Annotated in this window: 71 protein-coding genes (1 of these 71 only partly in view); 38 read left to right on the plus strand and 33 right to left on the minus strand. The window is 63.8% G+C overall.

Translation table 11 applies throughout. The features are described 5' to 3' along the window. Window positions 1-383 carry the 5' portion of an isocitrate lyase gene (gene aceA, locus WFH44_RS17825; protein WP_336715474.1) on the minus strand. It extends 934 nt beyond the left edge of the window, so 383 of the gene's 1,317 nt are visible here — the first part of the coding sequence; it begins with the start codon at window positions 381-383; its stop codon lies off the left edge, out of view. A gap of 158 nt (window positions 384-541) precedes the next feature. Between aceA and WFH44_RS17830 the strand changes: the two genes are divergently transcribed. Continuing rightward, window positions 542-2,029 (plus strand): helix-turn-helix domain-containing protein, encoded by a 1,488-nt coding sequence (locus tag WFH44_RS17830; RefSeq protein ID WP_336715475.1) that lies wholly within the window; start codon window positions 542-544, stop codon window positions 2,027-2,029. A gap of 654 nt (window positions 2,030-2,683) precedes the next feature. Here the strand turns inward: WFH44_RS17830 and WFH44_RS17835 are convergent. After that, window positions 2,684-3,343, minus strand: a complete 660-nt coding sequence (locus tag WFH44_RS17835; RefSeq protein WP_336715476.1) for a GntR family transcriptional regulator — start codon at window positions 3,341-3,343, stop codon at window positions 2,684-2,686. A 150-nt stretch (window positions 3,344-3,493) separates the two neighbouring features. Between WFH44_RS17835 and WFH44_RS17840 the strand changes: the two genes are divergently transcribed. From WFH44_RS17840 to WFH44_RS17870, 7 genes are all read left to right on the plus strand, one after another. Next, window positions 3,494-4,438 carry a transporter substrate-binding domain-containing protein gene (locus tag WFH44_RS17840; RefSeq protein WP_336715477.1) on the plus strand — a complete coding sequence of 315 codons (945 nt, stop codon included), beginning with the start codon at window positions 3,494-3,496 and terminating at the stop codon, window positions 4,436-4,438. Between the two features lie 48 nt (window positions 4,439-4,486). After that, window positions 4,487-5,374 carry an isocitrate lyase/PEP mutase family protein gene (locus WFH44_RS17845; protein ID WP_336715478.1) on the plus strand — a complete coding sequence of 296 codons (888 nt, stop codon included), beginning with the start codon at window positions 4,487-4,489 and terminating at the stop codon, window positions 5,372-5,374. 91 nt (window positions 5,375-5,465) lie between these two features. Next, a complete protein-coding gene (locus WFH44_RS17850; protein ID WP_336715479.1) occupies window positions 5,466-6,413 on the plus strand; it encodes an amino acid ABC transporter permease in 948 nt (315 codons plus the stop codon). Next, window positions 6,410-7,174, plus strand: coding sequence for an amino acid ABC transporter ATP-binding protein (locus WFH44_RS17855; protein ID WP_336715481.1), 765 nt, complete (start codon window positions 6,410-6,412; stop codon window positions 7,172-7,174). Before WFH44_RS17850 ends, WFH44_RS17855 begins: the two co-directional genes overlap by 4 nt. 84 nt (window positions 7,175-7,258) lie before the next feature. Beyond that, on the plus strand, window positions 7,259-8,656 hold the full coding sequence (locus tag WFH44_RS17860; RefSeq protein ID WP_336715482.1) for an MmgE/PrpD family protein: 1,398 nt from the start codon (window positions 7,259-7,261) through the stop codon (window positions 8,654-8,656). Between the two features lie 175 nt (window positions 8,657-8,831). Continuing rightward, window positions 8,832-10,157, plus strand: coding sequence for a 2-hydroxycarboxylate transporter family protein (locus WFH44_RS17865; RefSeq protein ID WP_336715484.1), 1,326 nt, complete (start codon window positions 8,832-8,834; stop codon window positions 10,155-10,157). A gap of 61 nt (window positions 10,158-10,218) precedes the next feature. After that, entirely contained in the window at window positions 10,219-11,052 is an 834-nt protein-coding gene (locus WFH44_RS17870; RefSeq protein ID WP_336715486.1) for an HpcH/HpaI aldolase family protein, read from the plus strand. Between the two features lie 159 nt (window positions 11,053-11,211). Here WFH44_RS17870 and WFH44_RS17875 read toward each other — a convergent pair whose 3' ends face one another. Both WFH44_RS17875 and WFH44_RS17880 read right to left on the minus strand, forming a co-directional pair. Further along, entirely contained in the window at window positions 11,212-12,618 is a 1,407-nt protein-coding gene (locus WFH44_RS17875) for a hypothetical protein (RefSeq protein ID WP_336715488.1), read from the minus strand. Window positions 12,619-13,128: 510 nt separating this feature from the next. After that, window positions 13,129-13,824: a GntR family transcriptional regulator gene (locus tag WFH44_RS17880; protein ID WP_336715490.1), complete on the minus strand. Its 696-nt coding sequence runs from the start codon at window positions 13,822-13,824 to the stop codon at window positions 13,129-13,131. A gap of 199 nt (window positions 13,825-14,023) precedes the next feature. Between WFH44_RS17880 and WFH44_RS17885 the strand changes: the two genes are divergently transcribed. The 8 genes from WFH44_RS17885 (at window position 14,024) to WFH44_RS21470 (ending at window position 23,249) form a co-directional block, all read left to right on the plus strand. After that, complete coding sequence (locus WFH44_RS17885; RefSeq protein ID WP_336715491.1) at window positions 14,024-15,163, plus strand: FAD-dependent oxidoreductase; 1,140 nt, start codon at window positions 14,024-14,026, stop codon at window positions 15,161-15,163. A gap of 1,042 nt (window positions 15,164-16,205) precedes the next feature. Further along, window positions 16,206-17,567, plus strand: coding sequence for a sodium/glutamate symporter (locus WFH44_RS17890; RefSeq protein ID WP_336715493.1), 1,362 nt, complete (start codon window positions 16,206-16,208; stop codon window positions 17,565-17,567). 341 nt (window positions 17,568-17,908) lie between these two features. Beyond that, entirely contained in the window at window positions 17,909-19,144 is a 1,236-nt protein-coding gene (locus WFH44_RS17895) for a pyridoxal phosphate-dependent aminotransferase (RefSeq protein WP_336715495.1), read from the plus strand. A gap of 28 nt (window positions 19,145-19,172) precedes the next feature. Next, complete coding sequence (locus tag WFH44_RS17900) at window positions 19,173-19,601, plus strand: RidA family protein (RefSeq protein ID WP_336715497.1); 429 nt, start codon at window positions 19,173-19,175, stop codon at window positions 19,599-19,601. A gap of 291 nt (window positions 19,602-19,892) precedes the next feature. Continuing rightward, the gene (locus WFH44_RS17905; RefSeq protein ID WP_336715498.1) at window positions 19,893-20,879 is read left to right on the plus strand and encodes a 2-hydroxyacid dehydrogenase; all 987 of its coding nucleotides are present in this window, start codon (window positions 19,893-19,895) and stop codon (window positions 20,877-20,879) included. A gap of 104 nt (window positions 20,880-20,983) precedes the next feature. Beyond that, complete coding sequence (fdhA, locus tag WFH44_RS17910) at window positions 20,984-22,201, plus strand: formaldehyde dehydrogenase, glutathione-independent (protein WP_336715500.1); 1,218 nt, start codon at window positions 20,984-20,986, stop codon at window positions 22,199-22,201. Window positions 22,202-22,272: 71 nt separating this feature from the next. After that, complete coding sequence (locus tag WFH44_RS17915; protein WP_336715501.1) at window positions 22,273-22,674, plus strand: GlcG/HbpS family heme-binding protein; 402 nt, start codon at window positions 22,273-22,275, stop codon at window positions 22,672-22,674. A 146-nt stretch (window positions 22,675-22,820) separates the two neighbouring features. Further along, complete coding sequence (locus WFH44_RS21470; protein ID WP_442892933.1) at window positions 22,821-23,249, plus strand: hypothetical protein; 429 nt, start codon at window positions 22,821-22,823, stop codon at window positions 23,247-23,249. Window positions 23,250-23,303: 54 nt separating this feature from the next. Here WFH44_RS21470 and WFH44_RS17925 read toward each other — a convergent pair whose 3' ends face one another. Both WFH44_RS17925 and WFH44_RS17930 read right to left on the minus strand, forming a co-directional pair. After that, window positions 23,304-24,353, minus strand: coding sequence for an IS110 family transposase (locus WFH44_RS17925; RefSeq protein WP_336715502.1), 1,050 nt, complete (start codon window positions 24,351-24,353; stop codon window positions 23,304-23,306). Between the two features lie 535 nt (window positions 24,354-24,888). Beyond that, a complete protein-coding gene (locus WFH44_RS17930; RefSeq protein ID WP_336715505.1) occupies window positions 24,889-25,866 on the minus strand; it encodes a zinc-dependent alcohol dehydrogenase family protein in 978 nt (325 codons plus the stop codon). A gap of 261 nt (window positions 25,867-26,127) precedes the next feature. On the opposite strand from WFH44_RS17930, the gene WFH44_RS17935 reads away from it, so the two are divergent. Next, window positions 26,128-26,805: a FadR/GntR family transcriptional regulator gene (locus WFH44_RS17935; protein WP_336715507.1), complete on the plus strand. Its 678-nt coding sequence runs from the start codon at window positions 26,128-26,130 to the stop codon at window positions 26,803-26,805. A 17-nt stretch (window positions 26,806-26,822) separates the two neighbouring features. Then, complete coding sequence (locus tag WFH44_RS17940; protein ID WP_336715509.1) at window positions 26,823-27,542, plus strand: cache domain-containing protein; 720 nt, start codon at window positions 26,823-26,825, stop codon at window positions 27,540-27,542. 94 nt (window positions 27,543-27,636) lie between these two features. Here WFH44_RS17940 and WFH44_RS17945 read toward each other — a convergent pair whose 3' ends face one another. The 3 genes from WFH44_RS17945 to WFH44_RS17955 form a co-directional block, all read right to left on the minus strand. Beyond that, window positions 27,637-28,959: an ethanolamine utilization protein EutH gene (locus WFH44_RS17945; protein ID WP_336715511.1), complete on the minus strand. Its 1,323-nt coding sequence runs from the start codon at window positions 28,957-28,959 to the stop codon at window positions 27,637-27,639. 75 nt (window positions 28,960-29,034) lie between these two features. Next, on the minus strand, window positions 29,035-30,327 hold the full coding sequence (locus WFH44_RS17950; RefSeq protein WP_336715513.1) for a D-arabinono-1,4-lactone oxidase: 1,293 nt from the start codon (window positions 30,325-30,327) through the stop codon (window positions 29,035-29,037). Window positions 30,328-30,353: 26 nt separating this feature from the next. Beyond that, window positions 30,354-31,856 carry an aminobutyraldehyde dehydrogenase gene (locus WFH44_RS17955; protein ID WP_336715514.1) on the minus strand — a complete coding sequence of 501 codons (1,503 nt, stop codon included), beginning with the start codon at window positions 31,854-31,856 and terminating at the stop codon, window positions 30,354-30,356. A gap of 316 nt (window positions 31,857-32,172) precedes the next feature. Between WFH44_RS17955 and WFH44_RS17960 the strand changes: the two genes are divergently transcribed. Both WFH44_RS17960 and WFH44_RS17965 read left to right on the plus strand, forming a co-directional pair. Continuing rightward, window positions 32,173-33,822, plus strand: a complete 1,650-nt coding sequence (locus tag WFH44_RS17960) for an amino acid permease (protein WP_336715516.1) — start codon at window positions 32,173-32,175, stop codon at window positions 33,820-33,822. Between the two features lie 276 nt (window positions 33,823-34,098). Continuing rightward, complete coding sequence (locus WFH44_RS17965) at window positions 34,099-34,275, plus strand: hypothetical protein (RefSeq protein ID WP_336715518.1); 177 nt, start codon at window positions 34,099-34,101, stop codon at window positions 34,273-34,275. Window positions 34,276-34,531: 256 nt separating this feature from the next. Here WFH44_RS17965 and WFH44_RS17970 read toward each other — a convergent pair whose 3' ends face one another. Then, a complete protein-coding gene (locus WFH44_RS17970) occupies window positions 34,532-34,912 on the minus strand; it encodes an ArsR/SmtB family transcription factor (protein ID WP_336715519.1) in 381 nt (126 codons plus the stop codon). Window positions 34,913-34,990: 78 nt separating this feature from the next. On the opposite strand from WFH44_RS17970, the gene WFH44_RS17975 reads away from it, so the two are divergent. Next, the gene (locus WFH44_RS17975) at window positions 34,991-36,094 is read left to right on the plus strand and encodes an NADH:flavin oxidoreductase (protein ID WP_336715520.1); all 1,104 of its coding nucleotides are present in this window, start codon (window positions 34,991-34,993) and stop codon (window positions 36,092-36,094) included. A 333-nt stretch (window positions 36,095-36,427) separates the two neighbouring features. On the opposite strand, the gene WFH44_RS17980 is transcribed toward WFH44_RS17975, so the two are convergent. From WFH44_RS17980 to WFH44_RS18045, 14 genes are all read right to left on the minus strand, one after another. After that, window positions 36,428-37,138 carry a response regulator transcription factor gene (locus WFH44_RS17980; protein WP_336715521.1) on the minus strand — a complete coding sequence of 237 codons (711 nt, stop codon included), beginning with the start codon at window positions 37,136-37,138 and terminating at the stop codon, window positions 36,428-36,430. Further along, the gene (locus WFH44_RS17985) at window positions 37,135-38,439 is read right to left on the minus strand and encodes a sensor histidine kinase (RefSeq protein WP_336715522.1); all 1,305 of its coding nucleotides are present in this window, start codon (window positions 38,437-38,439) and stop codon (window positions 37,135-37,137) included. Before WFH44_RS17985 ends, WFH44_RS17980 begins: the two co-directional genes overlap by 4 nt. Before the next feature lie 1,084 nt (window positions 38,440-39,523). Next, window positions 39,524-39,889 carry a hypothetical protein gene (locus tag WFH44_RS17990; RefSeq protein WP_336715523.1) on the minus strand — a complete coding sequence of 122 codons (366 nt, stop codon included), beginning with the start codon at window positions 39,887-39,889 and terminating at the stop codon, window positions 39,524-39,526. A gap of 823 nt (window positions 39,890-40,712) precedes the next feature. After that, window positions 40,713-42,032: a flavin monoamine oxidase family protein gene (locus WFH44_RS17995; protein ID WP_336715595.1), complete on the minus strand. Its 1,320-nt coding sequence runs from the start codon at window positions 42,030-42,032 to the stop codon at window positions 40,713-40,715. A 4-nt stretch (window positions 42,033-42,036) separates the two neighbouring features. After that, window positions 42,037-43,437 (minus strand): NAD-dependent succinate-semialdehyde dehydrogenase, encoded by a 1,401-nt coding sequence (locus WFH44_RS18000; protein ID WP_336715525.1) that lies wholly within the window; start codon window positions 43,435-43,437, stop codon window positions 42,037-42,039. 59 nt (window positions 43,438-43,496) lie between these two features. After that, on the minus strand, window positions 43,497-44,129 hold the full coding sequence (locus WFH44_RS18005) for a TetR/AcrR family transcriptional regulator (protein ID WP_336715528.1): 633 nt from the start codon (window positions 44,127-44,129) through the stop codon (window positions 43,497-43,499). Window positions 44,130-44,172: 43 nt separating this feature from the next. Further along, window positions 44,173-45,558, minus strand: coding sequence for an NAD(P)/FAD-dependent oxidoreductase (locus tag WFH44_RS18010; protein WP_336715530.1), 1,386 nt, complete (start codon window positions 45,556-45,558; stop codon window positions 44,173-44,175). Beyond that, complete coding sequence (locus WFH44_RS18015) at window positions 45,555-46,700, minus strand: ABC transporter ATP-binding protein (RefSeq protein WP_336715532.1); 1,146 nt, start codon at window positions 46,698-46,700, stop codon at window positions 45,555-45,557. Before WFH44_RS18015 ends, WFH44_RS18010 begins: the two co-directional genes overlap by 4 nt. After that, window positions 46,697-47,482: an ABC transporter permease gene (locus WFH44_RS18020; RefSeq protein ID WP_336715534.1), complete on the minus strand. Its 786-nt coding sequence runs from the start codon at window positions 47,480-47,482 to the stop codon at window positions 46,697-46,699. Before WFH44_RS18020 ends, WFH44_RS18015 begins: the two co-directional genes overlap by 4 nt. Next, entirely contained in the window at window positions 47,479-48,339 is an 861-nt protein-coding gene (locus tag WFH44_RS18025; protein ID WP_336715536.1) for an ABC transporter permease, read from the minus strand. The genes WFH44_RS18020 and WFH44_RS18025 overlap by 4 nt, the downstream gene beginning before the upstream one ends. After that, the gene (locus tag WFH44_RS18030; protein WP_336715537.1) at window positions 48,324-49,370 is read right to left on the minus strand and encodes an ABC transporter substrate-binding protein; all 1,047 of its coding nucleotides are present in this window, start codon (window positions 49,368-49,370) and stop codon (window positions 48,324-48,326) included. Before WFH44_RS18030 ends, WFH44_RS18025 begins: the two co-directional genes overlap by 16 nt. Further along, entirely contained in the window at window positions 49,357-50,733 is a 1,377-nt protein-coding gene (locus WFH44_RS18035; RefSeq protein ID WP_336715539.1) for a 2Fe-2S iron-sulfur cluster-binding protein, read from the minus strand. Before WFH44_RS18035 ends, WFH44_RS18030 begins: the two co-directional genes overlap by 14 nt. A gap of 16 nt (window positions 50,734-50,749) precedes the next feature. Next, the gene (locus WFH44_RS18040) at window positions 50,750-51,937 is read right to left on the minus strand and encodes an NAD(P)/FAD-dependent oxidoreductase (RefSeq protein ID WP_336715541.1); all 1,188 of its coding nucleotides are present in this window, start codon (window positions 51,935-51,937) and stop codon (window positions 50,750-50,752) included. Continuing rightward, on the minus strand, window positions 51,937-52,215 hold the full coding sequence (locus tag WFH44_RS18045) for a (2Fe-2S)-binding protein (protein WP_336715543.1): 279 nt from the start codon (window positions 52,213-52,215) through the stop codon (window positions 51,937-51,939). The genes WFH44_RS18040 and WFH44_RS18045 overlap by 1 nt, the downstream gene beginning before the upstream one ends. Before the next feature lie 421 nt (window positions 52,216-52,636). Here WFH44_RS18045 and WFH44_RS18050 point away from each other — a divergent pair, with 421 nt between their 5' ends. Further along, window positions 52,637-52,846, plus strand: coding sequence for a DUF2188 domain-containing protein (locus tag WFH44_RS18050; protein WP_336715545.1), 210 nt, complete (start codon window positions 52,637-52,639; stop codon window positions 52,844-52,846). A 476-nt stretch (window positions 52,847-53,322) separates the two neighbouring features. Here the strand turns inward: WFH44_RS18050 and WFH44_RS18055 are convergent, their stop codons facing one another. Next, window positions 53,323-54,183, minus strand: a complete 861-nt coding sequence (locus tag WFH44_RS18055) for a GntR family transcriptional regulator (RefSeq protein ID WP_336715546.1) — start codon at window positions 54,181-54,183, stop codon at window positions 53,323-53,325. Between the two features lie 173 nt (window positions 54,184-54,356). Here WFH44_RS18055 and WFH44_RS18060 point away from each other — a divergent pair, with 173 nt between their 5' ends. From WFH44_RS18060 to WFH44_RS18085, 6 genes are all read left to right on the plus strand, one after another. Then, window positions 54,357-55,361 carry a 2-keto-3-deoxygluconate permease gene (locus WFH44_RS18060; protein ID WP_336715547.1) on the plus strand — a complete coding sequence of 335 codons (1,005 nt, stop codon included), beginning with the start codon at window positions 54,357-54,359 and terminating at the stop codon, window positions 55,359-55,361. Window positions 55,362-55,403: 42 nt separating this feature from the next. After that, window positions 55,404-56,669, plus strand: a complete 1,266-nt coding sequence (locus WFH44_RS18065) for a RuBisCO large subunit C-terminal-like domain-containing protein (protein WP_336715548.1) — start codon at window positions 55,404-55,406, stop codon at window positions 56,667-56,669. 2 nt (window positions 56,670-56,671) lie between these two features. Continuing rightward, a complete protein-coding gene (locus tag WFH44_RS18070; protein ID WP_336715549.1) occupies window positions 56,672-57,973 on the plus strand; it encodes a four-carbon acid sugar kinase family protein in 1,302 nt (433 codons plus the stop codon). A 50-nt stretch (window positions 57,974-58,023) separates the two neighbouring features. Next, entirely contained in the window at window positions 58,024-59,067 is a 1,044-nt protein-coding gene (locus WFH44_RS18075; RefSeq protein WP_336715551.1) for a zinc-dependent alcohol dehydrogenase, read from the plus strand. A 98-nt stretch (window positions 59,068-59,165) separates the two neighbouring features. After that, entirely contained in the window at window positions 59,166-60,641 is a 1,476-nt protein-coding gene (pyk, locus tag WFH44_RS18080) for a pyruvate kinase (protein ID WP_336715552.1), read from the plus strand. A gap of 117 nt (window positions 60,642-60,758) precedes the next feature. After that, a complete protein-coding gene (locus WFH44_RS18085) occupies window positions 60,759-61,394 on the plus strand; it encodes an HAD family hydrolase (protein WP_336715554.1) in 636 nt (211 codons plus the stop codon). Window positions 61,395-61,487: 93 nt separating this feature from the next. Here the strand turns inward: WFH44_RS18085 and WFH44_RS18090 are convergent, their stop codons facing one another. After that, window positions 61,488-62,711, minus strand: coding sequence for a hypothetical protein (locus WFH44_RS18090; RefSeq protein WP_336715556.1), 1,224 nt, complete (start codon window positions 62,709-62,711; stop codon window positions 61,488-61,490). Window positions 62,712-62,768: 57 nt separating this feature from the next. Beyond that, a complete protein-coding gene (locus tag WFH44_RS18095; protein ID WP_336715558.1) occupies window positions 62,769-64,682 on the minus strand; it encodes a GmrSD restriction endonuclease domain-containing protein in 1,914 nt (637 codons plus the stop codon). 147 nt (window positions 64,683-64,829) lie between these two features. Here WFH44_RS18095 and WFH44_RS18100 point away from each other — a divergent pair, with 147 nt between their 5' ends. Continuing rightward, window positions 64,830-65,372, plus strand: a complete 543-nt coding sequence (locus WFH44_RS18100; protein ID WP_336715559.1) for a hypothetical protein — start codon at window positions 64,830-64,832, stop codon at window positions 65,370-65,372. A 172-nt stretch (window positions 65,373-65,544) separates the two neighbouring features. Here WFH44_RS18100 and WFH44_RS18105 read toward each other — a convergent pair whose 3' ends face one another. Continuing rightward, window positions 65,545-66,369 carry a GIY-YIG nuclease family protein gene (locus tag WFH44_RS18105; protein WP_336715560.1) on the minus strand — a complete coding sequence of 275 codons (825 nt, stop codon included), beginning with the start codon at window positions 66,367-66,369 and terminating at the stop codon, window positions 65,545-65,547. 461 nt (window positions 66,370-66,830) lie between these two features. Between WFH44_RS18105 and WFH44_RS18110 the strand changes: the two genes are divergently transcribed. After that, complete coding sequence (locus tag WFH44_RS18110; protein ID WP_336715561.1) at window positions 66,831-67,316, plus strand: hypothetical protein; 486 nt, start codon at window positions 66,831-66,833, stop codon at window positions 67,314-67,316. 765 nt (window positions 67,317-68,081) lie between these two features. Here WFH44_RS18110 and WFH44_RS18115 read toward each other — a convergent pair. The 4 genes from WFH44_RS18115 to WFH44_RS18130 all read right to left on the minus strand — a co-directional run bounded on the left by WFH44_RS18115 (window position 68,082) and on the right by WFH44_RS18130 (window position 75,127). After that, window positions 68,082-68,972, minus strand: a complete 891-nt coding sequence (locus WFH44_RS18115) for a type IIL restriction-modification enzyme MmeI (RefSeq protein ID WP_336715597.1) — start codon at window positions 68,970-68,972, stop codon at window positions 68,082-68,084. A 1-nt stretch (window position 68,973) separates the two neighbouring features. Beyond that, entirely contained in the window at window positions 68,974-70,875 is a 1,902-nt protein-coding gene (locus WFH44_RS18120; RefSeq protein WP_336715562.1) for a DNA methyltransferase, read from the minus strand. Further along, on the minus strand, window positions 70,872-74,153 hold the full coding sequence (locus WFH44_RS18125) for a helicase-related protein (RefSeq protein WP_336715564.1): 3,282 nt from the start codon (window positions 74,151-74,153) through the stop codon (window positions 70,872-70,874). Before WFH44_RS18125 ends, WFH44_RS18120 begins: the two co-directional genes overlap by 4 nt. A 113-nt stretch (window positions 74,154-74,266) precedes the next feature. Further along, window positions 74,267-75,127 (minus strand): Abi family protein, encoded by an 861-nt coding sequence (locus WFH44_RS18130; RefSeq protein ID WP_336715566.1) that lies wholly within the window; start codon window positions 75,125-75,127, stop codon window positions 74,267-74,269. A 553-nt stretch (window positions 75,128-75,680) separates the two neighbouring features. Here WFH44_RS18130 and WFH44_RS18135 point away from each other — a divergent pair. Both WFH44_RS18135 and WFH44_RS18140 read left to right on the plus strand, forming a co-directional pair. Then, window positions 75,681-76,244, plus strand: coding sequence for a recombinase family protein (locus WFH44_RS18135; protein ID WP_336715568.1), 564 nt, complete (start codon window positions 75,681-75,683; stop codon window positions 76,242-76,244). A gap of 310 nt (window positions 76,245-76,554) precedes the next feature. Then, window positions 76,555-77,670 (plus strand): flavin monoamine oxidase family protein, encoded by a 1,116-nt coding sequence (locus WFH44_RS18140; RefSeq protein ID WP_336715570.1) that lies wholly within the window; start codon window positions 76,555-76,557, stop codon window positions 77,668-77,670. On the opposite strand, the gene WFH44_RS18145 is transcribed toward WFH44_RS18140, so the two are convergent. Then, window positions 77,661-78,632: a LysR family transcriptional regulator gene (locus WFH44_RS18145; protein ID WP_336715572.1), complete on the minus strand. Its 972-nt coding sequence runs from the start codon at window positions 78,630-78,632 to the stop codon at window positions 77,661-77,663. The two genes, WFH44_RS18140 and WFH44_RS18145, sit on opposite strands and share 10 nt — an antisense overlap. A 137-nt stretch (window positions 78,633-78,769) precedes the next feature. On the opposite strand from WFH44_RS18145, the gene WFH44_RS18150 reads away from it, so the two are divergent. From WFH44_RS18150 to WFH44_RS18175, 6 genes are all read left to right on the plus strand, one after another. Next, entirely contained in the window at window positions 78,770-80,143 is a 1,374-nt protein-coding gene (locus tag WFH44_RS18150; RefSeq protein ID WP_336715574.1) for an MFS transporter, read from the plus strand. Window positions 80,144-80,212: 69 nt separating this feature from the next. Then, on the plus strand, window positions 80,213-80,929 hold the full coding sequence (locus tag WFH44_RS18155; RefSeq protein ID WP_336715576.1) for an SDR family NAD(P)-dependent oxidoreductase: 717 nt from the start codon (window positions 80,213-80,215) through the stop codon (window positions 80,927-80,929). Between the two features lie 35 nt (window positions 80,930-80,964). Further along, the gene (locus WFH44_RS18160; RefSeq protein ID WP_336715578.1) at window positions 80,965-82,263 is read left to right on the plus strand and encodes a flavin-containing monooxygenase; all 1,299 of its coding nucleotides are present in this window, start codon (window positions 80,965-80,967) and stop codon (window positions 82,261-82,263) included. Window positions 82,264-82,268: 5 nt separating this feature from the next. Further along, entirely contained in the window at window positions 82,269-83,540 is a 1,272-nt protein-coding gene (locus WFH44_RS18165) for a Glu/Leu/Phe/Val family dehydrogenase (RefSeq protein WP_336715579.1), read from the plus strand. Between the two features lie 37 nt (window positions 83,541-83,577). Beyond that, on the plus strand, window positions 83,578-83,997 hold the full coding sequence (locus tag WFH44_RS18170; protein WP_336715581.1) for a GlcG/HbpS family heme-binding protein: 420 nt from the start codon (window positions 83,578-83,580) through the stop codon (window positions 83,995-83,997). A 504-nt stretch (window positions 83,998-84,501) separates the two neighbouring features. Further along, a partial coding sequence (locus WFH44_RS18175) for a thiamine pyrophosphate-binding protein (RefSeq protein WP_336715582.1) occupies window positions 84,502-85,413 on the plus strand: 912 nt, incomplete at its 3' end.

Raw genomic sequence — 85,413 nt, forward strand, 5'->3', positions numbered from 1 at the left:
GGCACCGAGTTGGCCGGGTAGAGCGACTGGTCCGGGTAGGTGTGGCCGGAGAGGTTGGCGTCGGCGGCGACCTGCCAGCCGGAGAGGTAGATGGCGCGCAGACCGGCCTTGACCTGCTGGACCGCTTGGTTGCCGGTGAGGGCGCCGAGGGCGTTGGTGTACTGGCCGGTCTTGGCTTCCTCGGTCAGCTGCTGCCACAGCTTCTCGGAGCCGCGGCGGGCCAGCGTGTGCTCCTCCTGGACGCGGCCGCGGAGGCGGACGACATCGGCCGCGGTGTAGTCGCGAGTGATGCCCTCCCAGCGGGGATTGGCGGCCCACTCGAGCTCCAGTGCCTTTGCTGCCTCTTCAGGGGTCTGCGGGGCCGGCTCAAATGATGCGGTCATTGCTGTTCTCCTTGGTTGTCCCGGCGTCTTCACCGGGTGACTTGGGTTACGGCTGTGGGGCCGAACTTCTTCGTGAAAACGACTATTCCGTACGGTGCAAGGGGTCCGATAGATGAAAATGCTGGAAAGATTCGCGTTTCTTCGCGTATCCTCAAGAAATGACGTCTACCAGCTGGCACCGTCCCGCTAAGCCCTCCCCGGAGGCGGAGAACGACGGCGACATCGACCTCATCAGCTTGGGTCGCCGCGTGCGCCACTTGCGCAAGGCAGAAGGGATGACACTCGACGGCCTGGGCGCCGCCGTCGGCACCGCGCCGTCCCAGCTGTCGCTGATCGAGAACGGCAAGCGCGAGCCCAAACTCGGCATGCTGCAGTCGCTCGCCAAGGCCCTAGGCGTGGGCATGGACCAGCTGCTCGGCACCGAGCCGCCCAGCCGCCGCGCCGCCCTGGAAATCGAGCTGGAACGCTACCAGCGCGGCCCGCTCTACGAATCCCTCGGGCTGCCCAAAATCCGCGTCAGCTCACGGCTTCCCATGGATGTCCTGGAGTCGCTGGTCGGCCTGCAGCACGAGCTTGAGCGCCGGCTCGACGAACAGTCCGCCACCCCCGAGGAAGCCCGCCGCGCCAACACCGAGCTGCGGGCCGAAATGCGCGCCCGGAACAACCACTACGAGGACATCGAGGCGCAGGCCCAGGAGCTGCTCAAGGCCGTCGGCTTCAAGGGCGGCCCGCTGTCCCACCACGTCGCCGCGGACATCGCCGAGCACCTCGGATTCAGCCTCCAGTACGTCGGGGATCTGCCGCATTCCACCCGCTCCGTGACGGATTTGAAGAACCGCAGAATTTACCTGACGCAGGGCCACCGGTCCGAGCATGACCCGCGCTCGGTGCTGCTGCAGGCCGTCGGGCACTACGTGCTAGGCCATGAGACGCCGTCGGACTACGCCGACTTCCTCCGCCAGCGCGTCTACACCAACTACTTCGCTGCGGCCCTGCTGATGCCCGAGCACGCCACGCTGGATTTCCTGCAGAAGGCCAAGGCCACGAAGGAGCTGGCGATCGAGGACCTGCGCGATGCCTTCTCGGTTTCCTATGAAACCGCCGCCCACCGGTTCACGAACCTGGCCACGCACCACCTGGGCATCCGCTGCCACTTCCAGAAGGTCCACGTCTCCGGGATTATCCATAAGGCGTATGAGAACGACGACGTGAACTTTCCGGCGGACCACACCGGCGCCATCGAAGGCCAGCCCGTGTGCCGGTTCTGGACCAGCCGCGCGGTGTTCGACGTCCCCGACAAGTTCCGCGCGTTCAACCAGTACACCGACACCGCCGCCGGCACCTTCTGGTGCACCGCCATCACCGAGCGGCACTCTTCGGGCGAGTACTCGCTGAGCATCGGCGTGCCCTACAAGGACGTCAAATGGTTCCGCGGCCGCGACACCCAGGAACGCTCCAAGTCGCTCTGCCCCGACGAATCATGCTGCCGCCGCCCGCCCGCCGACCTGGCCGCCCAATGGGGCGGCCAAGCCTGGCCCGCCGCCCGCGCCAACACCCACCTCCTGGCCGCCCTGCCGCCCGGCGCCTTCCCCGGCGTCGACGAAACCGAGGTCTACCAGTTCCTCCAGGCCCACGCCGCCCGGTAACAGCAGCCGGAAGGCCTCGGGTTTCCGCCTAACCCACCTGCCCGGGGTCAGCAGGCCGTGGGCCGACATATGCGCCGTTATCGGCGAAGGAACCAGCGGCAGGCCTGACGGGCCTTCCGCAGTAAGGATAGGAGTGGCGGCGTAGGCGCCGCCCTGCTTTAGGGAGTTTAGGCCACTTTATTAGCTTCCAATAAAGCGGTTCTGGGCTCCGGACTGTTTGCCTTGTGGGCCGGATGGCGGGCCTGTCGAGCCCTAGACTACCTAGTGGCCACAGCGCGGTGAACCTGCGGCCGGCTCCTTTGATCCCGGCCCCGCACGACGGCCGGACCGAACGGAAGGAGTGCGCCATGGGGTTCCTTGAGCCCATTCCTGATTGCCGCTGAGGCTGAACGGTTCCTACTATTCGGTGCCATTCGTCGGTGCGGCAGGACCGGCTGCTGGGCCCATCATTCCCAGACCCATTCGTCGTTGCTGGGCGTTCCTTCCCGCCCGTGATGGCTCGGGAGCGATGCTTCGAGTCGGCATAGACAGAAGTCTGCGGCTGACCTGATGCCAACCAATGCCGAGGTCGCCTCCCGTTGCTTCATGGCAGGTGGAGCTGGGTAGGTAAGGTAACTGGCTGGCTCCTTTGCTCTGGACTGGAGTGGACACGGGTTACGCGGCTCCGGCTTTACCTTGCAGTTGACGGCCAGGGTCGTTGCAACAGCTAAGCGCCTTCTCCAGCGCTCCGCCGTCTTTATCGGTCACGGCTTCCAGGATTTTTCGATGATCGGCAACGATTTTCGCCTGGTGTTCAGGGCCGAAGAAGTAGGTGGTGCTGATGCGGCGCTGAAGCGGATGGTTCCAGCTATCGTGGAGGACCTTCCGTAAGTAGTCGTTGGGGCACGGCTCAATCAGGGCCGCGTGGAAAGCGAGTCCCAGGTGGAAAAGCTCCTCGGCGTTGTTCGGGTCGAGGGCTTCGAATTCGTCAACGAGAGCGCGCAGCCGTACGAGCTGCTGCCGAGTATGGCTTCCGAGAGCTTGCCGCGCAGCCAGTGACTCGAGCAATTCGCGCACCTCGTAAACGTTTTTGATGTCCTGATCGGTGAGATGGTTCACAACGTATCCGCGACCAGGGACCAGTGTGGCCAGCCCTTCCAACGCCACTTGGGTCAGGGCATCCCGGACGGGCGTTCGGGAAACGCCGTATTGAGTTGCTATCTGCTCCTGCACGAGTGCTGTTCCCGCGGGCAGGGTCCCCTCCACGATGTCCGAGCAGATGCGCTCATAGACCTGAACGGCAAGAGGGCGGGGGTCGGCGGCGGTCGTCTGCATCCTTCATCTCCTTCAAGAGGTTTTCCAGTCTATTGAATAAGCCGCGTCCAGGCGGCCGACGAGATGCCAAAAATTTTCCTTGACCCCTCCGTATTCACTGTATACGGTGAATACTACTCGAGAGTGACACTACTCACAAGGAGGACGGTTATGGGGAAAAAACACGTTTGGGTGGGGGTAGCGGCTGTCCCGCTCCTTGTCGGACTCACGGCTTGCGGCGGCGCTGCCACGGGAGGAAACGCGGCAGAGGGGAATGGAACGGTCACCGTTGCCGGCGTTGAAATTTCGAAGGACGAGAAGCTTGCGGAGATGGTGCCGGAGGAGTTTCGATCCGGTGTGAAGGCCCTGACCATTGCCCCGTACCCGCCGTACATGGAAATCGGCCCGGGCGGCGAGGTGGAAGGCGCGCTGATCGACGTTGGCGATGCCGTCGCGGCCAAGCTGGGCGTCACCATCGACTACAGCCCGGTAAACCTCGACGGTGCGATTCCTGCGCTCCAGGCCGGAAAGGGCGACCTCCTGGTCATGACCCTCGCCGACACGGCGGAGCGGGAGAAGGTCCTCGACTTCATCAACTTCGGCAAGGACGGGCTCTCGCTGATGGTCAAGGCGGGCAATCCGGAAGGCATCGAGTCCGGCAAGGACCTCTGTGGCAAGAACGTCACGATCCTCTCCGGCTGGTCACCGGCTGACACCTTCGACGTCATTTCCGAACAATGCGAGTCGGAAGGCCGCCAGGCGGTCAACATCCTTCGTCTTCCCAAGACGGAGGACGGGCTCATGGCCGTTAAGAGCGGGAACGCGTCCGCATCCTACGTGTCCAAGTCCGCAGCTCTCACCGCGGTTAAGGAACTGGGCGAGAACGCCGGCATTGAAGTGATCTTGCCTAAGGACGAGCCGGCCGGCTGGAACCACCAGTACAAGGGGCTCACCTTGCCCAAGGGCAGCGAATTGGAAGCCCCGATCGAGGAGGCCATGCGTCATCTGCTCGAAGACGGAACGCTCAAGCAGATCTTTGACGAGTATGAAGTCGGATACATCCTCAACGACGAGATCATCGTCAACGAAGCGCTGGCCCTTTCAAACCTCTGGTAACGGCCGCCCGCCGCGGCAACATCACTCGCGAACGGAAGTAGAAAACTTATGAATTCCTTGAAAACCATGCTTCGGTCCGGTGGGCCCGTCGTCGCTCCGGGCGTACACGATGCGCTCGGTGCCCGCCTGACGGAGTCCGTGGGATTCACCGCGGTCTCCATCTCGGGGTTCGGCGTCTCCGCCTCGAAGCTGGGGTCCCCGGACATCGGCCTCCTGACTCTGACCGAAATGGTTACGGCCGCCAAGGAGATCGCTTCCTGCGTGGACATCCCGGTGATGTGCGACGGCGACACCGGCTATGGGGACGCCACGAACGTCCGGCGGGCCGTTGCGGAATTCGAGGCAGCCGGGGTCAGTTCTTTGATGCTTGAGGATCAGGTCGCACCGAAACGGTGTTCGCTGCAGAGCGGGGTGAAGGTCGTCCCCGTCGACGAATACCTTCCCAAACTGGATGCGGCCCTCTCGGCGCGCGGCAGTGAGGAGTTCCTCATCGTGGCCCGGACCGATGCGCGAGCCCAGCACGGGCTGGACGAGGCCATCACCAGGGGCCGGGTCTACGCGGAGATGGGGGCTGACATCGTCTACGTCGAGGGCATCCGGACGAGGGATGAAGCGGCACGGATCCGTGACGGTATTAAGGATGTTCCCCTGCTCTACAACGTGCAGGAGGACTCCGAATACCCCTACCTGCTGCCCCCGGAGGCTTACCGGCTCGGTTACCAAGTAGTCATGTACCCGATCGCGCTGACCCGGCTTTATACCCACGTCGCGGAAAGATACCTCCGCACGCTCCTCAACGGCGAGGACACCAACGGATTCGTCGAGGCCATGTCCACCGTCGAGCAGTTGGAGGGACTCGTCAAGCTCGATGCATGGCGCGCCCTTGAAGCCGACTCACTCAGCGCGGCCGGCCGGCTGCTGCCATCCCGACCCTAGCCCTGCCGGAACCGGCGCGGAGGGCACCGGTTGGACCATGCCGTCCCCGGCTGCCACCTTCTAAACGCTACTCCCATCTGGAGAGAACACCATGACCATCAATTCGACCCACCCGGGGCTGCAAACGGAGCGCGACGTAGACTCCGCGCCGCGGATCATCCCGCGCAAACATCCCTGGCGGATTGTCGGTGCCGCTGCGGCACTGTCTGTGTTGTTCGGGGCCCTGTATTCTCTGGCCACGAATCCAAACATCGGCCTCGAGTACATCCGCGAGTACCTGTTCCACCCGACCACCCTCAGCGGCGTCGGTGTCACCATTTTCCTCACCGTCGCCTCCATGATCGTCGGCACGCTGCTTGCCGTGGTGGTCGCCGTTATGCGGCTGTCGGCGAATCCGGTGCTGCGCTACATCGCTACCTTCTATGTGTGGGTGCTGCGCGGCACGCCCCTGCTGATCCAGCTGATTTTCTGGGCTTACTTGGGTGCTCTCTACGACAAGCTGTCCCTAGGCATTCCGTTCACGTCCATCACTTTCTGGCAGGCGGAAACGTCCTCACTCATCACGCCGATGATCGCTGCTCTGCTGGCACTGACCATCAACCAGGGCGCCTACGGCGCGGAAATCATCAGGGCCGGCATTATCGGCGTCGATCGCGGCCAGATCGAAGCGGCGCAGGCACTGGGCATGGGTTCGGGGCGGACGCTGCGCAGGATCGTCCTGCCCCAGGCTATGCGCACGATCATCCCGCCGATGGGCAATGAGACATTGTCCATGCTCAAGGCCACGTCCCTGGTCTCCGTCATCGGCGGGCTCGACCTGATGACCAACCTGCAGCACACGTACGCACAGAATTTCCAGGTTATTCCGCTGCTGATCGTCGGTTGCCTCTGGTACCTGTTCCTGACCACGCTGATCAGCATCCCCCAGGGTTGGCTCGAGAAGCGCTACGGCCGCGGAACGGTACTCTCGTCGGCGCCGGGCTTCAAGCTTCCCAAGTGGGGACGCGCCGCTAATGACAATCCGGGAGTCAAGCGATGAACACCAACATGATCACCATCCGCGGGGTCCACAAGTCCTTCGGCCACACCGAAGTCCTCAAAGGCATTGACCTGACCGTCCGCAGCGGAGAGGTCCTCGCGCTGCTGGGTCCCAGCGGCTCGGGCAAGAGCACACTGCTACGGTGCATCAACCACCTGGAGCGGATCGACAGGGGCATCATCGAGGTCGATGGCAAGCTCATCGGCCACCGGCGGCAAGGCGATGTCCTCCACGAGCTTCCTGAAAGCCAAATCGCCAAGGACCGCCGGAGCCTGGGCATGGTGTTCCAGTCCTTCAACCTCTTCAACCACATGACGGCCATGGAAAACATCATCGAGGCCCCCGTGGGTGTGTTACGCCGGCGGCCCCGTGACGCCAAGGAACGGGCCGGCTACCTGTTGGACCGCGTCGGGCTCGGCGACAAAGGGACCCTGTACCCGAGCCAGCTTTCCGGCGGCCAGAAACAGCGTGTGGCCATCGCCCGTGCCCTGGCCATGGACCCGAAGGTCATGCTCTTCGACGAGCCGACCAGCGCCCTGGACCCCGAACTCGTGGGCGAGGTCCTGGGCGTGATGCGTGAGCTCGCCGAGACCGGCATGACCATGGTCGTGGTTACCCACGAGATCGGCTTCGCGCGCGAGGTCTGCGACACGGTTGCCTTCATGGATGACGGACACATCGTCGAACTCGGCTCCCCGCAGGAGGTCCTGCTGAAACCCTCCCATGCCAGAACAGCGGACTTCCTCTCCAAGGTCCTGTAACCCCTGCCAGCGGCTCCACCCCGCCTCCCAAAAAACCGTGGTAACCGGACCCGCCGAACCGCATACGGCACGAACGAAAGGTGCATGTTGGCACGCGAAACGATTGCAGAACAGATTGCCGGCTGGGCCGCCCGGCTCCGCTTCGATGACCTTCCTCTGGAGGTCGAGGAGCGGATCCGTCTGCTGATCCTCGACCACGTCGCGGTGACCCTGGGCGGGATCCGGCACCAGGCCACCCGGCCTGTCCTAGACACCGTGGCCCCGGAAGGATCCGGAAACGCCTCGGGCGTCCCCGTCTGGGGGGCCGGGCGCACCGCCCGTCTGGAAGACACAGTCCTCGTCCATGCAACAGCCGCGTCCGCCCTGGATTTCGACGACGTCCACCTGGGCGCCGGGATCCACCCGGGGGCCACCTGTCTCCCCGTCATCCTGGGCATCGCCATGGAGCGCCGGATCCCGCTATCGGAGGTGATCGCCGCCGCTGCCGTCGCCTACGAAACCATGGTCCGCGTCGGCATGGCCGTCTTCCCAGCAAGCCGGGACCACGGTTTCCACGCGACCCCGGTGATGGGCAGCATCGGGGCCGCCGTGGGAGCCGCCCGGCTGCTCGGCTTACCGGCGGCCGCGCTGGCCGACGCGATATCCTTGGCAGCCATGAATGCCGGCGGCCTGTTCGCGTACCACGGCAGCTGGATCGAGCCGAGCCGCGTCCAAATCGGGCGTGTGGCCCGGGAAGGTCTGCTCTGCGCCCGACTGGCGGGGAACGGAACTGCCGGGCCCCGCGACGTGTTCGAAAACCGCGACGGCTTCCTAAACGCCTTCAGCGGGAGCATCGACAGGAACCGCATGACCGACGGTCTGGGCAGCGACTGGCACCTGATGATGACCGAACCGAAGCTGTACCCATTCTGCAAGCAGACCTACGGGGCCATCGAGGCCGCCATGAAACTGCGCCGGCGTCAGGCAACGCTCCACGCAATCCGGAGCATCACTGTCGAGACGACACACTCGGCGGCCGCCCTGCCCAGCAGTTACCCGCAAAACGCCGACGCGGCCGTGCTCAGCCTGCGCTACGCCATATCCTCCACTCTGCATCTGGGTACCCCGGGCATGAGACACCTGTCCGAGGACGTCCTCGCCGACCCCGGCGTCGCCGACCTCTTCCACCGCATTCAGGTCATCGGGTCACCGGACCTCAGCCGGCGATTTCCACCGCAGACACCGGCCTCGATCGTCACCACCCTGACCGATGGAACTCTGCTGCACGCCTCCGCTGACGGCGACGGCGTCCTCCAGGACCAGAGCCTCGAGGCCGATGGCCTAGCCCGGAAATTCACAGAACTCGCAGTCCCCGTCATCGGGGACGTCATCAGCCAACAACTCTGGGTAACGGGCCGTACAACCACGGACCAGGCCTTCGCGGACCTGCTCGAAACCCTGCAACACCCCCTGTCAGCCTCAACAGGGCTCGTATCCCGCTAGGCCACAAAGAGATGCGTCCACGCGGCGCCAGGAACCCGCCGCACCAGGCGCTGCGCCAGGGGGGGTGCCCGCAGCGTTCACCGGATTCCTGACCGCAACCCGCCGGCTCACCGAGATCACCCGCCGCCACGGCTTCGACTACATCCTGTTCGACATGGAAGAAAGAGAATGACACATGTCCTCACCCGCGCTTGACGTCAGCAACGCTGAGCCAGAAGCCCCCGAGGGAAAACTCCACATACAGGGAGTGCCGCTCCTCTACTTCGCAATCCTTCTCGCGGTAGTTGCCGTCGCCGTATACACGGAAGTGCTTCCCCACAACCTCGCGACGGGAATGGCCGTGACCATGGTCATCGGCGGAGCCCTGAACTACATCGGTACTCTCTTCCCAGCCTTCGGAATGTTCGGCGGAGGGCCGATTCTCTGCCTCATTGTTCCCGCAGTGCTGCTCTATTTTGGTCTGGTCCCCGAGAGCTTCGGGGAGATGTCGTCGCACCTCTTCAACGAGACGGGGTTTTCGGACCTTGTGGTGGTCGGAATTGTGGTGGGTAGCCTGCTCGGCATGAGCAAGTCCCTGCTCATCAAGGTCGGTGTCCGCTTCTTCGTCCCGATGGTCGCGGGCATGGCCACCGCTCTGGTGGTCGGCTACGTAGTCGGCACGATCACCGGCATCGGGGGAGGGAACGCGGTGATGCTCATCGTGGGTCCGGCCATGGCCGGCGGTATAGCTGCCGGCGTCGTCCCCATGTCTGAGATTTATGCCGCGCAAACAGGCGGCGATGCCGGCGGATATCTCGAACAGCTCACCCCGATCGTCATTCTCGCCAACTTCGTCTGCATTCTTTTCGCCGGAGTTCTAAATGGGCTCGGGAAAAAGGTCCGCCACCCACTGTTCTCCGGAGAGGGACGGATGCTGCGGCGCAACGATCAGACCCTGAAAGCCTCGACCTCAGGCCTGCCGGTCACACTTCGCAGCGTAACGATCGGCGTGTTCATTTCCGGCGCTGTCTATGTCCTGGGACTCGTGCTTGCCGCTGCCGTCCCGTCAGTCCATATGTATATCTGGGTGATCCTCATCGTGGTTGCCCTGAAGATGTTCAATCTCCTCCCCGACTTCATGCAGATGGGCGCTGAAGCCTGGTCCGACTTCATCACCTATGCGTTGACCCCGTCCGTCCTGGTCGCCCTCAGCGCCGGACTGATGGACATCGATGCAATCCTCAGCGTTGTCGTGAACCCCACCTATCTGGTCACCATCGTTTGTGTCGTTTTGGCGGCGGCAATCGGCGCAGGAGTGGCGGGTCTCCTCATCGGTTTCTACTTTGTAGAGTCCTCCATCAGTGCCGGACTGGCGATGGCCGACATGGGCGGATCCGGCGACCTGGCGCTCCTGAGTGCTTCCGGCCGAATGCACCTCATCCCGTTCCTGCAGATCGCCACCCGCCTCGGAGGACTGCTCATGCTGGTAGTGGCTTCCGCGCTGGCACCAATCTTCCTGTGACAACCGAGACCCGAGGCGAACGACCGTACAAGCGACCCTGAAACAAACTAGGAGCACTAAAATGTCAACGTTCAAGCGCAACAAGCTGAAGCAGCAACTCAAGTCAGGAAACCCGGCCCTCGGCGTAGAATTCATGTCGGAAAGCCACAAGTTCATCGAAGTCGTAGGATGGTCCGGCTTTGACTATATCCAATTCGACATGGAGCACACTCCCTACGGATTTGCTGACATCGAAGCATTCGTCCGTACCGCCGACGGCGTCGGCCTAACCTCGCTGGTGCGTGTCGCGAAGGTAACTCCCCCCGATATTCGACGAGCACTGGAAACCGGCGCACAAGGAATCATCCTGCCCCAGGTCAAAAATGCTGACGAGATTAACGACGCCATCGAGGCGATGCACTACGCCCCGCGCGGAAGCCGGGGAATGTGCCCGATCACACGGGCCGCCCGCTACTCGGAGGCAGCCTGGCAGGACTACCTGCAATGGGTCGAGCAGGAACTGATCGTCATCCCCCTCATCGAAAATCAGTCAGCCCTGGACAACATCGACGAGATCTGCGAAGTGCCCGGCGTCGATGCGCTGTTCGTCGGGGCAGGAGACCTGGGCCAAAGTCTTGGCGTCGGAGCAATCGGCCTGCAAAGCCCTATTGTGCAGGAAGCAGTCGAACGCGTCGCTGATGCAGCCCGCCGGTACGATATCCCCCTATTTGCGATGCCCGCCATGCACGAAAACCCGTTCGAGTCGGTCGAAGCTCTCCTCGGTCGGGGCGCCCGGCTCATTACTTTCGATGCTGACATCCTAATGTTTAGCCGTGCCTGCCAATGGGCTGTGGAAGGATCCCGTGAAGTGTTTCATAGGAATGCCATGAGCAGCACAATGCCATCAACGGTGTAGCCCCACGCACTCGCCAAGAGTCCTTGATCGGTTCAGGGCGCCCACAAAGGCCTTAGGGCGTTCACCTTTGTGCTTCGAATGCCCGACTCACCTGCCGACTCCCAACGGGAGTCGGCAGGCAAAACTGCCGACACATGCCCCGTTATCGGCGTCGGTGGTTCAGCCCCAGATGAGTCTCACCGAGCGCGAAGAGCTCGCTGTTGCGTACCCGTATTTCGTGCCGGTCGCGCGTACAGTGAGCGTCGTTCTCCGATCCGCTTTCTGGATCTTGTAGGAGGACTTGGTGGCGCCCTTGATGGGCTTGCCGTTCCGGTACCACTGGTAGCTGACTTTCGTCCCGGTGGTCCAGGAACCTCCACCTTCCGCACGGACAACCTTGACCGTATGCCCCGTCTCGTGCCTGCCGGAGGTGTCGATGCGCTGGACGGACAATGTCCTGAGGCTCGGGCGCACGATAGTCGAGGATACTGACCTCGTGGTGTGGCCGGGTTTCCGGCCCGTGACGGTGACTCCGATCCGTTTTTTGTGATCGGCGGGGACCGGGGCATAGCTGGCCCTGGTGGCGCCCTTGATGGGCTTTCCGTCGCGGGTCCATTGGTAGCTCAGGAACGCTCCCTTCGTCCAGGTTCCGGCATCGGCGTTCAGCTTGACGCCGATGTATGGGTACATGTCGTTCTTCGCCGCGGACCGGATGGCTGGGCGCGGCGCGGTAAGAGTCGCGGCTGCAACGATCCGCTCAGGGCTGTCCTGAAGGATGGGGGTCTGCTTGTAATACGCGGAATCGGTGCTGGTGGTGACCCGGAATCGCAGTTTCTTACCGACATCTGCCGGCTGCGGGGTGAAAGAGTTGTTCGTGGCGCCAGGGACCGCGTTCCCGTTGAGGAACCACTGGACCGAGGTGGTGACTGTGCCTACGGGCACCCACTGGTCGCTGCCATGCAGGTGCCCTGCAGCGACCGCCTTGCCGACGGCCGGGGCAGCGAGGGTTGGAGCGGGCGGAGCCAGGACGCCGAGGCCGATGGTGGATGAGAACGCAGTGCGGTGGCGACGGGTCCCGTCGGGGAACACGGTGGTCGAAAACACCGTCACGTAGCGGCCGAGGTCGAGTTCGCTGACCCGGTAGCTGGATCCGGGAAAGTGATACTTGCTGGTCCATATGAATGTCGTGACGGCGCCTGCGCCGGCGTTGATGGAGGCGGTGAGCGTGGATCCCACCCCGGGGTAACCGCCGATGGCAGGGCGGGCATCGATGGGATGCGCGGGGTCGTGGAGGGTGATGCGGTCCAGGTCATAGGTGATGCCGTTGCCGTTCCTGTCGGAAACCCATATCTGGTGTCCTGAGTACTCGCCGTACGGTGCATCCGAGGCGATGTACTTGAATGTCTTGGTCCAGGTGCCGTCCCTGTTCAGCACGGGAAGGTCGTTGGAGTTCAGTAAGGTGGCTGGAAGACCGCCGATAGGCACCGAGGATGAGAACGAGCCAATCCAAGTCGTTTCCTCCGTGACGGTGACGACGATCGAGTACTGCTCACCGGGAACGACCTTGGCAGGGGCGGTGTAAGACACGATTTCTGGCGGAGTGTCGTCACCGTTCAGTGCGTTCGCCGAAGGTACGACGCCAGTCGCCAAGGCAAGAGCGGCCGCTGCGGCCATAAGAGTGCGCAGTATTTTCTTCAATTGTTCCCCCGGTGAGTGATGCTGCTGATCGGATACTACTCGAGGCACCCGGTTCCTCCGCCCGAAAACTCTCCCAGACGCTACATGAACGGCGGACACCGCTACCCGCTCCATCTTCACGGAGATGGCCCCAGCCGTATGCGCGGTTATTCGCGAGTTTCCTCCACGGTTCTAGAGGACAGAGGAAGCGTCACTGCCTGCCTGAGGGGCACCCGCGGAGGAAAAACTGTCGGAGCGATAGAACGACTCTCCGCATTTCTCGTCGTAAGCGCCGTTATCGGCGTTCGTTGGCACCGCTGTAGACCGGAACAGTCAGAGGTGTAGTGGTCTGCGGCAGCCTGCCGCCTGGGAGACGCGCTTGCCGGTCTCCTGGTTTTCCTCTGCTTCCCGGAGAGAAGTCTACGAGCTGGTGGTCGGCGAGTCCTTCATGGCACTGGATAGCCGTTCGTAGGCGCTGAGCAGATGGTTATCCGTAAGCTTTACCACTCGCTCCGGATCCCGTGACATGAGGGCCTCGAGCAGGGAGTGGTGCTCCTCGATGGCGTTGGACTTCGAGGATACGGCGGCCTTGTTCCTGGTGATCAGGAAGAACGTCACCTGGGAGCGGATCTCCGTCCATGCCTTGTACAGCCGGCCGTGTCGGGAGGCCCGGTAGATGACATCGTGGAAAGCAGTGTCGAGATGGCTCAGCTGGATAGGATCGCCCTCGTTGAGCTCGGTTTCCATCCTGGTGAGTATGTCCCGCATTTCGGCGAAGTCTTCCTCCGTGGCGTGCCGCGCGGCCCGCTCCGCGGCCAGGAGCTCCAGTGAGCGGCGCAGGCTGTAGATCTCCTCGATGTCCTTTTCATCCAGGACGACCACGCGGGCGCGCCGGCGCGGTTCGGACACGACCAGGCCCTCGCGCTCCAGGGCGCTAATGGCATCGCGAATCGGACCGCGGCTAACTTTGAAGAGCGATGCCAGCTCCGTCTCCGGCAGGGTGTCGCCGGGGGCGACCTCGCCGCTGAGGATCAGGTTGCGGAACTGCTTGAGCACATGCGTGCCCAACGGCTCGAAGGGGACGACGCCGACCTGAACTGAGGGAGTGATGGACATGGGTCCATTATGCACCCTGTTAAGTGTTGACAGATAGTATTAGAAATAAATCTGGTTACAAAAAACTGTTGACAGTTTTTCCTCCTGTTTCCATGATGGTATTCACGGCCAACTTGCTTCCCCTCTAGTGGGCGGAGCAAGCAGAGCCGGTTCAGGATCTCCGGGTCCGCCATCACACAAGGCCGAGGGGCTGAAGCAGATGTACGACGTCATTGTCATTGGAGCGGGCCTGACGGGGGCCGCAGCGGCCTGGTCCCTGAGCCAGCGGGGCCGCTCGGTGCTCGTGCTGGAGGCCAACGATCTCAACCACAACCAAGGCAGCTCACACGGCACCAGCCGGATCTTCCGCAGGTCGATCTCCTCACCGAAGTATGCCGCGCTGGCTGAACGGGCGCAGTACCTGTGGCGGAAGGTTGAATCCCAGTCCGGTCAGGAATTGCTGACCATCACCGGCTCGCTCGATTTCGGGGAGGTGCGCAACCCCTCCGCGCTCTTTGCGGCGGCCACTGCCAACGGTGTCGCCTGCGAGCTTCTCACGGCCGAGGCTGCGCAGGAACGGTGGCCGAATTTTCGCTTCACCACGGACGTGATGTTTCACGCCGACGCGGGCACCCTCAATCCGGAGGCAGCGATCCGCGCCCTGTTGGAGGTGGCTACCGCACAGTATGGGGCGGAACTGCTTACCAACACACGGGTGGTCGGCATCGAGGAGCTGCCCGGAAGGGTGCAGGTCCGCACCGTTGGGCGGACCTACTCCACACGTTCGGTTGTCGTGGCGGCCGGTCCCTGGCTTCCGGAGCTGCTGCCTCATCTCTTTCCGGAGGTGGGGCCCGTCCAGGTCTCTGTCCACGAACAGAACGTGTTCCACTTCCCCCAGCTGCGCGCCGAGGATCGATGGCCCGTGTTCGTCTACAAGGGCCATGCGCAGTTCTTCGCGCTGCCGTCCGGAGCCGACGGGGGGCCGTCGCCCGCCATCAAGATCGGCCGCCACGATCCGGGCAGGGAGGTTACACCTGCGCATCGCGACGGGGTGCCGACTGCGGAAAACCGGGAACTGATCTCGGAATTTGTTCGCGAGCACCTGCCGGGCCTGGAATCCGAGCCGGTCGCCGAGGACACGGGCCTCTACACAATCACCCGAAATGACGATTTCATCATGGACCGCATCGGTCGCATCACCGTGGCTTCACCATGCTCCGGTCAGGGGGCGAAGTTCATGCCGGCGGTGGGTGAACTCCTGGCGGACATTGTCTTGGAGAACGCGCCTATCGACGAGGACTTCGCCCTGATGTCCCACCTGCAGGCACGGTCCGGCCCGGCAACTGTGCCCATCGGTTAACGTCGCGGAGGAGCCGAAGACCTAGCCTGCCCACCACCACACGTCGGCCGCGGTCCGCGGCCGTTGGTGTATCCGGAGCGTTCGATTCCTGCCGTCGCCCGGGCAGGCGCGGCTGCCTTTCGAACGGCCGTGATTTGCTCTGAACCGGCAGTATGGCCAGTCATAGCCGGGGATCTTGTCCACACTCAGGCGGGACAAAAGCCGGAAAGATGGTTCAACACCGCCCGTTTCGACTGTATCGGCCACTCCTCCCCGTCCGCCGGGTCCTGGCCGATCGGACGCATCAAAGCCGCCGGGACCAGCTCGCCACAGCAACGATGATTACCTGGAACCTGTGGCCGCTCAATCATGTCTAATAGGTCTTGTCAGGCGTCCAATCGAAGACGTGCACCCATCTCGCGATCGCTCCTAATGCGCTGCCGCCGATTACGGCGCCATCTCTATGATCAGCGGGTTTGCCGCGTATCCGGGACGTGCGGGACCGCAGAACAAACGGCTTGGTCCAGGCGGTCATCAAACGGAAACGGCTGCCGATTGTTGATGTCCAGGCTGCCCCGAATGTTGCCGGCCTCACTCGAGCAGCAGCACGCCCGGACGCCTGGACATCTTTGTAACTTGATGGGGAGCGGGCGGCGCGACGGGCCCGGGAGGAGTAACCCATTTCGGGTCAGCTCCGGCCCACTAACACCTTGATCAATGGCAGCACCCATCGACGGCAGACAGAAAAATTGTTGCCAGAAAACTGTTTACAGTTATCTGCTTACTGTGACATGCTTCATAGAAATTCCCGCACAGCAGTGCGGCAGCCCTGAAAGCAGGAAGCACATGACGGCCACACGGTCCCAAGCGAAGGCCGCAGCCCGGAGAAGTACCGCGATGATCTTGCGGGCCATCCCGCTTCGGCGCCGGCGCGGGCCGGAGTCCATCACACAGGCCGCCCCGGGCGGGCGTTCGCATTCCTGCACGGGACCAATGTCTTTCCCCCAGTTCTGACCGCGGCTTCCTGGCCTACCTGAAACACTGACCTCTGCTTGGAGGAGTTATGAATTACACCCCGTGGGACCTCGTCCTGGACGCCGGTTTCCTGAGTGCTCTCCTGATTGTCGGCATCCTGCTGCGAGCCAGGTTCAAAATGGTCCAGGCGATGATGTTGCCTGCCAGCATCATCGCCGGCGGGCTCGGCCTGGCCCTGGGCCCGCATGCCCTCAACGTCATCCCCTTCTCCGACCAGTTCGGTTCCTACGCCGGCATCATCAATGGCGTGGTCTTCGCCTCCCTGCCCTTCGCCGGCTCCTTCTCCTTCCGGGGGAAGCTGCACGGCGCCCGCAAGATGTGGGCCTACTCCGTATCCACCTATGTTCTGCAATGGGGACTGGGCCTGCTGTTCGCCATCATCATCCTGGGGCAGTTCTTCGACCTGCCCGACGGTTTCGGCCTGCTCCTGGCGGCCGGATTCGTCGGGGGTTTCGGCACCGCCGCCGCCGTCGGCAGCTCGATGGAGGCAGCGGGGTGGGCCGACGCATCCACCCTGGGGTTCACCTCCGCCACCATCGGCGTTCTGGTCGGCGTGGTAGGTGGTCTGGCTTTGGCCCGGTGGGGCGTGAAGAAGGGCCACGCGAAGTTGGCGACTTCCCTGGCCGAGATTCCGCAGGACATGCGGACGGGCCTGGTGCCTGTCGTCTCCAAGCGGGAGCCCATCGGCCACGGCACTACGTCTGAGGGCACTGTTGATCCCCTGACCCTGCACATCGGCATCGTCGCCGTCGTCACCGCAGCCGGCTACGGGGTCGGACTGGGCATCGAGGCCCTGTGGGGCGTGAAGGTTCCGCTGTTCGCCACCGCGTTCCTGACAGGCATGGCCATGCGGCTGCTCCTGGACCTGACGCCGGCCAGGAAGTACGTGGACGGGACCACCGTCAAGAGCATCTCCGGCACCGCCACGGACCTTCTGGTGGCCGTGGGCATCGCCTCCATCGTCCCGAGCATTGTGATGTCCTACGCGCTGCCGCTGGCCCTGCTGCTCGCCTTCGGCGTGGTTTACTGCGTGCTCATCTTCCGTTTCCTGACCCCGAGGATCTTCAAGGACGGATGGCTCGAGCGCGGGCTGTTTACCTGGGGCTGGGCCACCGGCGCCGTGGCAACAGGCCTGGCCCTGCTGAAGGTCGTCGACCCCAAGTCAAAGAGCGGCACCATCGAGGAATTCGGGATCGCCTATGTCGGCTTCAGCCCGGTCGAGATCCTCATGGCCATCGTGGCTCCCTTCGCCATCATTGCAGGGCTGTCCGGGCAGTTCATTGTTGCCACCATCGTCCTCGGCATCGGCCTGATCTTCGTGGCACTCATGGGCGGCGGCAGGGCGGACGCCGGCAACCGGGCCAACTCCTTCTCCAACGTGGCCCCGTAGATCCATCCCGGCCGCTGCAGGCGGCCATCTGAAGATCCCGTGCTGCCCCTGGGTTTGCGTCTTCCTGAGGCAAACCCAGGATCGGCACGAATCTTCGTCTCCCGCTTGCCTCTCACTGCGCCCGTTCCCTCTCCCAGGGCCGGTGCCGGCCCGCCCTGCATTCCCGGGATCGCCATTGCGCAGGCAGCGGAGATCCCCTCTGGGCCGTCGCCCGACGCGCGCCCCAGCAGAGGAAGGAAAGCGGGCGGTTGCCGCGTAAAACGTGCGGCAGCAGGCTTCATTTTGTTTACAGGATTCAGTAAACTGTTAACTGTTATCGGATTTCGAACCAAGGAGAGCACATGCCGACCGTTATCTCGAGTGTTGCCGAGCGATTCGCCAGGCTCGGTATCGACGCTGCACCAGGCCAGGAGAGCGCGGCCCGGGCCGACATTCAGCGGCTGGAAGGCCTCCGCCGCGGCGATGACCTGGCGGGCGTTCCAGTGGATTTCTCCCACGGGGACGTTAATGCTTTCGCTCCCATTCCCTCCGCCATCGAGCACTTCAATGCCGGCGTCACCGAAGGCGCGCATCAGGCCTACACGACGTACAAAGGACGGGCGGAAATCCTGAACGAGCTGGCCGGAAAGCTCGGTGAATTCACGGGCACCCCGGTCGACCCGGCCTCCGAACTGATCATCACCCCCGGCACTCAGGGCGCACTGTTCCTGGCCGTGGCCTCCTGCATCGACTTCGGCGGCCGGGTCGCCATTGTGGACCCGGACTACTTCGCGAACCGCAAGATCGTTGAATTCTTCGATGCAACCCCGGTTTATGTCACCCTGAACTACCAGGACACCTCCCGGTCGGCGGCACTCGACCTGACCGGGCTCGAAGCCGCTTTCGCCGACGGGGTGAAGCTCTTCCTGTTCTCCAACCCGAACAATCCCACCGGCGTGGTTTACACACAGTCGGACATCGCCTCGATCGCAGAACTGGCCAACCGCTACGAGGCCACGGTCATCGTCGACCAGCTCTACTCCCGGCTGCTCTTCACCGGCACCGAGTACACCCACCTGCGGTCCACCGGTATCGACCCGAACCGGGTAATCACCACCCTCGGCCCCTCAAAAACCGAGTCGCTCAGCGGTTACCGCCTCGGCGCCGCCTTCGGCGCGCCGGAACTCATCCAGCGCATGGAGCGGTTGCAGGCGATCGTGTCCCTGCGGGCAGCCGGCTATAACCAGGCCGCCCTCAATTCCTGGTTCTCCGAGCCCGAGGGCTGGATGCAGGATCGGACCGCGGCCCACCAGAGGATCCGAGACGGTCTGGTCACCGCCTTCACGGCTGCCGGCATGCACGTGCGCACCACCGAGGCCGGCAGCTACGTCTACCCCCAGCTCCCCGAGCTGGAAATCCCGGTGAGCGACTTCGTCACCCTGCTCCGGCTCCAGGCCGGCGTCATCGTCACTCCCGGTACGGAGTTCACCCCGAACGAGGACCGCCGCGTACGGCTGAACTTCTCCCAGGAGCCGGAAGCGGCCCTGGCCGCAGGCCAACGCATCATCAAGCTCGCGCAGCGCTATGCCGCGAAGTGAACCAAACGAAGAACCGGAGGCCGGCAAAATGACCAGCACCCCCGCACCCCGCCCGCAGGGCCGCTACCAGGCGGCCGCACGCCACCGGGAGATCGCCATCTCCGCCGGCATGACCCCGCGCGAGGACGGGGTCCTCGCCGGAACCGGGGCAATCACCGCGGACCTGACGGATGCGCAGGTGCAGCGGCTCTTCGAGATCGCCTGCGGCAATGCCCTGGCGGCCATCAACGGCGTGTGCAGTCCGGACGAGCACATCGAATCCGTCCTGCAAATGGTGGTCTACGTGAAGTACGAGCATCACGGGCGTTCACTGCCCGCCGTCGCGGACTTCGGAGTCCGCGCCCTGGAAACGATGCTGCAAACGCCATTCACCGGCGTGCGCACCACGGTCGGCGTGGAATCCCTTCCGGGCGATGCACCCTTGGAGGTCCAGGTGACCGCCGTCGTCGCACCCTGACGATCGACCGGGACAAGGCCAGGCAGGCACCCGTCCTCCGGAGCCTGTCGCTGTCCCGGGATTACGTGCGCCCGCCGGCCGGCCCGGTCCCGCGGGGCAGCGGACGGAACTGGTTCACCGGCCCCCGCTATGCCTATCGATCAAGTCTCGAGGACCGGCCAGAGAACCGGCGCCGGGGATACCTCCGCGCTCCGGCCGGAACACCCGACCTCCGCCGCTGCCCGCTCACCCAGGCGCAGGGCGTCGACCTTGTTCAACAACAACAACTCCCGCCTCATGACAGGAAAACCTTTGGTCCTCCGCGTTCTCGTCCCTTCAGCCCGCCTCGCCGATGCCATCCGCAGCGCACAGGTTGAACCCATTGTCTGGCACATCAATGACGACCCCCACGAAGCACCTCCAGCCGACGTCCTGGTCACAGAACGGCCCAGGGAACATTCCCACCGTGTCCGCGTCGCCCGCATCCCCGACCTGCAACATGTCCATCTGCTGTCTATCGGCTATGAGTGGGTACTCGAGCACCTGCCGCCTCACGTCACCCTCAGCAACTCGCGCGGCGCAGTGGAAGACGCCGCAGCCGAGCACGCCGTCGCGCTCATTCTCGCGGCGCTACGCAACCTGTCCTGCGCGGCAGAGCAACAGCACCGACACGAATGGAAACCGCTCTGGACCACCTCGCTACACGGTTCGGTCGTACTCGTCCTCGGACATGGCGGGGTAGGCCAGGAGGTCATCGCCCGCCTGAAGCCCTTCCGGCCCGCGGCCATCATCCCCGTGGCCGGCCGCGCACGAACCACGGACACCGGCACCCGCATCCACGGGCCGGAGGAGTTGCCCGCCCTGCTGCCCCAGGCCGACATTGTCGTCGTGACGCTTCCCCACGAGCCCTCGACCGAACGGCTTATAGACCCGGCCTTCCTCGCGCGGATGCGGGACGGAGCCCTGCTGGTGAACATCGGACGCGGTCGCGTCGTCGATACGGATGCGCTCCTTAACGAGCTGCGCTCCGGCCGGCTGCAGGCTGCCCTCGACGTCACAGACCCCGAACCGCTGCCGTCCGACCACCCGCTCTGGGACACGCCCGGATGCCTCATCACCCCGCACATGGGCGGCAACACCGATCAATTCGTCCGGCTCGCCACAGACCTCACCATCGAACAGCTGCACCGGCTAGCTTCAGGCCAACCGCCGCTGCATCTCATCCCAACAGGGGAGGGGACTCCAAACAAGGGACCTAAGCGCGTCACTCCGGAATACCCCGTCGCTTCCCTCCCATAACCGCACCATACGGACGGGGGCGCCCGAGCACCTCACACCCGTCCAACGCCTAAGCCCTATACGGACACGTCCAAGCACCCGGACCCCAACGAGAGAAGAGCCCATTGGCAGGAAACCGAGCAGTCGCCTATAAAGCCCCCGGCAGGGTCGAAGTCATCGACACCGACTACCCCGCTTTCGAGCTCAAGGACGCGCCGGGCATCAACCCGGCGAACATCGGCCGCAAAGTGCCGCACGGGGTGATCCTGCGGACCGTGACCACGAACATCTGCGGCTCGGACCAGCACATGGTCCGCGGCCGCACCACCGCACCGACGGACCTGGTGCTCGGCCACGAAATCACCGGCGAAGTCGTCGAGACCGGACCGGACGTCGAATTCATCAAGGTCGGCGATATCGTCTCGGTCCCGTTCAACATCTCCTGCGGCCGCTGCCGCAACTGCAAGGAGCGCAAGACCGGCATCTGCCTGAACGTCAACCCGGACCGCCCGGGCAGCGCGTACGGGTACGTCGATATGGGCGGCTGGGTCGGCGGCCAGGCCGAGTACGTCATGGTCCCCTACGCGGACTGGAACCTGCTGAAGTTCCCGGACCGGGATCAGGCGCTGGAAAAGATCATGGACCTGACCATGCTTTCCGACATTCTGCCCACCGGCTTCCATGGCGCCGTCACCGCCGGCGTGGGCGTCGGCTCCACGGTCTACATCGCCGGCGCCGGTCCCGTAGGACTCGCCGCCGCAGCCGGCGCTCAGTTGCTGGGTGCCGCCGTCGTTATTGTCGGGGACCTCAACGAACAGCGGCTGGCCCAGGCCCGCAGCTTCGGCTGCGAAACGGTGGACGTCTCCCAAGGCGACCCCCGCGACCAGATCGAGCAGCTGCTCGGCGTGCCGGAGGTGGACTGCGGCATCGACGCCGTCGGCTTCGAAGCCCGCGGCCACGGCAAGGACGCCACGCACGAAGCTCCGGCCACCGTGCTGAACTCGTTGATGGACATCACCGCCGCCGGCGGCGCCCTGGGCATCCCGGGACTCTACGTCACCGGCGACCCCGGCGGCATCGACGAGGCCGCGAAGAAGGGCGCCCTCTCCCTGAGCCTGGGCACCGGCTGGGCCAAGTCCCTCTCCTTCACCACCGGCCAATGCCCCGTCATGAAGTACAACCGGCAGCTGATGATGGCCATCCTGCACGACCGCATCCAGATCGCCAAGGCCGTCAACGCCAAGGCCATCCCGCTCGAGGACGCACCCAAGGGCTATGCAGAGTTCGACGCCGGCTCCGCCACCAAGTACGTCCTGAACCCCAACGGCTACATCAAACCCTGAGCATTCCCCATCGTGGCCGCGCCAAATAGCGTGCCACAGCAAGAAGATCGAACCAACCCACAGGAGAAACCATGACATCGCCCACCCTCACCGAAGCCCGGGCCATCATCGCCGCAGCTGAAAAGCATGCATCCGACATCGGCCAGCCGATGAACATTGCCGTCGTGGACGCAGGCGGAAATCTCGTCTCCCACGCCCGCATGGACGGGGCCTGGATCGGCAGCATCGACATCTCCATCAACAAGGCCTTCACTTCCCGCGCCTTCGACATCCAGACAAAGGACCTTGGAGACAACTCACAGCCCGGAAATCAGTTCTACGGAATCCACGCAAGTAATCAGGGCCGCATCATGATTTTCGCCGGAGGCATCCCGCTGACCCGCGACGGCAACGTCGTCGGCGCCATCGGTGTCAGCGGCGGATCCGGCGACCAGGACCATGCTGTCGCCGAAGCCGGAGCAGCGGCGTTCTAAGCCCAGGCAGAACGCTAAGGGTTTCGGCTATTCGCCAGGCCGAAACCCTTAGCGGGTCTTCATATCCCGGCTGCTCCACGCAGCCCGAATGCAGTTGCTCGCAACGACCCGACCTCCAGCTCACACTCGGCTCCGAAGGATCACGAATGTCCGAGACACCAGCGCAACCATCAAACGTCGGCAGCGTGACCGGCAGCAGCCGGGACAATCGCGGTATGGCGGACGTTCTGAAGGGCGGCGTCACCATGGACGCCATCACTCCCGACCAGGCGCACATCAACAAGGCGACCTCCGAAACAGCAGTAGTCGTTGTGTCCGGCGAGACCAGTGACGGGTCCCGCTGCCCGTCACTGCCCTGGAAAACCTTCTTCCGAGGTCAAACCGTCAGCATTATCGAAAATGGCCGGCCTCTCGGCATGGGCACAATCGATGCAACTACCGCAGACGGGACTCTCCTATGGATCCAGTTGCACGGGGTGGAAGGCCGCAGGCTGTTCCACAAGGACGATCAAGTGCACATACAGCTCTCAAGTCATGACTCCGAGACAACCATCGACTCGCCTCGAATAATGTGAGGATCCAAAACTAGCGACCCGACGTATGCGCCGTTATCGACTCTTCTATGGTTGTCAACGTATCGATGGTTGGGGGCTGTTGGCATTGAGTGTGCGGTAGATCCGTCGGGCGAGGTAGCGTTTCACGCACCGGCGGATTTCTTTTTTGGTTCGCCCTTCTGCTTGCCGTTTCGCTGCGTATTCGATGGTCTCCGGATCGAACGCCATCCTCATAAGAGCAACCATGTGAAGGGCTTTGTTCAGGGTCCTGTCGCCGCCGCGGTTGAGCCTGTGACGGACGGTATTTCCAGATGAAGCGGGAATGGGGTTGACCCCGGCCAGGGAGGCGAAAGCCGCCTCGGAACGTACCCGGCCCTGATGGGACCAAGCGGTGAGACAAATAGCTGCCGTGACTGGTCCGAAACCGGGTTCCTGCAGTAGCGGCGCGGCTTCGCTTACCTCAACCAGTTCGGTGATCCGGGAGCCGTTTGCTTTGATCTCAGCGTCAAGGTCGCCGATGCGCTTGGCCAGTCTGACCGCTTCAGAGCGGGCCACTGATACAGCAAGAGGTTCTTCTCGGACCCGCCACCGGGACACCTCCAGTATCTGAGTGCCGGTCAGCGATTGACGCGCATCGAAACCCAAATCATTGGTCCGGAGCAGCGCGGTCAATGCGTTCACGGTCCTGGTCCGGTCGGTTGTCATCGAATGACGGGCAGTGACTAGGACCCGCAACGCTGCGCGGACCCCTTCGTTCGACCGTGGCCGGCGTAACTTATCCTCTTCCAGGGAAAGGACGGCAGAAGCGATCCGGTGCGCGTCCAACGGATCCGACTTACCAACCCCACGACGCGGCAGGGCGTCCATGCGGGTGGCTTCGGCGACCTGGTAGCCGGCGGCTGCGACAGCCCCGGCCAGCACGGCACCATAAGAAGCCGCGCCCTCGATCACCCACAGAGTGGCCGGATCGGCTTCGGTGCGACGTGCAACCCAAGCAATGGCGCGGTTGATCCCGGCGCCCGTCGCCGGGAAATCCCGGTTTTCGATCCGTTCGCCGCTTGCCGCGGCAATGATGGCGAAAACGTGCTTCCGGGCGTGGGTGTCGACATACGCAACGATAGTCATAGCGGTTCTGGCACCTTCCTCATTTCGCGGACATGGTCAGACCGTTACGGGCCGGTACCAGTCCGGGTAGAGGTCACTTCGGAACAGCACTGTGACGAGCCACGCCCCCGCGCGGGAGCGGACAATCTTCTGATCAAGTCACCGAGGTGGGCCGGGCAGGTGCCGGCCGCCCACCCAACGGACGGACATGTCGATAACAGGACACCCGGGCATACGGGGCCAAGCGTTCAGTGAGTCACGACCACGGGGTGGAACGGCCTGCACTTACTCTGCCAGCCAGTCGCAGACCAGCCACCCCAATCCTCACAGGCGTTCGGGCCTATTGCGTGTATTCGCAGGTGATATTCGGAGCGCAGCGGCCATGCATCCGCCGGGAAATCTGGCCGGGAGCGGGCGCTCTTTGGGGGACCACCATCGCATGGTCGGACACGCGCCTGAAGGTGGTCAGCTCTGAGTGCGAACGGCCGAAGAAAATGATGTAGGACCCGGGGAGGCAGGTCCAGCGGCCACCTGCTTGTGAAGGGACTTGCATGCGCTATGGGCGAAGAAGGATCTTCCCCGAGGTCGCGTCCTGTGTGGAGGTCCTTATGGCTTCCAGTGCTTTCCCTAGGGGAAATTCGGCCCTGATGTCCGTCCGAAGATGTCCTTGGCGAATGAGTTCGAAGACCTCCGCAAAGGCCTTGAGCAGGTCTTCGCGGCGGGTGGTATGAACCCAGTCCCGTAGCCGGAAGTATTCGATTCGAATATCGGGGCGCTGGTGTTGCAGGAACGGGGATAGCGGCTGACCGGACAGAAGCCCGTAATGAATGAGCCGGCCGCCTTCCCGGAGAGATGTGGCCAGTAACGTGCCCTCGTCTCCGCCGACGCAGTCAAACGCAAGGTCTATTTCGGAGAGAAGGTCTTGGTGCATGAGGCGCCGCAGACCGATCTCCCGGGACGTGTCGAGGTATTCGGTCCAATAGCCGGCCCTCTTGTGGGTTTGCGGTTCCGGATGGCGGCCCAGGCCGATGGTTCGGATTCCGCGCTGCCGGAGCAGACGGGCAATGGTCCCTGAGATGGCCGATCCGGCGGCGTTAACCACCGCGGTGCGGACGTCGCCGGAGTCTGCGTGCTGCGTGACCATGCGGACAGCCGTGAGCGGGTTGATGTAGGCGGTGGCGGCGGCAGCATCGTCAATATCGACGGGAACCGGGATGCACCACTTGGGCGGGAGGACCTTTATGGTTTGCCAGCCTCCTGCAGAACCGATGGGGATGACGCGTTGCCCGGCCGATAGCGTGCACTCATCACCGCACCCGTCAACCACACCCACCCCTTCAAAGCCCGGGATGAAGGGCAACGTCGTGCGGGAGGCATAGGCCCCGGTGACGGGAATCAGGTCGGACGGATTGATCGGAGAAGCGATCATGCGAACGGCCACTTCATTCGAGCCCAGAGGCTGCCCAACGACAGGCGCAACTTCCAGGACCTCCAGGGGATTGCCAAACCTGCGTGCCAGGACTGCTGCTCGCACTGATTCCGCTCTTTCGTTCGGGCCGGTTGAAATCTGAGGACTACCGACACCCCGCTCCCGGTGGTGCCGCTCCGCGCCTATTCTCCCCGGCTGACGGAGGGCGCGTGCATTCACAGCGACTTTCCAGTCGCCTTGGGAAGGAACAACCGGGAACTCTCAAAAACTAGTTTTTAGTGTTTAGCTAGTGGGGTGAATGGTTTGGCGGGCTCTCTCTTCCCCTATGGCGGGGGACGTGCCGGTGCCGAGGATACCTCTGCGCTGGTGGACGGTGTGGTCCAGCAGTTGGAGACGTCGCTGGCTGTCGGGCTGATCAATGACGGGGACAAACTGCCGCCGGAGATCGAGCTTGCTGCCGGAATGGGGGTCTCGACGGTCACGCTGCGTCAGGCGCTGGCCGTGCTGCGGAACAAGGGGATCATCGAGACCCGGCGCGGGCGTGGCGGCGGAAGCTACGTCCGGGATTCGAGTGCGTTCGGCGGGCAGCAGGCTGAAGAGCTGCTGCGGACCAAGAGTATTGACGAGTTGAGGGATCTTGGGGACGCGGCTGCCGCGGCCGCCGGTTCGGCTGCCCGGTTGGCGGCGATGCGTGCTTTGCCTGAGGATGTGGAGCGTTTGATGAAATTCGCCCGGGAGTTTTCGGTGGCCGGGCAGCCGGATGCCTGCCGCAGGGCAGAGAGCCGCTTTCATATTGAGATCGGCGTGGCGGCCCAGTCACCGCGGCTGACCCTGACGATTATGCAGCTGCAGGGGGAGATCGCCCCCATGCTCTGGACGCCGGGGAGCGCGGCAGAGACCGGGGACACGGTGCAGGAACACGCCGGCATTGTGGAGGCGATCCGGACGCGGGATGCGCTGCGGGCCCAGGCTTTGGCGATCGAGCACTGTGAACGTGAAACGCGGGTGCTCATCGACCGCCACTTGAGGCTGGCGGCGGCATGAACGAAGGACGGGGCCGGATGGCTGATCACGGCGGATCCCTGGAAGCCATCGCGGCCAGTGTGCAGGGGCACCTGGACGCGGCACTGGCGGAACTGTCCGCGGCCGCCGCGGCTGCATGTTCCCTGCTGGCCGGTGCCGAGCAGCAGGGGCGGCGCCCGGTGCGCGCGGACCTTGCCGGGATCCGGGAGAAGCTGCAGGCGTGCCTGCATCGTCCGGAACCGCCGATGGACGGTATCGGGATCGCGGTGGCCGCGGATTACCTGGCCGATAGCGCCTACTGGCTGGAGTGGTGGCGTTTGGGCAGGGGAGGCGGGCTGGAGTTTGTGGCGCACAGTCTGAATCCGCGCCGGGATGCCTTTTACGATTATTCTTCGCGTTCCTGGTTCTCCTCTCCTGCTGCTTCCGGACAGACCACGGTGACCGGCCCCTATGTCGATATCGGGGGGACCAACGCTTATACGGTGACCCTTTCGCTGCCGCTGATCACCGGGGCGGGATTCGCTGGCGTCGCCGGGGCCGATATCCCTGCGGCCAGGTTCGAACGCTTCCTGGTCGGCCCGGGCCGGGGTCTGCAGCCGATGGTGCTGGCTAACGCGGACCTGCGGGTGATCGCGTCCAGCAGCGCCGATCACCTGCCGGGGGCACTGCTGGAGGACCGGCTGGCGGACTCGCCGAACAAGGTTCCCGTGGCGGCGGGTCTGCATGGTCAGGCGCCGTGGTTTTTATTGCTGCTGTGATTTCCCGGCCTCGGGGTCGGGGATACGCGACAAGACCGCAACGGCCACGGCTCCCGGGCGGTGTGCCTGGGAGCCGTGGCTGTTCCGGCGGGGGCTACGGGGTTGATCCTGCCCGGGCCTGGAGAGGGTCGGGGGAGTCTGCGGAGCGGTTGTCCGGATTGTCTTGGGTGTCGTGGTGCCGGCTGGTGCGGGGTGCGTATTCCAGCGGTGCGATGGTGCCCTCGGCCCGGTCCCTGGCTTCGAGCACCCGGGCGTAGGGCAGCGCCAGCCAGAGCGCGAGCAGGATCGCGATCACGCCGCCGGCAAGTTTGCCGACCATTAGGGGAAAGACCATGTTGGGCTGGAAGTTGGCGCTGAAGGCAAGGTGGTCACCGAAGGTGAAGGCTGCGCAGACCGCGAAGGCGATGGCCAGGACCTTGTCCCGTGGCGGCATCAGCCTGATGACGCGGAACAGGGCGAGGATGTTCGCCGCTGCAGCCAGGATTCCCGCGGCGCCTTCCTCGCTGAAGCCCAGGCGCCTGCCGACGCGTTCGAGGGGGACTCCTAGCCATTTGCGGATGCCGTAGACCATGGGGAAGGCCCCGGCGAGCATGACACCGATGTAGCCGGCGACTTCCAGGGCCCGGAACTGGTCTTCGGAGTCGGCGATGAACGGTGCCAGCGGCCAGGTGCCGAAGACATCGAAGATGCCGGTGAAGTACTGGACGATCGAGAGTGCGAGGGCAAGTTTGATGATGATGTCCAGCACCCGTCCGAACACGATGAAGGCGCGCACCATGGTGCGGGAAAAGAAGCGCAGGCCCAGGGCCAGCACCGACACGACGAGGACCAAGGGCACCAGGTTGAGCAGGATGCTCCCGATCGGGAGGTCGAACGGGGTGGTCGAGGGGGAGGTGGTCGAGATGTCGCTGCGCAGCGGGGTGGCGCCGGTCTGCAGGATCAGGGTGATGATGAAGACGGCGAAGGGGATGGCGAGCAGGCCGGACATGACGCCGAGCGCCATGTATTTGTGATCGCGTTTGTCGAGCATGGTCAGCCCGACCGGGATGGAAAAAATGATGGTGGAGCCGGCGGTGAAGCTGACGGCGAAGGCCATGATCCAGGCTCCGTGGCTGCCTGCCGTGGCGTGTGCCAGGTGGTAGCCGCCCATGTCCCCGGCGATCAGGGTGGTGGCTGCCAGGGCCGGGTCGGCGTGGAACCAGGCGTAGACCGGGGCCAGATAGGTGGTGACCAGCTGGCTGAGGACCGGTACGAGGGTCATGATGCCGGCGACGGGCAGGAAGATGGGTCCGATGGCGTGGATGCCTTCCTTGAATTCCCTGCCGAAACCCGTTTCGTCGTTGAAGAGCGCACAGACCGCGCCGATGAGCAGGAAGCCCATCATGATGAAGATGATGACCTGGCCGATTACGTCCATGAAGATTGCCTTCTGCTTTCAGGCGGGGCCGGCGGTCTCCGTGGGGGACCGCCGGCCGCGGGTGACAGGGAGGGTTTAGCCGAGCAGGGCGCGGGTGTGGTCGTTGAGGAAGACGCCGCGGGGGTCGAATTCGCGCCGGACGGCCAGGAAGGTATCCAGTTCCGGGTACAGGCGTTCGAGTCGTTCCCTGGTCATGAAGTGGATCTTGCCCCAGTGGGCGCGGGCGTCGAAGGGCTGCAGGGCCGCGTCGACGTCGCGCAGGTACGGCCAGTAGTTGGTGCCCGGGGCGCCGGAGACGGAGATGACGGTGGTGTCGCGCTTGTAGAACGGGGAGAGATAGGAGTCGTCCTGCTTCACCCAGCGGACTTCCATCGGGTACTTCTGGTCTGCATGGGCCGTGCGGATCAGGTGCTGGACGGTTTCCACGGCTTCGCGGCCGCGTTCGGCGGGGACGTAGTACTCCATCTCGTGGAACGGGATCATGAACCCGCCCGGGTAGACCCGGTAGGAGCGGTCACGGCGGGCGCCTTCGGTCAGGTCGATGCCGGATTCGTTCGCGTCCATGGTGATGGCGTTGTAGCGCTTGGTGTAGCTGCGGTTGACCATGGATTCCCCGGCGGGGGTGGGCAGTTCGTAGAGCCCGGCGGATTCCTCGGCCTGGCACCAGAGGAAGGAGTAGTGCCGGTTGTCGGCGATGTCGCGGTCCCAGGTGGAAACGGTTTCGTCCCAGGTCGGGTAGCTGATCTGTTCCTGCAGGTGGTAGCGCGGGCTGACCTGGAGCTCGACTTCCAGGAAGATGCCCACCGTGCCCAGGGCGACCTGCGCGGCGCGCAGTTCGCGCAGCTGGTCTTCGCCGATTTCCACGATTTCCCCGTGCCCGTTGATCAGCTTCACCCAGCGCAGGGCGGAGGAGAAACAGCCCAGTTCGATGCCCGAACCGTGGGTGCCGGTGGCGATGGCCCCGGAGATGGACTGCTTGTCGATGTCGCCCTGGTTGGACAGGGCCAGGCCCTTGTCCCAGAGCGCGTCGCCGAAGGCGCTGATGGCGGTGCCGCCGAGGGCGCGGGCGCGCAGCCGGGTGCTGTCGGTGCCGGTGACACCGGTCAGCGCGGAAAGGTCCATCAGGACGCCGCCGGTGTGCACGAGCGGGGTGAAGGAGTGGCCGGCGCCGACGGCCCGGACCGGCAGGCCTTCCCGGATGGCGAAGCGGACGGTGTCCAGCGCTTCCTGCTCGTTCCGCGGGCGGACGGTGAACGCGGGCGTGGCGGTCTGGTTCCCGCCCCAGTTGCTCCACGGCTTCTGCGTGTCGAAGGGGATGGGCGGGGTGAAGGAATTGCTCAGCGGGTTCACGGGTGCAGAGGCGGTCATTTGGTTGCTCCTGGTGATGCGGGGCGTCAGGCGCCGTGGTTGATCATGACGTGCTTGGTGCGCGAGAAGTCTTCCAGCGCGTAGAGGGACAGGTCCCGGCCGTACCCGGAGCCTTTGAAACCGCCCCAGGGGACTTCGCAGGCCAGCACCAGGTGGGAATTGACCCAGACGGTGCCGAAATCGAGCCGGCGGGGGATGTTCAGCGACCGGGCGGCATCGGTGGTCCAGACCGAGGCGGCCAGCCCGTACGGGGTTTCGTTGGCCCGCTGCACGGCTTCCTCGTCCGTGCCGAAGGTTTCGACGGAGACGACCGGACCGAAGATTTCCTGGCCGCTGATCCCGGCGCCGGCCGGTACGCCGGTGATGACCGTCGGTTCGATGAAGTAGCCGGGCCCCTCGATGGCCGAGCCACCCACGGCGATGTTCAGGCCGTCGGCCTTCGCCTGCCGGAGGGCTTCCTGCACCCGCTCAAAGTGGGCCCGGGAGATCATCGGCCCGACCTCGGTCTCGGTTCCTGTTCCCGGTCCGCCGACGATGATCGAGGACACTTCGCGGACCAGCAGCTCGGTGAATTTCTCCGCGACGGATGCGTGCACCAGGACCCGGCAGGCGGCGCCGCATTCCTGGCCGGCGTTCCAGAAGCCTGCGGACCGGACCCCGGCGGCAGCTGCCTGCAGGTCGGCGTCGTCGAACACGACGACCGGCGCTTTGCCGCCGAGCTCCAGATGCACCCGCTTCACGGTACCGGCGGCGCTGCCCGCCACTTTCTGGCCGCTGCCGACGCTGCCGGTGATGGCAACCAGGTCCACGTCCGGATGCTCCGCCAGCCGCTGGCCGACCACGGAGCCGGCCCCGGTCACGATGTTCAGCACGCCGGCGGGAAGTTCCGCGGCGATCAGTTCGGCCAGCTTCAGCGTCGACAGGGGAGTCTGCTCCGAGGGTTTGAGCACGACCGTGTTGCCGGCGGCCAGCACCGGGGCGATCTTCCACGCGGCCATCAGCAGCGGGTAGTTCCACGGGGTGATGACGCCCACCACGCCGACCGGCTCCCGCAGGATGACCGAGGTATGCCCTTCGGCGTAATCCCCGGCCGCCAGCGAGGTCAGGGACCGGGCGGCGCCGGCGGTGAAGCGGAACGTGTCGAGCGCGCTGGTGATGTCGTCCTCGGCAACGGCCTCCGGCTTGCCGGTATTGAGCGCTTCCAGACGCTCCAGCAGCTCCCGGTTGTCCTCGATGATGCCGGCGATCCGGTGGAGCACGTCCGAGCGGTGCTTCGGGGTGGCGGCAGCCCAGGCCTGCTTCGCGGCCACCGCGGCAGCGATCGCCGCATCCGTGTCTTCGACGGTGCCGGCAGCCACCGCGGCTACCACGTTCCCCGACGCCGGGTCCTCGATGTTCATGGTGTCGCCGGAGGTGCCGGGAACAAAGCGGCCGTTGATGAACTGGCCGGCCGGCGGCAGGTCCCCGGGAACCTGCTCGAAGGAGGAAGAGCGGCGGACGGAAAACCGTCCTGTTTCCACAACAGTCATGGGAATCTCGACACTTTCTGCGTTCGGCCGGCATGCTCGCCGCCGGCCCGGTGTGATCTGTCTCACCGATACTAGGCGGCTCGCGGCGCTAATGCAATAAAAACTATTTTCAAATTTCAAAGCGGCCGCTACAGTGGAGAGCACCGCCGCGGACGTGGGCTCCATCACACGAAAGTGCGGGGCCGGAACTTACGCCGACGTGGGTCCGGACCGCAGCCGCAGTCCCGCGGGGCTCCTCATCCGCCGGGGCAACAACCCTGGCGGCGGGGCCTTATCCCTGAAAACGATCCGTTCCACACTCCAAGGACTTCCTGTCATGTCTGTTTCCCCGTCACGGCGCTCGGACGACGATCTCCTCGCCGAGCTGGGCTATAAGCCCGAGCTGAAGCGTTCCTGGTCCGGCTTTTCCAACTTCGCCATCTCGTTCTCGGTGATCTCCATCCTCAGCGGCCCGTTCATCAGCTTTTTCATCGGCTGGAACAACGGCGGCCCGATGGCGATCAGCTGGGGCTGGCCGGTCGTCTGCGCGCTGATCCTCGTGGTCGGGCTGTGCATGGGCGAACTCGTTTCGGCGATGCCCACCTCCGGCGGCATGTACTACTGGGCCGCCAAGCTCGGCAGCCTGAGATCCAGCTACTTCACCGGCTGGCTCGATTTCCTCGGCCTGCTCGCGATCGTCGCCGCCGTCTCCTACGGCTGCGCCACCTTCATCGACGTGACCCTGTCCTCGTTCAGCCAGGCGTGGGCCGACGGATACTCGCTGACCCGTGTGTTCCTGATCTTCATCGCGGTGCTGTTCGTCGTCACGCTGCTCTCGATCTTCTCCAGCCACCTGCTGGCCATCTTCAACAACATCTCCGTGTGGTGGCACGTCATCGGCACGGTCGCGATCATCGCGATCATCATCTTCGTGCCCGAACGCCACGCCAGCCTCGCGGACGTGTTCACGCAGCGGATCAACAACACCGGCATGTTCGACGGCGCGACCACCGGACTCGGATTCGTGTTCCTGGTGCTGCCGCTGGCCGTGATCCTGCCGCAGTTCACCGTCACCGGGTACGACGCCTCCTGCCACATGTCCGAAGAGACCAAGGGCGCCTCCAACTCGGCCGCCAACGGCATCTGGCAGGCCATCCTCTACTCGGCTATCGGCGGCTGGATCCTGCTGCTGGGCATCCTGTTCGCGGTGCAGGATGCTGACGCCGTGTCCGCCAGCGGCGGCAGCGTCGTCACCATCCTCAACCAGGCCCTCAGCGGACCCTGGGTCAGCACCGTGCTGGTGATCTCCACCGTCGGGCAGTGCTTCTGCGCCATGGCCTGCATGACCTCCACCACCCGGATGCTGTTCGCCTTCAGCCGCGACGGCGCAGTCCCCGGCGCCCGGATCTGGACCCGGCTCAACAAGAGCGGAGTCCCGCTCTACAGCGTCGCCCTGGTCGCCGCGCTGGCGATCATCCTCACCTTGCCGGCCCTCGTGCCGGTGGACATCAACGGCGCACCGGTCCCGGTAGCGTTCAACGCCGTCGTCTCCATCGGCGTCGTCGGCCTCTACCTGGCCTTCGCCATCCCGATCTACCAGCGCCTCCGCAAAGGCGCCGCCTTCCAATCCGGCAGCTGGACGCTTGGCCGCCACTACAAGTGGCTCAACCTGATCGCCGTCATCGAGATCGCCATCACCACCACGATCGCGATCCTGCCCACCTCATCCGGCGGCGTCCCCTGGAACCCCGGGTTCGAGTGGAAGTTCGTGAATTACACGCCGCTGGTGGTCGGCGGCACCCTGCTCGTCCTCTGGCTGGCCTGGCAGCTCCGCGTCAAACATACCTACACCGGCCCCCGCCACACCGTCGACCTGCCCGCCGGACTTACCACCGCGGACGAGCTCGAAATCGAGTACGAAGAACACCACCCCGGCCACCACCACCATTCATCAATGGAACGCAACGGACAGGAAGACACCAGATAACGGAAAACCCGGCTTCGCCGTGACCGCCCGGGCACCCCGGCAGTCACGGCGAAGCTAAACCTGCAGCGGGCGATGGGACAACCCCCACACTCAGCTATCTGGACGTCATAGGCGCCGTTTCGGCAGTTGTCACTCGACGGCCGTTCATGGCTCTTTGCGTAGCCGACCACACATCAAGCCAAGGAATCTGCTCCGTGGCTTAGGGCTCTTTTAAGGGAACGATACGGGCGCCCCGGAAGTGGAAGAAGCATAGGATGACCGACCCGGAGGAGCACCATGGCAGAGATGATCTGGAACGAAGGCGAGCATGTCGAGGCCCTGGACCTGGCTGGGACGAGGATCAGCGGCACCGTAATGCAGGTCGCGCCCGAAGTCGGGGCAGCTTGGATCCGCGAAGACGGGTTGGGCGAGCGACGACTGGTAGTTACGGATGACGTGGTCGCATCGGACTAATAAGGCGCTGCCGCAGACGGTTAGGCGACGAACCATCCCTCCTCCTATAACTGGTCATATGCGCCGTTATCGGTGTCTCGGGAATCAGGAGCGAACGTGGCTGGCGCTGCGGGACCAGAGCCGAGGACAGCGCTGAGCTTTCGAGGGAGGGCAAGAGTGGGTGCCGCAGCCCGCTAGTGAGCGTGAGCTGCCAGTGAACAGCGGAAGCACAAGGCGCTCTGCGTCTCTTCGAATGGGCCTCGCGGGCCTGCGGCCGTTAGAGCCGCTCGGCGGTGGGGGAGGGTGTTTCGTCGCGGGCAGCTTGAAGGACCGCCTTAAGCAGCCCTGGGAATCGTGCTTCGAGGTCGGCTGCGCGCAGCGTATTGAGGATCGAGGTGCCGCTGTAGCGCTGTTCGATCACGCCGGCCTCACGCAGGACCCTGAAGTGGTGTGTGGAGGTGGACTTGCTGACCGGTAGCTGGAAAGCGCTACACGCCTGGTCGTCAGGGCCATCCGCGAGCTGGTCGACAATCCGTCGCCGCACTGGATCGGAGAATGCAGACAGGACGGTATCCAGCTGCAACTCGCCCCGGTCGGGGTGAGCGAGAGTGCGCACCTGCAACCAGCCTCCTAGTCGCTTGATTGACTCAACACTCATTGTACGATACCTCTAGTAGTACGAAAGATGTCGTACTAGAGGCGGCGCCGGCCCTGGAAAGAGTTTAAGGAGATCATCATGACGAACCTCGCCCCGCTCTGGTCGCCCCTTCAGATCGGTTCCACGCAGCTGCCCAACCGTGTGGCGCTGGCCCCCATGACCCGCGTCAGCGCCACCGAGGACGGGCTGGTGACGGAGAAGATGGTCTCCTACTACGAGGCCTTCGCGCGCGGCGGATTCGGGCTGCTGATCACCGAGGGGATCTACACCGACACCGCTCACAGCCAGGGCTACCTGTACCAGCCCGGTCTGGCCACCGACGAGCAGTCCCGGTCCTGGGCGACGGTCGTCGACGCCGTCCACGCGGCCGGGTCCACGATCTTCGCCCAGCTCATGCACGCCGGATCCCAGGCGCAGGGCAGCCGCTTCAAGGACAGCACCATTGGCCCCTCTGCTGTCGCCCCCAAGGGGGAGCAATTGGACTTCTACCGCGGGGAGGGCCCGTACCGGGTGCCGGCCGAAATCACTCCGGAGCAGATGGAGGAGGTCCGCCAGGGTTTCGTGGCCGCCGCGCTGCACGCCAAAGAAGCCGGGTTCGACGGCGTGGAAATCCACGGTGCCAACGGCTACCTGCTGGACCAGTTCCTCACCGACTACCTCAATCTCCGCATCGACGAGTACGGCGGCTCCGCGCAGAACCGCGTGCGCTTCCCCGCGGAAATCACACGCGCCGTCCGGGAGGCCGTCGGCCCGGACATGACCGTGGGCATCCGGATCTCCCAGTCCAAAGTCAGCGACCACGACCACCGGTGGGCCGGCCGAGCCGAGGAAGCTGAAGTCATCTTCTCCACTCTGGCCGCCACCGGAGTCGACTTCATCCACACCACCGAGTACAAGGCCTACGCACCGGCCTTCGGCAATCAGGGACCCTCGCTGGCCGCCCTGGCCAAGCAACACGCCGGGCTGCCGGTGATTGCCAACGGCCACCTGGACGACCCCGAGACTGCTGTATCCATGCTGACCGACGGCGCGGCCGACGTCGTGGCCCTCGGCAAGGCGGCCCTGGGCAACAGGGACTGGCCGTCACGGGTCCGCAACGGCATGCCCCTCGATGAGATCGACGCACGCCTGTTCGCGCCGGTGGCCGATCTTAAGGACTGGGAGCTCGAACTGCTCTCCTGAGAGGGCTTTTACCCAAACGTGGACCGGCCGGTTAGTGCCGGTGATCTCCGACGGCCCGGTCGTGCTGGCCTGGGTGATATCGGCCTGGTCGCCTCCCTGCCGGTGTGGAGGACGGCACCGCGCGAGATTGAGCAGCCTGCAGCGGATGTGTCCCTCGGGAAGGACATATGCGCCGTTATCGGTGCCAAAGCTTTCCCTGTTGACGTCGAGGAGATAGAGGCCGCCTTCCTTGTCGTTCTGTCGGTCGTGTGGGTTCACGGGTTAAGCTTCGTCCCGGGCCGTTTGAATACGCGCTCATCAGCACGGGCTGTTTGACACTTCAGGGTTACTGCATCAGCGCTGTTTCGGTTTCCTGTTTGGCTCTGCTCCTTGTGATGCCTTCGGTGTTCGGGCTTCAGCAAGTCCGGCACGGTAGGCGATACTTACGGCCTGTGCGCGGTCGCGCACGCCCAGCTTCATCAGGACGTGGCTGACATGTGTTTTTACAGTTCCTTCGCGCAGAAACAGGGCCCTGGCCGTTTCCTTGTTGGACATGCCCAAGGCAATGCAGATGAGCACGTCACGTTCTCTGTCAGTTAGCGATTCGACAGCTTTGACAGCTGTGGCGTCGATACCTGCCGGCTTGATGGCGAATTCCTCGATAAGAGTGCGGGACACAGCGGGGGCGAGCCATCCCTGGCCCTGGGCGACCGCCTTGACCGCGTTGATGAGGTCCGCGGGCGCAGCATCCTTGAGCAGGAAACCGCTTGCGCCGGCCCGCAGGGCAGCAAAGACGGCCTCATCGGTGTTGTACGTCGTAAGTATCAGTGTTCTCGTGGAGACGCCCAGAGCAGTGATCGATCGGATGGCTTCGACTCCGTCCATGACGGGCATCCGGACGTCGATGACTGCTACGTCGACGTTGTTTGAGCTGACGAAGGTGAGTGCTTCTTCGCCGGTACCTGCGGTTCCCACCACGTCGATGTCCGGGTCGGTTGAGAGGATGAGCGAGAGCCCTGTGCGGACCAGCGGTTCATCGTCTGCGAGAAGTACACGGATGCTCATGAGGGGTTCCCGGGTGACTTTTTCGTTCTGAGGGGCATTCGCTGCAGCCATCTGGCTTTCTGGCCGGCCGCACCGTCGGTATCCGTTACGTCTTCCCGGTCCCGGCCGTTTCCGGCAGCGGCGGCCACAGGCAGCCGGGCGTACATGCGGAAGCCGCCGTGGGGCAGCTTAGCCGCATCCATGATGCCTCCGGCGATCGTGATCCTTTCGTGGAGCCCGATCAGGCCGTTTCCAGTTGAAAGGGCCCCCGCAACGGGTTCCGGCTCTCCGGCTCCATCGTCCCTAAGGCTCAGTTCGGCCCATCGGTCCGTCCACTCGATGGAGATATCCACCGTTGTGCCCGGACCTGCATGCCGGGCAACGTTGGTCAGCCCTTCCTGGAAGAACCGGTACCCGGCCAAGCCGACGCTGGGGTCCAGAGCACGGGCTTCCCCGATGATTCTCAGGGTGACCTGCAGGTTCTCCGCTCTGGCTCTTTCGATGAGATCGTCCAGCCGGTCCAATCCTTCTGAGGGGTCTGCCGAGTCGGCCTCCATCCCGGACCGGTTGAGGACTTCGAGCATCCGGCGGAGTTCGGCCATGGCCTGGGTCCCGGAATCCTCGATGACCTTCAGGGAGCGTTTGGAGCCTTCCGGGTCGAGGTCGAGGATGCGGCCGGCAGCGGCAGCGTGGAGGACCATGAGCGTGACGGTGTGGGCGACGATGTCATGGAGTTCCCGTGCTATGTGCTGGCGCTCGGTCAGCACTCTTTCCGCCTGGCGCTGTTCACGTTCGACCGCCACCAGACGCCGTCGCTCCGCCACCTGCAGTTGCGTTCTGCTGCGCCCCTGCCAACGACCGATCAACCACGCGCTGAAGGTCACTAAAAGGTAGCCGGCGGCGCTGATGAGCACCTCACCCGTCCGGGTCTCCGGATCGGCAAACTGTAGGTTCACGGCGACGCTAAACGAGCTCGGCACGAGGGCCAGCACGCCGGCTGCAGCCGAGTACCCGGTCGAACGGGTTTCGGCCACGGCTGATAGCGCGACGAGCAGGCTGGCCGTCGGATGATAGTCCGGGACGATGACCGGTGCCACGAGGCTGATCAGCAGTTCGGCTGCGAAGACGAGGACTGGCGCCTGACGGCGCCAGATGAGGAGCGTAGCCCCGACGGCTGCGAGCACGGGGACGATGAGCCTCGACGTCTCATCCATCGGTTCCCGGCCGAACAGAAAAGTGGAGAAGAAAAACAGGTCAACGGTGAAGGCGGCGAAGCAGGTGAAGGCGTCAGAAGACAAGATCCGGACGGCTGCTGCTCTCACAGCAGGAAGATGCGGCAACGGCCGCCAAGGATGTTCTCGCGCCTGCACGGTCCCGGCTTAGTCGACGTCCCCGGGTCCGAAAGGTTGGGGACCGTCAGGTTGGGGACCGTCTACCGGTGGTGGATCTGCTTCGGGATCGTCGTCCTCGCCGCCGTCACCAGGATGGCAGTGCCAGGGAAAAAGAAGACACCAGAATTTGCGTGCGCGTTTCGCCTCTTCATCTTCCTCCGGCGTCCCATCCAGCGCCCTGATCAAAGCGTCGGCCCCAGGCCCGTCCCGCCGGGGTTGGTTGCCGGGGGAGTCTCTTTCCGCTCTCCGGCTGGCAAGAGCGGCGACAAAGTCTTCGCGCTCCATCGGTGCCAGGGTGAAAACGGGCTCATGAAGCCGGACTGCCCCGGCCGAGGGTGCCGCATCGTCCGCCTGATCTTCGGGGTCGACAGCTACATGGGCCACCGTCCAACGTTCCGTGGCGGTGCCTGACTCGTCGTCTGTCGTTACATACAGGTCTTCGGGAGGTCTCTGCCAGAGCAGGCCCGGGGCGAACGCCACTACCGTATCGCCTGAGACGAGCATCGCCGGCCACGGTCCTCCGGAGACCTGATCCGAGCAGATCCAGACCCGGTCGATCCTGCTGGTGACACCTGCCACTGTGCTCTCCAATCCCTGAGCCGTGGAGACTGGGTTGGAGCCATAGTGCTCGCCCGATGCAAACCTGTCAACGCTTTGCACACGGGCAAGCCGGAGCCGGGACGGCACTAGATAACTCGAGCGTCCCGGCTTGGGTGCTTTACCAGTCGGCGTCCGACGCTTCCGGCGGTTCCGCGCGCCTGACGACCGGGGTAAACGGTATGACGAGCCACTGGCCGTGATACTGCTCCACGTACGACCCTGGCGGGCAGCTTGCAAATGCTTCTTCGCGTGTCATGACTTTCCCTATGTGGTGGCCCGGACAGAGCCGGACATTTTGGGTCTATTGGTAACCGCCAGGAGCAACGCTCTCGGGGCGGGTGCGTTGGAGAAATCGGTAGATCTGCTCCAACGCACCCGATCACGGCCTCGAACGGGGTCTCCGTTCTATGGCTTTCTAGAAGGAGAACCAGCTGCCGTACTCGGCGCCCAGGTACGTCGGCCCGTTATTGGTGATATTGACATCGAATCCCCACCACCAGGCTTCCTTGCAATATCGCTGGAAAGGCCGGATATTGTCGGTTTCGGCGCGCGAACCGGGAGCGCTGAACGTGACTGTGCCGTACTGCCCTCCCGTATTGGTCAGGCAAATGACAGTGGGACCGATAAGATTGGTTCCAAAGTCCTTGCTCTCTCCGGGAGCAAGCTGCGTGTACGCGCTGGCAGCGGTCGCGGTCGCGCCCACGAGCGCAACCGACGCGGCCGCGATAGCGAAAGCGCGCTTACGCCGGCTCATCTTGGTTTCCTTGGCATTAGCATTCATGAGAATTCCTTTCGTTCCGGGCGGCTCCTTCACCGCTTCCGTACAGGAAATTCTTCGCCTCAGCGCAGATCGAAGCGTCTGCCTACAGACCAGTCTTAAGGACACCCCATTTGGCTGGTTCTCACGGCCGCTGACTGCCATTTGGCCTACGCCACAGCCGTCCATCGGGCGTAGCTAAAGATCCGATGAATAAAAGGAGAAATCAAGTGGCATCACCAGCGACTTCTGCAGACTCAGCCCGCTCCTCGCAGGCTTGCAGCAGGGACCTGCCGAAGGATGACCAAGCCGCCGGGAGTACTCATTGAGGATCTACATATGCGCCGTTATCGGCGAACATGGGTTTTTAAGGGCACCAAGCGCCGTGGTCAAACCCCAGTCCATCCGGTACTGAGGCCAGCACTTATGCAGGCATCAGGGACGCGGGCTGGACTCTTCCGGCGAACCCGCTTGCCGAGTTTCTTAGTCTCGTGATCTAGGGCTGTGGTGCGCCTCCTGCATGGCCAACCCTCGCGATAGACCAACCCTGGGAGGGTGCGGTGTTTAGGGTGGCATACGCCTTCACGAGGGTCTTCGGATGACCAGCGGCCTTATCCAGCCGTCTTCCATGCTGACAGTGAAGCGGGGGACAGCTGGATTACGTCGCCGTTAGCGGGAGCAAACCGGCGTTGCGCATTCACCTTCGTGACCCGCCAGAAGCCGGTTTCTACGGTGGCGAGGGAAGCGGTGACGACGGGGGTCGCTTCCGGTGTTCCAATGACGACCCGGTGTTCCGGGATAGCTCCGGCTGCGGCCCATTTGGTGTTAAGAATTCGATGCAGTTTGGTTATTTGGCTACCTCTGGGGTGAGCCGGGTTGATGTAAGGATTCGTTGGGCCGCGCGTTGTCCGCTGCGGATCGCGCCTTCCATGAGTCCGGTGTAGATCGGTTCGGTGTATTCGCCGGCGAAGTAAACGTCGCCGATCGGAGCCTCCAGTACATCGCTGTCATCGATGCTGAAGGACGGTGAGTGGGCGGCGTAGGCACCTTGGGCGTAGGGGTCGTGCGACCAATCTGTGGCGATTGCGGTGTCGCCGATCTCCAGGTCGGGTCGCAGCTCCCGAACGGCCTTCAGCCAGGAAGAGGGGTCCTGCGCTACTCCTGCCGCTTCGATTGCCTTGTACGAACCCATGAAGCTGTTGAGTACCGGTGCGACCTCCTGGGTGGCATCGACGGCGGTCCAGGTCCAATAGCGCCCCGTTACCGACATCACGGCCGATGTCGCGGGAACCTGGCGCAGCGCTGCATGCAGCTTCACCGCGTGGCCCTGGACGATCCCCTCAAGTGCCCGTTGCCGTTCTTCGCTAGTCGGCGTTTCGATCAAAGACCGGTCCCGAAGGACGGAAAGAGGGACGGCGACGACGACAGTGTCGAACTGCTCCTCGCCGTCGGCCGAGGTGATGGTGGCGCCACCGTCAACGCGGGGTTCAACCCGGTTTACGGGGGTGTTGAAACGAATCGCGCTCTCGAGCTGCGCGGCCAGCGCCTTGGCAAGGGACTGGTTTCCTCCCCCGACGCGCCAGCTCTTCTTGGGTTCGAAGGAGGCAACCTGAGTGAGAGCTTTCGCTGTTACTTCCTCAGCTCCCACGGCTGTCGAGATCTCGATGCGTGCCCGCAGAGCGTCCACGAGGTGGATATCCTCGTCGAGCTGCTGCAGCAGATCCTCCGCCGTAGTTGACGGGTCTGCAGCTGGCAGGGCGGCCGCTGCTGCTTTGCCAGCCTCGACAATGTCTGCGGCCGTGAAGGGTGTGTCCCCCGGCTCCCGGACGTAATAGCTCATGCCGGTCTCCACGAGCGTCAGCCCGTTTTCGTCTGCGAGGCGGCGCATTTCCGTGTAGGCGTCGAGCACAAATTCCGCGCCGCGCTCAATCACGCGGGGACCATAGAACGTGTCGATTTCCTCTGACCAGACGCGTCCGCCGACCCGGTCCCGGGCTTCGAAGACGGTGATGGCGTGTCCGGCCCTGTGCAGGGTTTTCGCTGCGGTCAGGCCGGCCAGCCCGGCACCAATAATGGCGATGCGGCTCATCAGGTGAACTCCTTGGTTGCGGGAAAAGTGGGATTGGCGGCGGACCTTTTGGAGGTCCGCCGCCCTCGCCGAATACAGGCTGTTAGCCGCTGATGTAGAAGAGGCGCTTGTTGACGAACTCGTCCATGCCGAGCGGGCCGAGTTCGCGGCCGAAGCCGGAGCGTTTGACGCCGCCGAAGGGGATGTCTGCGCCTTCGCCGAGGCCGTTGACGTTGGCCATGCCGACCTCGAGCTGGTGGGCGATCCTGCGGGCGCGTTCCTCGTCCGTGGAGAAGACCGCGCCGCCGAGGCCGTACTGGGTGTCGTTGGCCAGTTTGAGGGCTTCCTCGTCGGAGGAGACCTTGTAGACCACGGCGACCGGGCCGAAGAGCTCTTCGGTGTAGGCACGCATGTCCGGGGTGACTCCGGTGAGGACGGCGGGGGCGATGTAGGCCGCCGGGCCGTCGTGCAGCTGGCCGCCGGCGTGCAGGGTGGCGCCCTTGTTGACCGCGTCCTTGAGCTGTTCGGCGAGGGCCTCGGCTGCGGCGCGGGAGGACAGCGGGGCGAAGGTGCCTTCGGTTTCCTCGGCCGGGTTGCCGGGCTTGAGGTCCTTGGCCTGCTTGGCCAGTTCGGCGACGAAGCCGTCGTAGATGTCGTCCATGACGATCATGCGCTTGTTGGAGTTGCAGGCCTGGCCGGTGTTCTCCATCCGGAACTCCCAGGCCGCCGCCGCTGCGGCCGGGACGTCCTCGGCGTCCAGCACGACGTAGGGGTCGGAGCCGCCGAGCTCGAGCACGGCCTTCTTCAGGTTCTTGCCGGCCAGTTCGCCGATGATGGCGCCGGCCCGCTCGGAGCCTGTCAGCGAGACGCCCTGGATGCGCGGGTCAGCGATGATGTCCGCGATCTGCTCATGGGTGGCGAAGACGTTGATGTACGCGCCGGCCGGGATGCCGGCGTCGTCCATGATCTGCTGGATCGCCAGCGCCGAGCGCGGGCAGGACTCGGCGTGCTTGAGGATGATGGTGTTGCCCAGCACCAGGTTGGGTGCGGCGAACCGGGCCACCTGGTAGTAGGGGTAGTTCCAGGGCATGATGCCCAGCAGCGGGCCGACCGGCAGCCGCTGGATGAGGGCGCGGCCGCCGCCGATCGCCTTGATCTCCTGGTCCGCAGCCAGGGCCGGGCCCTCGGTCGCGAAGTAGTTGAAGATGTCAGTGCAGAACTCGGCCTCGCCCTTGGACTGGGAGAGCGGCTTGCCCATTTCCTCGGTGATGATGGCGGCGAGCTCATCGGCCCGCTCGGTGAACAGGTCGGCGACCTTGGCCACGATCTTGGCGCGTTCGGCGATGGGCACTTCCTTCCAGGACTGGAAGGCCTCCTGGGACCTGGCCAGGGCGTCCTGGATCTCGGCATCGGTAGCGGTCGGGAACTCCTCCACCACCTCGCCGGTGGCCGGATTGAGCACCCGGTAACCGGGCTGGGTAGTGGTCTGTGCGGTCGCGGTCAATGCCGGACTCCTTTCTAAAGGGTCTTGTTTGTTTCGTGCTCGGAGCGGGAACCCGCCGATCAGGGCATGTTTTCTGGTTGGAACAGTGCTCGGGCGAGGTGAACCGTGCGGCGGCGCAATGCAGCGGTGTCGTCGTCGATCAGGCCGGTGGCGATATCGAATTCGTAGCCGTCGAAGTAGGCCATGAAAACCGCCATCACGTCGTCGATGGGCATGGCCGGTTCGAGGGTGCCGGCGGCGGTTCCGTCCTGAACGGCCCGGCGCACGTATGAGTCCCAGTTCTGGTACACCTCCATGAGATGTGGCTGTAGCTGGGGGTACTTCGAGGCCGCTCCTGCGAATTCAAGCCACAGGCGGCTGTGGGCCCTGATGTCGGACAGGGCGCACCACTGTTCAATCAGGGCTTCGATGCGCTCCCAGGGGTCCGCCATTTCGTCTCCGACGGCATGGAAGCGTTGCGCCAGCTGGGCGCTGGCATGGCGGATAGCGTACTCGAGGAGCTCTTCGCGGGATTCGAAGTGGTGCTGGATCAGGCCGATGGAGACACCCGCCGCTTTGCTGACGTCTCGGAGGCGGACTCCTTCGTATCCTTTGGCGCTGATGCATTCAACCGCGGCGGCCAGGATTTGTTGCCGCCTGATGTCCGCCTGGTCGCTTCCGTTCCGGGTGCTGGGGGTTGCCGCGACCGACATTGTGTCCACCTCTGGTCTTTTCTCTCTTTTTGTTTGGATGACTTTAGTCGTTGAGTCCGGCGAGGTGGCTTCCGGCCCTCGCGAGCCAGGAGGTTTTCGCGGCGTTGGTTTTCTCTTCCCAGCGGTCGGCGAGGGCGAAGAGCCGGTACATGCCGTGGACTCCCAGCCAGCGGATGGGTTCGGGTTCCCAGTTCCGGGTCCGGTGTCCGACCCAGGGCAGGACCGCGTCCTCTTCCTTTTTGCCGGCTGAGAGTTCCGCGAGGGATTTCGCCGCGAGGTAGGCGCTGGTGACGCCGTGGCCGGCGTAGCCGTTGGCGTGTCCGAGACCGTTGACGGGGTCGTAGGCGACCGATGCGCACCAGTCACGGGTAACGCCGAGCACGCCGGACCAGGCGTGGGCGATGGGGACTTCCGTGGTTTGCGGGAACAGGCTGTGCAGCCGGTGGACGAGCGCCTGGACGGTGTGCGGGTCCGTTTCTCCGTTTCCTCCGGTGCCGGAGGCGAATCGGTAGGGGTTGCCGCGTCCGCCGATCAGGATGCGTCCGTCGTCCGTTTTTTGCAGGTAGCTGAAGACGTGGGCGGCGTCGGATAGGCATTCGTATCCGTTCCATCCGATCTCGTTCCAGGCCTGCTCCGGCAGGGGCTGGGTGACCACGATGGAGCTGTTGACGGGGATGATGCGGCGTCGCTCCTTGCCGAGGGTGGCGGAGTAACCTTCGGTGCAGCGCAGCACCACCGGGGCGCGGACTTCTCCGCCGGCTGCGGTCGTGGCACGTCCCGCGGTGATTTCCGTGACGGGTGAGTGCTCGAGGATTTCGACGCCGCGGTCCTCGCAGAGCCTGGCGAGTTCGAGGACTAGGCGGCCCGGGTTCAGCCTGCCGACGGTGGGGTAGTAGAGGCCGCCCTGGGCCTGGGCGACGTTGACCCTGGCCGCGACGGCGGCAGCATCGAGCTCCTGCACTTCGTTTTCCGGGTAGCCCCACTGCAGGTCGCTGAGGCGGCGGGCGCGCAGCCGCTGCATGGCCGCGGGAGTGCGTGCGACGACGACGTTCCCGCTGCGCCGTGCCTGCGCATCGAGGCCTTCGCTGTGGATCGTGTCGAGAACCTCGTCGACGGCTTCGAGCATCCGTTCCTGCAGCCGGACGGCGGCCTGCCGGTTTCCGGCGGTTCGTGCGAAGGCTTTGCGGTTGCCGGGCACGAGGGGGGAGAGCCATCCTGCGTTCCGTCCGGAGGCTCCGTAGCCGACCTGTTCCTTCTCAAGGACGATGATCCGTGCTCCGGGCCGGAGGTTTGTCAGGTGGAACGCGGACCAGAGGCCGGTGAAGCCGGCACCGATGATGCAGATGTCCGCGTCGATGTGTCCTTCCAGTTGCGGGCGGGTGGCCGTTTTTTCCCGGGTCATCCAGTGCGATATCGCGCCGTTGATCATGCGACGTACTCCGTTTCCCGGTCGGTGCCCTTAGCGGGGGAGGTAGTGGCGGCGGGGCCTTCGGCGACGAGCACGGCGCTCTCCGGTACCCAGCCGACGCGGACGCGACTGCCCGCGGTGATGGATGCCCCCGTGCCGGTGCGCGCTGCGCGGACTTCGATTTCCCCGCCTCCGGGCACGCGGACGAGGTAGATCAGCGCCGAGCCGACGTAGATGATGTCCTGGACCGTGCCGTTGATGGAGTTCTCGCCGGGCCCGGTATCGCCGTCGATGGCAGTGATGGTCAGGTCCTCGGGGCGGATGACGAGTACAGCGCGGTTGTCCGCGCCCGCCCAGCTGCGCTCCGGAGCCCGCCCGGCCCAGCCCTGGCCGCGCAGGACGCCGCCGGGTTCGATGGCGCAGGGGAGCCGGACGGATTCGCCGATGAAATCGGCGACGAAAAGGGTGCGGGGTGCCTCGTAAAGGTCGCGGCTGGTGCCCATCTGTTCGATGCGTCCGTTGTTGTAAACGGCGATCTGGTCGCTCATGACCAGGGCTTCTTCCTGGTCATGGGTCACGTAGACCACGGTGGAGCCCAGGCTGCGGCTGATGCGCATGATTTCGATCTGCATCTGGATTCTCAGCCGTTTGTCGAGGGCGCCGAGGGGCTCGTCCATGAGCAGCAGCGGGGGCTCGAACACGACGGCGCGGGCAAGTGCGACGCGTTGCTGCTGACCGCCGGAAAGCTGGCGGGGGTAGTGCCGGGCGCGTGCGCCCAGTTCGACCATGTCCAGGGCAGCGCGCGCCTTGGTCAGGGCCTCGCGGCGGCGCATGCCTTCCATTTCGAGGGGGAACGCGACGTTCTGTTCGACGGTCATGTGGGGGAAAAGCGCGTAGTTCTGGAAGACCACGCCGATGCCGCGCCGGTGCGGCGGGACCCGGGTGATGTCTTTGCCGGCGACGGTGATGGAGCCGGTGTCGGGCAGGGTGAACCCGGCGATCATGTTCAGCGTGGTGGTCTTGCCCGAGCCGGAGGGCCCGAGCATGGTCAGGAATGTGCCGGGCTCCAGGGTGAAGGAGACGTCGTCCACTGCGGCGGAATCCCGGTAGTACTTTGACACCGACTCCACGGACAGGGCGGCGGTGGGACGTGGCGAGCTCATTTGGGGCTCCTTTCGAGCCGTCGCATGGACACGAGGGCGAGGACCGACAGGATGGTCAGGAAGACACCGACGGCGGCCAGCGTCGGGGTCAGCTGGGTGCGGACCTGGGTCCACATGAGTACGGGCAGGGTGCGGGTCTGGGCATCGGTGAGGAAGATCGAGACGACGACCTCGTCCCAGCTGGTAACGAATGCGAAGAGCGCGCCGGCGACCATGCCGGGGGCAATCATGGGCAGCGTCACGCGCCGGAATGCTGTCCACGGATTGGCCCCCAGACTGGCGGCCGCCCGCTCGAAGTCCGGGTCTACCTTCGCCAGGGTTGCGGTCACCGTGACGACGACGAACGGCATGGCCAGTACGCTGTGGGCGATGATCAGGCCAAGGATTGTGCCGTCCAGATACCAGCGCAAAAACAGCACGTAGCTGCCGATGCCGATGATGACCGGGGGGATGATGACCGGGCTGACGATCAGCGCCGTGAGCGGCAGCCGCCATTTGGGCTTGATCTTCTGCAGCCCCAGCGCCGCCGCGGTTCCAGCCGAAGTGGCCAGCACGACGGTGCCGGCGGCCACCTGGAGGCTGGTCCACGCCGCGGCACCCCAGCTCTTGTCGCTGAACAATTCCTCGAACCAGCGCGTGGTCCATCCGTCACCGAAGACGCCGAGCACGCTGGAGCTGTTCAGTGACATCGGGATGACGATGAGCGTGGGAAGCATCAGGTAGGCGCCGATGAGCGCGGCGACGACGCCGAGGACGACCCAGCGCAGCGAAACGTTCCTCATTTTGTTCCTCCCTTCCGTGCCGTGCCTAGGGAACGGGCGGCCAGGAGCAGGGCGACGGAGACCAGGGTACCGGCCAGCAGGATCAGGCCCAGGGCACTGGCAGTGACGGGCCCGAACCGCGTGACCTCCTGCACGATGGTTTCCCCGATCATGACGTCGGAGGTCCCGCCCAGCAGCGCCGGGGTGATGTAGAACCCGAGCGAGAGCACGAATACCAGCACCGAACCCGAGACGATGCCCGGAAGGGTCAGGGGCAGGAAGACCCGCTGGAACCGTTGCCACGGCCCCGCGCCGAAGCTCTGCGCGGCGCGCAGGACCGACGGGTCGATCTGTCCCATGGTGGTGACCAGCGGAAGGACCATGTAGGGCAGCAGCACGTGCACCATGCCGATGAGCACGCCGGTCGGGGTGCGGATGAGCTCAAGCGGGTCGGTGACCACACCGAGGGCCTGGAGCAGGGTGTTTAGCAGCCCTGCGTCCTGCAGCAGGCCGACCCAGGCGAAGCTGCGCACGAGCAGGCTGGTCCAGAAGGGCAGCAGCACGACGGCCAGCATCACAAGCTTCATCCTGGGGCCGGCCCGGTTCAGGACGTACGCGTACGGGTAGGCCAGTGCCAGGCAGCACAGGGTGGTGACCAGCGCGGTCCTGGCCGTGTTCCACAGGACCTGCGCATAGAGCGGCGAGCCGAAAATCTGTGTGTACGTCTGGCCGCCCTCGCTCAGGCTCGTTTGGAGCATGAGCGAGAGCGGGACCAGGAAGAACACCGATAGCAGGATTGCCGCGGGCAGCAGGAGGTAAAGCCCGTTGGGGGCCCCGGGCGTGCGGGTCCGGGTGCGCAGTGCTACTGGAGCAGCCATTGCTGGAACTTCTCGTTGACGGCTTCGGCGTTTTCGCCCCACCACTCGTCGTCGACCCGCACCTGGGTGTCGAGGTGGTTCGTGGGCCGGTTCTCGTCGGCCTTGACCGCGGGATCTTCGGCCGCGGCCTTGGTGATCGGACCGTAGCCGATGAGCGAGGCGAATTCCTTCTGCGGTTCCTCCTCTGCGATGTAGCCGAGCATCTTCTGCGCGTTGCCGGCGTTCGGAGCACCCTTCGGGATCACCCAGTACGCGTCAACCTGCAGCCATTCGTCCCAATTGATCCCGACCTGGGCTTCCTTGCCGGCGTCCACGGCGCGTCCGACCCAGGCCAGACCCATCGTGGCCTCGCCCGAGGCCAGCAGTTGCTGTGACTGTGCGGAGGTTTCCCACCACACGATCTCGTCCTTGATGGTGTCGAGCTTGGCGAGGGCCCGGTCCACGTCGAGCGGGTACAGATCCTCGGGTGCCACGCCGTCGGCGAGCAGGGCCGCCTCGAGCACTCCTCCGGAGGGCAGCTTGTTGAACATGCGCTTGCCCGGGAACTTCTGCGTGTCGAACAGGTCGGCGAACGACTGCGGCTCTGCGGGGAGCTTGTCCGTGCGGTACGCCAGAACAGTCGCTTCGATGTCGGCTGCCAGCCGGTACTTCTGGTCGGCTCCTTCGATCAGACCCGAGGGTTCCACGACGGAGTAATCGATCGGTTCGAGGTATTTGGCGTCAGCTTCGGTGCCGAAGTCGTTGGCCACAAGGACGAGGTCCCAGGTGGGGCGGCCGCTGTCGACCATGGTGCGAAGCTGGGCGTAATCGGTGGGGCTGTCCTCTGTGACGCTGATGCCGCTTTGTTCGGCGAACGGCTTGAAGAAGGCCGTGGACTGCGCTTCCTGGTAGGGCCCGCCGTAGCTGACGACGGTCAGACTGTCTGCGCCTGCGGAGCCAGCCTCCCCGCCGCCGCACGCGGTCGCCGTGAGCGTGAATGCGAGGGCGGTGACGGCGAGTCCTGTCCAGGTCCCCAACTTATGCTTGTGCATCGGTATCTCCTTCATATGGACGGTGTGCCATGACGGCGTGTGTATGGGTGGTCGTGTCAGGGCCGAATCGTGCTTGAGCGTTGCGGCGGAGTTCGGCGGTGTCGTAGGTCATCTCCCCGGTCGCGGTTCCGACGACCAGATGCGCTGCGGGGAGATCGGGGTTGTCGTCGGTGACGTCGAGGTGGGATCCTGCCGCTGTATAGGCAGCGTGCAGCGCAAACTCCTCGCTCCTGCGCCGACCGTATGCGAGGACCAGGGTGTCGCCGGGCACTTTCACCGGGCCAGTGCCGCCGGTGAAGCTGACGGCACGCACCCGTGACCAGCCGTGCGCTTTGCTCGGGCGCAGCCCCGTCAGTACCTCCCAGCCCTCGGCGGGACGGCCCCCTGAAGCGCGGGAGTCGATGACAGCGGTCACGTGGCAGCCGGCAGCGGTCAGGCGGCGGGCCACGTCGTGGCCGCGGTCCGAATCGGTTGCGATGACAATCCGGCGTCCCGGCGGGGCGGCTTCGAGCTCGGCGAGTTTGACGGCCGCGTCGGCCAGCATCACTCCGGGCCGGTCATTGTTGGCGAACAGCGCCGGAACCTCATAGCAGCCGGTTGCCACGACGACCCGTTCAGGTTCGAGTTCATAACGGACACGTCCGGCGATGACGGGGACGACGCCGTCCAGCAGGCCTGCCGCTGTCCCGGTGATGAGGGTGATATTCCCGTGCTTTCGGGCGGCTTCGAGCAGCCGGGCGAAGTGTTCCCGGACATCGCCGACAACTTTGCCGGCATCGTGGATGGGTTCGGTCCGAACGAGCGCGCGGCCGCCGTCGAAGGCGCGGTCGACGACCACGACGTCCTGTCCTGCTTCAGCTGCGCCCAACGCGGTAGCCAAACCGCTGGGTCCACCGCCGACAACCAGGACGGCAGCCGCCTGCCGCACGACTTTCGTGACTGTAGCGGAGGCTGCCGCCGATGGACTCGGCATGCGTCCTCCGCCGGCCAGCACGGCCATGAACGTGCCGGCGAGGGAGCTCAGCCGCGGGTTTTTCGTGAAGAGGCGGAACTGGAAACCGGCTGGAAGCAAAGGTTTGGCGAGGTCCGCCGATCGGATTAGGTCGAACCCGGAACCGGGGAAGCCTTGTTCCCGCCGCACGTCCTCGCCACCACGTGCCGGCGTCGCGCAGGCCAGGACGCCTGGCATGCCGTCGACGGTCAGCGGGCAGTTGCCGCAGGCGGAGAAACCGCAGGTGTAGCCGCGCGGGCGATGGTATTTCGGGCTCCGGGACAGGACGGAAACCCCGTTTGCGTGCAGGGCGCCGGCCAGGCTTTGCCCGTCCGTGGCAGTGACCTCTCGGCCCTCAAAGGTGAATTTCAAGCGCTTTGCCGCCATGTCAGTACCCCATGTCCACTACCAGTGACCCTTCGCGGATCCAGCTCCCATCGCGTACGCGTGCGATTCCGAACGGCGCCATCCGGGCATCCGTTTCGCCCGTGGCGATGTACTTAGCCAGCAGTTCACCGGCTGCAGGGGCGCCCATGAACCCGTAGACCCATCCGACGGACAACACGTATCCGTCCAATTCCGGGACCGGGCCCAGCACGGGCGCGAGGTCAGGAGTCTGGCTCACCGTTCCGGCCCAATGACGCAGCAGATTCACCCCGGCAAGTACTGGAAAGAGGCGGACAAACTTCGTTGCCATGTCCTTGAGCATGTCCCAGCTGCCGTTGACGCTCTTGGTTTCGTCCACGCCGTGCTTTTCCGTGCCGCCGACGAACTCGCCGCGGCCGGTCTGGTGGCAGTATCCCAGCAGGTCCAGGGCGGCCAGGCCCGGGGTGAGGAATGGCTTCACAGGCTGGGTCACGATCATTTCGAGCCGGGCCGAGACCAGTGAGGTCTCTACTCCGGCCAGGGCATCGAGGTCGGGGGCGTCGCCGCCGGAAGCGTTGACTACGACGCGGGCTCCGATGGTGCGGCCGGAGGCGGTGCGGACGCCCGTGACCCTGCCGCTGTTGCGTTCGAGGGCGACGACGTTCTGGCCGCAAACGATTTGGACGCCCAGGTGCGCGGCGTTCTCCAGGTAGCCGGCAACGGCCGCATCGTGGTGCGCGAAACCGGCGCCCTGCTGCAGCACAGCACCGCGAACCAGATCAGGGTTGGCGGCGGGCAGCAGGCTCCGCGCAGAGGACTCGTCCAGCAGATCGCTCTCGATGCCGCGGGTTCGCTGGAAACCGGCATCAGTCACGCATGCCCGCCACTGATCCTCGGTAGTGGCCAGGACCGCGTAGCCGGTGCGGTTGAAAAGCACATTGTGGTCCAGTTCGGCCGAGAGGTTCAGCCACTTGACCCGTGAGAGTTCGAAGAAATCGCACCATTCAGCACTGGCAAAGGCGCTGCGGATCAGTTCACCGTTCCGGCCGCTGGCGCCTCCGCCCGGCCATGACTTGTCCAGGACCAGCACGTCGGTGTGGCCGAGCTTGGCAAGCTCGTACGCAATCGCCAGTCCCTGGATCCCGGCACCGATAATGACAACGTCATATCCTGCGCGGATCTCCGCGCTGCTCACTCCCGGAAGCGCCATCAGTGTTCCTCCGGATCGATCAGGGCGCCGAGCGGAATCGGGACAATGGGTGCACGGGCTGCCGGACGCCGGTTACGGCCGGGCTCCTCCACACCCCGTGCAACGAGCAGATCTTGAAGAATCTTCGAACAGTACTTGCCTTGGCAGCTGCCCATGTAAGCGGCGGTTGCGCGCTTGATGGTCTCCGGTGAGGTATGTCCCTGATCGATGACGCGATGAATATCGGCCTCGGTCACATCGTGACAAGGGCAGACAATCGAAGAACCGCGATGCGCCACAATGCCTTCTTCCTGCTACAGCTACTAGTGATGCGGTTCACAATATTATTTTATTATTGCTGTGGCAAGAGGTTCCGGTTTAATCCGTGTAACGCGTTCCTGGCCGGCTACCGGCCTGCACTGTCGCCCCGAATGGATGTGAGAGCACGAGTGTCAGAAGGGGAATGAGGAGAGAGCCGCTTCTTCATGACCCCTGTGGCAGCACCGTCACCGGCGCTGCCACAGAAGGGTCACGCAGTTCTCAGTACGGCGAATCCACGCCTCAAGGGCCACCCTGCACCAGCGCTAGCACTCATCCCTGCGTATGCACCCATATGCGCCGTTATCGGCGCTTGCTCGTGCCAGCGGGGCATTTCTCCCTTGGGAGTTTGAGGCAGGCTAGAATGAGACGCGCATCACATTTCTGTCGAGGAGGTGGCCATTGAGCGCTAGGACTGTCGAGACCTACTGGGAAGACGGCGTGTGGAAGAGCCGCCACCGCGGCGCCGACTGGCACTTTGCGTACGGCGGCTCCCGTGACCAAGCCCTAATCCTGGGCCAGGCAGCAGCGCGCAATCACGATGCAGAGCACGTGATCATCGAACCCGGCGACATCGCTGAGCACGGGGACACTCTTCAACTAATGAAATAGCGTCGGCCGCGATCAGCCCACGGACTCCACGCACTGCCGGTCAGGGAGGAAACCTTCCTGACCGGCATCGAGCCCCTCGTTGTCGCAGTCTCCGCCCCGAACCCGCTAAGGCCGGACGGTCCTTCCGGGACGCCCTGCCATAGTCGCGTGCCCCGTTCGGAACTCGGCCCAGCCGACGTTCGTCCCCCAGACCTGCCTGCCCTGCAGTGAAAGAACTTTCTTTAAACAAGCAGTCCAAGCAATCCCGACCGGTCAACTGGGAGCTCCCTCAGGGAGCTCCCAGTCAACGGGGCGGTGGTCAAGGCCAGTAAACCGGAAGGACATGAGCTGTCCATGAGTGGTGCTGTAGCGCCAGCCGCCGTTGTGACGCCTCGACCACCCCTCCTGTAACGGTTCCTCCAGCCGAGGCACTCAGCTGCGCCGCCGTCATATGCGCCGTTATCGGCGATAGAGCGGTGGTGGTGCAGCTTCACTATTTAGCGGGCCGTGTGCTCGAGGGCGGCGAGTTCTGATTCGAGTTGCTGTGTGAGGGTGCGCAACCGCCGGACGTGTTCCTGGGAAATGGGCGTTGGCTGTGTTGTCACTTGGGCGTCGACGTCAAAGACTGTGTTGGGACTGTGCCATACGTTGAACGATTCCAGTCCGTGGCCGAGGGCGTCGCGGGTGACTCCCTGGAGCAGGAGCAGGGGTTCCCGGACATTTGTTTTTAGTATTTCCGCCAGATCGAGATCTGCGGCAACGGCCTGAACCTGTCTGGGGCCGCCTGCCGGGTGATATCCGTGCTCGCGCATGAGCCCGAGCAGTGAGGCGTTCTCGAGGAGTTCGGCGTTGAAGTGGGGGAAGAGGTCGCGCGGTACCCAGGTCCGCATGAACGCTACCGGGATCTGTTCGAGGTAACGGATCCGTTCTATCTTCCAGGTGTTGGTCGTGTTCAGGACCGCTACGGCTTCGTCAGGCGGGGTGGCTGCTTCGATGGTGAGCACGTGGGTGCGCAGGTGCTGTCCGTGCGCGGCAGCCTGTTCGTCGAGCCCGCCGGCACGCTGGATGTGCCGGCGGAGGACGGGCGCGGCGGCCACAACGCTGCCCCGGCCGCGCTGTCGCCGGATCAGTCCGAGATCGGCAAGACCGGCAAGGGCCTGCCGTACGACGCTGCGGGAGACCCCGAACTGTTTCTGGAGTTCCTCTTCGGTGGGCAGGGAGGAGCCGGGCGAGAGCGGCAGGTCTAGGATCTGCCGGTGCAGGATGTCCCGGATCTGGGCGTGGAGGGGCCTGCTGTCTTCCCGGTTCAGGCGGCCCGCCCGTTCTTGCGGCTGACCTCCGGCTGGTTCCACGCTCATGCTTGCTCCTTTGCCTGTCCTGCACATCATAACTGTCCTCCCGCAGTCCCTTATGGGAGGAAAGCCGGGAAAAGAGGCCTTGACTGGTGATCCACGTCACCGATATTGTACGTACTAATTGTACGGACTAAAGTCGTTGGCTGGAAGGTACGACGGCGTGCGAAAGGGCAGGTATGACTGAGATGCAGCTGAGGAGCGGCCGGTCGCGGGTGCCGGTGTTTGCCACCCTCCAGAAGATCCCTGCGGGGATGATGCTGATCCCGCTGGCGCTGGGGGTGCTGATGAACACCTTCGCGCCGGCGGCCCTGGAGATCGGCGGTTTCACCACGGCGCTGTTCAAGGAAGGCGCCCTGACGCTGATCGCCGTGCTGATCCTGGCGACCGGTGCGCAGATCACCGGCAGCCACAGCGGGAAGGCAGCCGCGTCCACGACACTGGTGGTGCTGGTCTGCAAGACCCTGATCCCGGCGCTGCTGGTCGTCATCCTGGGCCTGGTCGTGGGGGTCGACGGGATCGCGGGCGTGTCGATCCTGGCGCTGCTGGCGATCTTCGGCAACAGCAACGGCGCCCTGTGGCTGGCCTTCGCCGGCCAGTACGGTGACCAGCGGGATACCGGGGCCTACGTCGCCAGCGCTTTCGATGACGGGCCGTTCCTGGCCCTGATCTTCCTGGGCGCTTCAGGCCTGGGGGACATTCCGGTGCTGGCTCTGGCCGCCGCGGTGATTCCGTTCATTTTCGGCCTCATCATCGGCGCGGTCGACCGGGAGTGGACCAAGGCGCTGGACCATGTGCCCAATATCGTCATCCCCTTCATGTCGTTCGCCGTGGGCACCGCGATCGACCTCAAGACCGTGCTCACCGGCGGATTCGCCGGGATCTTCCTGGGCCTCGGGGTAGTTTGCTTCACCGGGGGCCTGACCTATCTGGGCTACCGGTACGTCCTGCGCCGCGGCCCCAAGAGCGGCATCGGCTTCGCCGCCGGCACCACGGCCGGCAACGCCGTGGCCGTGCCCGCCGTGGTGGCGATCGCGGATCCCCGGCTCGAACCCTTCGTCGCCTCGGCTACCGCGCAGGCCGCCACCGCGGTGCTGGTGACCGCGGTCCTGGCCCCGGTCGTCGCATCCTGGGCCCTGAAACGGGCCGGTGGCCTGAAGCCGACCGACGCCGTCGTTGCCTAAGCCGACCCATCCAGAGTGTCCATCCCCCTGAACGGAGAGTCCATGCGTGATCCGCGCGCCATACGCTGCACCTACTACCTTGAGTCCGAGATCGAACCACACAAGGCCGCGGCCATCATGGCCGGCGAGCAGTCCTCCGGCACCTTCCTGCCGGTTCCGGGCGAATCCGCCCGGATCCGTGAGCGGCACGCCGCCCGCGTGGTCGACGTCCAGGAACTGGGCGCCTGCCGGCCGTCCCTGCCCTCCCGGGCCAACCCCGAAAAGGTCCGTGCCGCGCTGGTCACCGTGGATTTCCCGATGGAAAACGTCGGCACCGACATTGCGACCCTGCAGACCGCGATCGCCGGAAACCTCTTCGAACTCGGCGAACTCTACGCCTGCCGGCTGCAGGACCTGGCCCTGCCGGAGGACTTCATCGCCGCCCACCCCGGTCCTGCCTTCGGGATCGAAGGAACGCGCAAACTCATCGGAGGCGTCCAGGGCGCGATGGTCGGCACCATCGTCAAACCCAACGTCGGGTTGTCGGAGGAGGAATTCCGGCTGGTCGTCCGTGACCTGGCGATGGCGTCCATCGACCTGATCAAAGACGATGAACTGATGACCGATCCCGCGTACCTGCCGCTGGAACGCCGGGTCGCGGTAGCGACCGAAGAAATCCGTGCCGCGGAACAGGTCACCGGGCACCCGACCATGTACGCGTTCAACATCACCGGTGACCTGGCCGGCCTGCAGAAGCGCCACGACCTGGTCGTCGAGGCCGGGGGCCGGTGCGTGATGCTCAACGTCCCGGTCATGGGACTGCCCGCCTTGGCCTGGCTGCGCAGCTTCGCCGAAGTGCCGATCCACGGCCACCGGGCCGGCCTGGCCGCCTCGATGCGGTCCAAGGGCCTGGGCATGGATTACCGGGTCTGGCAGCAGCTGGCCCGGCTGGCCGGCGCCGACCAGCTGCACGCCAGCGGACTGGGCAGCAAGTTCTACGAACCGGACGGGGAAGTCGCCGCGAACGTGCTCAGCCTGCTCGACCCCCTCGGTCAGACGGTCACCCCGCTTCCGGTGCTCTCCTCCGGACAGAACGTCACCACCCCCGGACCCACCTTTGAGGCGGTCCGCTCCACCGACCTGCTGATGCTCGCCGGCGGGGGAGTGGCAGCCCACCCGGACGGCCCCGGTGCCGGGGTGCGCAGCCTGCGCCAGGCCTGGGCAGCCGCCGTGGACGGCGTGCCGTTGAATACGGCAGCCGAGCAGCAGGCGCAGGCCGGGGACCCGGCGCTGCTGCACGCGGTCCAGGCCTTCGGGAAAGGCGCCTGAGCATGCCCGCGTTCGGTTTCGTCGCCGACGACCTCACCGGAGCCGCCGACGTCCTGGCCCAGTCCCACCGCTACGGACTGGAAGCGGCCCTGGCCATCGGCGATGCACCGCTGCCCGCCGACACGGACGTCGTGGGCATCGCCGGACCCGCCCGTTCCCTGGCCGGCACGGAGTTCGATGACCTGGTCCGCGCCGACCTGGCCGGTATCGCCGCCCTTAACCCGGAGGTCCTGCTCTACAAGGTCTGCTCGACCTTCGACAGCTCCGTCACCATCGGCAGCATCGGCCGCGGCATCCAGCTGCTGCACGAACGCTTCGGCCTGCACGGGCCGGTCCCCGTCGTGCCCGCACAGCCCGGATTCGGCCGCTACACCGCCTTCAGCAACCACTACGCCGCCCACGCCGGCCAGGTCCACCGGCTGGACCGCCACCCGGTCATGTCCCGGCACCCCTCGACCCCCATGGCCGAGGCCGACCTGCGCCGGGTCCTGGCCGAACAGCTCGGCAGCGCAGAGCTGCCCGGGGCGATCCACCTGCCGGCCTACAACGACGGTAGCTTCAAGGACGCCTGGGCCGCCCGGCGCCGCGAGCCCGGAGCGCAGGCCTTCGTCGTCGACGCCGTCAATGAACTGCACCTGGACACTGTGGCCCAGGCGCTGCTGCGCGAGGAACACGGCCACGGGCCCTCCATCGTGGTCGGATCCGGCGGCATCATGGCAGCACTGGCCAGGGCCGTCTCCGACCAGGCGCCGCGCACACCCGGCCCCAGCCAGCCGGCCGGACCGGTGCTGGCGGTGAGCGCTTCGGCCTCCAGCACCACCGCCGAACAGATCAACGACGCGACCAGCCACGGGTGGGAGGACGTGGCCGTGCCGGCGCAGCTGCTGCAGCACGCCGACGCCGCGGCCGTGGCCGCCCTCGATGAGCGTGTCGCCAGTGCACTGCGCGCGGGCCGCAACGTCATCGTGCACACCACCCGGGGCGCCGGCGACCCCCGCTACGGTGCCTCGAAACCGGCCGATGCCGGCTACGTCGGTGCCCTGATCGGCGGCATCGCGGCACGCATGGCGGCCGGCGGGCTCACTCGCGACGTCGCCGTGTGCGGCGGTGACACCTCCAGCCACGCGCTCATCGCCATGGGCGTACGCCAGCTGCGCGTCACCGACCAGTTCGTCACCGCCGGCCCGGTCCTGCGCGCCGACGACACCTCCGCCGTCGCCGGCTGCCGCCTGCTGCTCAAGGGCGGCCAGGTCGGCCCCCCGGACATTCTGCGCCGCTTCGCCGGCCAGCTCCCCGGCTCATAACCCCTCCTCAGTAACCCGAAGACCACCAGAACCATGAAAGGCGGCCCCCAATGCGGGCAGTAGTAAAGAACGCGGCCGAACGCGGCGTTGAATACGTCACCGACGCCGGTGACCCGAAGGCAACCGAAAACTCCGTCGTCATCGAGGTCGGGGCCGCGTCCCTGTGCGGCACCGACCGGGAACTCTACGAATGGACCCCCTCAGCCCAGGCTTTCAACCTGAACCTGCCCGTCATCCTCGGCCACGAAGGCGCCGGCACCATCGTCGAGGTCGGCCCGGGCGTCACCGGACTGCAGGTCGGTGACCAGGTCGCCCTGGAAAGCCACCTGACCTGCGGCCAGTGCTTCCCCTGCCGCACCGGAGACGGCCACACCTGCGAACGCACCGGAATCCTGGGCATGCACATCGACGGTCTCTTCGCCCAGTACGCCGCCGTACCCCAGGACATCTGCGTCAAGCTGCCGACCGGCCTGTCGCTGGAATCCGGTGCCCTGCTCGAAGCAGCCGGCGTCGCCGTCCACGCCATCCAGCGCGCCGGCTACTCGGTCGCGGGACGGGCCGTCCTCGTCAGCGGCGCAGGCCCGGTCGGCCTCGTCGTCGTCAACCTCGCACTGCTGATGGGCGCCTCCCACGTCATCGCCGTCGACCCCAATCCCTACCGGCGCGCGCAGGCCGAAAAGCTCGGCGCGACCGCGCTGCACCCCGACGACGGCGTTATCGAACGCTGCCGCGAACTGACCGGCCGGCGCGGCGGCTTCGACGTCGCCTTCGAATGCTCCGGCGCCCCGGGCACCCTGACCACACTGTTCGAAGCAGTCCGCCGCGAGGCCACCGTCATCACCGTCGGTCACCCCGGCCGCTCCGCCGAGATCGACATCGCCGCCCACATCAACAAAAAAGGCATCACCCTGCGCGGGATCTTCGGACGCCGGCTCTGGGAAACCTGGGAACAAAGCCTGCTGCTGCTCGATTCCGGCCGGCTCGATTTGGACTGGCTCATCACCCACCGCATGAAACTCAGCCAGATCGACGAAGCCGTAGACCTGCTCACCGGCGACGCCTGCAAAGTGCTGCTCATCCCGGGTCTCGGGTAATCCGGGAACCCCGTCCTCCGGTCCGCCCCGGCTGCCGGAGGGAGCCAGCCGGGGCGGACCGCATCCTTCCATGACCACCGACAGCAGGGACACATCACATGAGACGCGCTAAGATCGTGGCCACCTTCGGCCCGGCCATCGACACCTACACGAAGACGGTGGAGGTGCTGCAGGCCGGGGTGGACGTGGCGAGGCTGAACATGAGCCACGGGGAGCATTGCGTCCACGAGGCCACCTACACCCACGTCCGCCAGGCAGCGGCCGAACTCGGCCGGGCCGTGGCCGTGATGGCGGACCTCCAAGGGCCGAAGATCCGCCTGGGCCGCTTCGCGGACGGCCCGCACCACCTGGAGGCGGGGGACCCGTTCACGATCACCATCAGGGACATCGAGGGCGGCAGGAACATCTGCTCCACCACCCACAAGGGCCTGCCCGGCGACGTCGTTTCCGGCGACATCCTGCTGATCGACGACGGCAAGGTCGCTCTGCGCGCCATGGACGTCACCGCCACCGACGTCGTCACCGAAGTGGTCGTGGCCGGGACAGTGTCGGACAGCAAGGGCATCAATCTGCCCGGCGTTGCCGTCAACGTCCCGGCCCTCAGCGACAAGGACGAAGCGGACCTGCGCTGGGCGCTGGCCGCCGGGGTGGACCTGGTCGCCCTGTCCTTCGTGCGCTCCGCCGCGGACGTCGCCCGCGTGCACGAGATCATGGACGAGGCCGGCCGAAGGGTGCCGGTGATCGCCAAGATCGAAAAGCCCCAGGCCGTGGCCGCCCTGGAGGAGATCGTCGACGCGTTCGACGCGATCATGGTCGCCCGCGGCGACCTCGGCGTCGAACTGCCCCTTGAACAGGTCCCGGTGGTTCAAAAACGCGCCATCGAACTGGCCCGGCGCTGGGCCAAGCCGGTGATCGTGGCCACCCAGGTGCTCGAGTCCATGATCGACAACCCCCGCCCCACCCGCGCAGAAGCCTCCGACTGCGCCAACGCCGTGCTCGACGGTGCAGACGCGGTCATGCTTTCCGGGGAAACGTCCGTGGGCAAGTACCCGGTTCAGGCCGTCGCCACCATGGCCAGGATCATCGAATCCACCGAACGCCACGGACTGGAACGCATTCCGGCCCTGGGATCCAAGCCCAAGACCCGCGGCGGGGCGGTCACCTGGGGCGCGGTGGAGATCGCCGACAAGCTGGACGCGAAATACCTGTGCACTTTCACCCAGTCCGGGGACTCGGCCCGCCGGCTTTCCCGGCTGCGCCCGGTGCGGCCGGTGTTCGCGTTCACCCCCACCGAACAGGTCCGCTCCCAGCTGGCCCTGGCATGGGGCATCACCCCCGTGCTGGCGCAACCGGCCTCGCACACGGACGAGATGACCACCCAGGTCGACAGCATCCTCTTCGGCGCCGGGCTCGTGGAACCGGACGACCTGGTGGTCATCGCCGCCGGATCTCCGGCCGGCCAAATCGGTTCGACCAACTTGCTGAAAGTCCACCGCGTCGGGGACCTTACCGACGCCGGCGGACGGCTCGAGGGCAGGACGATCCGCGAAAAGGTTGGCCCATGGCCGGTGTGACGACTTGAGTCCGCTACCCAGCCGGCCGAAGCGCCTCGCCGATCTTCGACAGACCCCACCAAGAGAACACATGATCGCATTCGCCGACGACGACCACCCCGGAACCATCCAAGGGGGGTGCTGTTCGACATGGCCGGCACGCTCAGCGATACCGAAGCGTTCTGGCAGGAAGCCGAAGAACGCATCGCCATCCGTTACGGCACCGGGGACATGAAAGGGAAAGCCGAGCAGCAGGTCGGTGCGCCCATGGAGGCCCGCGCAGCCTTCCTCCAAGCGCGCTACGGCGTCCGGTTGAGCATTCCCGAAATCCAGCGGTTGACGGTGGAGCATGTGCTGTCCCGGATCGCGACCGGGTTCGCCTGGCGCCCTGGTGCCTGCGAGTTGCTTGCCGAAGCCAAGAGGCTCGGCATTCCGACCGCCCTGGTCACTTCCTCGCCGCGCGTCATTGCGCAGGCTGTCGTCGAGGCTTTGCCTGAAGGCTCCTTCGACGTCCTCGTCGTTGACGAGGACGTGACGTGCAACAAACCCGACCCCGAGCCATATCTCGCCGCCGCCAACCGCCTGGGTGTCGATCCGCTCCGATGCATCGCCATCGAGGACTCCCTCAACGGCACCCTGTCCGCACAGCAAGCCGGCTGCCTCGTCATCGCCGTCCCGACCCACGTCCCCATCGACGAAGCGCAACGACGAATCGTCCTGCCCACCCTTACCGGCATCTCGCTTCAACAGCTGGCACCTATCGGTATGACATAGGCGCCGTTATCGGCGTTGCCGGAGTCCATGGACGCCGGGAATCGTGACTCCTGCCGCCGGTCTTGAGGCTTGTCAGAGTTGAACGCTCTTGACCTATTCGGACGCTCGTTCCTGACGTTTGGTTTCAATGGCCCGGGCCTTTTTCAGCACGGCTTCTTCCCGGACGTGGGTCAGCTTTTTCGGTACGCTCTGTGCACTCTTGGACAATGTTGATACGGACTGCAATGCCAGGGACTTGATGGAGCGCGCCCACGGTTCATGTTCCACGTCGCCCAGCTCAAGGTTCTTCAGCCCGTAAATTTCTGCAAATTGATGCAGGAGAACGAGGGCGGTCTCTGCTGACTCGAGAAGATCACGGCTGCGCTGGGGGCTTCGGCTACGGTTGAAGGCGCTGACGTCCGCGGCGCTGCGAAGGGCATTGGCAAGCCGTTGAAGAGCATTGCATGTGGCTTCATTCCGCTGTTCCGCGGCCGTTGTGTTGTCGGTGGCATAGGCCTCTACGGACTGGTCCCCGTCGGTTTGCAGCCTTATAGTCTCCAAAGTTTCCAGCCTGGTTTGGTTCAGCTGACATACAGTCAGGATGACGAGCCAGCGGCGAAGTTCATCTTTGGCGATGGTGCCCGCGGCGGCCACCTGCTCCCCGAAGCCCTTGCCCTCCAGGGAGCGCGTCAGGGCCTCGATTTGGTTGAGTGCATGGGAATCAGCTTGCGCCAGTGCAGTTGTATGCCCGGCGATCTGGTCCCAGAGAGTATCGGATACCCGGCCCGTCCGTTCATAGATGCGGTACGCCCGTCTCAAGACCCGCGTGACGCCTTGGACGTCTCCCAAAGCTTTGGCTCTGTTATCGGTGAGCAACTGATCGATTTTGACGTCCATCGTCTCGACCACGTTCTCCAGCTGTGCCACCGCCGAGCGTAGCGCCAAAGTAGCGCTGAGAACGGCGATATTGGACATGGCTGCAGGATTTATACCGGCGGCGCGCTGAAACTGCAGGAAAGAATCGATCCGGCCCTTATCTTGGCGCAAGACGCCGGAGATTATGCCTCCCGTCGTCTGATTGAACTCAGCAAGTTCCTGGAACTTGCTGTATGAGTCAGATGTCATCTGAAACCAGTTGCCACTGAAGGACATGCCGGCGGCGCCTACGCCCGTTGCTCCCGCCGCCAGATCAGCCATACCTCGGCCGGTCTTGGCAGCGGTCCTCGGGTCCACGTCCAGCCGGTGAAGCAGCTGTTCGATCAGTCCCTCATCGCCTACAACGACGCCCTGATCACCCTTGAGGTAAATACCTAAATCCATTGATGCCCCCTCATCCATGGCAGTCATTCTCACACGTCAAGCAATCAGCCACGGGATGTCGCCGAAGACGCACTGTTAGTTCGGAACCTCCAACAGGAGGTCTTCCGCGTGCTGACGTACAGCGGCGATGTCCGTGAAAACCAGATAGCCCAAGCGGGCGAGTTCGTTGAGTTCGTCCGCGTTTCCGTCCAGCTCCAAGACAACGGGGGTGCTCATGCCGGGTTGGAGTCCGTCTGCCCAAAATGCTTCTGCGACGCAGACTAGGTCTCCGGATTCCTGGTTGCGGACCTCGATCCCCGTCTCGCCGGAAGACAGTCCCATGTCCGTGAGCTCTTGCACGAGCTGCTCAATCTCGAGCGATGCGCCAGCAGGCGTCCCTTCTGCCGGCACTGTCCGCTCGAGGTCGGCGGTACTGGTTCCGTGCCAGAGCTCATCGAGGACGCTATTCATGGCATCAGCGAGCAGTTGGCGGCGGGCGGCCAGGAAGTCACGGTATCTGTCGATTGACCACAGGCTTTGATCCGTCGGTATCCACTGGCTGGCCAGGGCTCCGGGGAAGTCGCGTTCTATGGCCCGGAAATATTCGGCGGGATCCCTGTCCGTGATGGCCAGATTCGCGTCCTGTGTCAGGAAGCAGTAGTTGGCGACGGCGTTGACCTCTTCCTTGGAATAGCCTGCCTCGTAGAGCCGGGCCTTCGGGAAGATGTGGTGCACTTGCAGCGAGGAGTTCTTGCCCAGCATGTGTGCCGAAAGCGGGATCCCGGTCGTGAAGTCTTTGGCGCCCTGGGTTCGGGTGAGCATGTAGAGCATGGGGTAGAACCGGGCACCGACGGTGTTTCCGCCAAAGTCGGCTTCCCGTACGATCAGGTCGCCGCGGAAACGTCGCATCTGCTCCATTAGGCCATCGATGCCGGCCTCGTCGACTGCCTTCAGGTCTACGTTGAGGAACGATTCTGTAGAGCCGGCGAATCGCCCCCACATTGCGGCGTGGAGGTACCAGGTCAGGATCCGATCACGCTCTACTGCATTGGGGAACTTGTCGCCGTTCCGGTGCATGTACCGGGCGATGACGGGGACGGCAAAACGTGCCGGAAAGACACGGTCGAAATCTAGTCCGAGACGAGCGGCGATGACGTCCAGCACGATCGAAACCAGGTCCGCGGTTTCTTTCAGGCCCTTGCGGATCGTTTCTTCCTCAACAGAGGCCAGCGCAGTGAACAGCGCCTCGCCGGTCAAAATGGCGTTGACGTTGCGCAGTAGCCAGTCCAGCGTAAATTTGTATCCGGCCGATTCCCACTTCTGCCGGTACTTGTTCATCTTCTCCCGCGCCTCGGGCCAAGCAGCACAGATTTTAGCCAAGGCCAGATCGCCCTTGGAGAGTTTCGTTCCTCCTGAATTCACACGGTTGAAGATGTCAACCACGACATCGATAGTCTTATCGGCACCGCTGACTTCCTCGATATGGACTTCCCGGTTCTGAATCTCTGTCAGGCGCGTCATTCTGGCCATGACTTTGACGAGTTCGCCGGCACCTAATTGCGAAATTTCCGGGTGCCCTTCCAAATACTTCTCCACGCCCTGAACCATGAGACCGGAGACGTCGATCCATGCGGGATTGTCCTTCATCTTGACAGGAGCGTAAAACTCGAACGTCTCATCCTGGACGTTGAAGTACAGGTCTTTGAAGGCCTGCGCATTGCCTTCAAAGAACCGTGGAGGATTGCCTCGAATCACACCGTAGAGAGTTGTCGCGCGCTGCTGTCCGTCGAGCAGCAGTTTCACGCTGCCGTCCCGCTCAATCCCTCCGCCTCGCGGTTTTACGGATGTGACAGAGGTATTCCAGGTCATGAACCCGCCGATGGGGTACCCCTTATATAAGGATGTGAACAGTCCACGGACCTGCTGCCGGTTCCACACATACCCGCGCTGAAACTCTGGGAGGGCCACATCCTGACTGTCGATCTGGTCCAGAACGGTCGACAACTTCATGACAGGCTCCTACTGGCTCGGTGACGGTGGCAGTGACCTCTTGATGCTATTCCGCCTACATAGGTGCCGCCTGACGTAGGTAGGTCGGCTCGCCTAATGCTCCCAGACAAAACGATCAGTTACGAAGAATCATATGCATTCGGGACCATGCTCACATGGGAAGCTTTTGCCATGCTCGAAAGTTTTCTTGTTCAAATTGATGCTCAGAACTTGGCAAACCTAATCCAGATCGTCCTCATCATAGTCACAGTCGTCGGAATCATGACCGCGTTGATCAACGGGAAAAAGGACAGAAGAACCGCGATGAAACTAGCTGCCGCCGATAGGCGTGCTGCCGATGAAAGGGCAGATAGAGATAGACATGCAGCTGATAAAAGAGCGATGTCGGACAGACAGCATGCCCGTGAGCAAGCTCAGCAACAATTCCGGACACAGCAGGCAATCCGTCTCACACAGCTCATTTATGCGGGTCGCCCCGACAACCCCAGTCAGCAGACCGCATGGATGGTCGAAATTCAGAGTCTCTTGTATGCCCTTGGCGAGGAGGACCTGCCACTGACCTGGGCAGAATTTATAAGCCCCGGTATTTCTTCCACGGCCGGCGAAGGGAACAGCAGGAACGAGGTAGCCAACTTCGTGAGGCAAGTCGGCATGGAGATGAACTGCAGCTCTTGCTTCCACAACCATTAGGAGGCTTCAAGAGATATGCACACCCCGGAGCTCTATCAGGTGGCAGGTGGAATCCAGCTAGTCGCCGCTCAGAGAGCTTTGACCAACAGTCATTTGCGCCGTTATCGGCACCTGGGCCATTCCGGGTTCCCCTGGCACGGGAGGATCGGACTCGCCAGCATCACTCAGCCGGTCAGCGGAAGTGGGCGCGGACGTAGCTTTCCTGTTCGGGTGTTAGAGCGCCCCAGCGGTCGCCCACGACCGATAGCTTGCCGTACTTATCACGCAACGCCTGCCGAATCGTCTTGGGGCTCTTGCCGAGCTCTCCCGCCAGCTGGACCGGCGTGAGTCCGCATGCCCTTGCCACGGGGGTGGGCACGGACTCACGGGGCGGGTGCACGGTGGCCGCGGACGCCTCCCTTGCTTGCGCGCTTGACGCCTCCCGGGTCATCGCCTCACGGGCCAGGCGCAGGCGAGGGAGCGGCCGGGGGTTGTCCCTGATGTTCAGCGGAGGAACCCAGCGGTGGATGATCGCAACCTCGACCTCTACGAGCGGCTGTACGAACCCTGCGGGCCGCTCCCACACCGCGAGCGATAGTCGCTCGTGCATCCAGGTCGTGAGCCGGGCGTCGCCCTCCGGCGTGAGCCCGTAGTTTGAGAAGTGGCCGGGGTTGTCGGAGTTTCGGGGAACCGCTTGCAAGTCGAGCGCGTCGCGGAGCAGTGCAGCGAATGACCGCCGGACTGTCGAGCTGCCCGTTCGTGGCTTCTTGGTCGGGTCGGCCGCGAAGTGGCTGTCGAGTTCCCGGCGCACAAGGTCGTCCTCGCTTTTGCCGATGTATAGCGCGGAGCCCGGCTGCGGGTCGAGGCCCAGGTCCGCCCATGCTTCGGCGTCGCCGTAAATCGCGTACAGGCCGGGCACCGGTCGTATGCGCCCTCTCGCGCGCGTGACGGGCCAACGCTCCACTGACAGTGCAATGAGCGCCTCGGCGACGTGCCGCGCGGGCTCAGATCGGGTCATGAGCGGAACATTAGCAGGAGGCACTAGGAGTAGGATCTCTCCTGCTCTCAGATCCTTGGGGTGGACAGGTGCCTTCGGGTCTTTTTGACGTCGCCGGTCCGAGCTCGACTGCCATGCAAACCTTCAACGGACCTTGCGCTTCTTGCTGACAGCAGCCACTGCCTGCAATACGGCCTTCACATCCAGAAAGCCGTTGTGGCCCATGGATCCGTGCGGGAGAACGACGCGCGTACGGTGCCCCTCCATCATCCAGGTCGCGATCTGCCAACCCAGTGACAACACCGCCGTGACCGCTCGCGGCCTTGTCTAGGACATGGGAAAGACCATGCGCTGTCCGGGCCCGCCAGCGCCCAAAAAACCTCCAAATCGATGTAGGACAAACCGCCAGACGCAATGTTACAGTTCATCCTGTACCGTGCACAGTTTAATAAGTAACAGGCGCCTATCTGGAAGGAAAAGCCATGAGCCAAATCGCGACGGCTGAACCCGAGCTTCATGTCGTTACTAATGTGACCGGGTGGTCTCAAACCCGCGTTAACCGGCTGCTGGAGGCGATTAAATCGCTTGAGGTCGACATCGAATCTGTGCCGCTGGATGAAGTCGAGGCTACCGGTTGGACCACGACTCTCGTTGAGAAGGTCTTTGAATTGCTCACGAACTCCCGTGCGATTGTGCAAATCAAGGCCGTGAAGTTTGCCATCGAACATGGTGGGGTCGTTAACCGTGACGATGTTTACGAACTTGGTGGCTACAGCGAGAGCCGCAGCCTCAAGGGGTTTACGCGTCCGACCAATCGGGCGACGCAGACTCTTCGTGACTCAGGCGATCTGCCGGAAGATGCGGAAGAACTGCTCGAACCGATCTACGACATGAACGTTAGGGGCTATCAGCGGGCCAAAGGATTCCGTGTTCCGTTGGAGATCGTTAGGCTGTTTTCCCTTATATAAGGAGCCTGCCTGAAGGCGACAGCTCAAACCTGTGGACTGCTCAGTCCCGGAGCACTAATACTGGGCTCTGGGGTCACTCATGCACGCGCCGTGTGAAGTCTCGTGGGACCTTCGTAAAAGGGGCGTTCGTGCCGTCGGCTGCGGGCAGGAGCCGACAGGGCTTCCGGAGAGGCAGTCGAGGTTCGGGGAGCACCTGATCAGGTGCCCAGGGGGGAGTGTGGTTGAGCCTTCTCCTGCTGCTGATCCGCGCCATTCTTGACCTGGGCAACGCCGACCTCGAGCGCAGGCCATCTTCGCGGGGACTGTACAGTTTCCCAGGGCATTGGGTCCCTCGTGTTGAAGGAGGAATACTTACGCCTTCAAAAATGGGACTCCGGCAAATTGTCGTTCCCAGTTCGACCGTGCCCAGAACCGTTGCCGCTGACCGCACTCGGCAGACATACGCGCCGCTATCGGCTTTTTCCAAAGATGGCCTACAGAGCGCTGCCTGTGGGGCGTGACCGCAGTAGTGGATTCGAACTCTCCTGCGGCCAACTTGAGTTTGCTCCCGCACCTGCCCACGGCAAGAGCAGAAGAACGATGCGCCCGAAGCTTTGGCTTCGGAGCGAATAGTTCTCGCCTCGTACTGTTTGTTGGAGCGATCACCACGGCGCGGGAATCTGCAGCGCCAAAGACAGCGTAGATGTTGTCATGGCGTGACTTGTTCGACACTTGCCCAGCCGGCGATCAGGAGGAATCCTCGGAGCGTGGTCCCAAGGAAGTCAATCATTTCTTCGCCTGCATCTTGTGGTGCAAGTCCAGAAACGTCGTGGCCCTTTCGGCTGATGTGGGGTCAGCCAATCCATACAAGCCATCCACGAGCTGATCGAGTTTGGCATGTGCTGCTCTGAGATCGTTTGGCATGCTTGCGGGCTTGTACAACTGGGAAAGCGACATATCGTGGTGATGTTTCCGTAGGTCCAAGACGGACTGCGCCGCGTCCTCGATTCTCCGTTCTTCCTCTGGCAGGGGTCTGATGAATGGGAATGCACAGTAGGCCAGATCTGGTGAGATGCTGAAATCGCTCTTCAGTTTGCCGGCGAAAGTGCGGATCCAAGACGTGTAGGCCGCCGAGGACAGGATGCCAAATAGCCATAGCGGCGCCCCGTCAATACACATGAGTTTATTTCCTGCAATGACGTCGGAATCGAAGAAACGTATGGGAACATAATCGCGGGTTTCGCTGCTTACTTCGGGGATGGCCAAGTAGCGTGAGATGGGTTGACGAATCTGCGCGAATCGGTGTGGAGAAGCAGCTAAGTGCGCTACTGAATGGGCGGACGGTTTGAGCCGCTCCCGCCGAACGGCCTCAAAACGTTCGCGCAACACGGGCGACTGGTCGACATCTGCACGAACAAGTTCCGGCATCCATATGCACCAACTCGGAAGGGACTGGAGCATATCTCGTCCTTGGATAAATACCCGCAGATACTTCTTGGCAATCGGATCGGATTCGACGTGAGGTAGTTCATCCTTCGTGACCAGGAGCCCTGCAGTCGGCCAAGGTTTGTTGCCTTGGGTCATTTTGGGGAGTCCTGCGACGAGAGGGGTCGAGCGTTTCAGCGGCGCGGGTAAGTGTGTGTCGAGCAGGTAAAAGTTGAGATTCTTCGCGGACAGCTCAGTGGGGGGGGCCGTCTATGTTTTGGTAATCAAAGACTCTTCTGAGCCCGAGTGATGACGCCTTGGAAAATCCGATAATGGTGCAGTGGACCGCCGCGGCACCAGTGGCTTCCGACTTCCACTTGAAGGTTCGATGCCCGAACTTTATGCCGATATCCATGGCACGCATGATCGGGTCCATCACTCGCGCCTGGTCTCCTTGGATGATCGAATTTGTGGAGACGAACGCGCAGCTCGCGGTGGTTTGTTTGATGTAGCTGAAAGCCTTGGCGTACCAGCAGGCAACGTAGTCGAGGCGCCCGGTCCTGTGCCCCTTTGCTTCAGGGAGTGCGGCAAAGACGTCCCGGTTCTCGAGCTGCTGTGCTGTCGTCATCCATGACATCCCAATGAAGGGGGGGTTGCCTACGATGAAGTTCTCAGGGCCGGGGGGAAAGACGGTGGTCCAGTCGAGAGCTAAAGCGTTTCCGCCGTTGGGTTCAGCGACTGTTGAGGTGTGGATCTTGGCGGCCTCTGAGATGGGCAGTCGTTCGGGCGCGTGTCCGAACTTTTCGATCAGGCGCAGGTTGCACTGGCGGTCCATGAGATGAAGAGCCGTTTCCGCGATCCGGGCGGGCCACTCGTCTATTTCAATGCCGTAAATCTGATCTAGGGAGACCTTGAGTTCGAGTGTCGCATCGAGGGTTCGTGACCCGTCGTCGTCACCTTCGTGTTCCTTGAGCGACTCCATGATTTGCAGCTCAAGTTCGCGGAGTTCGCGATAGGCAACGATGAGGAAGTTGCCGCAACCGCATGCCGGGTCGAGAATCTTGATTTGTCCCAGCCGCTCTCGCAGGGCCTTGAGCGGTCGGGTGGGGTCTTTAAGCTTTTTTGTACGTTCGAACTCCTGATGTAGCTCGTCCAAAATCAAGGGATTTAGCGTTTTGAGAATGTCCTTCTCGCTGGTGTAGTGAGCCCCTAGTTCGCGCCGGAGTTCCTTGGATTTCACCGCTTGGAACATGGAGCCAAAAATCGCTGGGGAGATGTTTCCCCAGTCGAAGCGGCTGGCTTCGATAAGGAGATCTCGCATCTTGGCGCTGAGATTTGGGAGTTTGATGTCTTCAGAGAAGATTCCGCCGTTGACGTACTTGAATCGTGCAAGGTGCCCGGATAGTTCGGACCGGTTTTTTCTATCGGTGTTGAGGACGCTGAACAATAGTTCGAGCTTTGCCGCTAGATCCGAGCCATCTTTCTCGGTCTCGAACGCGATGAAGTTCTGAAAGAGGTTCTCTTCGTCCCACATCATCGTGTCGTCGGCAAACACTAGGAAGAGGATTCTCGTCATGGTTACGGAGATCTTGTGCAGGTTGCCTGCCGCCTCCGATCCCTCTTGGGGAAGGTGGGCCTCGAGCTCATAGTAGAGCTTGGCCATGACCTTGGCAGCCTTCGAGGACTCTTCGGACTCCTCCACGTCAAAGGCGGTCCGCATCTTTTCCAACAGCCGTACCAGACTGATGTCATCATCGATGCCCAGAGCGATCTTCTCCAGCCGCCGTTCAAGCGCCGAATGATCATTGCCGATGGTGTGTTCGTGAACGAGGAGCTTGGACATATTCGTGCCACGGTTCTTGTTGTAGCGCGGCCAGCGCCACTCCTGTTTGGCTTCGTCATGGAAGATGATGAGCCGTTCCGTTGAAGTGGCCGATACTTCTCGGTCGATCTGCGCCTGAGTGGAACGGTCCGGAAGGCTGCCGCATGCCCAGACGTGAAGCCCGTGGAATCCCGCTACCGGAGTCACGTGAAATGAGCTGTCGTCCATTTCGACGGTCAATGGTTTGGCTGTTGGCTGATCCCATCCCAGTTCCTCAATGAAGAGGTTCTTGAAATCGGCCTTGTCCACGTAGGACATGAACTTGGAGGTCACTGGGCTACTCCCATGCTGCAGACGATCCGAAGGGAGTCTGATTGTTCCTTAGTGCTGAGGACGAGTCGGCCTTCCCTATGAAGCAGGACGAGCAGGTCGCTAAATTCCTCGTCAGAGTACTTGTCCGAGAAGGCGCGGGTGAAGCGACGTTCCGCTTCCTTGGTTAGAGGGCTTCTATGGACGGCGGTTAGCGCCTTTCCAGCGTCATCATTCATCTCGATGAAGGTGTTAGCGAGTCTGTTCCAGAGGCGCTTTCGGACGCCCCGCAGGCGCCCCTCCTGGACTGTCTGTTGGGCCATGGGTCCATGGATCAGGGCTTCCTGGACTTCCAAATGATCTGGGCGTTCAGCGACGGTGGGTGTTTCAACATCAGCACGGAAGACCTTCAGTGCCTCATGGCCCGTCAGGAGCTGAAGGGATTGCAGGTCGGAGCCGAAGCCGAACGTATCCATCGAGTCTTCGACACGGACAAAGCAGGCTACGCCCTCGGCGGTGTCCTCTGGGGAGAGCGGTCGGGTTGAGCTGACCAGGTCAGGCATGGCGATTACGCGCTCGGTCAGTTCGTGGTGATCCTGCGTTGCTTTGCTCCAGATTTCGAAGGCGAGAGAGGATGAATCGACGTCATCATCGGATTCTTCGATATCCGCTTTGCCGGAAAGGACATCGTCCAAGTCGCGAATTTCATCGGCGGACCCAAAGAACTGTTCATCCGACCCAAACGCCTGGGCGCTTGCAGCTAACCGGTTAGAGATTCGGGAGCGCAATTTCAGGACGTTTTCCACGTTCTCGTGAAAGAAAGAGTAGATGGTGACGGAATCGGATTCCTGACCGACGCGGTCAACACGGCCGGCCCGCTGGATTAGGCGGATGATCGCCCATGGGAGGTCGTAATTGATGACAATATGGGCGTCCTGCAAGTTCTGTCCTTCGGAGAGGACATCGGTGGCGACGAGTATACGGAGTTCGTCAGCTGCGACTTTGTTTGCATCTTGCCCTGGCAGTTTGTTGGACCGCGGGGAGAACCGTTTGGCTAGAACTGTTGGGTCATCAGTGTCGCCCGACGCTACGCCGACACCGGTGACGCCGGCGTCGCGAAGGGACCGGCCTACGTAATCTGCCGTGTCCTTGTATTCCGTGAAGATGAGGATTTTCTCGTCTGGGTGAAGCTCTGTGACGAGGGCCAGGATCTCTTTCATCTTGGAGTCCCGGTCGGGGGTCCAATCCCCGAAGGAAGTCAGGAGTTCACGCAGGTCTTCGTTGTCCCTCTCCAACGCTGCAATCAGCGTGGCGGAAAACAGGCGCGACCCTACCCATTCAATGGACGCGGGGGCTTTTGCCCGCAGATGATGGTACATGGCGGCAGTGTCCGCAGTTTCATCGACGTCGATATCCTCGTCCTTGTCCGAGATAAGCATGTTTTCCAACAGCGTTCCGACGGGGACGTCGAGGTTGTTACCCACTGCATACGCATAAAGTTCATTGCGGGCGACGATCCGTTTCAGAGACAAGATGAACGAGTGCCCGCAGGAGGAGAGCCGCTTGTAGAGACTGGTTCGGATGAAGCCTGCCACTTGCCCGCGACCACGCTCGAGCCGCTCTACGAAGTCTTGCTCATCGTCCGTATAGGTCAGGCCCTTTTTGAGGTAGTCGGACAGCTGATAGCGGGGGAGGATCAGATGCTGAAGCGTGTCCAGGGTGGCTTCGGATTCCATGAGATATGCAGGGTCTTTGGGACCAAAGGTGTGGTTCACGGGGACGGCCTTGCGTTCTGGAAAGTAGAACTTGTATCCGTTGGAGAAAGTGAGAAATTCCCTCGCCACCGCGCCGGATCCGTCGGAGGCTTCCTTTAGCTCCGTCTCCGCGTAGTTTTTTCGGATGAACGACCTCGTGCGGCGAACCAGATGTTCACTCATTAGGCGTTTCCAATCCTCTGCCTCTTCGGAGCGGCGGAATGCGGCCAGGGTCCGGATTTTCCCGTCGACCTTGTCGTAGAGCTTTTCATCGATGGACAAAGCGGCGGTCGGTTCTATGCCGAGATCCTGGTCGTCGGTTAGGTAGAGGCCGAGCTGGTTGGCGACGTCTTCAAAGCGCAGATTGTATGGTGTCGCCGTCAGGAGAAGGACCTTGGAGGAGTTGGCCTCGATGTATTTCCTAATGACCTGATAGTCGCGGCGTTTATCATTCCGAAGGGTATGGGATTCGTCGCAGATCACGAACTGGTACCGGCGCAGCTCCGGCAGTTCCTTGTGAGCCTGCGTGTAGGAAATGACGCGCCCTGGGATGTCGTAGGCATCAAGGTACTCTTCCCACATCTTCACCAGGTTCTTCGGACAGAGCACCAAAGGCGTATAACCCTGATCCAGATAAAGCATGAGCGCGGTTGCTATTGCGGTAATGGTCTTGCCGAGGCCGACGACGTCCCCCAACATCGAGCCGCCCCGGGTCTCGATCCGTCGCGCGAGTGTCTGCACGGCACTGGCTTGGTATGTCAGCAGCTGATCCCGCACAGACGGTGGGAGGCTGTATTCAGCCAAGCCCTCGCGGACATCCCTTGAGAGGTGGTAACAAACCTTGAGGAACACTTCGTAGGGAGTCCGCTGGTCCGAGGCCCAGGACTCCTCTAGAAGTTCAATCAGGTCCGAGGTTAATTTGAGCGAGAAACGGTCGTTCCACCGGTCCTCGAACCACTGGGCCAGATCAGCAGCGGCCGTGTAATCCATGACATCTACATTGAGTTCATAGTTCCGGTTAAGCCCGGCGGATGTCAGATTCGACGAACCGACATACCCAGTGACTGGGTTCGTGTTGTCATGACGATGAAAAATATACGCTTTGCCATGCAAAGGCCTGCGGGTGTGAACTCTTACCTCGACGGCACCGCTGTCCAGCTGGCGCTTCAGGGCTCGAAGTGTCTCCCGGTCCGCAGCCTTGGGGATCCCTCTCACCAGCTGCTCACGCAGGCTTCGAACAACTTCCTCGCGACGCGCCCTTGCCTTGGAGTTATCCACTTCGGTGGGGACGGCATTGGGTGCCATATCAGCTTGCAACGCATCAAGGAGTTCCCGGTCGGCACCGGCGAGGACCATACCGACCAGAAGGCGGGTCACAGGCTTACCGTGGTGTTCAGACTTCTGATCAACGATCTCCTGGAATGTTCTCCAACCCCGCAGGTCGAAGTAGCCCACGGCAACGTCAAGCCGCTCCATGGATTCAAAAGACTTCGCTAACTCCGGACCGATCACCCGGTCCTGCGCGATGTTGTCAAAAATCCGAGTCAACCTGTAGTCCCTTCCCAAACACGCCAGATGCCGGCCACTCAAACCCTATCCTGCGACAAGTCCCGCTGTGGCAGGCAGGACGTGCAAACAACCGCCATCAAGAGACATGTCCGTTAAAGACGATCGAAATTATGGTCGACTGGAAAGCCCATGTGCAGGGCCAGGTCTCGGTTCTGCGAGACGAGTTGCAGACAGCGGTGCTCGAACCCCGATTTTGCCCCCGACCTCCGCGACAAATAGCTCAACAGCACTAAGGTCTGGAATATGCGGTAGGTGTGGCTGTTTTGAGTGCGAATCGATACTTCATGACTCGCACTCTTCATGGTTGCGAGCTTTTCGACTATTTGCCGGTTCCATAGCCGCCCGTGGTGAGCGCAGATGTTTCGGATGTAACTCAGGTGTCTGACCGCGGTGTTGAAGTAATCCTGGGGCAACCCGAAGGAAGCGGCCATTTGCTTGACATAGGACGGCTCCCGAAGATTCGACATTAGCTTGGATAGGAGACCAAAGCTGGCACACTCCACGACTACCCAAATGGGCGGGTCCATTGACCCGTATTTTGTGTCGTGATGCTGCATAAAAGGTTCCTTCGACCGTCGTCGCTCCTCGTCCAGCCTGTCGATGCAATCCTTGTAGACGTCCAAGCGCTTGTAGTTCCGCTCCAGAACGTATCCCGTAGGGCTAAGCCGCTCTGCCAGCTTGTAAGACAGGACGGCTCGAAACTCCACTTCGAACTCAGCGATCGCTGCCCCCACGAGCAAACGCAGTTGCTGGTCGAAGTCGTAGATTCTTTCCACCTCGTCCAACGAGGTTCCCGGACGGAAATCGTTGTCTCCGGCGCCAGGGTCCTTCTGGAACGGGCGAAGGTACCCGGAGAGTCTGTAGTAGTTCGTCCGGTGGATGAAGTTGGCGGCGGTCGCCCGGTCACTTATGGCCAACCCTCTGGAAATCAGGAGATCGACTTGTTCCTCCAAGGAGCGAAAGGGCTTCGGAGAGGGAGGCATTGGAGGTGGACCGGGCTTCATAGGGAGAAGACTATGCCGTTGAAAATTAAAGAAAAAACCCGCCGATGTTGAGGATCTTCGGATGCGAAGAGATCGGCTGCTTTGCGATCAATTTTTGATTCCGGAGACTAGCCCTGGCGGGGATTGGTTCCCCAAATGTACCCAGATCTGTCCCCTAGAGCAAACCCAAAAGAAGGTGCCACTCATTAATGAACGGACATCAGGCCGCGCCACGCCCCCGCAGTCCCGGGAACAGTCTGCGGGAGCGGCTGACAACCATAAAATACCCGTTGCCGCCCTAAGAATGCGGGTCGGTAAGACCGTCGGGATAGGCCCGAGGCACGCGCAGCCCTGCGTCTCAACTAGGGACCGTCTGTTGAGACGTCAGGTTCTCCGGTACCTCGGTTCTCAAAACCAGACAAAATGGCGGTTTCTGGGGAATCCGCCTCGTCTCATCAATATGTCTCACTTCTGCTAATCTCAGAAACAGGAAATGTAACCTTTGATGGGACTTGGGGCGGTTGTGGCAAGCATCGGATATGCCAGGGTCAGCACGGTGGATCAAAATGCGGACCTGCAGCATGCGGCGCTGAAGGCCGCCGGTTGCAAACGGATCTTCACCGACCATGGGGTGAGCGGCACCCGGGCCAAACGTCCTGAACTGGACAAGATGCTCGAGCACCTCCGCGAAGGTGACGAGGTGGTGGTGTGGAAGCTGGACCGACTCGGCCGCAACACACGGAACCTTCTGGAGCTCATTGATGACCTTGAAGGACACGGCGTCCACTTCCGTTCACTGACCGAGGGCATCACCACTACGGGTGCCATGGGCAAGGCCATGCTTACGGTAATGTCCGCGTTCGCTCAGCTCGAGCGTGACCAGTTGGTCGAGCGGACCAGGGCTGGAATGGCCGCAGCCGTCGCCAACGGGCGCAAAGCCGGACGGCGGGAAGTCACCGCGGGGGACTGGAAGGTGAAGCGCGCTCGTGAGCTGAAAGCCCAAGGCCTTAAGCCGTCGGATATCGGCAAGATCATTGGCGCCAGTCGCGCCACCGTCTACCGGTACTTGGGTTTGGACGCAGACTAGCTGATGAGTGTGAAGCGTAAGAGACATCCGGGCGGGCATTTCACGGGCGGGGTATCTCCGAGTCGGAGAGCCAGCAGCTACAGGAATTTTCGGCAGGGGAGCGGAGCCGAATGTCTCGCGGTGGGGGACTGGCTGATGGACGCACCTGAGGGGACGTTACGCTGTGAGCCTGCAACAGTAAATGGGGGCCGCGACGCTAAGTTTCTCTGCCGGGCCCTAAGCGATCCCTCGGGGGACGACGGTGAGAACGGATAGCCTCCCATTGAGAGGCAACCGCTCAAGCTCTACGGAGGGGACGAGGTTGAATAGTATGCATGACCGCGTGCAGGTCGCCGTCATTGGCGGGGGCATATCCGGCCTCAACCTGGCACGCAGGCTTTCGGCGGCAGGCGTGTCCTTCGAGCTTTTCGAGGCCAGAGATCGTCTCGGCGGCCGTGTCCTGACAGTGAACGGCGAGGGCGCGCCGAGCGACGACGGCTACGACCTGGGACCGTCCTGGTTTTGGCCGCGGCTGCAACCGGCCCTCGCCGAACTCGTCGAGGAGCTGGGCCTGGCCAGCTTCGGCCAGAGCAGCGACGGCGACGTCATCTTCGAGCGCATGTCCCGGGAGCCGGCGCAAAGCTACTCGGCGGTTCGTCAGACGCCCGAGTCGATGCGTTTGTCAGGAGGCTCCGCCGCACTCGTTCGCGCGTTAGCGGCAGATCTGCCCGGCGAAAGGGTGCATCTGAACACGTCCGTCACCGGATTGGCGCTGCGGGAGGACGGCGTGAGGGTCGACTGCCGTGACGGGGCAGGAGCGGAGCGCTCCATCGACGCCGAGTATGTCGCCGCAGCCTTGCCGCCCCGGATCCTCGAGGCCACGATCGCCTTCAGCCCCGAACCGGAACCCGGGACCGCCGCGCTGTGGCATGGCACGCCGACCTGGATGGCGGGGCAGGCGAAGTTCTTCGCGCTCTATGAGACGCCGTTCTGGTTTGCGGCCGGCCTGTCGGGAACGGCACAGAGCATGGTCGGCCCCATGCTCGAAATGCATGACGCCACGACCGACTCAGGCGGCGCCGCTCTCTTCGGCTTCCTCGGCATGAGCCCGGCCGAACGGCAAGCGGTCGGAGAGCAGGCGCTCACAGAAGCGTGTATCGCACAGTTCGAGCGGATCTTCGGCCTTGAAGCGGGCCGGCCTGTCTCGACCCTTTTCAAGGATTGGGCCGCTGATTCCCTGACCGCCACGACTGACGACCTGGTTTCCAGCGGCCACCCTGCCCCGGCGCCGTCATGGGTGCACGGGCCGTGGGCGGACCGGCTAATTCTGGCCGGCAGCGAAGTCAGCCCGCATGAAGCAGGATACCTCGCTGGCGCGATCGAAGCCTCTGACCTCGCCACCGCAGAAGTGCACCGCCGTTTAGGGCAGCGAGGACCCTATACCTGACCGGAAGCGCCCGCCCTGTTGTGGCCGCTCCGCGGGGTGCGAGTCGCGGGTGGCCCTTGTAGCAGGGAAATATGCCGGTGGGCGTGTTTCATGAATTCCCTGGTCGCTGGGGACAGCGAACCGTTCGCATGAGTGATGAAGGCGAAATACTCCTCGAAGGCCGGTTCGAGGGGAACATGAGCCAGGCCATGTTTCTGGATCATGGATTTTGCCACGTGGTAGGACACGAGGGAATCGCCTACACCCTGGGCCGCGAGTTCGACCGCGTGGGTCTGGAATTCAACTTCGGCGATGGGGTCGAGGCTGACGCCCGCCTGCTGTGCGCGTTCGGTCAATGAGAGGCGCAACGGATCCGAATTTGACCACCGCGCCTCCGATAGGATCAACGGGGCCTCGGCGAGCTCTCCGATGGTAACGGGACGCAAGGCCCGGCCGGGCACGGCACTGACGTACACGACTTCATCCCTGAGTACCGGCGGCCCCACGGACAGGCCCCGGTCATCGACAGGCAGCTGGACAAGGCCCGCCTCCAGGTCTCCGGAGCGCACGGCATCGGCAACTTCTGATGAATTCAGGCCCACCAGTCGGATCTTGACCAGTGGGTACTGCTCGTGGAAATCGCGGATCAAACCTGTCAGGAGGTACAGGTGGGCACTGTTGAAGGTGCCGAAGGATACCGTTCCACCCTGCAGCGTCCGGACCTCACGGACCACGTCGGAGAGGTTTTCCACTTCCGCCAGCGCGCGTTCCGCATGGGGTAGGAGCAGCCGCGCCGCCTCCGTGAGCTGGAGCTCCCGGTTGGTCCGTGTGAAGAGCTTGACCCCGAGGACGTGCTCGAGCCGGCGGATCTGCTCGGACAGGCTCGGCTGGGCGATGTGCTCTGCTTCGGCGGCGGCGGAGAGGGTCTTGTGTCTGGCTGCCGAGAGGAAGTAGCGGAGCTGCTGAAGGGTCAGGCTTGGCATAGGCATTTCCTTGAGGAAGGGTCGTGAACTGAGTCTACACCTCGGGTGTGATCCTTCTTACAGTTAGTTGTCATAACCGGGAACGAGCCCATGTGCCGCCCTCGGGGCGTATTCCGCCTATCCATGAAGGACCCACTATGACGACTTCTGCCGCCACTCCACACCTGATCGATGATGGACCCCTGACCCGTTACCATCGCAAGCTCATTGCGGCCTGCTCCGGAGGGCCGTTTCTGGACGGCTATCTGCTCAGCATTGTGGGCGTTGCCCTCGCCGGTGCGAGCACCGAGCTGGGACTCGGGGCCGGAGCCCTGGGTCTGGCCGGTGCCGCCTCGCTCGTGGGGCTGTTCCTCGGCAGCCTGATTTTTGGGCCGGTCACCGACCGCATCGGGCGGAAGGTGATGTACACCGTCGATCTGCTCGCCATGATCGCCGCCTCTGCCGCTTGCCTGTTCATTACGGACGGCCTCCAGCTGATCCTGCTGCGGCTGGTCGTCGGCTTGGCCATCGGCGCCGACTATCCGATTGCCACTGCGCTGCTGACGGAGTGGATGCCCAGGAAGCGGCGCGGTGCAGTGATCGGATGGCTGTCGACCATCTGGCTGGTGGGTGCCATCGTCGCCTACCTGGTCGGTTTCGCGCTGACCAGTCTTTACGGCCCGGAGGCCTGGCGCTGGATGCTGGCCAGCGGTGCCGTGTTTGGTGCCATCGTGATGCTGCTGCGCCTGGGTGCCCACGAATCACCCCGCTGGCTGGTGGCCAAGGGCCGGATTGAGGAAGCCCGAGTCGCGGTCTCCACGGCCTTGGAACGCGAGGTCACCACGGAGGATATTCTTGCGCTCACCGCCGACGAGGAAGCCGAGGCCAAGACCAGCTTCCGCTCGCTCCTGGCGGCCCCGTTCCTGAAGCGCGTCATGTTCTGCGGACTGACCTGGATGTGTATCTCCCTTCCGCAGTTCGCTCTCTTCACCTACGGGCCGATCATTCTGGCACAGTTCGGGCTCGGCAACGGCGGCGCGGAGGAAACCCTGGGCCAGATAGTGCTCAACCTCGGCTTCCTGCTCGGCTCGCTTCCGGCCCTGCGCTGGGTGGAGACCTACGGACGCCGCCCCCTGATGATCTGGACCTTCGTGGCGGCCGCGGTATTCCTGCTGCCGCTAGGCCTGTGGCCTGAGGGACCGGGATGGCTGGTAATGGTGTCCTTCTTCCTCTTCACCCTTGCCAGCGGGGCAGGAACCATCCTGGTGTTCATCTACCCCAACGAGCTGTTCCCCACCAGTATCCGTGCCTCCGCCGTCGGGCTGGCCACCGCCATCAGCCGCATCGGCGCGGCCATAGGCACCTACATGGTTCCGCTCTCCCTGAGCGGCCTCGGCACCGGCCCGACCATGCTCATCGGGGTGGGCCTGACGGTTCTCGGACTCCTGATCAGCATCGCCTGGGCGGAGGAGACCCGCAACAAATCCCTGGCCTCGCTAAGCACCCAGATCATGTCCACGGTCAAGCCGTAAGACACCCGGTACTCCGGTCATTCCAATCTCTGCCGGTCTGCGGCAGCCTCACCCACGAAGGACTCAATCATGAACAGCACACCCCAGGTTGCCCTGGTCACCGGAGCAGGCAGCGGCATGGGCCGGGCCACCTCCGAAGTCTTCCTCCGGGAAGGATGGGCCGTCATCGCCGTCGACATCGTTCCCCCGGTACTGGAGGCCGACGCCGGACGGGTCATCCCCCTGGCCATGGATGTCCAGGACCGGGCGACGCTCGAAAGCACGCTTGAAAAAGTCGTTCCCGAGCTTGGCGGCGCTATCCACGCCGTCGCCAACATCGCCGGCGTCTACCCGCCCTCGACCCTGGAGACCTATACCGAAGAGCTGTACCGGCAGGTGTTCGACATCAACGTCCTCGGCGTCCTGAACGTCATGGCCAGCGCGGCACAATACATGCCCGAAGGTTCGGCGATCGTGAACTTCGCCTCCGTGGACGGCTTCCAGGTCTCCCCGGGACAGCTCGTCTACGGCGCCTCCAAAGCCGCCGTCATCATGATCACCAAAGCCACGGCCCTGGAACTGGCCGACCGCCGGATCCGCGTCAACGCCATCGCCCCGGGCTGGGTGGACACCCCCGGCAACCGCGCGACCGGACGCATGGATGCCGCTGCCGCCGCCATCCCGGTCGGCCGCGTCGCCCAGCCCGCCGAGATCGCCGAATGGGCCTGGCTGCTGACCGGAAGCCCCACCGCAGGATTCATGACCGGCGAAACCGTCACCCTCTCCGGCGGCGACGTCATCCGCTGACCCACCCACCCCTCTCACGAACGGAAATCTCCACCATGACCCGCTACTGCGTCATCGGTGCCGGCGCCGCCGGCATCTCCGCCCTCCAGCAACTGCGCCAGGCCGGGCACGAGGTCGACTGCTTCGAAAAGACCGACCGCGTCGGCGGCCACTGGCACACCGACTACGAAGCCCTGCACCTGATCACCTCCCGCGACATGACGCACTTCGAGGACTTCCCGATGCCGGCCCACTACCCGCACTTCCCGCGCCGGGACCAGGTCCGCGAGTACATCGAGTCCTACGCCCGGAAGCACGGACACTACGACATCATCCGGTTCAACACCGAAGTACTCTCCGTCACCCCCGTTCCCACCGAAGGCCCCACCGGATCCGCCGGCTGGCAGGTCACCACGTCCGCCGGGACCGGCTTCTACGACGGAGTCATCGTGGCCAACGGCCACCTGTGGGACAAGAAGGTCCCGCAGGTTCCCGGGACGTTCGCCGGGAAGCAGCTGCACTCCAGCGAATACAACAACGTCCGCGACATCGACGGCAACCGCGTCCTGATCGTGGGCGCCGGCAACTCCGGCTGCGACCTGGCCGTGGACGTCGCACAGCACCGGCTCGAGGCGGATATCGTGATCCGCGAGGGCACGTACTTCCAGCCCAAGACCTACTTCGGCAAACCGCGCCAGGAGGTCGAATTCCTCGCCCAGTTCGCGCCCGAGGAGCAGGATCTCATCAACAGGCTCCTGGCCCGCGTTTCCGTCGGGGAGTGGCACAACTACCCGGGCATGCCCGAACCCAAACACCGCACCCTCGCCGAGGGCAGCACCGTGGTCAACGACCTGCTGCTCTACTGGATCCATCACGGCCGTGTCCGCGTCGTCCCCGGCATCGAGCGGCTCGACGGCAACACGGTCCACTTCAGCGACGGAACCAGGCGCGAGTATGACACGATCCTCTGGGCCACCGGATTCCACGCCAGCCTGCCGTTCCTGGACAGCCGGCTCATTCCCCGCCGGGCAGGAGCCCCGGTCCGCTACGCCGCAGGAATCCTGCCCGAAGGACTGGAAAAGCTCTACTACGTCGGCATGATCGCACCGCGCGGACCCCAGATCCCGATCTACGGCATGCAGGCCAGGACCGTCACCAGGATGCTCGAACTGCATGAGCAGGCCGGAGAGGGCGGGGCAAACCTCACCGCCTACCTCTCAAGCCTGCAAGAACCCGAAGACCGCATCGACATCGTCCGCAGCATCTGGCTGGAGCAAATGCAGGACACCGACCGGCTCCTGTCCGCCTACGCATCCATGCAGCCTGCCGCACAACCGGCCGCTGCGCAGGTCTGATGGCCATGACAGCCGAACCGGCCACTGTCTCCACCGCTGACGGTCCGCTGGCCGCAGCCCACCAGCAACTGGCCGAGGCCGCACGCTTCCTCGGACTTGAAGAGGGCATTCATGCCCTCCTCGCCCAGCCCCGCCGGGAAATGACCGTCCGGATACCCCTGCGGCGCGACGACGGCTCCATGTCCCTGTACACCGGGCACCGCGTACAGCACAACGTCTCCCGCGGTCCGGCCAAGGGCGGAATCCGGTTCAGCACCTCCGTTGACCTCGACGAGGTCCGCGCCCTGGCGATGTGGATGAGCTGGAAGTGCGCGCTCATCGATATCCCCTACGGCGGCGCCAAAGGCGGAGTGGCAATCGACCCGCGGCAGCACTCCACCGGTGAACTGGAACGGGTCACACGCCGATACGTTAGCGAACTGGCGGACTTCATCGGCCCAGAACGGGACATTCCCGCCCCGGACATCGGAACCGATGAACAAACCATGGCATGGATCATGGACACGATCTCGACCGGACGCGGCTATTCGGTCCCCGGTTCCGTCACCGGGAAGCCACTGGAGATCGGAGGTTCCCGAGGGCGGGCGAACGCAACATCCCTGGGCGTCGTTCACATCGCACTCGAAGCGCTGCGCTCCCGGGGCGTATCCCCTGAAGGCTCGACGGCGGCAATTCAGGGCTTTGGAAAGGTCGGCGCAGGAGCCGCACGGCTGTTGGCTGACGCCGGCGTCCGCGTCATAGCGGTCAGCGACCAGTTCGGCGCCGTGTACCGCAGCAACGGCCTGGACATTCACGCCCTGGAGCAACACGTCGCCCGCACCGGATCCGTGAGCGGCTTCAACGGCGGTGAGGCCCTGGACAACAGTCTGCTGCTCGAACTCGACGTCCAGCTCCTACTGCCCTGCGCCATCGAAGGAGTCATCACCGCCGCCAACGCCGCCCGAATCCGTGCCGACATCATCGTGGAAGGCGCCAACGGCCCCACCTCACCGGACGCCGACGCCATCCTGGCCGACCGCGGCACCCTCGTGGTCCCGGACATCCTTGCCAACGCCGGCGGCGTCATCGTCAGTTACTTCGAATGGGTCCAGGCCAATCAGGCGTACTGGTGGAGCACGCTCGAAGTGGAAACCAAACTGACAGACCGTATCACCGCCGCCTGGCACACCGTCCAAGGAGAGGCAAAAAGCACCGGCCGCACCCTTCGGTCCGCGGCTACCAGCATCGCTGTCGCCCGCGTGGCGCAAGCACATCGACTCCGCGGACTCTACCCCTGACACCTGCCACCACCACCTGCACAGAAAGCGAAACACAATGACTGACATCACCCTCGAGCAAGCCGAACGTATCCTCGCCGCTGCCCTCGCCGAGGCCGCTGACCGCGGCGTGGCCATGAACGTGGCAGTGGTCGACGCCGGAGCAAACCTCAAGGCCTTCGCCCGCCAGGACGGAGCCTGGCTGGGCAGCATCGACATCTCAATTACCAAGGCCCGGACGGCCCGCTACTTTGATATGCCCACCGGATCCCTCGGGGCTCTTTCACAGCCCGGCGGTCCCCTCTACAACATTGAAGTGTCCAACGGCGGCCTTATCACTTTCCCCGGCGGCCTGCCCATCACCCGCGACGGCCACGTAATCGGCGCGGTCGGGGTCAGCGGCAGCACCGTCGAGGACGACCATGCAGTGGCCGCGGCCGGCGTTGCCGGCCTTCTTATGTCCCCGGCCGTATCTTAAGCAGGTATCCACAGCCGGTCCCGAACCGGGCCCTTTAGACCTGACCCGATCCGGGGCTCCGAGCGCATAGGCCTCCGGCCCGCATCCCGGGAGCTGCACCGTTGCTGACAGGCCTGACACCGGTAATGCGCCTGTACCGGCTGCCGGCCGGTACAGGCGCAATGGTCCGTCTCCCGAGGCCGATGCCCAGGAGAGGCCTTGGGCTTTGGCCCATCCGGGGGATCCACGTCAGAAGGACCCATGCGTTCAAGTACCGCTGACGCGATGACGAGAAAGCACCATCACAGGAAGGAAGCCTTGAAACAGCCGCCAAGTAAGTGCCGGCTTAACCCGGGAACCTGCCAGGATCCGGTGCCGGGACGATCCTTTTCCGCCCCGGTGGACTGCGACGGAAACTGTGCGTTCTGCTCCGGTCCCGAAACGGATAACCGGCCACGAAAAGCCCGCGTATCAACTTGCCCTAGCGGCCCACGCAGCCAGAGAACGAGAAAGATGCAGCAGCACATGACACAGAACATCGCCGAATATTCGGAGACCATCGGAGACACGGGAGCAGCCGGTCGGAAGTCGGCCGGGCATGTCATTGTCGATTCGCTGGCCGCGCACGGTGTCGAGCGGACCTATGTGGTTCCGGGCGAAAGCTTCCTGGACGTGCTGGACGGCCTGCACGAGTCCCCGATCGAGACGGTCGTCTGCCGGCACGAAGGCGGCGCCGCGTACATGGCCGAGGCCGACGGCAAGATGAACCAGCTTCCCGGCATCGCCATGGTCACCCGCGGCCCGGGGGCGGCCAACGCGCACGTCGGCCTGCACACCGCCTGGCAGGACTCGACCCCGATGGTGCTCTTCGTGGGCCTGATCCCGTTCGAGCACCGCGACCGCGAGGCCTTCCAGGAGTTCGACATCAAGGGCTGGTTCGACACCGGCGCCAAGCGCGTGATGGTCCTCGACCACCCCGAGCGCGCCTCCGAGATCGTCGCCGAGGCGATGTTCGCGGCCATGAGCGGCCGCCCCGGCCCCGTCGTCGTCGGCCTGCCCGAGGACATCATCCGCGAACAGGTCGATGCGACCCTGCACCCGGCGATCCCCGTCGCCCCGGGCGGCATGAGCGTCACCGACTGGAAGGCGCTGAAGGCCGCGCTGGAAGAGTCCAGGAAGCCGCTCTTCGTCACCGGCGGCAACGACTGGACCCAGGAGGGCGCGACCCTGCTGACCCAGTGGCTCGAGGAGCACCACATCCCCGCCGCCGCCGAATGGCGCTGCGAGGGCAACATCCCGTTCAGCTCCCCGTCCTACGTCGGTCCGATCGGCTACGGCCGGCCCAAGCCCACCTACGACCTGCTCGAAGAGACGGACCTGCTGGTCTTCGTCGGCACCGTCCCGGGCGACGTCATCACCGACGGCTTCCTGGTCCGG

It is taken from the genome of Arthrobacter sp. USHLN218 (genome assembly GCF_037144715.1).
GTDB lineage: Bacteria > Actinomycetota > Actinomycetes > Actinomycetales > Micrococcaceae > Crystallibacter.

Bases quoted from the DNA above. Each gene is read 5' to 3' on its own strand.
- WFH44_RS17830 (WP_336715475.1), top strand. From the start codon at position 542: ATGACGTCTACCAGCTGGCACCGTCCCGCTAAGCCCTCCCCGGAGGCG.
- WFH44_RS17835 (WP_336715476.1), bottom strand. From the start codon at position 3,343: ATGCAGACGACCGCCGCCGACCCCCGCCCTCTTGCCGTTCAGGTCTAT.
- WFH44_RS17840 (WP_336715477.1), top strand. From the start codon at position 3,494: ATGGGGAAAAAACACGTTTGGGTGGGGGTAGCGGCTGTCCCGCTCCTT.
- WFH44_RS17845 (WP_336715478.1), top strand. From the start codon at position 4,487: ATGAATTCCTTGAAAACCATGCTTCGGTCCGGTGGGCCCGTCGTCGCT.
- WFH44_RS17850 (WP_336715479.1), top strand. From the start codon at position 5,466: ATGACCATCAATTCGACCCACCCGGGGCTGCAAACGGAGCGCGACGTA.
- WFH44_RS17855 (WP_336715481.1), top strand. From the start codon at position 6,410: ATGAACACCAACATGATCACCATCCGCGGGGTCCACAAGTCCTTCGGC.
- WFH44_RS17860 (WP_336715482.1), top strand. From the start codon at position 7,259: ATGTTGGCACGCGAAACGATTGCAGAACAGATTGCCGGCTGGGCCGCC.
- WFH44_RS17865 (WP_336715484.1), top strand. From the start codon at position 8,832: ATGTCCTCACCCGCGCTTGACGTCAGCAACGCTGAGCCAGAAGCCCCC.
- WFH44_RS17870 (WP_336715486.1), top strand. From the start codon at position 10,219: ATGTCAACGTTCAAGCGCAACAAGCTGAAGCAGCAACTCAAGTCAGGA.
- WFH44_RS17880 (WP_336715490.1), bottom strand. From the start codon at position 13,824: ATGTCCATCACTCCCTCAGTTCAGGTCGGCGTCGTCCCCTTCGAGCCG.
- WFH44_RS17885 (WP_336715491.1), top strand. From the start codon at position 14,024: ATGTACGACGTCATTGTCATTGGAGCGGGCCTGACGGGGGCCGCAGCG.
- WFH44_RS17890 (WP_336715493.1), top strand. From the start codon at position 16,206: ATGAATTACACCCCGTGGGACCTCGTCCTGGACGCCGGTTTCCTGAGT.
- WFH44_RS17895 (WP_336715495.1), top strand. From the start codon at position 17,909: ATGCCGACCGTTATCTCGAGTGTTGCCGAGCGATTCGCCAGGCTCGGT.
- WFH44_RS17900 (WP_336715497.1), top strand. From the start codon at position 19,173: ATGACCAGCACCCCCGCACCCCGCCCGCAGGGCCGCTACCAGGCGGCC.
- WFH44_RS17915 (WP_336715501.1), top strand. From the start codon at position 22,273: ATGACATCGCCCACCCTCACCGAAGCCCGGGCCATCATCGCCGCAGCT.
- WFH44_RS21470 (WP_442892933.1), top strand. From the start codon at position 22,821: ATGTCCGAGACACCAGCGCAACCATCAAACGTCGGCAGCGTGACCGGC.
- WFH44_RS17925 (WP_336715502.1), bottom strand. From the start codon at position 24,353: ATGACTATCGTTGCGTATGTCGACACCCACGCCCGGAAGCACGTTTTC.
- WFH44_RS17940 (WP_336715509.1), top strand. From the start codon at position 26,823: ATGGCTGATCACGGCGGATCCCTGGAAGCCATCGCGGCCAGTGTGCAG.
- WFH44_RS17945 (WP_336715511.1), bottom strand. From the start codon at position 28,959: ATGGACGTAATCGGCCAGGTCATCATCTTCATCATGATGGGCTTCCTG.
- WFH44_RS17950 (WP_336715513.1), bottom strand. From the start codon at position 30,327: ATGACCGCCTCTGCACCCGTGAACCCGCTGAGCAATTCCTTCACCCCG.
- WFH44_RS17955 (WP_336715514.1), bottom strand. From the start codon at position 31,856: ATGACTGTTGTGGAAACAGGACGGTTTTCCGTCCGCCGCTCTTCCTCC.
- WFH44_RS17960 (WP_336715516.1), top strand. From the start codon at position 32,173: ATGTCTGTTTCCCCGTCACGGCGCTCGGACGACGATCTCCTCGCCGAG.
- WFH44_RS17965 (WP_336715518.1), top strand. From the start codon at position 34,099: ATGGCAGAGATGATCTGGAACGAAGGCGAGCATGTCGAGGCCCTGGAC.
- WFH44_RS17970 (WP_336715519.1), bottom strand. From the start codon at position 34,912: ATGAGTGTTGAGTCAATCAAGCGACTAGGAGGCTGGTTGCAGGTGCGC.
- WFH44_RS17975 (WP_336715520.1), top strand. From the start codon at position 34,991: ATGACGAACCTCGCCCCGCTCTGGTCGCCCCTTCAGATCGGTTCCACG.
- WFH44_RS17980 (WP_336715521.1), bottom strand. From the start codon at position 37,138: ATGAGCATCCGTGTACTTCTCGCAGACGATGAACCGCTGGTCCGCACA.
- WFH44_RS17990 (WP_336715523.1), bottom strand. From the start codon at position 39,889: ATGAATGCTAATGCCAAGGAAACCAAGATGAGCCGGCGTAAGCGCGCT.
- WFH44_RS18005 (WP_336715528.1), bottom strand. From the start codon at position 44,129: ATGTCGGTCGCGGCAACCCCCAGCACCCGGAACGGAAGCGACCAGGCG.
- WFH44_RS18010 (WP_336715530.1), bottom strand. From the start codon at position 45,558: ATGATCAACGGCGCGATATCGCACTGGATGACCCGGGAAAAAACGGCC.
- WFH44_RS18015 (WP_336715532.1), bottom strand. From the start codon at position 46,700: ATGAGCTCGCCACGTCCCACCGCCGCCCTGTCCGTGGAGTCGGTGTCA.
- WFH44_RS18020 (WP_336715534.1), bottom strand. From the start codon at position 47,482: ATGAGGAACGTTTCGCTGCGCTGGGTCGTCCTCGGCGTCGTCGCCGCG.
- WFH44_RS18025 (WP_336715536.1), bottom strand. From the start codon at position 48,339: ATGGCTGCTCCAGTAGCACTGCGCACCCGGACCCGCACGCCCGGGGCC.
- WFH44_RS18030 (WP_336715537.1), bottom strand. From the start codon at position 49,370: ATGCACAAGCATAAGTTGGGGACCTGGACAGGACTCGCCGTCACCGCC.
- WFH44_RS18040 (WP_336715541.1), bottom strand. From the start codon at position 51,937: ATGGCGCTTCCGGGAGTGAGCAGCGCGGAGATCCGCGCAGGATATGAC.
- WFH44_RS18055 (WP_336715546.1), bottom strand. From the start codon at position 54,183: ATGAGCGTGGAACCAGCCGGAGGTCAGCCGCAAGAACGGGCGGGCCGC.
- WFH44_RS18060 (WP_336715547.1), top strand. From the start codon at position 54,357: ATGACTGAGATGCAGCTGAGGAGCGGCCGGTCGCGGGTGCCGGTGTTT.
- WFH44_RS18065 (WP_336715548.1), top strand. From the start codon at position 55,404: ATGCGTGATCCGCGCGCCATACGCTGCACCTACTACCTTGAGTCCGAG.
- WFH44_RS18070 (WP_336715549.1), top strand. From the start codon at position 56,672: ATGCCCGCGTTCGGTTTCGTCGCCGACGACCTCACCGGAGCCGCCGAC.
- WFH44_RS18075 (WP_336715551.1), top strand. From the start codon at position 58,024: ATGCGGGCAGTAGTAAAGAACGCGGCCGAACGCGGCGTTGAATACGTC.
- pyk (WP_336715552.1), top strand. From the start codon at position 59,166: ATGAGACGCGCTAAGATCGTGGCCACCTTCGGCCCGGCCATCGACACC.
- WFH44_RS18090 (WP_336715556.1), bottom strand. From the start codon at position 62,711: ATGGATGAGGGGGCATCAATGGATTTAGGTATTTACCTCAAGGGTGAT.
- WFH44_RS18095 (WP_336715558.1), bottom strand. From the start codon at position 64,682: ATGAAGTTGTCGACCGTTCTGGACCAGATCGACAGTCAGGATGTGGCC.
- WFH44_RS18100 (WP_336715559.1), top strand. From the start codon at position 64,830: ATGCTCACATGGGAAGCTTTTGCCATGCTCGAAAGTTTTCTTGTTCAA.
- WFH44_RS18105 (WP_336715560.1), bottom strand. From the start codon at position 66,369: ATGACCCGATCTGAGCCCGCGCGGCACGTCGCCGAGGCGCTCATTGCA.
- WFH44_RS18110 (WP_336715561.1), top strand. From the start codon at position 66,831: ATGAGCCAAATCGCGACGGCTGAACCCGAGCTTCATGTCGTTACTAAT.
- WFH44_RS18140 (WP_336715570.1), top strand. From the start codon at position 76,555: ATGCATGACCGCGTGCAGGTCGCCGTCATTGGCGGGGGCATATCCGGC.
- WFH44_RS18145 (WP_336715572.1), bottom strand. From the start codon at position 78,632: ATGCCAAGCCTGACCCTTCAGCAGCTCCGCTACTTCCTCTCGGCAGCC.
- WFH44_RS18150 (WP_336715574.1), top strand. From the start codon at position 78,770: ATGACGACTTCTGCCGCCACTCCACACCTGATCGATGATGGACCCCTG.
- WFH44_RS18155 (WP_336715576.1), top strand. From the start codon at position 80,213: ATGAACAGCACACCCCAGGTTGCCCTGGTCACCGGAGCAGGCAGCGGC.
- WFH44_RS18160 (WP_336715578.1), top strand. From the start codon at position 80,965: ATGACCCGCTACTGCGTCATCGGTGCCGGCGCCGCCGGCATCTCCGCC.
- WFH44_RS18165 (WP_336715579.1), top strand. From the start codon at position 82,269: ATGACAGCCGAACCGGCCACTGTCTCCACCGCTGACGGTCCGCTGGCC.
- WFH44_RS18170 (WP_336715581.1), top strand. From the start codon at position 83,578: ATGACTGACATCACCCTCGAGCAAGCCGAACGTATCCTCGCCGCTGCC.